Raw genomic sequence first — 113,000 nt, 5'->3', positions numbered from 1 at the left:
ATAGCCGGTTGAACGCGGCGACGTTCTCCTCGTTTCTCTCGCGATGGAAGGACGTCACAGCCCCGTCAAACTTACGCACGTGCTCCATCAGGTGTAAGGCTGCCTGCTCGACCTCGGGTGGTCCTTCGAGTTCCACCGCATTGAAGCTCGTCGACACCGTCGTCCACAGCTCGACGAGCTTTGACCACTGTTCATTCCGACTCGATGGGTCGTTCCGCGTCCCGTCGAGGTAGGCCCAACAGGCATGTCGGTACGAGCCCACTTCAGCGAAGAACCTGGCATATGTGGCGCGGCGCTCACGTAGCAGCTCCCGATCAAGAGTCGAACGCTCAAGCGCCACAGCTTGCTTCATCGCGTTCCTGCTGGTGATGACCTGTCCGATGAGTGCGCTACCTGCGCCCATGGCAGCACCGATGATCCCCGCTATGGCTCCATCCATGGGGATCATTGTGGGGCGAGACGATACTCATGCCCAGGCGGGTAGGTGATTCCGTTTCCAGGCCGCCACGTGGGCATCACGTCGCGGCACATGACGATCAGGACGACCAGGCAGAATGTGCGCAACCTAGTGCCGCACCTCGACGAGGTGCCTAAGCTGGTGCCTCGCGGAGTGGGTATCACCCGTCAGCAGCACTTGGTGCACTGATCGGGGTGGGTTCGACCCTGCTCGTCGACCGCCTCGGGGGGCGCCGTGGGCGCGCAGTCCGTGCGCTGGAGAATCGGAAGGAGTTGTACGCCGACTTTTCCGCCGCCCTCTCGTTTGCGAACGGCGCTCAACGAGTGTGCGCACGAGGGTACGGAGGCAGAGGGGCGTTCCCACAGCGTACGTGAGCTGTTCCTCGCTCCCGGTGCATACGAAACCCCATCATCAGCTGGCCATCCTCGCTGCGCACGAGGTGGTTGACACGTCCCGCGCAGCATTCCTCATCCCCAGGGACACCCGCGATTGTCTGCTGACTGGACGGATGGCCGGCCGCACGCCGTACCGTGAGCTGGAAGGTTCCTTCGATAAGGCCTTGGCCGAACTCCGTGTGATCATGCGACGCGACCGGGGCGCTCCTCACTGCATCTGTGCTCAGACGGACTGACGCCGTGCCACATGCGCGCCAGAACGGGCGAGCACTCACAGGGAATCGGGGCGTCTTCGGGGGCAAGTTGGCCACCATCAGGCCGGTAGGGGCTCTCGCGGGTCAAAGCTGATACGCCCTACATCACTCCTAAAACGGTAGTGAGTCGGGGTGGTGGTGTGCTGTAGAGCCGCGACGTCGACGTACAGCAGCAACCGCGACGTCAGCCGGAGGCGCACCGCCGGCAGGGGAGCAACAGAAGGCGGGACCGTCCGCTTCACCCACCTGCTGGCGCTCGAACACGTCGACCCCGGGGATGGCGTCCGTCGCGTTATCCCCTCGGCGCGAGGCCGGCTGCCACTGCACCGTTCGAGGAGGGTGACCCGAAAAACTGCAGGTCAGAGGTGGGCTTGGCACAGACGGATTCTGTGAAACTATTTCATCAGTCGCACCAGACCTCAGAAGCTCCTCCCGGACGCGGGCGGAGCTTCTCGCATTCCCGCCAAGGCCGACTCCTGGCCTGTGAGCGGACCCCTGAGCTCCCAACCGAACCAGCCGTAGGAGTAGTCATGCGTGAACAGCTCGACCCGCACCGTCTGATCACACTCTTCACAGCAGGAGGAGGCTTGGCGTACCTCGCCTACCGTCACCCCGACGTTGGTGTAGCAATCGGCTTGGCGATTGCCGGAGTTGCGTGCCTTCATTCCCTGCTCAGGGAGTAGCCGCAACACGGCTTCACTCACCCCTGAATGCCACCAGTACGTGTTGTGGCAACCACCGCCAGTCTTCCAATGCTCCCTGCATCAATCGCTGGAGCCGCTCCCTGCCCTCAACCTTGATTACATCTCGTAGGCAGGCGCAATCGACTAGATCGCGATTCCCAACGATGCAGATGTAGATGCCGGCGATCTGCAGCCCCCGGGCGGCTGCCGAGAGCTGCGCGTCCAGGGAAAGTGGAATTCTCCGCGCAAGCTCCTGGGCGAAGACTCGCTCGATCCTTGACCGACCGAACAGACCGAGAAGACTCCCGGCAGCCATGCCAACGGCATCATGGAGTCGATCTTTGCCATTGAGGATGCTGCGTGCTAACCGAGCCAGGTCGTCGCATCCCCTGTTGCGATGCCTCTTCACCAAGGTCGCCCACGTCTCATCTGAGACATAAGCGGCTGCGCGTTCGGCAATGACCGCAGTGCTACCTCGTTCTATAACGTCTACGCACAAGTTCGCAGCTTCGTCTGCTTGTCGGCGCTCCAACGTGACTCGCGTTGGGGGTTGCGAGCGCTGCCGCGGCTGACTTGCGACCCTGGAGGAGGTTGGTTGTCGCGGTACGGGATGCCTTTGCGGCAAGGGGCGTTGTGTGCGCTTCGCAGGGCTCTTCCGAGGTGCGGCGACGCGACCTGCTGGCTTGCCCTGGTGGAGGTAGCAGCGAGTGTCAGGTCCACTCACGCGCTTCTTGCACAACGTCCCGTCGTTTGTCTGTGCCCGGCAGCGATACACCATGGCCCGGAGTGTGAATCGGGTTGTGGAGGTCGCCAAGTCGCATATTCGGACAATCTATGGTGATTCCTGTCGTGCGTGGAGGTACTTGCGCGGTGCAAGTACCGTTCTCCTGTCGCTACATGGGGAGTTGGGCCTCGGGAGCTGAGAGCTGCTGCTTGATCTGTTGGCGCTTGATTTGACGCCAGCAGTCTCGGACAGCAATGATTCACGGCAGTCTTCGGTGGGGTAGCACGTCTAGCAAGCGGTAGCTCTAGGAACTGCCGTACAGCAGCGAAATACAGCAACCTTGCCGACCGTTGGCAGCCGCAGGCCCCTCCCGTCGTCGCTCGCGTGGCCACTCCAACCGCAGATGTCTGAGCTGTCCACAGCTCGTAAACAGAAGGGCGTCGGTTCGAATCCGACAGGCGGCTCTGATTTCGATCACTCGCAGGTTCAGGGGAACGGGGCCTGACCTGCGCCTAAGAGTCCTAGCCGGGCATGTCACCGAGGACGTGTGCTGGCCCCGTGCGCTGTCGATCTTGGGGGCTTCCTGTATCCGCGGTCGATGTCACAGCGGTGGCAGGCTGCGAAGGGTGAGAGCCAGCCCGACCGTGAGGACGGCGAGTGCGGTGAGGAGTGTGCCGTATCGGGTGTAGCGGGACCATGCGGGAAGGCGTCGTTCGGCGAGCGTGGTGAGGCGGTTGCCGCCGCCGGAGAGCAGCAGTCCGGCCGCGGTGAGCGTGCCGGCCATGCCGAGTCCGTAGCCGAGGACGAGCAGGACTCCGAAGAAGGTCCGGCTGAGGGAGATGGCGCCGAGCAGTACGACCAGGGCGGAGGGGCTCGGAACGAGGCCTCCGGCCAGGCCGACGCCGAGGAGCGAGGGGAGGCGCCGGGTCCTGCGGTGCTCTTCCTCGCCTGGGCGAGGATGGTCATGGCTGTGGCTGTGGCTGTGGCTGTGGTTGTGGCTGTGCGCATGGGCGTGATCGTGCGGCGAGTGGCCGTGCCGGTGGTGCCGACTCGTCGGCGGTCTGCCGGTGTTGAGGGCGCGTACGGCCGTGATGACCAGCCATGTGCCGATGCCCGCGATGAGCAGGCCGCTGATGGTGCCCAGCCAGCCCAGCAGTTGATCTCCCAGCAGGCCGCCGGAGAGGGTCAGCGCGAGCCCCACGATCAGTACGCCCGTGGTGTGCGTGGCGGTTACGGTCGCGCCCACGGCCACGGCGGCCCGGACGCCGCCCGTGTGGCGGGCGAGGCATGCTGCGACGGCGAGTTTCGCGTGTCCGGGCAGGGCGGCGTGACCGGCGCCGAGGAGGACGGTGAGCAGGACGCCGAGGAGTCCTACCGGAACAGTGAGGTCGCGGCTTGTCGTGAGTGCGGTCAACTCCCGCTCCAGAGAGGGGAAGAGGGATGCGCCGGCGACGGAGGGGCCGGCGCCGGGTGCGGCTTCGTCCGTGCCGGGGGAGGACCGGTGGTCGCCGGGCCGCGTCCGCAGGCTTGCCTTGGTCTGGTTCGGCGGGTCGTCGGCGGCGCCGGAGGGATAGCGGCGCAGTCCCGTGCTCGCGCTCCGTTCAGGGACGGACGACGCGGTCAGCCGCACGCGGTCTCCGGCTGTGGCGGTGATCTCCTTCCAGCCGGTGCGACGCGGGTCCGCACCCGAGGCGAACGTGATCGCTGCCGCCCGTGAGAGGTCGGCGTCCGTGCGGAGGCGGCAGGTGAGCCGTGCGACCGGCAGACCGGCCGTGCCCTTGCCGTATGTGAGGCGGCTGGAGCGCACACGCCATTCGCCGCGACGGCCGTCGACCGTCACACGGGTGGCCTCGGCGAGCCGGGAGCAGCGTTGCCGGGCGCGGGTGGCTGCCTCGGCCCGGGACACGTCGCCGTCGTCGTCCGTGTCGGCCTTCTCGCGAAGTTGGGCGGTGGGGATCTCCGCGCTGTCGACGACGGCGGTGTCCTCGATGTGCCCCGATGACAGCCGCAGTCCGTCGTGGTGGTTGAGGCTGAAGTTGCCCAACGGGTGTGCGTACGCGCCGGGCGCCGCCCCGATGCCGATCAGCAGAGCCAAGATCATCGTCACGAGGACGCGGAGCGGGGTACGGGAATGCCGGATCACGGGCGGTCACTGTGTTCTTCGGCGGTCGCGCTGCCTGATCGGTGGAGCAGCCGGGCGGCGCGGGGAGCGTGGTAGGGCGAGAAGTGCGGGTTGAGCCGGAGCGCCTGCCGCAGGTGCCGGTCGCCCGCCGTGTCCTTCCCGAGCCGGCGTTCGATCACCCCCCGGTGGTAGTGGAAGAGCGCGTTCTTCCAGCCCGTACGGGCCGCGGCCCTGGCGTAGGTCAGCGCCTCGGCGTCGCGTCCGGCGCGGTGCAGCGCCCAGCCGAGCGCGTCGGCGACGATGACGCCGCGCGAACGCTTCCACTCGTGCCGCAGCAGTGCGACCGCCGTCGCCGGGTCCCCGTGGTCAGCCTCGTACAGCGCGAGGTGCGGATCTACGGGGCCGCCCGTGGCGCGCAGCATCCGCGCCTGCGCCCTCAGTCCGGCAAGCGCGCCCCTGTCCGGTCGGCCGGGCCGTGCCAGCCGCAGCTCCGTCGCCTCCAGCAGGAACTGCGGCAGTGGTGTCCGCTCGACGAGCCGGCCGTACATCCTGAGAGCCTTCGCCGGATGCCCGCGTGCCGCCTGAAGCCGGGCGAGCCCCGCCGCGGAGTAGGGATGATCCGGCACCGTGGCCATGGCGCGCTCGAAGTGCCGCTCGGCGCGCCCCAGTTCGCCCTGTGACCAGGCAAGTTCGCCGAGCCGGGACTCGGCGAAGGCCGTCTCGTCGGGTGTCTGGGCACTCTCGGCGGCCCGCTGGAGCGCGAAGGCGGCGTCCCGGTTGCGCCCATGGGTCTCCAGGTCGTAGGCGGCGCGGCTATAAGCGGCAGCCGTCGGCTTCAGGTCGAGCATCCGCTGAACGGCCGCCCGGGCGCCGCGGTAGTGCCCGAGCTGGATCTCGGCGTCTGCGAGTACTCCATAGCCGTCGGCGCGGTCGGGTGCCATCCGCGTGCTGCGCAGACCCCACTTGCGCCCTGTGGTGAACTCGTGCCGTGCATTGGCGAGTTGCCCCATGCCCGTGGTCGCCGGGTAGTTTCCCGTACGCTCCAGGGTGAGCGAGCGGCGCAGCGCCTTCCCGGCCGCGTCCAGACGCCCGGCGTCCAGCGTCGTGCGCGCCTTTTCGATCTCCGCGTGCGCCAACTCCGACCAGACGCCCGGGTCTTCCGGTGCCGAGTCCACGGCCCGGCGGGCCACCGAGAGAGGATCGTCAGCCCCGGCTCCGGTCCCGGCCTCAGACCCGGCACCGGCCCTGTGCGCGGTGCGCGGACTCGGAGACGGTACGTCGTCGTTGAATCCGACCGGCCCCATGGCCAGCAGTCCCGCGACACAGGCTCCGACGGCGCATGTTCCGACGGCTGCGGCGCCCCAGCGCTTCACCCGGCCCTTCACAGTGCCGCGTGCGGCGGGTTGAGGTAGGGGAAGGTGTCTTGCGCGTCGGCGGGCTGGAGCTTGAAGTCCGGGGTCGGCAGCAGGTGTTCGGCGGACGGACCTCCGGGCTCGCCCATCAGCATGCGGATCAGGGGCCCGTCGATGGTGTCGTTGAGCCGGCGCCCGTTGGGGAAGCCCTGCTTGTCGCCGTCGATGACGCCGTTGGGCTTCGGGTCCGTCGTCACAGGGGTGGTGAGGTTCAGCCGCAGCTCCTCCGCCGGGACGATCTTCGACCTGTCGGCGTCGGCGTTCATGGCGGGCGTGTTGAGGTCGTAGCCGAACTTCGCCCCGTTGTCCTCCCCGATGCCGCGCAGGAACAGCGCCTCGATGTCCTTGCGTGGTGTGGCGGGAGCCTGGACGTGGTGGGCCCGTTCGATGCGGTGCGGCGGTTTCGGGTCGTTCACCGCGGCGAGGAAGTCCCGCTCCAGGTGGTCGTCCTCGGGGTCACGCTGCTGGAAGCGGTCCTCGGGGCCACCGGGCCGGGCCAGCCCGACGGTCGAGCCGAAGACGCTGAACGCCACGTGCGGGTTGCCGTGCCGGGAGACCTGACGGAACACCGGCTCCTGTCCGGACAGGCCTTTGCTCAGGTCCGCGCCCGGACGGGAGACCGAGGCCCATACGCCCACGACGGGATTGCGCTTCGGATCCTTGCGAAGTGCGATCGCCTTCTTGGGCACCTGGACGACCAGGCTGTTGACGTTCAGCGCTGACAGGGGCTGCGCGTCGGGCAGCCAGCCGCGTACCGGCCCGGCCGTACCGACGGTGTAGAGCCCGAACACTTCAGAGTCCGCCTTGAACGCCTCGGCCGATTGGCCGGCCAAGGTCCGTCCGCCGCCGGGCAGTTGCCGGACGGCCTCTTTGCGCAGCTTGCGGTAGTCGGGCATGAGTGCCCGGCCTGCGTGCGTGGGGGCGGCGACGCCTTTGCCGATGAGCGTCTCGGGCTTCGCTCCGTCCCGGACGCGCTCCAGTGTGTAGGTCTGCCGGACTCTCAGGGAGCGGTCGTCCAGCGAAGTCACCTGGCCGGGCCCGACCTTGGGGCCCGCCTTCAGGGGCCTGCGGTCGTCGTTCGCGAAGGTCCAGCGGTAGGTGGTGTCCGGAGTGCCGTCGCCGTCGGCGTCCGTGTTGATCTCGTACCGGGCCCCGTTGGCGAACGGGTAGTCGGCAATCGAGCTGGTCGCGTTCCCCGGCTGCTGGAACGGACGGACGTTGGCGATCAAGGTGACCATGTCGTGGTCCTCGGGGCTGGTGAAGGCGTAGACGTCCGTGATGTCGGCCGCCGCGTCCGCCAGCGACGAAGGGGCGTCGACGTGTCCGCCGGCCTGGCTGACGGACAGCAGGGGACCCGACAGGGCGGCGCCGGCCACGACCGTCGCACCCGTGATGAGAGCGATCCGGCGACGGTTCGGGCCGACGGCCCGAGGCCCGCGGAACAAGTGCATTGAGTGCTCCAGGTGTTGAGGACGGCATCCGGAGCCACAGCGTGTCGCGCAGCCGGATCTTGCCGGGCTGTTCCCTGTCGGCACCACTCGCGTGAGGGATCAACTGCACCGGGAGGGCTGGCCCCGGACCGCGACGCTTGACGGGCCGTCAAGTACGAGTGTGCGGAGGCATATTGGGCGTCACCGCGCCGAATGCGTCTCTGTGCAGCGGTTTCGATGTGCGCGCGAGTCGCTTGAGGAAGGCGCGAGGAAAGGAGTAACACACGAAATGGCTGGTTTCTCCGCCAAGTATGGCTTTGCCGTTATCCGGGGCTTACTCATGGACTGTGCGGAGCGGCGAGTGGATCGCTGTGCAGCCACGGTGGTTGTGCGACCAGTGCGTCAACGCCGGCTCCGCGAGGGCCTGTTCAGGCGGCTTCAACGGTTCCCGGCACGCCGTGGTCCCCGCCGTCCAGCACGGGCTTCACCTGTCCCTGATTTCGGAAAGGTTCACCTTGTTCAAGTTCAAGCGCGGACTTCGTCGCCGTCTTGCCCTGCTGGCCTCCGCGACCGCACTGCTGCTGCCGCTCGGGATCACCCAGGCAGGCGCCCTCGCGCCGGCGACGGCGAAGACCACGTCCGCCGAGGCACCGATTCCCGGCGCCTACATCTCGCCCTGGGGCAGCGCGGACGTCGAAATCTCCCCGGAGATCCAGCAGTGGCTCCAGAGGGAGGGCGTCACCTTGGAGACCATCAGCCCGTTCACCATGCACGCGGACGGCAAGGGCTTCAGCATGCCCATCGGGTCGACGGCCGGTGACGGCCTCGATTCCAAGGGCCGCATCTACTACCCCGGTGGCCTGCGGCTGCACCACGCCGAGTCCGGCCAGACAGCCACCCTCAAGCCGACCTGGATTCGCGTCATGCCCCAGCCGGCGTACTCCGCGGGCGTGGAGGTGGACGGCCAGACCGTCTCCGAGGAGACACAGCTCGGCTACAGCAACTACTACGAGGTGATGAAGGGCGCCCGCCCCAGCCCGACCGGCTTCCGTCTGGAGAAGATGCCCTTCTACTTCTCACAAGAGGCCGAAGACCTGATCGAGGCGAACAGCGACATCGACGCTCCCGACGGAGGCACACCGTTCGGCACACTCACACCGCACTTCGACTACATCCCCGGACAGCAGCCGACCTTCCCCGGCATGCCCGGCTGACGCGTACTCAGCCCGCATCCGGCTCGACGTAGCGGCACCCGTCGGCGGGATCACACACCGGATGGCGCCCGCACCGCCCAGGGCAGCGGCGGTGCGGGCGGCCGCAGCCGGTGAGCCAGGGAACGGAGCGCGTCCGGATTCGCGGTCAGGCGGCCGCGACCCGGCTCGGTTCACGTCCGTCGCGGTGGATCGGCGTGCCCGAGCCGGTCAGGGGAGCGCCCGTCCCTCCCCGGCGGGCCGCGACGATCTCCGCGGCGATGGACAGCGCGGTCTCCTCGGGAGTACGGGCGCCGAGGTCGAGGCCGATCGGCGACCTCAGCAGTGCCAACTCCCGCTCGGTGACGCCGGCTTCACGCAGTCGCTGATCGCGGTCCGCGTGGGTGCGGCGCGAGCCCATCGCGCCCACGTACGCGACCGGCATCCGCAGGGCCTCCCGCAGCAGCGGGATGTCGAACTTCGCGTCGTGGGTGAGGACGCAGAGGACCGTGCGGCCGTCGGTCTCCGTGCGGCGGAGGTAGCGGTGCGGCCAGTCGACCACGATCTCGTCGGCTGCCGGGAAGCGGGCCTCGGTGGCGAAGACCGGGCGGGCGTCGCACACCGTGACGTGGTAGCCGAGGAACTTCCCCGCGCGCACCAGCGCCGAGGCGAAGTCGATCGCGCCGAAGACGATCATGCGGGGCGGCGGTGCGCACGACTCGACGAACAGGGTGAGGCCTCCCGGGCAGTGCGACCCGTCCTCCCGCACCTCGACTGTTCCCGTGCGTCCGGTCTCCAGCATGGCCACGGCCTCGGCCGCCGCCGTACGGTCCAGCCGCGGGTCGCCGCCCAGGCCGCCCTCGTACGAGCCGCCCGGGTGTACGAGCAACGGCCTGCCGAGGAGTTCCGCCGGGCCCCGGGCGACGCGGGCGACGGCGGTCGCCTCACCCCTGGCCGCGGCGGACAGCGCGGACGCGAAGACGTCCCCCGCGGTACGGTCCGCCGCGTCCGTGCCGACGGGGGTGACCAGGACGTCGACGACCCCGCCGCACGTCAGCCCGACGGCGAAGGCGTCCTCGTCGCTGTAGCCGAACCGTTCGAGCACGGTCTCGCCGGTCTCGATCGCCTCGGCGCACAGCTCGTACACCGCTCCCTCCACGCAGCCGCCCGAGACCGAGCCGACGGCCGTGCCGTCGCTGTCGACGGCCATCGCCGCGCCCGGGCCGCGCGGGGCGCTGCCGCCGACCGACACGACCGTGGCGACGGCGAACGCCCGGCCCTCGTCGGCCCAGCGGTGCAGCTCCCCGGCGATATCAAGCACCCTGCGGCCCCGAAGCCCCGGCGGCGTCCGCGGCTGCCGCCTCCGCCAGCAGCACGCGATCGGGACGGATCGGCAGGCTCCGGTGCCGCACGCCGGTCGCGTGCCACACCGCGTTGGCGACCGCCGCCGCGGCGCCGACGATGCCGATCTCGCCGATGCCCTTGATGCCGACCGGGTCGTCCGGGTCCGGGTCGTCGACCCAGTCGGCCTCGATGCGCGGCACGTCGGCGTTCGCGGCGACGTGGTAACCCGCGAAGTCCGCGCCGACGGTGGCGCCGGAAGCGGCGTCCCTGATCGCCTCCTCGTGCAGGGCCATCGACAGACCCCACGTCATCCCGCCGATGAGCTGGCTGCGCGCGGTGAGCGGGTTGACGATCCGGCCCGCCGCGAAGATGCCGAGCATGCGCCGCACGCGTACTTCGCCGGTGGAGGTGTCCACGGCGACCTCGGCGAACTGCGCCCCGAACGAGTGGCGTTCCTTCGCCGTGAGCGCGCCGATGGCCGCCGCGGTGTCCGAGCGCGCGGTGATGCCCTCGGGTGGAATGCTGCCGCCCAGGGCCAGTTGCTCCCGCAGATCGCGCGCGGCGGCCGTCACCGCCCAGCCCCACGAGCGAGTGCCCGCCGAGCCGCCGGCGATCATGGCCTGGCCGAAGTCGCTGTCCCCGATGCGCACGCGGACCCTGTCCGGCGCGACGTCCAGCTCTTCGGCGGCGATGAGGGTCAGCGCGGTGCGCGCTCCGGTTCCGATGTCGGACGCGGTGATCCGTACGGTGAACGTGCCGTCTGCCTCGGCCGTCACCGCCGCCGTCGACGGCATCGCTCCCGAGGGGAAGAAGGCGGCCGCCGTCCCGGTGCCCAGCAGCCAGCGGCCCTCGCGGCGGAGGCCCGGACGCGGGTCGCGGTCCGCCCAGCCGAACCGTCGCGCGCCCTCCTGGAAGCAGGCGAGCAGGTTGCGGCTGCTGAAGGGCAGTCCGGACACGGGGCCGGCCTCGGGTTCGTTGCGGGCGCGCAGCTCGATCGGGTCGACGCCGCACTTCTCGGCGAGCTCGTCGAGGGCCGACTCCAGTGCGAACGACCCCGGCGCCTCGCCCGGCGCCCGCATGAACGTCGGCGTCGGTACGTCGAGTTTCACGATCCGGTTGGCCGTGTGGTGGGCCTCGGCGTCGTACAGCACCCGCCCGACCGCGGCGCTCGCCTCGACGAACTCGTGCACGGACGAGGTGAGGCTGAGGGAGCCGTGTCCCAGCGCCCGCAGCCGCCCCTCGGCGTCCGCGCCGAGCCTCACGCGCTGAGTCGTGGGGCTCCGGTAGCCGATGAGCGAGAACATCTGGCGGCGGGTCAGTACGACCCGGACCGGCCGCTGGAGGACGGTCGCGGCCATCACGGCGGCGACCTGGTGCGCCCGTACGCCCTTGGAGCCGAAGGCGCCGCCGACGTGCTCGGAGCGGACGTGCACGGAGGACGGGTCGAGCGAGAACAGGTTCGCCAGCTCGTTCACGACCCACGTGCTGCCCTGGTTGGAGTCGACGATCTCGAGGCGCCCGCCCTCCCAGCGGGCGGTCGCCGCATGCGGCTCCATCGGGTTGTGGTGCTCCTCCGGAGTCGTGTACTCCTCGTCCACGACGACGGCGGACGCGGCGAGTTCGGACTCCAGGTCGCCCTTCTCCTCGACCGCCGGCCCCTGCACGCCGTCGTGCTCGTACGCGTCGGGGCGGTCGGCGGCGAACGCGACGTCGTGCGGCTCCTCGTCGTAGTGCACCACCAGCGCCTCGGCGGCCTCCCGGGCCTGCTCGGACGTCGTGGCGACGACGAGCGCCACCGGCCAACCCCGGTGCGCCACACGGTCCTGCTGGAAGACGGCGATCGTCGGATCCGGGGCTCCGAGCATTCCGGTGTAGTCGGTGTCCACGTGCGGGGCGTTCCCGTGGTGCAGCACGGCGAGCACGCCCGGCATCGCGAGGACGGGCTCGGTCTCGACCGAGCGGATGCGGCCGCGGGCGACAGTCGACAACACCAGCCACCCGTGGGCGAGTTCCGCGAACGGGATGTCTCCGGAGTAGCGGGCCTCACCGGTGACCTTCTCCAGGCCCTCCACGCGGGTGTGCGGGGTGCCGTGGGAGCGGGTCACCGGTGCGGTGCCGGTCGTGGCGGTGGTCATCGGGCGGCCTCCTCGCTGAGTTCGGTCAGCACGGCGACAACCAGGTTGCGCATCAGGGTCACCTTGTATCCGTTCTGGGGGAGCGGTTCGGCCGCGGCCAGTTCGGCGTCCGCGGCGGCGGCGAAGCTCTCCGCGTCCGCCGGTGCGCCCGTCAGCGCGCGCTCGGCCGCGCGGGCCCGCCAGGGCCGGGACGCGACGGCACCGAAGGCCAGCCGCACATCCCGTACGGTCCCGTCCTGTACGTCGAGCGCGGCGGCGACCGAGCCGATGGCGAACGCGTACGAGGCGCGCTCACGCACCTTCCGGTAGCGGGAGCGGGCGGCGACCGGAGCGGGCGGCAGCGTGACGCCGGTGATCAGCGCCCCGGAGGGCAGTGCCGTCTCCAGATGCGGGGTGTCGCCCACGGGTGCGTAGAACTCGGTGAAGGGCAACTCCCCCGGCCCGTCCGTGGTTTCGTACGAGACGACGGCGTCGAACGCCGCGAGCGCCACACCCATGTCGGAGGGGTGTACGGCCACACAGTGGTCGGAGGCGCCGAGGATCGCGTGGTTGTGGTGCTCGCCCTCGATGGCGGGGCAACCGCTGCCGGGGACGCGCTTGTTGCACGGCTGGCTCACGTCGGCGAAGTAGCCGCAGCGGGTGCGCTGGAGCAGATTCCCGCCGACCGTGGCCATGTTGCGCAGCTGCCCCGAGGCACCGGCCAGCACGGCCTGCGTCAACGCCGGGTAATCGCGCCGGACTTCGGGGTGGACGGCCAGGTCGCTGTTGGTGACGGTCGCGCCGATGCGCAGGCCGCCTTCCGGGGTCGATTCGATCTGCCCGAGGGGCAGTTCGCTGACGTCGACGAGCCGCGCCGGCCGCTCGACGCCGGTCTTCATCAGGTCGACGAGGTTGGTGCCGCCGCCGAGGAAGCGCGCCTCCGGGTCGGCTCCGAGCTGTGCGACCGCGCCGGAGACGTCGAAGACTCGCTGATAGCCGAACTCCCTCATGCCGCCGCCTCCTTGCCCGCTGCCGCGGCCTGTCCCTGCTCTTTGGACTCGCCGGTGTTCCCGGCTTCTCCGGCCTCCGTCCCGGCCGCGGCGGCCTGGGCGACGGCTTCGACGATCTGCACGTACGCGCCGCAGCGGCACAGGTTGCCGCTCATCCGCTCCCGGATCTCGTCGGCGGAGAGCGGCGGTGGCGCGGCCTCGGCCCGTACGTCCTCGGTGACCGCGCTCGGCCAGCCGGCCGCGTGCTCCTCGATCACGGCGACGGCCGAACAGATCTGCCCCGGCGTGCAGTAGCCGCACTGGTAGCCGTCGAGGTCGAGGAAGGCCTGCTGCACGGGATGCAGGCGCCCGCCGTCGGCCACGCCCTCGATGGTGGTGATCTCCCGCCCCTCGGCGGCCACCGCGAGCTGAAGGCAGGAGACGGCCCGGCGCTGGTCGAGCAGGACCGTGCAGGCACCGCACTGCCCCTGGTCACAGCCCTTCTTGGTGCCTGTCAGGTCGAGACGCTCGCGCATCGCGTCGAGCAGAGTGGTGCGGTTGTCGACGGTCAGCGTGTGTTTCTCGCCGTTGATGTTCAAGGTGATTGCGCTGGACGTCGATGGGTCCATGCTCAGCCTTCTTTCGCGTATCGGAGCGCGTCGGGCCGTCCGGGCAGGCGGAGGAGACCGGACGGGTTGGAGAGGGGGTGAGACGGGGGCAGAGACAGGTCTGAAGACGGGGTGGAGGGCGCCGAACGGGCCGTATCCGGCGACGGCGGCTGCGTGACGTGCAGGACGCGGGAGGGGCGCCGCACGCGTCCGCCGCTATGGTGGACGTGACCGGACGGCTGTCCGTTACGGGAGAAAACTTAACGGACAGTTGTCCGCTTTGGCAAGGCCGGGGGTCGGGCGCGACCCCGCGAGGAGGACGAGTGCAGCAGAGGAATGAGGCGTCTCTGCGCTCGGACGCACAACGGAACCGCGAGCGCATCCTCGACGTGGCGCTGATGGAGCTGACGCGCTCGGCGAACGTTCCGCTGAGCGCGATCGCCAAGAAGGCGGGCGTCGGGCAGGGCACGTTCTACCGCAACTTCCCGAGCCGCGAGGCACTCGTGCTGGAGGTCTACCGGCACGAGATGCAGCAAGTCGCGGACGCCGCGACCGAGTTGGTCGAGACGCGCGAACCGGAGCGGGCCCTGCGGGAGTGGATGGACCACCTCGCCCGGTTCGCCATGGCCAAGGCCGGCCTCGCGGACGCGATCCGCCAGGCCACGAGCGCACCGGGGAATCCCCAGAAGCCGGGCCACGGTCCGGTGATGTCCGCCGCCGAGCGCCTGCTCCGCGCCAACGAGGAGGCCGGGACCATCCGGCCCGGAATCACCGCGGACGACTTCCTCCTCGCGATCGCGGGCCTCTGGCAGATCGATCCCCAAGGGGACTGGCAGCCCCGCGTCGACAGGCTTCTCGACCTCGTCATGGACGGGCTGCGGGCGGGGGCGCGCGAGCGGTGAGACCGCGCCGTGTGCCGGCATCAGGCCCTGGCGGGCCCGGATGCGGGCGCGGTCGTCAGGCCACGCGTCAGTCCGTGCGGCAGTCCGCCAGGTCCACGCGGGTCAGCGCCTCCGGATAGCGGCGGGCGAAGTCCACGTACACGCCCACCCCGTGGCTGATCCACTCGTTCTGGGTCTCGTCCGGCAACGGCTTCACCCGTCCCGGAACGCCGAGCACCATCGAGCGCTCGGGCACCGTGAGCCCTTCGGGCACCAGCGCCGCGGCTCCCACGACCGAACCGCTGTGCACGACGGCGCGGTTGAGCACCACCGACATGGAGCCGATCAGGCAGCGGCTCTCGACCGTGCAGCCCTCCAGATGGGCGTTGTGTCCGACGACGCACTCGTCCCCGATCAGGGTGGGCCACTTCCGGGTCGTATGGACGACGGTTCCGTCCTGCACCGACGTACGGGAGCCGACCTCGATCCGTCCGTGGTCGCCGCGCAGTACGGCGCCGGGCCACACCGACGACTGCGCGCCCACGGTGACGTGGCCGATCAGTACGGCGTCGGGGTGGATGTAGGCGTCGGCGCTCACCTGCGGGCGGACCCCGTCGAACGCGTAGACCGGCATGCGTCGTCACTCCCTCTGTCAGTCCCGCCGGGGCCGTCTGTTCGTCCCCGCGCCCGCCAGTGTCCACCGGGGCGCCGGTGACCTCGTCGGCCAGCCCCCCCGTCCGCCGTCACTTCCAGTCGTCAGTTCCAGCCGTCAGTGCCGGTCGCGCCCGAGACCGTGGTAGACCCGCACGGCGTTCTCCCCGAGCACGAGCGGCACGACGTCGTCGGAGAGCCCCAGCCCGGCGACCGCCCGGGCGTTCACGGCCGTGCCGGGCACGCCGGGCCAGTCGGTGCCGAAGATCCACTTGCGGGCGAGCCTGTTCACGTCGTGCCGTGCGTAGTACGTCGTCAGGCGCTTCGGCGGCAGCCCGGACAGCTCGATCCACACGTTCTCGTGGGAGAGCGCGAGGAACGCCGCGGCGTCGTACCACCATCCGCGGCCCCCGTGCGCCAGTACGACCGTGAGGCCGGGGAAGTGCCGGAGCACCGGGTAGAGCTGCGTCGGGTCCGCGTGCTCGTTCATCGAGCCCGGGAAGGACGACGTCCCGCAGTGGGTCACCAGCGGCACGTTCCGCTCGACGAGCAGCGAGTACGCGGGATAGAGCGCGGGATCGTCCAGCCGGAATCCGCCGTGCACGGGATGCAGCTTGAGCGCCGCAGCCCCGAGGTCGAGCTGCCGCGCCAATTCCCGGTCGATGGGGAAGTGCAGATGCGGGTTGACGTTGGCCACCGGGCGGAAGCGCCGCGGGTTGTACTCGACGAGCGGCAGCAGGTCCTCGAACCGCTGGTAGCCCGTGGCCTTGGGGCTGTACTCGCAGAACAGCAGCGCCACGTCGACGCCTTCGGAGTCGAAGAGGGCGTCCAGCTTCGCCGGGTCCGGGTCGCCCTCCGCGTTCCATGCGAGATCCAGCACACCCTCGGGGCCGAAGTCGCGCGCCCACTGCGACCACGCGGGGGCGATCGACGACAGACGCGGCACGTGCACGTGGGCGTCGACCAGCAGATGACCGTCCAGCATCGTGAACTCCTAGTTGCCCGGGTGCTTCGAGACGAGCGGAGTGTCGACGCCGATGTCGCCGGTCAGCCGCGAGCCGCCGGGCGTGCCGATCGGCTCGTCCCGTCCGGGCAGGGTCTCGGTGAAGAAGGCGGTGTTGTCCTGGATGAACTCCCGCTGTTCCTCCGGGACTCGGCGGTCCTGGGAGATGGCCTCGACGGGGCAGACGGGCTCGCAGGCGCCGCAGTCGATGCACTCCTTGGCGTTGATGTACAGCTTGCGCTCGCCGACGTAGATGCAGTCGACCGGGCACTCCTCGACGCAGGACTGGTCGGTGATGTCGATGCAGTCCGACATGATCACGTAGGGCACGGTGCCTCCTCTCCTCTCCTCGCCTCTCGTCCCGCTCAGGCAGCGGCCGCGGGGACGGGCGCCGCGTCGGTGCTGTGGCCGGGGAACAGGGACGCCTCGGGGTCGAGATGCACGGCGGCGTTGTTGACCGCGGTGGCCACCTCGCCGAAGCCGACCGAGATCAGACGCACCTTGCCCGGGTACTGCGAGATGTCTCCCGCGGCGTAGACGCCGGGCACGTCGGTCGCCATCGCCGAGTCCACCACGAGGTGGCGGTTGTCGTGCAGTTCGAAGCCCCACGTGCGCAGCGGGCCGAGGTCCGCGAGGAAGCCGAGCGCCGCCACCACCCGTTGGGCAGGCAGCACGACGGACTCCCGGTCCCTGCCGGTGACTTCGACCCTCTCGATGGTTCCGGGGCCGGGGCCGTCCCCGTCGCCTTCACCGTTGCCGTTGCCTTCGATACGGGTCACTTGAGCGTTCGTCAGCACCGTCGCCCCGCACGCCCGCACCGCCTCGACCGTGGCCGCGTGGGCGCGGAAGGCGGCACGCCGGTGCACGAGCGTCACCGACCGGGCCACCGGCTTCAGCGCGAGCACCCAGTCGCACGCGCTGTCGCCGCCGCCCACCACGACCACGTCGGTGCCGGCGAAGTCGGCGGGCGAGCGCACGAAGTACGACAGCCCGCGCCCCAGGAACTCCTCGCTGGCGGGCAGCGGGCGCGGGGTGAACGTCCCGATCCCGCCGGTCACCACGACCGCGCCGCAGCCGATCTGCGTACCGTCGGCGGTCGACAGCCGGAAGCGGTCCGGGCCTTCGCCGTACGGGACGCGCTCCAGCGATCTCGCCTCCTGCCCGAGGAAGTACAACGGGCCGTACGCGCCCGCCTGCTGGACGAGGTTGGCCACGAGCTCCCGCCCGCGGACGCTCGGGAAGCCGGCGATGTCGTAGATGGGCTTCTCCGGGTACATCGCCGTGATCTGGCCGCCCGGTTCGGGCAGCGAGTCCACCAGCGCGACGCGCAGCCCGCGGACGCCCGCGTAGTAGGCGCCGTAGAGGCCGACCGGCCCGGCTCCGACGAGTACGAGATCGACCTCGTACGCTCCGCCGGGCCGCGCCTCCTCCCCGATCGTCATCTGCTCCTCCGCATCGGTGCTCGCGTGCGCACTCCGCGCCGCCTCGTTCATTCCTGAGCAGAGGCGGTCGCTCAGACCCGCCTGACGTCGAAGTCGGCGCGCTTTCCGGTGCCGAAGCGGCGCAACGCGCCCTCCGGACCGGAGGCGTTGGGGCGGTTGAAGATCCAGTTCTGCCAGGCGGTCAGCCGCCCGAAGATCTTGGTCTCCATCGATTCGGGCCCCACGAAGCGGTGGTTGGCCTCCATGCCCGTCAGCGCGTCCGGCGAGAGCGACGCACGCTCCTCCAGCACGATCCGCAACTCGTCCTCGTAGTCGATGTCGTCGAGCGCCATGGTGACGAGCCCGAGCTCCGCCGCCTCGTCGGCCGCGAGCCGTTCCCCCGCGCGGTCCAGAACCGTCCGCAGCTCCTCGTCCGCCGCGTAGAAGCGGGACTGGAGCCGGGTCAGGCCGTTGCCCATCGGATACGCGCCCTGGTTGGCGGTGCCCACGACGACGGCCGCCGGGTCGGCGTCCGGGTCGGCGTCCTCGAAGACCCCGGCCAGCATGTACTGCCGGTCGCAGGCCAGCGCGAGCTCCAGCAGCGTCCCGGCGAAGCAGCTGCCGGGCTCGACGAGCGCGACGAGGCTGCGGCTGGTGACGTCCAGTCGCTTGAACGTGCGCTTGAGGTAGTGCCGGACCTCGTTGACGAACCAGTCGTCCGCGAGCGCGTCGAGCTGCTCGTCGTGGGCCAGCACGGCGGCGGCGTCGCCCGCTGTGCGGAACACCCAGGTGCCGAGCTCCAGTTCGTTGGTGCGCAGCCGGAGGATCAGGTCGTCGAGCTCCCGGGCGAGCGCCAACGGCCAGTAGTCCGCGCCCTGTTCGCGTACGGCACGCGGGCCCGCGGGCGGGGCCCCGGCGGGCCCCTCGACCGTGATCTCGACGCGCCGCCGGCCGCGCAGCAGCTCCGCCTTCACGTACCGGTACGCGATCGAGTCGGGCGTCTCGGTCCGCTCCAGCGGAGTGAGGGCGACGCCCTGCTCACCGGACGGGCGGTGGGATCGCTTCGCCGCCTCCTCGGCCCGCGAGCGGACCTCGTCGTCGAACCGGCCGCGGGGGACGGCCGCGTCGACCAGCCGCCACTCGACGGCGGTCCGGCCCTTGACGCCCTCGCTCTTGGTGGCGAAGACGTCGGCCCGGTCCTTGCGGACGTGGCGCTTGTCCACGACCCGGGTCAGCCCGCCGGTGCCCGGCAGCACGCCCAGCAGCGGCACCTCGGGGAGCGCCACCGCGGACGAGCCGTCGTCGACGAGCACGATCTGCTCGCAGGCCAGGGCGAGTTCGTAGCCGCCGCCGGCGGAGGTGCCGTTGACGGCGGCGATGTAGGTCTGTCCCGAGTGCCGCGTCGCGTCCTCGAAGCCGTTGCGGGTCTCGTTGGTGAACTTGCAGAAGTTCACCTTCCAGGCGTGCGTGGACTGGGCGAGCATCCTGATGTTCGCCCCCGCGCAGAACATCCGCTCCAACCCGCCTGTGAGGACTACGGACTTGACCTCGGGGTGCTCGAACCGCAGCCGCTGGACGGCGTCATAGAGCTCGATGTCGACGCCGAGGTCGTAGGAGTTGCTCTTGAGCTCGTAGCCGGGGACGATCCCGCCGTCCTGGTCGACCAGCAGTGTGAGCGTGGCGATCTCGCCGTCGACGGCGAGCTTCCAGTGGCGGTAGCGCTCGGGCGAGGTGTCGAACGAGACCGCGGGTACGCCCTCGCCGGTGAGCTGAGTGCTGGTTTCGACCGCGGCGGTCATCTCACTCTCCAAGCGATCGGTGTCGTCCTGAGGCATCTAACTCTACATATTCATGGTTTACCGTCAACAGTTCGTAGTGCGTTTCCTGGGTGGACGCCAGGGCCGCTTCGCTGCTCGGGCGTAGAATTCCGGGGGTTCTTGACTCTCCCGAAAGGACTCAGGCTGTGGCCGCTTCCGGTACGACCGTGGAGAGCTCGCCGCATCCACGGCAGTCCTGGCCGGCGTCGGCCAGTGCTCGCTCCCTGCTGCTGACGGTGCTCGGCGAGTTCGTCCTGCCGAGCCGGGAGCCGGTCTGGACGGGCGCCCTGCTCGGGGCGCTGAACTCCCTCGGCATCGAGGAGAAGGCGGCACGGCAGGCGCTGGCCCGGTCGTCCAGCCAGGGCCTGCTCACGTCCGACCGGGTCGGCCGCCGTACGCGCTGGAGCCTGACGTCGAGCGGAGAGCAGCTGCTCGAAGAGGGTGCCGAGCGCATCTACTCGTTCATGCGCCAGAAGAAGCGCTGGGACGGCCGGTGGCTGGTGCTCGCGGTCACGGTGCCCGAGACGCAGCGACGGCTTCGGCACAAGCTGCGCACCCGGCTGACGTGGGCGGGCATGGGATCGCCCGCACCGGGCCTGTGGGTCGTGCCCGACGCCGGACGGACGGACGAAGTCCAGGCCATCGTGCGGGAGTTGGGCATCGAGCACAGCACGATGTCGTGGAGCGGACCCTCGGCCGGTATCGGCGACCCGCAGGACGTCGTGGCCGCCGCGTGGCCGCTGGAGAAGATCGAGTCCGCCTACGGCGACTTCGTCAGGCACTTCGGCGACGTCCAAGTCAGCGACCAGCAGGGCGCGTTCGTGGCCCAGGTGAACCTGGTGCACGCCTGGCGCGCCTTCCCCGCCCTGGACCCGGCGCTGCCCGCGGAGCTGCTCGACCACGACTGGCCCGGCCCGGACGCCGCCACGGTCTTCCACCGCTGCCACGAGCGCTGGCACCGCAGGGCGCAGACGTACTGGCGGCGTCTGTGCGCGGGGGCCGGAGACAGGTCCTGAAAGCGCCGGGTCCCGTAGAGCCAGGCCGCGTAAAGCCCTGAGGGCCAGGCTCAGTTGGCTCAGTTGTCCTCCCGCCAGAAGCGTACGTAGTCGAACTCGACGCTCATCTTGTTGATGCCCTGCGCGGGCGGCGCGATCCAGCTCGCGAACCGGCCCGGCTCGTACTCGGGCTTCATCAGCGACCGCACGTCGGCGAGGTCCTGCTCCGAGGGAAGCCACTCGTGCTTCCGGGCGTCCCACTGCTCCCGCGTGAGCACCTCGCCCTCGGGGCTCACGTGCGCGCCGGCGTAGACGCCGACCTCGCGGTTGAAGCCCTCGTGCGGCAGCGTCAGCCGGTGCGGCAGACCGGCGTCCTCCAGCGCCTGGTTCCAGCGGCGGATGCCGTTCTCGCAGTCGGCGACGTACTCGTCGCGCAGGTCGAGGTTCAGCGCGTTCAGCAACGGGACGGTCTGGGTGGTCAGTTCGCCGTCCACCACCTTGGTCATCTGCCGTGTCCGGTCCTGGAGGGAGTGGTCGTCCTTGCGGCGCCGCTCCTGCCAGCGGCCCTTCAGCCCGGCGGTGTAGTAGGCGGCGGCGTTGGAGGACAGTTCGGAGCCGAACAGGTCCATGGACACCGAGAACTGCTGGTTGAGGTACTTCTGGATGACGGCCAGCGGTATCCCGCCGTGCGGAAGGATGTCGTCGGTGCCGTGCTCCTTCATCAGCTCCGCGGTCCGCTGGACGACCCGCTGGATGCCGGTGGTGCCCACGAACATGTGGTGGGCCTCTTCCTTGAGCATGAACTCGCAGGTGCGCGCGAGCGGATCGAAGCCGCTCTCCTTCAACGTGCCCAGCTGGTACTTGCCGTCGCGGTCGGTGAAGTAGGTGAACATGAAGAAGTTCAGCCAGTCCGTCGTGTCCTCGTTGAAGGCGCCGAGGATGCGCGGGTTGTCGTAGTCGCCGCTGTTGCGGCGCAGCAGCTCCTCCGCCTCCTCGCGACCCTCACGTCCGAAGTAGGCCTGCAACAGGTAGACCATCGCCCAGAGATGGCGCCCCTCCTCCACGTTGATCTGGAAGAGGTTGCGCATGTCGTACAGGCTCGGCGCGGTGGCCCCGAGCTGGCGCTGCTGCTCCACGCTCGCCGGCTCGGTGTCGCCCTGGACGACGATGAGCCGCTGCAACTCCGCGCGGTACTCGCCCGGGACCTCGCTCCACGCCTTCTCGCCCTTGTGCTGGCCGAAGGTGATCTCGCGGTCCGGGTCGGTCTCGGCGAGGAAGATGCCCCAGCGGTACTCCTCCATCGGCACGAAGTCGTAGACCGCCCAGCCGTCGCGGTCGATGGCGACCGCGGTGCGCAGGTAGACCTCCTTGGTCGGCACCTGCGGCCCGAGGTTCCGCCACCAGTCGATGAACTTCGGCTGCCAGCGCTCCAGCGCCCTCTGGAGCCTGCGGTCACCGGCCAGATCGACGTTGTTGGGGATGCGTTCGCTGTAGTCGATCCTGCTCACCGGGCCGCTGGGCTCGGGTGCGGCTCCGAGGCGGCCGTCAATGGTCGTCATCCGCTCTCGCCCTTCTCTCCGGGGTCAACCGTCAGTCCGTCGTTCCGTACGGCCGGGGTTCGTTCAGTCCACGGTTTTAGTCCACGATCGAGCATCGTCACGTCATTAGAATGTAGCATGTCGGGTCAACGTGCCACCCCGGCCGACGAGTCGAGTACGTACGGACGGACCCTGCCGGGGCGGCGCCGGGCGCCGCGCTCCGGTCTCCCGGCGAACGGGCCTGCGCACACGGCGAATCCCGCCGAGCCGGGCAGCTCGGCGGGATTCGCGGGGTTGCCCCGGGATTCGCTCAGGGGCGGACGGAGCCGCGTCGTGCCCGGGTCACATCCGCTTCATCCCGACGTACTGGAGCTCCGCGAACAGGCCCACCACCACGGCCTGGAGGACGATCCAGGCCTCGCCCGCCACGGTCGGGGAGAGAGCGCCGGAGAAGAGCGTCACGACGCTGAGGGCCGCCCACAGGAGATTCGCGACGAGCACGGTGCCCAGAGCGGTCCGGTTGATGGTCTCGCGCGTTCCCACGACGAGTACGCCCGCCGCGTAGAGGACCAGGAAGACGCCGATCGCATAGTGGACCGAGGTCCCGATCCCGAGGAAGGGTTCGAGCACCGTCGCCAGTGCCAGATAGCCGAGGCCGTTGAGGCCGGTGACGATCCCGTCCGCTTTCAGGGCGAGGCGGGCGAATCCGTCGGGCGGCGCCGCTCCCGCGCCCGCGGCGGTGCCGTAGTGGTGTGTCGATGCCATTGCCCTCGTCCTCTCGTCGGCACGGTCGTCCGCTGATCGCGAACTGACGCCGTCCATCACGGCGGAGGCGGGCGCGGACAGTCGGCTCTCGCTCTTACGGATGGCTCTCCGTGACCCCGGCGCCGCCACTGGCAGGACGCTAGCCAGGGCCTGAGCAGCGCAACAATTACCCGAGAGGTAATGGCGGAGTCCGCCAATCACCAAGCGGGGACCGGGATTTCGGCGCTCGCGCCCCCGGCCCAGTGGTGCCCGGGCCACGAGCCCCGACGAGAAATCACCACGCGATGAATTTCGGGGCTACCCTTGGCGCCGTGATGCAGCGCGACCCAGCACCCGGCGCCCGGGCGGCGGCCCGCCCCGGCGGGCAGCAGGCCCGCCCCGTCCGCCGCCGCGCGGCGCTACGAACTCCGGGCGGCGGCGCCGCTCTCCAGCCGCTCCTTCAATCGCCGGTAGCTCGTGGGCGCCGTCTTCGCGGCCATCTTCCGGATGGCGGGCGTGAACAGATCGCCGAACCCCTGGCCCTCGAAGTCGAGCGTGAAGGTGACATGCGACCTCGCGCCCGCGTCGAACGGTTCGACCGTGACCGTGGCACTCGGGCGGAACAGCCCGTCGACGCCGCGGGCCGCCCAGCTCCGCGGCGGGCTGACCTCCGTCACCTCCTGGGTCATGGTCCGCGGGCCGCGCCCGATGCGGCGGACCGTGGTGAATCGTGACCCCACTTCGAGCCGTCCGCTCCCGGCCGTGCGCACCTCCACGACGTCGCGCTGCCACTCCGGGAAGCGCGTGGGGTCGGTGGCGTACGCGAAGACCTCCTCCGCGGGACGGTCGATGTCGATCTCGGAAACCAGTGGTGGCATCGCTCCCACTCCCTCTCTCTTCTCGTCTTCCGCTTTCGTGCCGGCGGCCTCGCCGCCCCTTCTGCCTGTTCCGCCTGTTCCTCACTGCCATGACGAATCCGGAAGGAAGGATGTGACCGTGCAGGACGACGGCGTCCGGCTCGCGGACGCGTTCGAGACGCACCGGCCCCGGCTGCGGGCGATCGCCTACCGCATGCTCGGCTCTCTCAGCGAGGCCGACGACGCCGTGCAGGAGTCCTGGATGCGCCTGACGCGCACCGGCGAGGACGTGCGGAACGTCGGCGGCTGGCTCACGACGGTCGTCTCGCACATCTGCCTCGACATGCTGCGCTCGCGCCGGGAGGAGCCGCTCGGGCTGCGCCTGCCGGACCCGGTCGTCAGTCATCCCAGCGGGCTCGACCCCGAGCAGGAGACGCTGCTCGCCGACTCGGTCGGCCTCGCCCTCCTCGTCGTACTCCAGAGGCTGGACCCCGCGGAGCGGCTGGCGTTCGTGCTGCACGACATGTTCGCCGTGCCCTTCGACGAGATCGCGCCCGTCGTGGAACGCTCCGCGGTCGCCGCGCGGAAGCTCGCCAGCCGTGCCCGCCGCCGTGTGCAGGAGGCCGCTCCGGTGCCGGACGCCGACATCGGCCGGCAGAGAGAGGCAGTCGAGGCCTTTCTGCGGGCCGCGCGCGAAGGCGACTTCGGCGCGCTGCTGGCGGTGCTCGATCCGGGCGTCGAGCTCCGGGCCGACGTCGGGCCCGTACCGTCCGGCGTACCGACGCGCTTCAGCGGAGCGCGGGACGTCTCCGAGCGGGCGGCGGCCTTCTCCTCGCGGGCCCCGTTCGCCCGGCCTGCGCTCGTCAACGGGGCCGCGGGGCTGGTGGCCGTCGCGGACGGACGGGTCCTCACGGTCATGGCGTTCACGGTCCGGGGCGGAAAGATCGCCGGGATCGACATCCTCGCGGACCCGGAGCGCCTGAGCGCAGTCGATCCGGCGGTCGTCGGCGGCTGAGCGACGTACGTACGACCCGGTGAACGGCGAGTGACCGAGTCGGGAGGAGACGGACTCGGACTCTGGCGCGGACGGGGGCAGCGGCTACTCTGTGAAATCACCTGAATATTCCATGCCCGGCCCGAAGGGACAGCCGTGAGCGCCGACGAGCAGCGGGAGTTGGGCCAGCTTCGCCGGGCCATGGAGACGCGGCCCGTCATCGACCAGGCGCACGGCGTCCTGATGGCGACGCACGGGTGCACGGCCCAAGAGGCGTGGCAGGTCCTCCAGTCGGCTTCCCAGCACACGAACACGAAACTGCACGTCGTGGCCGAACAGGTCGTCGCATTCACCCAGAACGAGCCGCCCGCCGAGCCGATCCGCCTCGCGATCCAGGCGGCGCTGCGCGACATCGGCAAGCGGTGACGGGCGGCGGATCGAGGCGTGCCCGGGCCCACCCCTGGCCACATCCCCGATTCTCTGACTAAAGTCAGAGAAATGAGTTCGGAGTCTGAGATAGAGCAGGTGCGGCGGTTCAACCGCACCGTCACGGAGCGCGTGGGCGTGCTCCACGATCACTACCTGGGCCGGGACCGGCCCATCGGCGAGGCCCGGGTGCTCTGGGAGATCGGCGAGAAGGGCCGGGACGTACGGGCGCTGCGCGACCGGCTCGGGCTCGACTCGGGCTACGCGAGCCGGCTGCTGCGCTCATTGGCGGCCGACGGCCTGGTGACCGTGGAGCCGCAGGCCGAGGACAAGCGGGTGCGCACCGTCCGCCTCACGGAGCAGGGCCGCGCGGAACGCGCCATGCTCGACGGCCGCAGCGACGAGTTGGCGGGCTCCATTCTGGAACCGCTCAACGAGCGCCAGCGCGCCCGGCTGGTCGCGGCCATGGCGGAGGTCGATCTGCTGCTGACCGCCGGTACGGTCACGCTCGACACCGTCGACCCCGGCCATCCCGACGCCGAGCACTGCCTCCGCTCCTACTTCACCGAGTTGCAGGAGCGCTTCGAGACCGGCTTCGACCCCGCGCTGAGCCTGCTGCCCGACGCGGGCGAACTCCGGCCCCCGCACGGCCTGTTCCTCGTCGCACGCATGCACGGCGAGCCCATCGGCTGTGCCGGTCTGAAGCAGTCTCCCGGCGGCCTCGCCGAGATCAAGCGGATGTGGGTCGCGCCCCAGGCCCGGCGCCTCGGCCTGGGCCGCCGGTTCCTCGCCGAACTGGAGGCGCGTGCCGCCGGGCTCGGGTGCCGCGCGCTGCGGCTGGACACCAACAAGACGCTCAGCGCGGCGATCGGGCTGTACCGGGCATGCGGCTTCGAGGAGGTGCCAGCGTTCAACGACGAGCCGTACGCACACCACTGGTTCGAGAAGCGGATCACGGAGCGGCAGCCGGAGTGACGCAGAGCGCGCGCTCTCAGCCGTCCGTTTTCTTCGGCTCCAGCAGCTCGGGCCCGTTGTTGCGCACGTTGTTGACCGCAGTCGAGACCGCGCGGGCGTTCAGGTGGCCTCCCGAGGGGGAGGTGAGCAGCGCCCGGAGCTCGTCCGGGTCCTCGTGTGCGGGATCGAGCCAGGCCGCCTGATCGGCGGGGGCGATGGTCAGCGGCATGCGGGGGTGGATCCTGCCGGCCGCGTCGGTGGCCTCCGTGGTGATGACGGTGCACGACCGCCACCACGCCTGCGGATCGTCCTTGTCGCGCTCGGGGTCCCGCCAGATCTCGTACAGCCCTGCCAGCGCCATCAGTTCGCCGTCCTCGGCGGTGATGAAGTACGGCTGCTTGTAGGCCTTCTCGGTCTCCGTCGCCGGGACGGTCCGCCACTCGTAGAAGCCGTCGGCCGGCAGCAGGCAGCGCCGCTTGGCGAACGCCCGGCGGTAGGCCGGCTTCTCGTGGACGGTCTCCATCCTCGCGTTGATCATCTTCGCGCCGACGGACGGGCTCTTGGCCCAGAACGGCACGAGCCCCCAGTGCAGCGGTCGCAGCCGCCGCTCCACCTCGCCCGTCTCCCGGTCGGCCGTCTCCAGGACGGCGTACACGTCGTCGGTCGGAGCGACGTTGTAGTTGGGAGCGAGCGTCTGCTCCGGGTCCCACCGGTCGATGTCGAAGAGGCCGACCAGGTCTTCCGGGCTGCGGGTCGAGGCGTATCTGCCGCACATGCCTCCACCCTGCCACGGCGGACGGACATGCTCCGGCCGCGCTGGGAAGAAGCCCGGCCCGGGAGGCTCGCCTCACAACCGGTCGTAGACGAGGAGGCCGTCGTCCCGCAGCCTCGCCCCCGCGGCGGCCGGATGCCGCGTGAGCCTCCCGTCGTGCGCGAGGTGCAGCACGGGCGTGCCCCGCGCCAGTACGGCGAAGTCCGCGATGATCCGGCGGTGGCAGCGCCACCACAGGGACTCCGCGCACATCACCGCCGTACGTTCCACCTCGGCCGACTGCCGCAGCAGCTCGTCCATGGCCTCGACGAATCCGGGGTCGCGCGTGTGACCGGCGTAGCCGCGGAACTGGGCGTGCTCCCAGAAGACGTCGGGGGAGTCGGGCGCCGCCTTCCGGAAGCCGCCGAGCCGCTGGTCCCACCGGTACTTGATCCCCGCCTCCGGCATCCACTCGGCCAGTGCCTCACGGCGGGCGTCGGGATTGCGGCGGCTGCCGGGCGCCGTACGTACGTCGACGACGGCGGCGACGCCCGCGCCGCGAAGAAGAGCGGTCAGCTCATCGCGGGTCGCGACGCCGTGACCGAAGGTCACCAGCGGGGCGGGCGAGGTCACAGGGACCCTGCGATCGTCAGCGGCCCGGCCGGGGAACGGAGGCCGAGGCGTCTCTGCTGGTGCGCCGCTTCAACTGGCCGTAGCGGTCGCCCCGGTCGCCGTGGCCGCGGTTCCGGTGCTTCCCGTACTTTCCGTAGTTCCCTTACGCGAGTGTCCGACGAGAGCATTCGCATGGAACCGAGTCTGCCAGCGGTCCGCGGGACGCCGCCCGAAGAAGAGCCGAAGTACGGGCGACGGCCGGACGAAGAACAGCCGAGGTGAACGCAGGTGTCAGCAGCCACGCCGTCCGAGGACGATCACCGCTTTCCCGCGGCGACGGCCCCGCGCCTGACCACGGCCGCCGAACTGGACGCCGTCGTCCCCACCTGCCGCGCCTGCCCGCGGCTGGTCGCCTGGCGCGAGGAGGCGGCCCGTACGAAGCGCAAGGCCTTCATGGACTGGGAGTACTGGGCGCGACCGGTCCCCGGCTTCGGCCCCGCCGACGCCGCCCTCGCGATCGTCGGGCTGGCGCCGGCCGCGCACGGCGGCAACCGCACCGGCCGCGTCTTCACCGGCGACCCGTCCGGGGACGCGCTCTTCGCCGCGCTGTACGAGGTCGGCCTGGCCTCCCGGTCCACGGTCACGCACCGCGGCGACGGCCTGGAGCTGTACGGCGTACGGATCACGATGCCCGTGCACTGCGCGCCTCCCGACAACCGGCCCACGACCGCGGAGCGCGACACGTGCCGGCCCTGGCTCGCCCGTGAGCTGGGGCTTCTCCGGCCCTCGCTGCGCACGGTCGTGGTGCTCGGCGGATTCGCGTGGCAGGCGCTGCTGCCGGTGCTCGCCGACGCGGGCTGGCGGCTGCCGCGCCCGCGCCCGGCGTTCGGGCACGGAGCCGAGGTGCTGCTCACGGACGTACGGGGGCGGGGCGGGCCGGAGCTGCGGCTCGTCGGCGGCTACCACCCGAGCCAGCGCAACATGTTCACGCGCACCCTGACACCCGCGATGCTCCGCGACGTCCTGCGCCGCGGTGCCGAGACCGCCGGTCTGCCCCGGCGTTGACCGCGTCCGGCGCCGAGCCACCGCGTCCGCCCGGCTCCGTGCCGCCCGTCCGGCGAGGCATCCATTTAATACGTTTTTGTCCGGATACATTCGAGGCTGCTGCTGCGCGACTCATCGACATCTACGGAGGCACGCATGCCCCAGCCCAGGTCCGGCCCGTCGCGCCGTGTCGTCCCCGGCACGGTGAGGACCCCCGCACTCATCCTCACCGCCCTCGCCTTGATGTTCGTACTGCCCGGAATCGCCGAGGCCGAAGGCGACGGTGAGCGACTGGCGCACCCAGAGAGGGACTGGATGGGCTCCACCCTGAGCACCCACGAAGGACGCGCACCCGCGGTCCAGGCGTCGACGTCACGGACTCTCGCCGCGTCCGTGGAAGGCGTGGACGTCTCCAGCCACAACGGCAACGTGGCGTGGTCCACGCTCAAGAAGAACGGTTCACGCTTCGCCTACGTCAAGGCCACGGAGGGCACCAGCTACCGGAACCCCTACTTCGCCCAGCAGTACAACGGCTCGTACAACAGCGGCATGATCCGGGGCTCTTACCACTTCGCCCTGCCCTCCAACTCCAGCGGCGCCGCCCAGGCCAACTACTTCGCGTCGCACGGCGGCGGCTGGTCGCGGGACGGCAAGACGCTACCGGGCGCGCTGGACGTGGAGTACAACCCGTACGGCTCGGCCTGCTACGGAAAGTCGCAGAAGGCCATGGTCGACTGGATCAGCGACTTCGTGCGGACGTACAAGACGCGCACCGGTCGCGACGCCGTCATCTACACCTCCACCACCTGGTGGAAGACCTGCACCGGCAACTCGACGAAGTTCAACAAGACCAACCCGGTGTGGGTGCCGAGCTGGAGCGGCTCGGTCGGCACGCTGCCCGGCGGGTGGCCGTTCCACACCTTCTGGCAGTACACCTCGACGGGGAAGACGGTCGGCGACCACGACCGCTTCAACGGCTCGTTCGCCCGGCTCCAGGCGCTCGCCAACGGGTAAGCGCCCACTCACCGTCAGCGGCCTCCCGGAGCGGATCCGGGGGGCCGCTGTTCTGCGTCGGGACGGGGTCAGCGGATTTCCCGACCTGGACGTTCGCCGCTCCCGCCTCCGCAGTCGCACCATGGAAGAAGCAGGGGTGATTGGAGGGAAACCTCATGATCGAAGTGAAGACGGTCGACAAGGCGGACGAGCGGCGTGACTTCCCGCGCGGGCACATCGAGGCCCTTCACCTCAGCGGTCTGGATTTCGCGGTGGTGACCTTCGAACCCGGCTGGCGCTGGACGGAGTCGCTGCGCCCGATAGCGGGGACGGAGACCTGCCAGGTACACCACAACGGGGTCATGCTCCAGGGACGCATGCACGTCAAGATGGACGACGGCTCCGAGACCGAGGTCGGACCCGGTGACGTCTTCGTATGCCCGCCCGGTCACGACGCATGGGTCGTCGGCGACGAGTCGGTCATCATGTACGACTTCGCCGGCCAGATGGCGAAGGACTACGCGAAGGGTTGAGGCGCAGGGCCCTCCGCAGGCTCTGGCAAGCACAAGCACAAGCAGTCGCTCCACGGGGGCCGCAAGGACGTGACCGCGGGCGGCGCGGAAGCCGGGACACCGCGTTGCCCGCGGCCGCCGTGTGCGCGGGGAGAGAGGGAGGGAGACGCCCTCCACGGCATCGCACAGGGCGTTGTCGGTGCCCTGGTGCACGATGGCGTGATGACGAGGACGACGCGCACGACGCGGGCGAGTACGGGGAACAAGGCGGCGCGCCGAGCGGTCCGGACACCGCGCCGCCCCGAGATCGGACTTCCGGAGCTGCGTCCGTACGAGGAGGCGCTTGCCCCGGACGGCGACTACGACGGGATGGCGTTCGAGGACGCCGATCTCGCCGGCACGGAGGCGTCGGGCGCGCGCTTCCTCGAGTGCGGAATCCGCAACTGCTCGCTGGACGAGGCGAGATGGGAGCGCGCGCGGCTGCTCGACAGCGTGCTGGAGGGCGTCACGGGAGCCGGCACCGACCTGGCCGGAGTGGAGCTGCGGGACGTGGAGGTGCTGGACGCCCGCCTCGGCGGCGTACAGCTGCACGGCGCCCGGCTGTCCAGGGTGCTCGTGCGCGGCGGGAAGATCGACTTCCTCAATCTCCGGCAGAGCCGCCTGCTGGACGTCACGTTCGAGAACTGCGTGCTGGTCGAGCCGGACTTCGGCGGTGCCGTCCTCGAACGGGTCGCGTTCACGGGATGCGTGCTGCGCGGAGTCGACTTCAGCAGGGCGGCGCTCACCGATGTGGATCTGCGGGACGCCGTGGAGCTGGACATCGCGGCGGGCATCGGGCAGTTGGGCGGCGCGGTGATCAACTCGACTCAACTGATGGATCTGGCACCGGCGTTCGCGGCCGAGCTGGGCGTGCGGGTGGGAGGCTGACGGCCCGTACTCCGTCAGACGCGGGGGAAGCGGGCCCGCAGGGTCCACACGGCCGGGTTGTCGCCGAGGCCCTCGTGCATGTCGGTCAGGTCCGCGAGGAGATCGTGGAGGAAGTCGCGCGCCTCGCGGCGCAGCACCGTATGCGGGAACGTGAGCGGCGCCTCGCCCTCCGCCGACCAGTCGGCGGTGATGTCCACCCAGCCGAACCGCCGCTCGAAGCGCATCCGTTCGGTGCTCTCGGTGAAGTCGATCTCCGCGTGCTGCGGGCCGGCGGCGCGGCTGCCGCGCTGGTCCGCGTCGATCAGTTCGGCCGTGTCGCACAGCGCCCACGCGAAGTCGAGGACGGGCAACCATCCCCAGGCTGTGGACAGTTCGCGATCTGTCTCCGTGTCCGCGAGGTAGACGTCCCCGCTGAACAGGTCGTGGCGCAGGGCCCGTACGTCCGCGGTGCGGTAGTCCGTCTGCGGTGGGTCGGGGAAGCGCCGGGAGAGCGAGTAGCCGATGTCGAGCACCGGCCGATCGTGTCACGGCGGGGGTCCGCCGCCCGCGCCGCGTGTGGGCCCGCGAGCATCCACGAGCGCCCGCGGACACGCCGAGGGCGGTGCTCCCGTTCTGGCGAGCACCGCCCTCGACCTGTGTGCACGCGGGAACGCCGACGCCGCGGCAGGCGGCGCTCGACGTGATGCGACGCGTACGTAGGTCAGACGTTGACCCCGAAGTCCTGGGCGATGCCCACGAGTCCGGAGGCGTAGCCCTGACCGACCGCGCGGAACTTCCACTCCGCGCCGCTGCGGTACAGCTCGCCGAAGACCATGGCGGTCTCCGTGGCGGCGTCCTCGCTCAGGTCGTAGCGAGCGATCTCGGACTGGTTGGCCTGGTTGACGATGCGGATGAAGGCGTTGCGCACCTGGCCGAAGTTCTGGCTGCGGCTCTCGGCGTCGTAGATCGAGACCGGGAAGACGATCTTCTCGACGTCGCCGGGCAGGCCGGCCAGGTTGACGTTGATCTGCTCGTCGTCGCCCTCGCCCTCACCCGTGACGTTGTCACCGGTGTGCACGATGCTCTGGTCCGGGGTGGTCTTGTTGTTGAAGAAGACGAAGTGCTGGTCGGAGTAGACCTTGCCGGCCGGATTGACCGCGATGGCGCTCGCGTCGAGGTCGAAGTCGGTGCCCGTGGTGGTGCGGACGTCCCAGCCGAGGCCGACCGTGACGGCGGTCAGGCCCGGTGCCTCCTTGGTCAGGGAGACGTTGCCGCCCTTGGACAGGCTTACAGCCATGGGGATGCCCTTCCGTTTGGTGAGTCCGATGCGAATCGGTTGGATATGCGGTTGGTGGAAGTCGCCGGGTCGGCTTGTTCCTACCTCTGCACAACGCAGCCCGTCCACGGGTGGGTTCCAGGTGGGCGCGGGAAAAAGGCGGTGGCCCGGATGTGCCCGTGCGGCGACCATGGAGGACATGTCCCCGTCCCCTTATGTCATCCGCGGATCGGTTTCGTTGCCCGAGGCCGAGCTGGTATGGCGTTTCATGCGCTCTTCGGGGCCGGGCGGGCAGCACGTGAACACCAGCGACACCAGGGTCGAGCTCCGCTTCGACCTGGCGGCCACCGAGGCGCTGCCCGAGGTGTGGAAGGAGCGCGCGCTGGAGCGGCTCGCGGGCGCGGGCAGGCTCGTGGGCGGCGGCGTCCTGGTCGTACGGGCCGGGGAGCACCGCTCCCAGTGGCGGAACCGGGAGGCGGCAGGCGTCCGCATGGCCGCGCTGCTCGCTGAGGCGACGGCACCGCCGCCGCGCCCGCGCCGCAAGAAGAAGGTGCCGCGCGGCGTCCACGAGCGGAGGCTTCGCCAGAAGAAGCAGCGCGGCGACATCAAGCGCGGACGCTCGGGACGCGACTGGTCGTGACCAGCGGCTCCGACCAGCGCCCGCCGCCCGTCCTGTCAGGAACCGTGCTTCGACAGCGAGTGATAGCGCCCCCGGAAGTACGTGAGCGGGCCGCTGTCCGGGGCGTGCGGCAGCCCCGCCGCCAGCACCCGCCCGATGACGAGGGTGTGATCGCCCGCCCGTACACGCTGCTCGGTCCGGCACTCGACGGTCGCCAGCGCCCCGTCCACCAGCGGCGCTTCCGACGCCTCGCCACGGGTGTGCGGGAGCTCGCGGAAGAGGAGTCTGTCGCTCAGCCGTCCCTTCATCGCGAAGCGGCCGGCCGTCTGGCGCTGGTTCTCCGTGAGCAGGGAGGCGGCCCAGAGGGGACGGCGCTCCAGCAGCTCGTCCATGCGCGACCCGTCGCGGACGCTGACCATGACCAGCGGCGGTTCGAGCGAGACGGACATGAAGGCGGTGGCGGTCATGCCGACGTCCGCGCCCTCCGGGCCGTCGTCGGGGTCGTACGCCGTCACCAGCACCACACCGGCCGCGAGTCTCGCCATGGCCGCCCGGAACTCGTCCTCGCTCACCCCGCCAGCATGGGGCATCGGGGCGTCCGGCGCCGGGCTCGTCTGCTGCTGCACTGCGTGTGACACGTCAAAAACGCTAGCCGCTGCCGCTCGTCCGCCGCATCGGCCCCCGGGACCAGGACCTGGGACCCATGAGCCGGAGGAGCCGTATCGCACGCTCTTGTGACCAGATCGTGCCTCTCGGGTGTACGGGAGAAGGATTATGAGTGATGACTCTGTGACCAGGGCAAGTGTCGCCGGAACGCCAAGATCCGCCGCGGATGCGGGAGTTGGGGCGTGCGGCGCCGGCAAATCAGGGGCGCGAAAAGGGGCGCATTCGCCGTACTACGCTCCGGTAAGGCCGTACTGTCTCATGACCGGTCATTCGGTCGACGGCGTCGGCCGAGGTCCGGGACGCATGCCCGTTCATACGGAGAGGAGTCAACGGGCTGCGTACAGTTGTGACTTGAGTCACAGCGGGCAATAATTGTTGACCCTGTGTACCTGGCGCGCAGCTCGCTGTGATTCAGTGGCCGTGGCGGTCGGACAATGACGTCCCGCGAACACCTGGAGTTGACGACGAGGCTCAGGGGGAGGGCGATGGAAACCGAGTCGGAGCCCTACGTCCGCCTTGCCAGTCTGCGTCAACTGCACCTCGTCGTGGCCCAGTTGAGCACTGCCCGCAGCCTCGCCGACACCCTTCAGACCGTCGCCGACGGCGTGGTCGAGGGCCTGGGCTTCGAGATCGCGGCCGTCAACCTCGTACGTCCGGAGGGCGACCTCGTCGTGGCCGCCGTCGCGGGCAGCCAGGGCGCCGAGGCGATGATGGCGGGCCGGGTCGGCTCGCGCGCCTCGTGGGACCGGCGGCTGTCGATGGGGGAGGCGTGGGGCAACCTGCGCTTCATTCCGTACACCGAGGGCTGGGTCCTCGACGACGACGACGTCCCGCAGTGGCACTCCGCGGGCCCAGCGCCGCAGAGCCCCGACGACTGGCACCCCATGGACCGGCTGTTCGCGCCGCTGTACGCGTCCGACAGCGAGCTGCTCGGCGTGCTGTCGGTGGACAGGCCACGCAACGGGCGGCGGCCCGGCGCCTGGGGCCGCGAGGCGCTCCAGCTGTACTCGTCACAGGCCGCGATCGCCCTGAGCAACGCGCGGCTGCGCTCCAACATGCAGCGGGCGCTGGTGCGTCTGGAGCGGGAGCAGTCGGCGCTGCGCGCGAGCGAGGAGAGCTTCCGGCAGGCGTTCGAGTACGCGCCGAGCGGGATGGCCGTCGCGGAGATGGGCGGCGACCAGCACGGGCGGCTGATCCGCATCAACGACGCGCTGTGCAGGCTCCTGGGGCGGCCCGCCTCGGCCATGCGGCGCTACTCCTTCTCCGACATCGTCCACCCCGAGGACATCGGCACCCTGCTGCGCACGTCCGCGGAGGGCGGCCGGGCCGAGCTGCGTCTGGCGCGGCGCGACGGCTCGTACGTATGGGTCTCGCTCCGCAACTCGGTGGTGGCCGACACCGCGGACGGCCCGCGCTTCCTGCTGACCCACGTCGAGGACATCGAGGACCGCAAGCGCCACGAACTCCAGCTCGCCCACCGCGCGAGCCACGACTCCCTGACCGGCCTGCCCAACAGCGCCGAGCTGCGGGCGCGTCTCAACTCGCGGCTGTGCGCCCGCCCGCTCCCGACGATCTCCGGGGTGATGCACACGGATCTCAACGGGAACGGAAACGGGAACGGCGACGGGGAAGGCTTCGCCTCCGGGCTCCAGTTCGACGACGCGGGCTCGGGAGTCCTCGCGTCCACGGGCATGTACGACCCGCACCACACGCACGCGGTGCCGCCGACCGGCACGGTGCAGGGTGAGAAAGGTCTCGCCGTCCTCTTCTGCGACCTGGACGGCTTCAAGTCGATCAACGACCGCTTCGGGCACAACTGCGGCGACGCCGTCCTCGTCGAGGTCGCCCGCAGGCTCTCGGCCGGGGTGCGGGACAACGACACCGTAGCCCGCATGGGAGGCGACGAGTTCGTGGTGCTCACGGACGGCGTCGGCCCGGCGGAGGCGCAGGACCTCGCGGTCCGCCTGCGGAACGCGATCATTCCGCCGATCCGCGTGGACGGCCGTGCCGTGCGCGTGGGCGCGAGCTTCGGCATCGGCTGGGCGGGGTGCGGGATGACCGCCGAGGAGGTCCTGCAATCGGCCGACCAGCGCATGTACGTCGAGAAGCGGTCCCGCTCGAAGGGGCAGCGGCGCGCGGGCTAGATCGCGGGCCGGCTCGTGCCCTGCGACGGCGCCATGGGATTTCCGTACCGGCGGTCGCCTCACGCGCGGGCCCTGGTCTCCGCGTCGGACGGCCGCCCGTTTTGGCGTCGGGCGGCCACTCCGCCCAGGAATCCCGCACGAACGCGCCTCCGCGAACCCCGTAGCGAACCCGCCGTCGCCGTGCGGCATCTCCCCCTCCCGGCCATTGCGCGATCATTCAGCGTTGGCGTAGCCCTCACCCTGGAGAGGTAGGCTCGGCCGGATACGTGACGCAGTTGGGAGTGACAGGGGATGACCGCCGAGAACGACGGCACCGGTGCGACGCCGGAAGGCGACGACCCGTTCGCCTACCTCTATCGCCACGAGGGCGGTGAGGGCTCGCCGGCCCCTCAGGGCGGTGGCGGCCCCAGGCGCTCGTACAACCAGGTCCGCGCGGTCGGCGAGCGCCAGTACGGCGGATACGGCGGCCAGTTCGGGCAGTACGGCGGCGCCGGCACCCAGGAGACCGCCTCCTACGGGGCGCAGCAGCCCAACGCGCACTACGCCGCGCCCGAGACGATGCCCGGCGGGCGCACCGCCGCTCAGCAGCACACGGGCGCAATCGGAGGCGGCTACGGCGGAGGCCACGGTTCCGGTGGCGGACGCAGCCGCAACGGCCTGCTCATAGGCGCGCTGGCCGTCGTCGCCGCCGTCGTGATCGGCATAGGCGCGGCCATCTACTTCAACAACGACAGCGGGGAGCAGGCCCAGAACAGCGGTGCCGCCTCGGCCGGCGCGGGCGGCGACAAGGGCGGGCAGCAGAAGCCCGGCGCGAGCACGCCGCGCAAGGGCAAGCAGATCGGCAAGAAGCAGGACGCCGCCGCCTTCCAGCTCGCGGGCGGCGCGGCTGCCGCCAGCGACGTCCCGGGTGCCGAAGGCAGCGGCGGCTCGTACGTCGGCGGGATGAACGCCACGGGCGCCTCGGCGACATGGACGGCCGGCAACGTGCCGAAGGCCGGGGCGTACACGCTCTACGTGCGCTACGGGGTCCCGGGCAAGGACGCGAACGCGACGCTCTCCGTCAACGGGCAGCCGAGTTCCCAGCCGTTGAACATGTCCAACTTCGGCCAGGCCGAGGAGGGCGACTGGGAGAAGGGCTGGACCCGTACCTATGCCTACGTCGACCTGAAGCAGGGGACCAACACCTTCAAGATCTCCTGCGAAGAGGGCAACAACTGCGAGTTCAACCTCGACCAGGTCTGGCTGAAGGCGGGCAAGATCCGTTGAATCGCGCCGATCGGCGATCGCCGATCGGCGCCTGCCGTCGCCCGCTCAGCCGGGCGCGGTCTCCCCGCTCTCCTCGACCGTCACCTGCGACAGCAGATCCGCGTGGAGCTCTTCGTCGAACTCCCCTGCCGTGGGCGCCCGTACGGTCGCCGCGGACAGTGCCACCGCGCGCGCCAGCCTGTCGGGCCAGGGCAGCTCCTCGACCATCCCGGACAGCAGCCCCGCCACCGCGGAGTCCCCGGCTCCGGTGGGGTTGCCCGTGAGCGAGCGGGGCGGGCCCGCCTGCCACATGCCGTCCGGGGTCACCAGCAGCATGCCCTCGGGCCCGAGCGACGCGGCCACCGAGTGGGCCCCGCGGCGCTGGGCCGCCCGCGCGGCGCGCAGCGGCTCCGTCGTCCCGGTGATCCCGGCGAGCTCCACGGCGTTGGGCTTGACGAGGTCGGGGCGTGCGGCGAGCCCGCGGCGCAGCGGTTCGCCGCTGGTGTCGAGCACGACGGGCACTCCGGCGGCGTGCGCCTCCCGGGTCAGCTGTGCGTACGCGCCCACGGGCACGCCCGGCGGCAGGCTGCCGCACAGCGCGACGGCCTCGACGCCCTCGCCGTCCCCGTCCCCGTTCACGCCCCCGTCCCGCAGCAGCCGCGCGTAGGTGTCCTGGAACGCGGACCACTCCTCGGGTGAGATGTGCGGGCCGGGCTCGTTGAACTGGGTCGAGCCGCCGCCCGACTCGTCGACGACGCCGACCGTGCGGCGGGTGCTGCCGCTGGTCGGCACGAGCTCGTCGGTGATGTTCCGCTCCCGCGCGAGCAGTTCGCGCAGCTCCGATCCCGTGAGGCCGCCCGCGAAGCCGGTGGCGACTGTCCCATGGCCGAGCGCGGCGAGCACGCGTGCCACGTTGAGCCCTTTGCCGCCCGGGCGCTGCACCACCTCGCGCACCTGGTGCGAGCCGTGCACGTCGATGCGGGGCACCCGGTAGGTCAGGTCGAGGGCGGTGTTGAGCGTGACCGTCAGGATCACGGGAGACCACTCCAGGGGGGACGGGGCGGGGACGCGCGTAGAGGTGTGAGACGACAACCGCCCGAGCGATCATGCCATTTGATCTTCGACGTCGCGACCCCTACGGGCGGAGCCGCCGCGCCCCGGCGGTCCGCCGCACGTACCGGGGGTCACCCCGCCTCGGGCCGCACCGTCCAGCCGCCCCGGCGCATCACGCCCGCCACCTCGAACGCGGCGTCCAGCACCACGAGATCGGCGTACTTGCCGGGCTCCAGCGAGCCCGTACGGTCGTCGACTCCGAGCAGCCTCGCCGGATTGAGCGACAGGGCGCGCACGGTGTCCTCGACCGTGAGCCCGTCGACGGTCACGGCACGGCGGAACGCCTCGTCGAGGGTGAGCGTCGATCCGGCGATCGAGCCGCCCTCGGTGAGTCTGGCCACGCCGTCGCGCACCTCGACCTCCAGCGGCCCGAGGGGATAGCGCCCGTCGCCCATGCCGGCGGCGCCCATAGCGTCGGTGATGAAGGCGACGCGGCCGGCGCCGGCCCGGTGGAAGGCCAACTCCAGTACGGCGGGGTGGAGATGAGTGCCGTCGTTGATCAGCTCGACGGTGATCCGCTCGTCCTCCAGCAGGGCGGCGACGGGCCCGGGCGCGCGGTGGCCGAGCGTGGGCATGGCGTTGAAGAGATGGGTGGCGACCCGGGCACCGGCCTCGACGGCCTCCGCTGTCGCGTCGTACGTCGAGTCGGTGTGGCCGATCGCCGCGATCACGCCGCTGTCGGCGAGCATCCTCACCGAGTCGAGCCCGCCGGGGAGTTCGGGGGCGAGCGTCATCATTCTCGCCGTGCCGCGCGCGGCGTCGACGAGCTTGCGCACGTCGGACGGATCGGGGTCGCGCAGGAGCTCCGGGTCGTGCGCGCCGCAGCGGTGCGGGGAGATGAACGGGCCCTCGAAGTGGATGCCCGCCAGATCCCCCTGCTCTACCAACTCGCTGAGCGCGGCGGCCTGTTGGGCAAGGTCTGCGAGTTCGCCGGTGACCGTCGAGGCGACCATGGTGGTCGTGCCGTGTTGCCTGTGTGTGCCGACGACGGCGAGGGCCTCCTCGGGCGTGCCCGCGGAGAAGGACGCACCGCCGCCGCCGTGCACGTGCATGTCGACGAAGCCTGGCACGATCAAGTGCCCGCTCAGATCGAGCGCGTTCGCCGCTCCGGCGGTCTCGGCGGCAGTCTCTGCGGGGGTCCCGCGCACCGCGTCCCCTCGTACGATCCCGGAGATCAGCTCTCCCTCGACGGTCAGCGTGGCGTCCTCTGCCACCCCGCCGGGCAGCACCACCCGGGCACCGGTCAGCACGGTGCGCTCGTTCGTCGCCTTCGTCGGGCTCATCGGCTCGCAACCTCCGCGGAGAGTAGGTCCCGGGCGAGAAGTCCCGCGCCCAGGCAGCCCGCGGCGTCCCCCAGCGCCGCCGGGACGATCGTGGGGAGCCGCTGGAAGGTGACGCGTTCGCGCACCGCCTCCCGCAGCGGTACGAACAGGATGTCTCCGGCCTCGGCCAGCCCTCCGCCGATGATCACCGTGCGCGGGTCGAGGAGCGTGAGAGCCGTGACGAGACCGGCGGCGAGCGCGTCGACGGCGTCCCGCCAGACGGCGATCGCGCGCTCGTCGCCCGCGCGGACCGCTCTCGCGGCGTCCGCCGCCGTGGCCGAGCTGTCGCCGCTCGCGGCGGCCCAGGCGCGTCCCACGGCGGAGGCCGAGGCGAGCGCCTCCAGGCAGCCCCGCTGCCCGCATCCGCACTCCGGCCCGTCAGGCCGCACCACGACGTGGCCGATCTCGCCCGCGCCGCCGTGCGCGCCCGGCTCGACCCGGCCGTCCATTCCGATGGCCCCGGCGATGCCCGTGCCCAGCGCCATGAAGAAGAACCTGTCCACGCCCTCGCCCGCGCCGATGGCGCCCTCGGCGAGGCCGCCCGTACGCACGTCGTGTCCGAGCGCGACCGGGATGCCGCCCAGCCGCGCGGCCAGCAGCGCGCGCAGCGGCACGTCGCTCCAGCCGAGGTTCGCGGCGTACACGGCCGTGCCGGAGGCCTCGTCGAGGATGCCGGGAACGGCGACGCCTGCGGCGAGCGGTTCGGTGCCGAACTGCTCGACGCCGTAAGCGCGAAGCTCCGCCGCGAAGTCGAGGATTCCCTCGACGACCGCGTCCGGGCCCTCCTCGCGGCGGGTGCCGCGCCGCGACTCGTACAGCAGCTCGTTGCCGGCCCCTTCCGAACCGGCGCGGTCGGCTCCGCCTCCTTCTGCTCTCTCCTGGCCGACGAGCGCGGCCTTGATGCCGGTGCCGCCCACGTCGAGGGCGATGACGTACTCCGGATTCCGTGGACTCGTGCTCACGGGGATCAGTCTCCCGCGTCACCGTGGAACAGGTCTAGTCCACTTCTGCCATCTGTTTCGGCTCCGTCGGCCGTGGCGGGCGGCGGACTGTCCTGATCTGGTACGGAGAACTGCCCCGTCGGTGCTCTTGGCGGCACGTACCGGATGAAACGGGAGGGGCGTTGCGAAGGTGATGTTGCAGATGGCCTAGACCTTCGAGCGTGGTCGGTGGACACTCCTGTCCTGTACACGTCCGGACGGACCGGATGCGGGGGTGGAGGGAGCACGGACGTGCCGTGCTCATGGGTTGAGGAGTGAATGCCGTGGAGAGGCGCAGGTTCCTCGGTCTGGCGGCGGCGACGGGTGCGGCGGCGGGCGGTGCGCTCTCGGCCGCGGGCTGCGGCACCGGGGTGGGAACGCAGAGCACGGCCCTCAAGGTGGTGGCGGCGGACTACGGCGATCCGGGCCGCGGCGACGGCTCGCAGGACTACTGGGACACCCTCGTCCGCGCCTTCCGCGACAAGCACCCCGGCATCGCCGTCGACGTAGAGATCCACGGCTGGAAGGACGTCGACAAGAGGGTCGCCGCGATGGTCGCCGCGGGCCGCCCGCCGGACGTCGCGCAGATCGGCGCGTACGCCGACTTCGCCGCACAGCACCGGCTCTACAGCGCACGCGAGGTGCTCTCCATACCCGTGCAGGCCGACTTCCTGCCCGCGCTCGCGGAGGCCGGCGAAGTGCGGCGCGTGCAGTACGGAATGCCCTTCGTCGCCAGCACCCGCCTGCTCTTCTACAACAAGACGCTGTTCGCCGCGGCCGGGCTCGACCCGGGCGCACCGCCGAGGACCTGGGGCCAACTGGCCCACGCCGCCGAGCGGTTGAAGGCCGCCGGCGTGAAGATCCCGTACGGGCTGCCGCTGGGTCCCGAAGAGGCCCCCGCCGAGGCGCTGATGTGGATCCTCAGCGGCGGCGGCTCGTACACGGACAAGGTCGGCAACTACACGATCGACGCCGCCGCGAACATCAAGACGTTCGACTGGCTGCGGAACAGGCTCGTACGGCGGAAGCTGACCAACCGCGACCCGGGCGGCACCGACCGGCGGGAGCTCTTCGACGCCTTCGCGCGCGGCGAGGTCGGCATGCTCAACGGCCATCCGACGCTGCTGAAGGAGGTGCGGCGCAAGGGCGTGAAGTACGGCACCGCCGTTCCGCCGGGCGCCGACGGCCCTTCGGACGGCACCCTCGGCGTGGCGGACTGGGTGATGGCGTTCAGGGAGAACGGCAGACGCGAAGAGGTGGGCCGCTTCCTCGACTTCGTCTTCAGCGAGAAGAACCACTACGCCTTCGCCGACCGTTACGACCTGCTGCCGGTGACCACGTCCGCGAACGAGCGGATGCGCACGCACGCCGGCCACAAGCCCCTGCGGCGGTTCCAGGACGAGCTCACGAGCGCCGAGTTCTATCCGGTGGGCAAGGTCTCCTGGGCGCAGGTGAGCGCGGAGATCAAGAGGAACATCGGCAAGGCGGTAGGCGAGCACGCCGACCCCGCGAACGTACTCGCCGCGATCCAACGCCGCGCGGAGGCACGGGACTCGGCGGTACAGGAGCAGTGAGCCGCGCCTCGGCCCGGGCTCTCCCGGCCCCGTCTCGCTCCGGTTCTGCGGAGCGGGCCGGGCGGTAGGTTGGACGGATGAGCGACGAGGAACGGGATGCGGGCGGGGAGGAGACGCCGGACGCACCGGGTGCGCCGCCGTCGGGGCTCTCCGGGCTCTCCGAGCGCGACATGTCCGTGCTCGCCGTCGAGCGGCGCGGCTGGTCCGGGCCCGGCGCGAAGGAGCGCGCCATCCGCGAGCAGTTGGACATGTCGCCGACCCGCTACTACCAGCTCCTCAACGCCCTCCTCGACGATCCGCGGGCCCTCGCCCACGACCCGGTGACCGTCAACCGGCTGCGCCGCCGCCGCGAGGCCCAACGGGCCCGCCGCTGACCGCAGTCGGCGACGATCGGCGGCCGGCCCGCAGTTCTAGGATCGGCGCCATGACTGCTTCGGAGCCCACCATCGTGGCCACCTCGGGCGGGCACCGCACCGGAAGCCGCAGCAGGGTGCTCTTCGACGCACTCGTGCACCACGCCGTAGAGCTGTCGGGCGCGCACGGCCGCCGTCCCCGGGTGCTGTACGTCGGCACGGCGATCGGCGACGCCGAGCACTTCGCCGCGCGCATGGCCGAGGCCGCACGCGTGGCCGGGTTCGACCTGACGCCGCTGAACCTCTTCCCGATGCCCAACGTCGAGGATGTCGAGGGCACGGTCCTCGACCAGGACGTCGTATGGGTCATGGGCGGCTCGGTCGCCAACCTCCTGGCCGTCTGGCGCGTGCACGGCCTGGACCGCGTCCTGCGCCGCGCATGGGAGGCGGGCGTCGTGCTCAGCGGCGTGAGCGCCGGGTCGATCTGCTGGTTCCGGGGCGGCGTCACCGACTCCTTCGGTCCCGAACTCCGGCCGCTCACAGATGCGTTGGGCCTCCTGCCGTACGGAAACGGCGTGCACTACGACAGCGATCCGGGCCGCCGCCCCCTCGTGCACCGGCTCGTCGCCGACGGCACGCTCCCCACCACGCACTGCACGGACGACGGAGTGGGCCTCGTCTACCGCGGGACCCGGCTGGCAGAGGCCGTCACGGAGATCCCCGGCAAGGCCGCCTACACCGTCGTACGGGACGGCGGAACGGCCGTCGAGGAGCGCATCGAGCCGCGCGGGCTGCCGCCCGTCGAACGGTAGGGTCGCGGCATGGCCGACGTACCGACACCCCGTACCGACGCGGGCCGGGAAGGGCTCGCCGCGATCGTCTCGGAGCCGGAGCGCGCCGTCGTGGCACTCGACTTCGACGGCACCATCGCCCCGATCGTCGCCGACCCCGACGACGCCCGCGCCCACCCCGGCGCCGTTCCGGTGCTCTCCCGTCTCGCGCCGCGCCTGTGCGCGGTCGCGGTCGTCACCGGGCGCCCGGCGGAGGCGGCCGTGCGCAATGGCGGCCTCGCGAACGCCGAGGGCCTGGAGCATCTCACCGTGCTGGGCGCGTACGGCGCGGAGCGCTGGGACGCGGCCACCGGACGGCTCACCTCGGCACCGCCGCCCCCGGGCGTCGCCGCCGTACGGGCCGAACTGCCTGGAATCCTGGAGGACTTGGGCGCCCCGCCCGGGACCTGGTCCGAGGACAAGGGCCGGGCGCTGGCCGTACACACCCGTCGCACGGACGACCCCGCGGCGGCCTTCGAACTGCTGCGCGCGCCGCTCCACGCGCTCGCCGAGCGGCACGGCCTGGTCGTCGAACCGGGGCGCATGGTGCTGGAGTTGCGCGCACCCGGTGTCGACAAGGGCGCGGCGCTGACCGAGTACCTTCGCGAAGTCGGCGCCGGTGCGGTGCTGTACGGGGGCGACGACCTGGGCGACCTGGCCGCCTTCGCGGCGGTGGAGAAGCTGCGCGGCGAAGGGGTGCCCGGACTTCTGGTGTGCAGCGGCGGCGGCGAGACGGGCGAGTCCGTGCCCGAGATCGCCGGCCGCGCGGACATCGTCGTCGACGGCCCGGCCGGCCTCGTCCGGCTGCTGGACGGCCTCGCCGACATGGTGACCCAGTGGCGGGGCGACGTGCCCTAGCGAGGCGCTGCGGCGGGTTCGGTCACGCGGCGCCTTCGATGTACTCGAAGACCGCGCCGTCGGGGTGGCGGGCGATGAGCCGTCGCCCGTTGGGCGCGGGCGACGGCCCTTCGAGGATCCGCCCGCCGGCCCGCTCGACGTCGCTCGTCACCGGCTCCGGGTCACGTACGAGGAGCGTGGCCACCCGGTCCCGGTAGGCCGCGGTGTCGCCGCTGAGCAGAAGGAACGGCCCGACGCGTGCCAACCGCACGTCGCCGAACCGGAATCGAGCGGGCTCGGGCCCGCCGGCCAGGCTCCTGTACAGCGGAAGGGCGGCATCGAGATCGTCGACGAAGACGCGGGCGAGGACGCCGATGACGTTCGACATGGCAAGCACAACCACACGGGCACGGGGCCTGTGCCCGGCCGGGCGGCCGTGGCCGCGGGTAGCCGCTCCGGCGGCGTGCGGTGTGCCGCGTACTCGCCGCCGAGCGGCTGCACGAAGCCCGCGGGCGGCTTGTGGAGGTTGAGTTGCGGCCGCGCGACGAGTTCGCCTCGTCGCAGTCCGACGCGGCGGGTGGACGGACCGCCGCAGCCCGGTAGCGGACAGCCTGCCTGCCAGTCACGGACGGCTGTCGTCGCGCGGATCTCGGATGCGCAACGGCGGTGCTCCGGTCGCGCCGGGATGGGCTGCCCGAACTGGCGAGGCCCCCCCGCGCCGCGGGCTGTTGGCTGCGGAGCCCGCCCGGCGAAGCCGGGGAAGGCGGAGCCGCCGCCGCACAAGCCGTACCCCGGGGCGCGCAGCGCGCCTACTCCGCGCGCAGCGCGTGGAGTTGGTCGAGGAACCAGCGTGTCGGAGGGGTTGCCGTGGCTGCCGTCGCCAGGTGCTTGGTGTGCTCCGCGCGCCGGCCGTGGTCCATGCTCAGCGCCTCGTGGAGCGCGCGGGCCGTGTCCGCGACGTCGTACGGATTGACCACGAACGCGTCGCTGCCCAGCTCCGCGTACGCGCCCGCCTCCCGCGAGAGGACCAGCGCGCAGCCGTCGTCGGAGACGACCGGGATCTCCTTGGCGACGAGGTTCATGCCGTCCCGGATCGGATTGACCAGCGCGACGTCCGCCAGCCGGTACGCCGCGAGCGAGCGCGCGAAGTCGTCCTTGAGGAAGAGCACGACCGGCGTCCAACTCTCCGTCCCGTATGTGGAGTTGATCTCGGCGGCGACGCGCGAGACCTCGCTCATGTAGTCGCGGTAGACCGCCAGGTCCTGCCGGGAGGGGTAGGCGAGGGCGAGGTGCACGACGCGCCCGCGCCACTCGGGACGGTCGGCGAGCAGACGGCCGTACGCGTGCAGCCCGCGGACGATGTTCTTGGAGAGCTCGGTGCGGTCGACCCGTACGACCGTGCGGCGCGGCCGCCCGTCCTCGTCGCTGCCGATCTCCTCGCGCAGCAGGGCGATTCGCTCCTCGACGTCCTCACGCCCGGCCCGCTCCCGGAGGAACTCCGCGTCCGCGCCCAGTCCGTGGACGCCGAGGCGCGTCCGGCGGCCGTCGAGCTCGATCTCCAGCTCGCCCGTCGACTCGTCCTCGGCGACGGCGGCGCCCAGCACGGCGACGCAGCAGTCCGCGAAGCCCCGCGCCCAGCGGCGGGTGAGGAACGCGGCGCGGTCGGCGCCCAGCATTCCGCGGAGGACCTGCTCCGCGACGGCGTCGGGCAGCATCCGGTAGTAGTCCGGCGGCGCCCACGGCGTGTGCGAGAAGTGCCCGATGCGCAGATCGGGGCGGCGCTCGCGGAGCATCCCGGGCACCAGCGTCAGGTGGTAGTCCTGCACAAGCACGGTCGCACCCTCGGCGGCGTCCTCGGCGAGGGCGTCCGCGAAGGCCGCGTTGTAGCGCTCGTACGACGCCCACTGCCGCTCGAACTCCGCGTCGAAGGACGGCTCCAGGGGCGTCTGGTAGAGCATGTGATGGACGAACCAGAGCACGGAGTTGGCGATGCCGTTGTAGGCGTCGGCGAAGACCTCCTCGGGGATGTCCAGCATCCGTACGGACTGGCCGCCGGTGTCCTCCCTGTTCAGCCGCCCGCCCGTGCGGCGCACGGCCTCGCGGTCGCCGTCGCCGAGGGCCGCGCACACCCAGACCGCTTCGCCACGGCTGGACGGGGCACCGCCGGAGCCCTCCCCTGCCTGCGCCGGGGAGGCCCCGTGCGCGATGGCCGAGAGCCCCGAGACGAGGCCGCCGCCCCCGCGCTTCGCGGAGAGCGAGCCTCCTCCGGAGACCGAGTAGGAGACGGGACCCCTGTTCGACGCGACCAGTACGTCCGCCTGGGCCTGCTGGGAAGCGCGTTCGACGACCATGGCCCGAGCTTAGCCGCGCCCCGATCCACGCAAACGTGACGCGCCTCGCGCCCGGCGGCGCGCCGGAGCCGGTGTCGGCAGGGCCGGTACGCCCGTGCTCCGGGACCGGGGACCTCCGTTCCGCCTCACGCCCTCGTCCCCCGCGCCGCGCGAGGCGGGGCGGGGTGCCCCGGACATCCCGGACGCCAAGATCCTCGCGCGAGGCGGGAGTTGGCGAGACGGAGCGTGCGCCGCCCGGCCCGGTCCCAGGCGCGCCCAGAAGATCTACGCCGCCCGGCGCTCCGCGTACTCCTCGATCTCCCGCATCGGCGGACGCTCCACCGTGTCCACCGCGTGGCTGCGCGGCGCGAACCCGCCCGGGGCCGACGCCTCCCGCTCGAACTGCGTGAGCGTGGGACGTACGAGCGCCGGACGGGCCAGGCGTCCGCCCCGCGCCAGGCGGAGCTGCGCGGTGTGGTGGATGGCCGCCGCCATGCGGCCCAGCGCCTGCCCGTCCTGGTGCCGGTGGCGCCGCACGCCGACGTCGACCTGGGCGAGCGCGTCGAGGCCCGCCGTGTGCAACGAGTCGATGAGCAGGCCGAGTTCGACGCCGTAGCCGACGGGGAAGGGCAGCTGCTCCAGCAGCGTGCGGCGCGCCGCGTACTCGCCGCCGAGCGGCTGTACGAAGCCCGCGAGGCGCGGCCAGTGGAGGTTGAGCAGCGGCCGCGCGACGAGTTCCGTGACCCGGCCGCCACCGGCCGGATCGTCGCCGAACGGCCGGTCGTACATCGCCTTGACCAGCCGCAGCTGCGGATCGGTGAGCAGCGGGCCGACGACGCCCGAGACGAAGTCGGCGGAGAAGTCCTCCAGGTCGGCGTCGACGAAGCAGACGATGTCGGAGCTCGTCGCCAGCAGCGACCGCCACAGCACCTCGCCCTTGCCCGGCAGCGCGGGCAGCCGTGGCAGCACCTCGTCGCGGTGGACGACCTTGGCGCCCGCGCCCGCGGCGACCGCGGCCGTAGCGTCGGTCGAGCCGGAGTCCAGCACCACCAGCTCGTCCACGAGCGCGGTGGAGGCGCCGGCCGCCGACTCCATCAGCTCGCGCCGGATCACCGAGACGATCCCGCCGACGGTCCGCTCCTCGTTCAGCGCGGGCAGTACGACGGCGACTCTCGCGCCCGTGGCCCGCTTGGCCGCGAGCAGCCGGCTGAGGGGACGGTCGGCGCACGAGAAGGACCGGCGCTCCAGCCACTGCTCGACTTCCTCCAGCACGCAGCCACTCCCTGTGATCCATCTCGCGGTACGGACGCCTGTCTCAACGGGCAGGCCTGTCGGTTACAGTCTTGAACAACGTGGAAGGCGATCGCATGCCGGGTCCGGCCCGGCCGTCGAAGGCCGTCCGCGACAACTTCACACCGCTCATCCAGAGGGGCAGAGGGAACGGCCCGTTGAAGCCCCGGCAACCCTCCGGCCGGTCTCGCACCCAGCGACATGACATGCGCGAGGCTCCCGGCTCGGGAAGGTGCCAATTCCGTCTCGTGGCGAGATACGTCACGGGGAAGATGAGGAGAAAGGGCCTCGCCGAATCATGGCTGTTCAAGCTGCCGCCAGCACCACCGTCGATCCGCTCGGCGCCGGAGCCGGCACACTCGGCCCCGCCGCCGCGCTCTCCTGTCGCGAATGCGGCGAGCGCACCCCGCTCGGCCCGGTCTTCGCGTGTGAGGCCTGTTTCGGGCCGCTGGAGATCGCGTACGAGTTCCCCGGCGGCGGTGCCTCAGGGGCCGACGCCCTGCGCAGGCGCATCGAAGGCGGCCCGGACAACATCTGGCGGTACGCGCCGCTGCTGCCGGTCCCGGCCGACGTGGCCGAGAAGCCCAACATCAACCCCGGCTTCACCAAGCTCGTCCAGGCGGACCGGCTCGCGCGCGAGCTCGGCGTCACCGGCTCCCTGCACATCAAGGACGACTCCGGCAACCCGACGCACTCCTTCAAGGACCGCGTCGTCGCCATTGCCGTCGAGGCCGCCCGGGCCTTCGGCTTCACCACGCTCTCCTGCTCCTCGACGGGCAACCTCGCGGGCGCGGTCGGCGCCGCCGCCGCCCGCGCCGGCCTGCGCTCGTGCGTGTTCATCCCGCACGACCTGGAGCAGGGCAAGGTCGTCATGGCGGCGGTCTACGGGGGCGAACTCGTCGGCATCGAGGGCACTTACGACGACGTGAACCGGTTCTGCTCCGAGCTGATCGGCGACCCGGCGGGCGAGGGCTGGGGCTTCGTCAACGTCAACCTCCGCCCGTACTACGCCGAGGGCTCCAAGACCCTCGCGTACGAGATCTGCGAACAGCTCGGCTGGCGCCTGCCCGATCAGCTCGTGGTCCCCATCGCGTCCGGCTCGCAGCTCACGAAGATCGACAAGGGGCTGAAGGAGCTGATCGCGCTCGGCCTGGTCGAGGAGAAGCCGTACAAGATCTTCGGCGCGCAGGCGGAGGGCTGCTCACCGGTCTCCCGCGCCTTCAAGGACGGGCACGACGTCGTACGTCCCGTCCGCCCGGACACCATCGCCAAGTCGCTGGCCATCGGCAATCCGGCCGACGGCCCGTATGTGCTGGACATCGCGCGCCGTACGGGCGGCGCGGTGGAGGATGTCGACGACCCGCGGATCGTCGATGCGATCAAGCTGCTGGCGCGGACCGAGGGGATCTTCGCCGAGACGGCGGGCGGGGTCACCGTCGGCGTCACGAAGAAGCTGATCGAGGAGGGGAGGCTCGACCCGACCCTCACCACCGTCGTCCTCAACACGGGCGACGGCCTGAAGACCCTGGACGCGGTCGCTCCCACCACCGGGCCGACCGCCGTCATCCGTCCCACCCTGGACTCCTTCCGAGAGGCTGGTCTCGCATCATGAGCGTGAACGTCCGTATCCCGACCATCCTGCGCACCTACACCGGGGGGCAGGCGGAGGTGAGCGCCGAGGGCGCGACGCTCTCCGAGGTGCTGGCCGATCTGGAGAAGAACCACACCGGCATCGGTGCGCGCGTGCTGGACGACTCGGGCAAGCTGCGGCGCTTCGTCAACGTCTACGTCAACGACGACGACGTGCGCTTCGAGCAGGGTCTGGAGACCCCGACCCCGGACGGCGCGGGCGTCTCGATCATTCCCGCGGTCGCGGGCGGCTGCTGAGGTCTCGGGCCTGCTGCTGTCTCGTGAGAGGTCCGTGAAGGCCCCTTGCGTGCGGCTCGGGTCCGCTTACGGTCGAACCGCCTCCTCCGGAGAACGTGAAGAATCGGAGGGGGCGGTTCCGCGTGTGGGGACGCGATAGGGTTGCGGACAATCCCACCCCAGTGAGTCACCCGGCGCGTGCCGGGAGCATATGAGAACGCGACAAGTTGTGCCCGGAATCGGGGCGGCAATTGTCGTGTTGGTGCGCTATGCCCGGCCTCGCTTGCCCCGCTTCCTCGGGGATTGCGGGCTTTTGGGCCCCGTTTCGATGCTCAGAATTCTCGTCTTCGTGACCTGTTGCAGAGGGCGTCCGTACAGATACATTCAGCCGCGGTCGACGCGTTCCGGCGTACGCCCCCGCATGCCTGCGGGGGGCCGCGCCGGAGGTGAGGTCTGACCCGGGTTCGTGAAGTGCGGGCTCGTGCAAGGGCCAGTAATAGGGGAGTTAGGGATGGCTCAGGGCACCGTCAAGTGGTTCAACGCGGAGAAGGGATACGGCTTCATCGCGGTCGACGGTGGTGCGGACGTATTCGTCCACTACAGCGCGATTCAGATGGACGGCTACCGCACCCTGGACGAAGGACAGCGGGTCGAGTTCGAGATCTCGCAGGGTCAGAAGGGGCCGCAGGCGGACATGGTCCGTGTGACTGCCTGAGCACCCGCAGCACTGCGCAGAACTGCACCAGCCGTACAACAGCCGTACAACAGCCGTACGAGGGGCCGTACTCCACAGAGGAGTACGGCCCCTCTGTGCTGCCCGGTCTGTGCTGTCTGTGCTGCCCGGCGTCGACGCCCCTCCCCCGTGAGCCCCCCGTCGCCCTCTTCGGGTGCCGCTGCTTGCGTCCGTCCCCGCCCCGTGTGATGTCCTGAGGGCGCTTGCACTCGCAGGGGTCGAGTGCTAATCATTGCGTTAGCACTCTACGAGTGAGAGTGACAGTCAAGGACCGGGTCGGTGAGGCTCGTTCGCCGGGTGGAGCAAGGAACCACGCGGCTTCCGGGCCGTCCGTCGCGGGCGCCAGCGCGGTCCGGTATACCCGTCCCCTGGTTGTTCAGGGGGATCCCCAGTCCGGGAGGGACCACTTCACATGGCCAAGATCATCGCGTTCGACGAGGAGGCGCGGCGCGGCCTCGAGCGCGGGATGAACCAGCTCGCTGACGCCGTCAAGGTCACGCTCGGCCCGAAGGGCCGGAATGTCGTGCTGGAGAAGAAGTGGGGCGCCCCCACGATCACCAACGACGGTGTCTCCATCGCCAAGGAGATCGAGCTCGAGGGCGAGTACGAGAAGATCGGCGCCGAGCTCGTCAAGGAGGTCGCCAAGAAGACGGACGACGTCGCCGGTGACGGCACGACGACCGCGACCGTCCTCGCCCAGGCGCTCGTCAGGGAGGGCCTGCGCAACGTCGCCGCGGGCGCCAACCCGATGGCGCTCAAGCGCGGGATCGAGCGGGCGACCGAGGCCGTCTCCGCCGCCCTGCTGGAGCAGGCGAAGGACGTGGAGACCAAGGAGCAGATCGCCTCCACGGCCTCCATCTCCGCCGGCGACCCGCAGATCGGCGAGCTCATCGCCGAGGCGATGGACAAGGTCGGCAAGGAAGGCGTCATCACCGTCGAGGAGTCGCAGACCTTCGGGCTCGAGCTGGAGCTCACCGAGGGCATGCGCTTCGACAAGGGCTACATCTCCGCGTACTTCGCCACCGACATGGAGCGCATGGAGGCGGAGCTCGAGGACCCGTACATCCTCATCGTCAACTCCAAGGTCAGCAACGTGAAGGACCTCCTTCCGCTGCTGGAGAAGGTCATGCAGTCGGGCAAGCCGCTGCTGATCATCGCCGAGGACGTCGAGGGCGAAGCGCTCTCCACGCTCGTCGTGAACAAGATCCGCGGCACCTTCAAGTCCGTCGCCGTCAAGGCGCCGGGCTTCGGCGACCGGCGCAAGGCCATGCTCGGTGACATCGCCATCCTCACCGGCGGCACCGTCATCTCCGAGGAGGTCGGCCTCAAGCTGGAGAACGCCGGTCTGGAACTGCTGGGCCGCGCACGCAAGGTCGTCATCACCAAGGACGAGACGACGATCGTCGACGGTGCGGGCGAGAGCGACCAGGTCGCCGGCCGCGTCGCGCAGATCCGCGCCGAGATCGACAACTCCGACTCGGACTACGACCGCGAGAAGCTCCAGGAGCGTCTGGCGAAGCTGGCCGGCGGCGTCGCCGTCATCAAGGCCGGTGCCGCCACCGAGGTCGAGCTCAAGGAGCGCAAGCACCGCATCGAGGACGCGGTGCGCAACGCCAAGGCGGCCGTCGAGGAGGGCATCGTCGCCGGCGGTGGCGTGGCCCTCATCCAGGCGTCCAGCGTCTTCGAGAAGCTGGAGCTCGAAGGCGACGAGGCCACCGGCGCGCAGGCCGTCAAGCTCGCGCTGGAGGCGCCGCTCAAGCAGATCGCGGTCAACGCCGGCCTCGAGGGCGGCGTCGTGACGGAGAAGGTGCGCAACCTCAAGGCGGGTCACGGCCTCAACGCCGCCACCGGCGAGTACGTCGACATGCTGGCCGAGGGCATCAACGACCCGGCGAAGGTGACGCGTTCCGCGCTTCAGAACGCCGCCTCCATCGCGGCGCTCTTCCTGACGACGGAGGCCGTCATCGCCGACAAGCCGGAGAAGGCGGCCGCCGGTGCGGGCGACCCGACCGGTGGCATGGGCGGTGGCATGGACTTCTGACCGCGCGTCGGTCGGAAGCCCGTAGCCTCCCGGCACGGATACGGACCGAGGGCGGCATCCCGGAAGGGGTGCCGCCCTCGGCGTGCCTCAGCACCCGCGCACGCGGCCTACACCCGCGCTCCGTTGTCGTGCGGTGAGCGTCGCGTCTTGACGCGTGCGGGCCGCGGCGGGCGGCCGGCCGGGCGGGACGGCGTACTCGTACGGCCCTCGAACTCGACGGCGAGGGGCGCACCGACGAAGAGCGACGAGTACGAGCCCACCGAGATCCCGATCAGCAGGGCCAGCGCGAAGTCGCCGAGCGAGTCTCCGCCCAGCACCGCGAGCGCGGCGATGATGAACAGCGCGCCCATGCCGGTGTTGAGGGTGCGCGGGACCGTCTGCACGACCGCCCTGTTGACCACGCTCCGGAAGGAACTCCTCGGTTCCCCGTGCACGCGGCCCTGCCCCTTCCCGTGCCCCTGCCATTCGGAGCGGACCCGGTCGAAGATGACGACGGAGTCGTTGACCGAGTAGCCGATGACGGTCAGCAGCGCCGCGAGGAAAACACCGTCCACCGGCTTCCCCAGCCATGCGAACGCGCCGATGAGGATCACCGCGTCGTGGACGAGGGAGAGCACCGCCGACGCCCCGAACGTCCAGCGGAACCTGAAGGCCAGATAGAGCAGTTGGGCACCGAGTGCGACTCCCAGCGCGATCAGGGCGTGCTGCCGCAGCTCGTCGCCGAGGCTCGGCCCGAACAGCTCGTCGCGCACCTTCCCGGTGTCGCCGCCGAGGTCCGCGAGCGTCGAACGGACCGTCTCCTCCTGCCCGTCGGTGAGCTGCTCGGAGCGCACCGTGATCTCGTGACCGCCGGACGTGCCGTCGCCGCCCCCGGAGCCCTGTACGACGGCGTCCGGCAGACCCGCGTCGGCGAGAGCCGAACGCGCGGCCTCGGGATCGACGGCCTGACTCGTCGAGTACTCCACGAGCCGTCCACCGCTGAACTCGACGCCGAAGTCCAGCCCGCGCAGGACGATTCCGCCCACCGCGAGCACGACCGCCGCGGCCGAGACCGCCAGCCAGGTCCTGCCGTGCCGCATCCAGTCGGGATTGCGCTTCGTCAGCCGGGTGCGTACGCGCCCGAGCCCTGCCAGGCCCGTGATCCGCGGATGCGCCCGCACCGTACGGCGGTTCACGGTGAAGTCGACCAGCACCCTCGTGACGACGAGGGCACTGATCATCGAGGCGAGCACGCCGATGGAGAGGGTGACGCCGAAGCCGCGCACGGGTCCCGAGGCGAGCGTGAACAGCAGCAGGGCGGCGAGGAGCGTCGTGACGTTGGAGTCGACGATCGCCCCGAACGCGCCGCGGAAGCCCTTGGCCGAGGCGGTGCGCAGGCTTCTGCCCCGCCCGTACGCGTACTCCTCGCGAGCGCGCTCGAAGACCAGGACGTTGGCGTCGACGGCCATGCCGATCGCGAGGACGAAGCCCGCCAGCCCCGGCAGCGTGAGCGTCGCCCCGAACGCCAGCAGCGCGGCGTACGCGATCAGCCCGTAGCACAGCAGGCCCACCGCGGTGAGCGCGCCGAGCAGCCGGTAGACGCAGACGATGAAGCCGGACGTGAGCAGGACGCCGATCACGGCCGCCCATGTGCTCGCCTTGATCGCCTCGGCGCCCAGGGTCGGCCCCACGGTGTGCTGTTCGATCACCTCGACCGGGACGGGCAGAGCGCCGCCCTCGATCAGAGTGGCCAGCTCCTTCGCCTCCCCCTCGGTGAAGTCCCCGGTGATCTGCGTGTTCCCCCCGGTGATCCCGTGGCCGCACGAGACGGACGGGTCGACCTGCGGCGAGGAGATGACCTTCTCGTCCAGCACGATCGCCACGCGCCGCTGCGGGTCGCCGGCCGGGGAGCAGGCGGCCTTGCCCGTCAGGTCGGCCCACCGGTCCTCGCCCTTGTCGCGGAAGCCGAGGTCGACGAACCAGCCGGAGCCCCGCTGGGGGTCGACGGAGGCTCTCGCCGACTCCACCTCGATGCCGGTCATGGCGGTGCCGCCGAGCCGGACCGGGCGGCCGGACTCGTCGGTGGACGGGCCGTCCTTGCCGTTCTTCGTGGACTGACCGTGCTTGCTTTCCTTGCCGTTCTTGCCGGTTGCGGGGTCCCGCTCGTCCCGGTCCGGGACGCCCTTCACCGGATGGAACGTGAGCTGGGCCGTGCGGCCGAGGACCTCGGCGGCCTCCTTCGGATCCTGGAGGCCGGGGAGTTCGACGATGATGCGGTTGTCGCCGGACCGTACGAGGCCCGGTTCGGAGACTCCGAGCGCGTCCACGCGCTGGCGAAGTACCTCCATCGTGTCGTCCGTCGCGGACGGCGTCGCTTTCGTGGTTTCGGAGTCGCGGGACTCCAGGACGATCTGGGTTCCGCCTCGCAGATCGATGCCGAGGCGGGGTTGCTTGGTCATGGCGAGGACCGCGGCGAGGGCCATTACGGCAAGCGCGATCACCGCCCGCACCTTGGTGGCGCGAGTCATGGTGTGCCTCCTACACAGGCAGGACGAAGGCACCGGCGTGCGTCGGCTGTTGAGCCGCGTGCCGAACCGCGTGCTGAACCGCCAGTCGAGCCGCGCGGTCGCCTCAGGCGCTCAGGGGCTGAGGCGCCGAGGCAGGCAGGGGCTCAACTGCTCAGGGGCTCGGTTGCTCGGGCTCGCACGGCTGACGCCCCGCGCGGCCGTCTGGCCGGGCAGGCTGCCGGGTGCCGGATGTCAGGTCTCAGATGCCTGTGCGGCCGGGGGAGCGCGCCCGTGACGCGGTGACCTGTGAGTGAGGTGCTCGGCGGAGAGCTGCGGCCGCTCCGGCAGTACGGAGCCGCGCCGGGGCTCCGGGCCGTACTGCTCGACCGCGGGAAGCAGCGGGAGCGGAGCCTGAGTTGCGGCGTGCGCCGGATGAGAGATCGCGCCCTGGAGATGCTGCGGAGGGTCCTGGTGGTGCGTGGCGGCGGACTGGCTCTGGACGGGGCCGCCGTGCAGGTCCGGCTGGTGCGGGGCCACCGCGGAGCCGCCGAACAGGGCGAGCAGCACCGCGAGGAGGATGCCCGCAAGCTGCGCCTGCGAGGGGCGCCGTCGTGCGGACGGCGAGGCGGCGGGCGGAGGCGGCACGAGGGGCGGTGCCGTGCGGCGTACGAGGCGTACCACCGTGCCCTCCTCACCTCTCTCGACGTCCCGGGCCGGGAGGCGCGGACGCCCTACAGCCTGCCCCACGAGCGCCGGTGCTTCAACGGCGGCCCCGCCCCGCGCCCCGCGCCACGAGCGGCGAGGACGGCAGGACGGCAGGACCGGGGTGGGCGTCACGGAGTGCGTGCGGCCCGCCCGGCCCTCAGCAGCGCCGCCAGTACGGAGCCCGCGAGCGCCGCGACGAGCACGCTGAAGGCGATGCCCGCCGCTTGCAGCCCGACGAGGTCCGCGGCCACGCCCACGCCGATCACGGGCAGGGACAGCGCGACGTAGAGCACGACGAAGTACGTCGAGGCGACGTCGGCCCGGCGGGCGACGGGCGCCTCGGCGTTGACGGCGGCCAGCCCCGCGCGGAAGCTCATGCCCTGACCGAGCCCGGCGACCACGCCTCCCGCCACGAGCAACTCGAAGGAGCGGGCGGCGAATCCGGCCGTCAGCAGGGCCATGCCCAGGACGAGCCCCGCACAGCCCAGCGGCAGCGACGCGCTGCCGAACCGTGGCACGAGCACGATCTGGCCGAGGGCCGAGGCCGCGAACACGGCGAAGATCACGCCGCCCGCGAGCGCGAAGCTGCCCATCCCCAGCAGCGTCCCGAGGAAGGACGGCGAGACCGCCGTGAAGAGCCCCAGCACCGCGAACCCCGCGAACCCCGCGATGGCGGCGCGCGCGAAGGTGCCGCGCATCTCGTGCGGCACGCCCGGCCTCGTCACACGCATGCCGGGACGCCGCACGATGCCCTTGACGGGTTCCGGCATGAACCAGACGCCGACGGCCACCGGCAGCAGCAGCGCCAGATCGACCGCGTACGGGACGCGCAGCGGCGCCGGTGCGAGCTCGGCGAGCACACCCGCCAGCAGCGGGCCGCTGCCCAGGCCGCCCATCTGGACCACCGTGGCCACCAGACTGCCCCGCCCGGTCCTGCTCTCCCCCGCGAGGTCCACGAGGGCGGCGGTCGCCGTGCCGGTGAAGATGCCCGCCGACAGGCCGGAGAGCAGCCGTCCGACGAAGAGCAGCTCCAGATTGTGCGCGCCGAGGAAGACCGCCGCGCTGAGCATCGACAGCGCCAGCCCCGGCAACAGGGTCCGGCGGCGGCCGATTTCGTCCGACACATGGCCGACGAGCAGCAGTGCCGCGAGCACGCCCGCCGCGTACGTCGCGAAGACGATGGTGACCATGAGGGTGGAGAAGTCGAGTTCGCGCTGGTAGATGACGTACAGCGGGGTGGGCAGCGTCGTCCCCAGCATGGTCACGGTGAAGGCGGCGGCCACGAGCCAGAACGCCACGCCGCTCGAAGCCGTCCGCCGCCCGCCCGTCCCGGGCCCGTCCGCGCCGCCCACGGTTCCGGTGCCGTCCACCGGACGGTCTCCTGTGCCACCACTCATGCGTCCATGATCCGCTCCGCCGGGGCCGCCGTCACGGCGGTGGTCGGAATCGTCGCTCTGGCAGGGGCGGTTGCGGCCGGGGCGGCCGGGGTGACTCCGGATTGGGGAGGGTCAGGCGTTGGGGGCCTGCACCTCTGACAGGTCGATGTCGACCTGGAACGGAACCGTCACCTTCAACTGGTCGTGGTGTACGCCGGTCGGCGCGTACGTCAGGGTCGCGGGCTCCAACTCGAAGGTGTAGACGACGGCGCGGCCGCCGTCGTTCTCCACTCGCCAGTAGTGGCGGATGCTTGCTGCGGCGTACTTGCGGTGTTTGGTCTCGCGGTCGCATCGTCGTCGACGACTCCAGGTACTCGTACGGTTTCCTCGGGCTTCATGCGGAAGCGTGACGTCATTGCTGGTCGGAGACCGTGACGCGGGCCAGGGAGCCCGACTCCAGGGCCGTCCAGATCGCGCCGTCCGGGCCGGGGGTGAGGCCGTGCGGTTCGCTGGACGGGGTGGGCAGGGCGGCCTCGGTGAGGGTGCCGTCGGGGGTGAGGCGCGCGATGCGGCCCGTGCCCCACTCCGTGACCCAGCACGCCCCGGCGCCGTCCACGGCGACCGCGTGCGGGCGCGAGGCGGCGTCGGGGAGCGGGAATTCGGTGATCTCGCCGGAGGCGGTCATGCGGCCGACCGCCCCCGCGCCGATCTCCGCGAACCAGACCGCGCCGCTGCGTGCGTCGGCGGCGACGCCCACCGGTGCGGCGCCCTCAGTCGGCAGCGGGAACGACGTGATCTCGCCCGCCGTGGTGATGCGGGCGACGGCGTCGGCCTGGTTGAGCGTGAACCACAGCGCGCCGTCCGTACCGGCCGTGACGGCCGACGGGAAGGCGCCCTCCGTCGGAAGCGGGAAGCCTGTCACCTCGCCGGTGACGGTGATGCGGCCGATCCGGTTCGCCGCGGTCTCCGTGAACCACAGGGCGCCGTCCGGCCCGGCCGTGATGCCGTACGGGCCCGACTCCCGCCCGGGCAGGGCGAATTGGCGCGTACGTCCGTCGGTGCCGATGCGGCCGATGCGGTGGTCGTGTGTGCGGCAGAACCACAGGCCGCCGTCCGACCCGGGAGTAATGACGGTCGGGCCGCTGTCCGGGGCGCCCAGCGGGTGGAAGCTGAACTTCCGTGCGGGCAGCTCCAGTCGGCCGATGACTCCCGCGTGGACGAGCGTGAACCACAGGGCGCCGTCCGGGCCGGTGGTGATCCCGTACGGGCCCGAACCGGGGCCGCCGCCCTCCGGCGGGATCTCGATCTCCTCGACGACGAGCGTCTCCGTCACGCCTGTTCACCCCGTTCTCCGAGCGCCTGCGATGTGTCCGGTCCCGGTTCCGCCGCCGGGCCACGCTCCGGGTCCGGTGCCAGCCGGCCGTCCCGCATGCCCAGTCGGGTGCCGGTGAAGCGGCGTGCGAGCGTGCGGTCGTGGGAGACGACGACGAGTGCCCCGCCGTACGAACCGAGCGCCTGCTCCAACTCCTCGACGAGACCGGGGGACAGGTGGTTCGTCGGCTCGTCGAGGAGCAGCAGGTCCGTCTCGACGGTGAGCAGCCTGGCGAGGGCGAGCCGCTGCCGCTGCCCCACGGAGAGCCGCCCGACGGGCACTTCGAGCCACTCTGGCCTGAACAGCCCGAGCGACAGCAGCCGTTCGCGGTGCTCGTCGGCGGTGCCGGGGCGGCCCGCCGCGAACGCCGCCAGGAGGGACCGGACTTGGGGCTCCCGGCTCGGCCTCCCGTCGTCGGCCCCGTCGTCGGCCCGGTCGCCGGCCCCGGCGGGGTCCTGGCGCAGCAGGCCGACGCGAGCGCGGCGGCTCACCGTGCCGCTGTCGGGCCGCAGTTCACCGGCCAGCACATGGAGGAGGGTCGACTTGCCCGCGCCGTTCGGGCCGTGGACGAGCAGCCGCTGACCGTGCGAGATGTGCAGTTCCGGTACGTGGAGGCGGTCGCCGACCCGCACGCCGAGCAGGGACACCGCCACCGTCGGCCGCGCGCCGGAGCCGGAGCCGGACCCGGAGCCTGTGCCGCCGCGGGTGTCGGCGCCCGTCTCCGGCCCCGCCCCGCGTCCCGTTCCTCCCTCTCCCCTCCCGAAGTCCCCGTTGAAGCTGAGGAGTTCGGGCGGTCTGGCCACCGCGTCCCGGTGGAGCCGGCGCAGCCGCTCCTGTGCGTGGCGCACGCGGCTGGCCACCGAGCTCTGCACTCGGCCGCCCGCGCGGTCGTACGCCATCTTGTTGCCGTCGCTCATCCCGCGCCCGTGGGCGACGCGGCGCGCGGTGGTCGCGGCGCCGCGCTCCGCGTCCCGTACGGCGCTCAGCCAGTTTTCGTACGCCTGCTCCCGGCGCCGCCGTGCCGCGGCCTGCTCCCTGAGATAGGCGCGGTAGCCGCCCCCGTACCGGGTGACGCGGCCGTCCTCGACCTCCACGATCGTGCCGGCGACTCGGTCGAGGAACATCCGGTCGTGCGAGACGGTCACCACGGTGCCGCGGTGGGCGCGCAGTTGCTCCTCCAGCCAGGTCAGGGCCTGCTCGTTGAGGTGGTTGGCCGGTTCGTCCAGCAGCATGAGCTGCGGCGCGGAGGCCAGCAGGCAGGCCAGGCCCAGCCGTGCGCGCTCGCCGCCGGAGAGGGTCGCGAGCCGTCTGCCGCGGTCGGTCGCGCCCAGGCCGAGGGTTTGCAGCGCCCTGTCCGTACGGGAGGCGGCCTCGTACCCGCCTCGCGTCTCGTACGCGGTGAGCAGGTCGCCGTACTCGGCCAGCCGCTCCTCGGTGAGGTCGGACTCCAGCTCGCGCATGCGCCGTTCCATCGCGCGAAGCCCGGCGAGCGCGTCGTCGAGGACCTGGCGGACGGTGCGCGGGCCGGGCGGAAGAGGTGTCTGGGTGAGGAAGCCGATGCCGCCGCGCCCGCCTCCGTACCCGCCGCCGTATGCGCCGGCGGGTACGGCCACCGTCACCGTGCCGTCGTCCGGCGGCTCCTGACCGGCGATCAGGCGCAGCAGCGTGGACTTGCCGGAGCCGTTGTCTCCGACGACGGCCACGTGTTCACCGGGCCGGACCGTGAGGGAGATCCCGTCGAGAACGAGGCGTCCGGCATAGGACTTCGTGACGTCCTTGAGCGTGAGCTGGGCGGACAAGGCGGTGGACCTCCGGGGCGCGGCGCGGTGGACGGGGCGAGTGCGTCGGGGCGGTGTGCGGCACCCGTGCCTGGGTTCGGTCCATGGCTGCCGCGCTCCTTCAGGGGACGAGCGTAAATGCGACAGTGTTGCGTTAAGGTCGGAGCGTGACACAGGGGATCTGACGGTGCAACGGAATTTCCGGGGGGCTCTCATGACGGCGGACGCGAGCTCCGGAGAGTCCGGAGAACTGGTCATCCACGGGCACGGCCACGGGAACGGGCCCGTGCCCGGGCGCGCGCGTCCCGGCGGTCGTACGGCCCGTACTCGCGAGGCCGTACGGGAGGCGACGCTCGCCGAGATCGCCGACGCCGGCTACGGCGGCCTGACCGTGGAGGGCGTGGCCGCGCGCGCGGGCGTCCACAGGGCCACCGTCTACCGACGCTGGAGGAACGCCGCCGGGCTCGCGGCCGATGCGCTGGATCTGGCCTCGGACGAGCCGTGGCCCGTCCCCGACACCGGCGATGTCCGAGGCGACCTGCGCGAACTCACCTCTCTCGTGGTCACGCACTTCGCCGATCCGCATGCCGGGGCCGTCTCCCGCGCCCTCGTCTCCGCGGCGGTGCACGACCCGGTCACGGCCCGCGCCCTGCACGGCTTCCTGGCGGGGCGCCATCGCCAGGCGGCAGCCGTCGTCGTACGGGCGGTCGAGCGCGGGGAATTGCCCGAGGGCACGGACGCGGAGGAGGTCGTGCGGGCGGCGGTCGCGCCCCTCTACTACCGGCTGTTCATCTCGGGGGAGCCGGTGGACGCCCGGGCGTCGGCGAGGGCCGCGGACGCCGCCCTCGCCGCCGCCCGCGCAGGGGTGTTCGGCTGGCGGCGGTCAACCGTCGCGCCGACTCCCGCGCCGACTCCCGCGCCGACCCCCGCGTCATCCGCCCCGGCTCAGACGCCGACCGGCTGCTTCGGCTCTCCGCCGTCGCTGCCGCCGCTGTCACCGGGGCCGGTGCCGCTGTCGCCCTCCCCCGTGGCGCCGTCGCCGTCGTCGTCCTCACCCCGTGTACGGCGAGAGTCCTGCCCGGCGGCCTGCGAACGCGTGCGCACGGGGCCGCCCGAGGCGACGAGCGTGCTGCCCCGCGCGGCGGACCCCGCGCCCTGAGCCTGGCGGTCGCCCAGGGCCTGGCGCTCCGGACGCTGGTCCGAGGGCTCGGCGTTGAGCTCCGTCAGCATCTGCTTGCTGAAGCCGAAGAAGTACGTCGCGAGGAAGCCCGCCAGATATCCCGCCCCCATACCCAGCGCGTACACGGCGGCGATGGCGCCCAGCCCCTGGTTCCCCTTGAGCAGCGGGAAGAGGGCCCAGCCGGACGGGCCGATCGCGGTGGAGCCCACCGACGTGCCGAGCTGGTGGAAGAGCCCGACGGTGCCGCCGCCGACCGCACCGCCCACGCAGGCGGTGATGAACGGCCGCCCGAGCGGCAGCGAGACCCCGTAGATCAGCGGCTCGCCGACGCCCATCACCCCGGCCGGAAGCGCGGACTTGATGGTCTTACGGATCGAGGTGTTGCGGCGCAGCCTGACGTAGACGGCGAGCGCCGCACCGACCTGACCCGCGCCCGCCATGGCGAGGACGGGAAGCAGCACGGTGAAGCCGTCCTGCTCGATCAGCGTCGTGTGGATCGGGATGAGCGCCTGGTGGAGGCCGAGCATCACCAGCGGGAGGAAGAGCCCGCCGAGCACGAAGCCGGCGACGCCTCCGCCGTGCAGGAGCAGCCAGTTGGCGAAGTGGCCGATGCCGGTGGAGACCAGCCCGCAGACGTACATCAGCCCGAAGAGCGTGACCATGCCCGCGACGAGCACCGTGACGGTCGGCGTCACCAGCACGTCGACGGCCTCCGGCACGCGGCGCCTGCACCACTTCTCGACGTACACCGCGACCAAGGCCGCGAGGAGGGCGCCCAGCACCCCGCCCTGGCCGGGCGCGAGCTTCGCGCCGAACACGGAGACCTTCGAGACGCCCGCGAAGACGATCACGGCCGCCGCAGCGCCGCCGAGAACCGGCGTACCGCCGAACTCCGCGGCCGTGTTGATGCCGACGAAGACGGCGATGAGCGACATGAAGCCGGTGGAGATCGCCGTCAGCGCGGGCACGATGCCGGTGGCCCACTGGGCGCTGCCGCTGCTGACGAGGTTCGTCAGGACGCCGTTGATGCCGGCGACGATGCCGCAGCCGATCAGCGCGGGGATGAGCGGGACGAAGATGTTGGCCACGCGGCGCAGCATCCGCTTCACGGGTGTGGCGTTCTTCCGCCCGCGCGCGGCACGGATGGCGGCGCCGCGCTCCGCGAGCTCGTCGGCGGTGACGGGCGACGGTCCGCCCCCCGCCCCGTCCGCTGCGGCGGGCGACGGGGCCCCTGCCCCGCTCCCTGCCCCGGCAGCCGCGTCCTGCCGGGCGATGGCCTGGAGTTCGGTGGTGACCCGGGCGACCTTCCCCGGGCCGAGCACGATCTGGTACGTGTCGTCGTCCTCGACGACGCCCACCACATCCGGGAGCGCCCGCAGCGCGGCGTCCTGGACCAGTGACCGGTCGGCCAGGGCGAGCCGCATCCGGGTCATGCAGTGGGTGACGGAGACGACGTTCTGCGCGCCCCCCACGAGGGGGAGCAGTGCCTCGGCGATCTGGCGGTTCTGGTCTGTGCTCATGGCGCGGTCGCTCTCTGGCGGTCCGGGCGGGGCCCGGTACGTGGTGCGGTCGAGCGAGCTAGCCGCAGCCGGCGGCGGCCAGCCGCTTGGCATCCACTGTCAGGCCTCGCCGGTCGCCGTGCGGAGCGCCGCCCGCAGATGTCCGTCGGCGTCGTCGAGCAACCGGGCCGCCGTACGGCCGTCCACGCCCGCGAGAATGATCAGAATCGCGTTCTTGACCTCATCGTCCGCTTGGGTGAGAGCCGCCTCGATCGTCTCGTCGGCGGCACCCGTCGCCAGGGCGACGATCCGCCGGGAACGCGCGCGCAGCTTCTCGTTCGAGGCGCGCAGGTCGACCATCAGGTTCCCGTAGGTCTTGCCGAGACGGATCATCGTGATCGTCGAGAGCATGTTCAGGACGAGCTTCTGCGCCGTGCCGGCCTTCAGACGGGTCGAGCCGGTGAGCAGCTCCGGCCCCACGACGACCTCGATCCGCATGTCCGCCGCGTCCCCCAGCGGCGAGTTCGCGTTGCAGGAGAAGCCGACGGTGAGCGCGCCGTGCGTGCCGCGCGCGTACTCGACGGCGCCGACCGCGTACGGGGTGCGTCCCGACGCGGAGATCCCCACCACCGTGTCGTCGGAGTTCAGCTGGAGGGCGTCGAGGTCCTCGGCGGCCAGCTCCTTGCTGTCCTCGGCACCCTCGACGGACGTGCTCATCGCGCCGGGACCGCCGGCGATCAAGCCGAGCACGTCCGACGGATCGGTGTTGAAGGTGGGCGGGCACTCGCTGGCGTCCAGCACGCCCATGCGGCCGGCGGTGCCGGCGCCCGCGTAGATGAGGCGGCCGCCGCGCGCCATCCGCTCGGCGGTGGCGTCGATGGCGGCAGCGATCTGCGGCAGCTGCTCGCCGACGGCGCCGGGCACGGTGGCGTCCTCGCCCTGCATGATCCGGGCGATCTCCAGGGTGGGCAGCTGATCGATTTCGGACAGATCGCTTCGGAACGCCTCCGTGGTCAGCGTCTCCAGCTGTGCGCGCAGCCGGCTGTAGGAGGGGGGAGTGTCGGCGGTGGAGGTCATGGGGAGGTGCGGCTCTTTCTGGCTCGCGCGGACGCGTACTTGCCGACTCGCGCGGACGCGTTGCGGATTCGGATTCGGATACGGACTCGGATGCAGATAACGGACACGGAAGCGGTTCGGACACGGACGCCTCACGCGAGTTGGGCCGTCCGGTTCCGCTGTCGCGGGTGGCGCCGGTGAGGCACCGCCCGGTTCGAACGTGCACGTCGGCGTCCGGCCGGCATCGCGACCAGCCCGGGCCGGGTTCCGGGACTGGGCTCGTGCTGTCAGCCGGGTGCCGTCAGCGCGGGCGCGGCGAGTGCCGGTGCGCGAGCGCCTCGTACGAGGCGGAGAGGGCGGGCGCGGCGCTCTCGTACGTACGTTGCGCCACTCCGATGAACAAACAGTCAACGACGAGCAGTTGACTCGTACGGCTCGACATCGCGGCCGGCCGCAGCTCGCTCTCGCGCGCCGTCGACGTGGTCAGTACGTGGTCGGCGTACTGCGCGATCTCCCCGTCCGAACGCCCTGTGATGGCGATCGTCGTCGCACCGCGGTCGAAGGCCGCGCGGAGCGGCTCGATGACGTCGACCGTGCGCCCCGAGTGGGTGATGGCTATCGCCACGTCACCGGCGCCCAGTTGGACGGCGGTCGTGACGGCCAGGTGCGGATCGGCCTCCGCGTGCGCGACATGGCCGATGCGCAGCAGCTTCTGCGCGAGGTCCTTGCTGACGAGGCCGGAGGCCCCCACCCCGTACACGTCGACGCGGCGCGCTCCGACGAGGGCGGTGACGGCTGCTTCGAGCTGCACCATGTCCAGCCCGGCGGCGGTGTCCGCGAGGGTCTGCCGTTCGTCGTGCGCGAGCTTGGCGACGACGTCGGCGATCGGGTCGTCCACCGCGATGTCGGCGGTGACGGACGGGGCGGCGCCGGACTCCTGCTGTGCGGCGAGGCCCGCGAGCGCGAGGCGCAGATCGCGGTAGCCGGGGAAGCCGAGCAGCCGGGAGGTCCGTACGACGGTGGCCTCGCTCGTGCCGGTGCGTTCGGCGAGGCCGGTGACGGTGAGCTGTGCGCACCCCGCGGGATCTCCCGCGACGGCCTCGGCCACGCGCTGCATGGAGCGCGTCATGGACGGGGCCATGGTGCGTACTTTGGCGGCGAGAGCGCCCGGTCCGGGCGGTGCGGGCCTGCCGGTGGGTGCGGGTCGGGCGGCGGGTTGAGCCGCGGGCTGGGCCGCGGCGCCGCGGGGGCCGGCGGCGTGGGGGGAGCCTCCGTGCGGTGTGCTTCCGGTGGGGCTGCCGCCGCCGGGTCTGCCGTGCGGCCTGCCGCTTCTGGCGAAACTTTCCTTCAGGTACGTCGTCATCGGTGGAAGGTATTTTCCCGCCGCGTTCACGTCAAGAGGCACGTGCCCGTCGTGGTTGCCGGGACGGGGCGCGGCCGTCGTACCCGCCGTATCCGCGGCACCGGCCCGCGCCCCCGAATGTGGCCGAGACCGCCGCACCCGTCTGGGCGTGTTTGGTGCAATGGAGACATGGACCAGCTTGAGCAGACACTTCACACGGCCCGGGCCCTCGTACTCGCCGACCTCGAGGCGGGCAAGGTCGCAGAGGCGGATGTGGTCTCGCTCGTCGAGGAAGCGGTCTCCCACCGCAGGTGGTGGGTGGAACAGTGGCCGGAGGGCATCGGGTTCGTGAACGGGCTGATAGCCCAGGACGTGCAGGACGCCCTTCTCGACCGGTACGGGCGCTGGCCCCTGTGCCCCGTATGTCTCGGCACCGATCCGCACGCGCTGGAGGTCGAACCCGCGCTGGGCGAGGACCCGCACTGGGTGTGCAGCAAGACCACGACATCCGTCGCCCGCGTGGGAGCCCTCAACAAGTGGCTGTGACGGAGCCGCGGCAAGCGGCGGCGACGGGACCGCGGTGACCGTCTACATCGATCCGCCCGACTGGCCGGGCGCCGGACGACTCTGGTCGCATCTGGTCAGCGACGTCTCCTACGACGAGCTGCACGCCTTCGCGGCGGAGATCGGCTGCCCCCGCCGCGCCTTCGACCGGGACCACTACGACGTGCCGAGTGCCCGCTACGCGGCGGCAGTTGCGGCCGGCGCCGTCGAGGTCGGCAGCAAGGAGCTGCTGCGCCGCCTGACGGACGCGGGCCTGCGGCGCCCGAAGCGGCGGGGTCCGCAGCGGGGCATGTGACGTCGGCGGATCGCCGGCGCCGACCCGCTGACGACCGACGACCGTGGACCGTGGACCGCGGACCGCGGACCGATGAGTTTCGTCCCGTCCCCGGTCTGCACTTCTGTGACAGCGTCGCGCGACCGAGGAGAGACCGTGATCGACCTGAAGCCGGCATGCCGCCGGATGACCGACCTGGTGGCAGGCGTGAGCGACGCACAGCTCGGCGACTCCACTCCGTGTACCGAATACACGGTCCGCGATCTCATCGACCACGTCGACCAGGTCTCCCGGGCGTTCACCGCGATCGCCCGCAAGGAACCCGGCGAACGCGCCGAGGCGCCCGCGAGCGCCGGCGGCGACTGGCGGGCCGGCGTCTCCAAGGCCGTCCTGGCGCTGGGTGACGCGTGGGACAGCACCGCGGCCTGGCAGGGAATGACCGAGGGCCCGGGTGTCGAGCTGCCGAACGAGCGGTGGGGCAAGATCGCGCTCACGGAGATGGTGGTGCACGGCTGGGACCTCGCCGGGGCGACCGGCCAGCAGTTCGGCCTCCCCGGCGAAACGCTGCGAGCCTGCTTCGAGCACGTCGCCGAGTTCGTCCCGAACGCTCCCGTCGAGGGCCTGTGGGGTCCGCCCGTCGAGGCGCCGGCCGATGCCCCGCTCCTCGACCGGATCGTGGCCGTCACGGGGCGCCGGCCTTAGCGGGCCGTACGTCTCAGGGGCGGCGCCCGAGCAGCGCCACCAGCCGTTCCTGCGGCACCGCGTCGTCCGGGACCGCCACCGGCGGATCGAAGATCCCGGCCTCGTGCCAGCTCTGCGCCTCCGGCGCGATGTGGTCGAAGACGGCGTCGGCGAGCTCGTCCGGCATCCGCGACCGCACGCCGATGCCCTGTGCGAGGTCCCAGCCGTGCACCGCGAGGTCCGTGGTCATCTGCCAGCCGTACTCGGTGGCGGGGGTCTTTCCTCCGGTGACGTGCACGTCGCCGCGGAGCGCACCTTTGCGGTGGAACGCGGAGCGGGAGGCGCTGCCCGCCTGCTCCCACATCGCCACGGGGGCGTCGCCGAGCAGGTCGCCGTCGAACCGGTCACCGACCTGGGCGAGCGTCTCGCCGTCCAGCAGATGCGGTGCCCAAAGATGCTCTCCGACGAGGTGGTTGACGAGATCCCGTACGTCCCACTCGCTGCACGGTGTGGGGTCGTGCCACTGCCGCTCCCCGACCTCGTGGACGAGCCGGTCCCATTCCTTGAAGGCCGTGTCGAACGCGTCGATCAGTTCCATGCGTCAATGGTGCGCCCGTGGCCGGGCTCGGCATCCCGGGGCGCCCGGACGGGTGCGGAGGTGCGGGGCGGTGTGACCCAGATCTCATCGGCGTATGTCATACGGGAGCCCCTCCCCATACGTGTAGCGGATGTCCGGCCTCGCACGGGCCGGACGCACAGCGCGGTCTCCCTGCCGCGCGCACTCGGGGGAGTGCCGGGGCGCCGTGGTGCGTGACGTGGCCCGCAGCCACGAGTCACGCGCCCGGCGTCCCGACACCGCGCCCGTCGATTCCCGCCCGTCAATTCCCGTACGCCCGGGGCTTCTCGGAGCCGGAGCAGAGCCGGACCTCCTTCGAGTTGCGCGTACGCACACCCGGCAGCCAGCCCTCGATCCGCTTGCCGCCGCCGTCCCCGGCGGCCTTCTCCACCCGGTACCAGCGCCGCGAGGAGATGCCCTTCTCGTCCGTGACCATCTGCCCGTCGGTGACCACACACGTGGCGGTGAGCTCGTCGCCGTGCCAGACGCGTCCCGCCGAGTTGCCGGGGTCCGCGTACAGCTCGTACGGGCTCTTGGCGAGCCGCAACGCGCACTCCAGGGTGCGCAGTTCGCGGCACGCCTTCTCGATGTTGTGCACCCGCAGCGTGATGGGACGGGAGGGCTCCGAGCGCCCGTCCGGAGCCCCGGACGAGTGATCTTCGGCCGCGGACCCCTGGACCTGCCCGGGCCCCGGCGAGGCCGAGATCAGCCACCACGTACCGCAGACGACGAACGCCACCGCCGCCGCGGCCACCACCATCACCGTCATGGGCAGGGGGCGGCGACGGCCCCGACTCCCCGGCGCCGGGGCCGGGGCCGGAGTGACGTCCGCACGCGGCACACGCACCCGCTCCCACAGCCCGTCCGGCACGTCGATCTCGGCGTCGGCCGCCCGCAGCCGCTCGCGGAGGGCCGTGGCCGTCTCCTCGCGTCGCTCAGCACGCATGCCGTTCCCCTCCCGAGCGGTCCTGGCCGGCATGGTCCGGGCGTCCCGGCCGGCCGGCGCGGCCCGGCCGTTGGTGCAGGGCGCCCCGGAGCTTGTCCAGTGCCCGCCGCCGTGTCAGCGCGACGGTGCCGCGGTGCAGGCCGAGGATTCTCGCGGCCTGGTCGATCGTGTAGCCGTCGAGGTCCACGAGTACGACGACGCCTGCCTGCCGCACGGTCAACTGACGCAGCAGCCTGATGGTTTCGAGCTCGGACGCCCGCTGTTCGAGGCCTCCGTCGTCCCACTGCGCGCCGGGCGGCGGAGCGTGGGCCGAGGCCGCGCCGGGACTCCCGTCGCGGCGGACGCCCGCGCCGTCACCGGTGAACTCGACGTCCGCGACGAGGACTTGCCGCCGCTCCTTGCGCCAGCTGTCGCGGACCACGTTGAGGAGCGAGGAGAACGCGTAGGCGTACGGCTCGGGGTGCGCGAGGAAGTTCTCCGGCCGCGCGGCCAGTTTGAGGTAGACCTCGTGCACGGCGTCCTCCGCCGACTGACGCGAACCGGCGAGCATGGCGGCGCGCCTGTAGAGCCGGTGCAGCAGCCCGCAGAAGACGTCGTCGAACGACGGGTCGGGAGACGGGGAGTCCTTGCCGGTGGTGGTGGAAGAAGTGACCACGCTGCCTGCGATCCTCTGTGATGAGTGGCCTCTTGGCTGATGTGGAGATGTGCGGCGCGCTCGCGTCGCAGCTCTGAACACCGCGCATCCGTACGGCAGTTGTACACATCTGTACGTCTTTCTCCCGTACGTCAGTGAGTCTGTGCGTCTGTACGTCCATGCGGCGCTCTCGGCCGTGGGGGATCGGCTTCGGCCGGGCCAGCTGGCAGTTCAGGGTGCTAGCAACGCCCGCCGGTCGCAAGTCCGTCCAGCGTCAATCCCCTGTGACGAGCAACTCCATTTCGGTCTCCAGATTGCGCCGCGCCACGCGCTCCCACCGCTCCTGACCGTACGGAGTACGGAACAGCCGCGGCAGGCCGAGGAGTTGGCGCAGCACTTCCGCGCGCCCCTCCAGGAACGCTTCGTCCGGCACGAATTCGTACTCCTGACGTACGGCCGCGGCGTACCGCGCGTACTCGCCGGGTGAACCCGCCAGCACGGCGAGGTCGGCGTCGCACAGCAGCTCGCCGTTGACGTCGCCCGGCGCCGGGTCGTGGCTGACGGTCAGCCGCACGAGACGGGCGACTTCGTCCGTACGGTCCTGCGGCACCCCGGCCTCGGGCAGCGCGCGTTCTGCGAGCGAGGCGCTGCGCTCCTCGTTCTCGCTGCGGTCGGGCCGGTAGACGGCGTCGTGGAACCAGACCGCGAGCAGTACCGCGTCGACGTCGGCTCCGGCGGTGTGCGGGGCGAGTTCGTCGACGCGGTTCAGCACGTCCAGCAGGTGATGGACGGTGTGGTAGCGGCGCTGCGGCTCCGCCCAGCGCTCGATCAGGTTCTCCCCGTACGGGACGGGGTCGGGCTCCTTCTCACCGCCGCGCGCGCTGACGAGGAGCGCGGTCCACCGAGACAGCAGCCGGTCGCGGACCTTCCGGTCGGGGTCGGGGTCGTCGTCGGTTGCCTCTGTTGTCGCCATGGGCGCGATTGTCCCTTGTGACGCGCCATGTCACGACGGGGTGTTCCGACATGTGACAGACCACCGCCCGGCGCCCGCACCGGGCCCCCAACAGGCCCCCGCCCTCTGTCCGCCGAGATCGTCCAGCAGGTCCCGGATATGACGGAGCCGGTCTTCGACGACTTCATCGTCCACGGGCCATCAGCTCCAGATCCAGGCGCCGCAGCCAGTCCGTGTCCATTCGCTCCGTGATCGCGTGCATCCGCTCACGCGCGAAGGTGCCCGGAGTGAGTTCCGCGAGGGTAAGCCCTCCGACCAGTGCGCGCTCTCGCGCGACAGGGCCGGCACGCCCCAGATCCATGAGGTCGATCGCCGTGGTGTCGGCCAGCACTCCGAGGGCATCGAGGAAGCCCAGCACGTCAGGCTTGGGGAGGTCTCTGCGGAACAGCACGGCGATGTCCAGATTTCGGGGCTGTGTCCCCTCCCGTACGGCACTGCCGAACGCGACCAGAAGCTCCACGCCGTAGTCGTGGCAGAGCGAATCAAGGTCGCCTGCGGCGGAGGCCGCCGTGAGGCGGCGCAGGGACTCGCGTGGATCAGGCATGCACACACGGTAGCCCTGGCCGCATCCGTGCAACCACTCCGCATCCGCCTCGCATACGGGAGGCGTCCTGCCTGCCCTCGCCCGCGCGCCGCGTCACATCGACGGCTTGAGGACCACGAAGTCCGCGCCGAACGGGTCCAGGCAGACGGCCATGCGACCGACGCCCTCGGCGTCCTCCGGGCCCATGACCACGTTGCCGCCGAGCTCCGTGACCTTGGCGATGGTCGCGTCCGCGTCGGTGGTGTGGAAGACCGGGTGCCAGTACGGGTGGCCGCCGGCCAGTGCCAGGGCCTCCGGGGGGACCTGCATCAGGCCGCCGTGCATCCGTTCCTGAGCCGCGCCGGACGGGCCGAGGATCGTGTACGTGCCGACGTCTTCGCCGGGCATGGGCATGTCCGTGAAGTCCCAGCCGTACAGGAGCTTGTAGAACTCCTTCGCGCGGTCGGAGTCGGTCGTGTACAGCTCGACCCACATCAGCGAGCCGGGCTCGTCCACCATCTCCAGGCCGGCCGTCTTGCCCGGCTGCCAGGCGGCGAACTCGGCGCCCTGCGGGTCGGTGAACTGTGCCATCCGGCCTTGGTCGTTGATGTCGAACGGCTCGACCCGCACCGTGCCGCCGGCCTCGCGGACCTTGGCCGCCGCCGCCTCCAGGTCGGGCGTGCTGAAGTAGATCATCCAGGCCGAGCGGGCGCCCTCGTCGAGGGGGCCGAGGGCCGCGACCGTACGCCCGTCCTGGGAGCGGAAGAAGCCGAACTCCTCCTCGCCCGGGCCGAACGACTGGAACGTCCAGCCGAAGACCCCGCCGTAGAACCTCTTCGCGGCGGCGGAATCCCGCACGGCGAGGTCGAGCCAGCAAGGGGAGCCCAAGGAATAGTCAGTGGTGATCATGGCGATTCCCTTCGGAAGTCCCTGATACGAATCAGGCTCCCACCGCCCGCCGACACTCGCTCGCCGAGCGGGTTCCGAGCCCGTTCCGCGCCGCTCGCGGCCTGGGGACGGGCCCGCGCCCGCCGCTCAGCGCCCGCAGCTCAGCGCACAGCGCTCAGCTCTGCGCGCCCGGGCCGTCCGTGCTCTCCCGGGGCTGGAGCTTCGTGCGCAGCACAACCGTCTGGAGCGGCTTGTCGGAGCCCGCCAGCCGGTCCTGGAGCAGCGCCGCGGCCGAGGCGCCGAGGTCGTACGAGGGCAGCTGGACGGTGGTCAGCGGCGGCCTGACCAGGGACGCCCACGGGACGTCGCCGAAGGAGAGGATGCCGAAGCCCGGCGGCTCGATCCCCGCCTCACGCATGGCCTTGAGGGCGCCGACCGTCATCAGGTTGTTGGCGACGAAGACCGCGTCCGGACGCGTGCGGAGCGCGAGCAGTTCGCGCATGGCCGCGTAACCCCCGTCCACGCGGAAGTCCGCGTGCCGGGTGTGGGCCCGCGTCCACTCGTCGGGGACGCCCGCCTCGTGCATGGCGGCCCGGTAGCCCGCGAGCCGGTCCTCGGAGGTGGAGGCGCCGGCGGGGCCCGTGATGCAGGCGACACGCTCGTAGCCCTGGTCGAGGAGGTGGGCGGTCGCGTCCTCGCTGCCGTGCTGGTTGTCGACCATGACGGCGTCGACCGCGGCCGCGCGGGGGCGCCGGTCGACGGCGACCACGGGCATGCCGCGGGCCGTGAGCGCGGACAGGTCGGTGCGCTTGCGGGACGCGGCGGCGACGATCACGCCCGCCATCTGCTCCGCGAGGGCGATGTCGAGGTAGCGGCGCTCCTTCTCGACGTCCTCGTCCGTGTTGCACAGCACCACGGAGAGGTTGGTGCGCTGGGCAGAGTCCTCGACGCCTCGTGCGAGCGAGGTGAAGAACGGGTTCTCGATGTCCGGGATGAGCAGGCCGATGACGCTGGCGCGCTGCATGCGCAGCGAGCGCGCGACCCGGTTCGGCGAGAAGCCGAGGTCGGCCGCCGCCTTGCGGACCCGCTCGGCGCGCTCGGCGGTGACGCGGCCGCCGTTGAAGACCCGGGAGACGGTCGCGGGGGAGACCCCCGCGGTCCGCGCCACGTCGCTGATCGTTGCCACCCGGCACTCCTTCACACGCCGGGCTCCGGCGGCGGGAGCCGCTGTGCCCGACCTCTTGACACCTTCTGCGGTGAACCCTACGTTCGCGTGAAATGGATTTCAACAGGGCTTCGGGACAGCCCTGTTGGAGATCGTCCGCCAGGTGCCCCCTGCTCTCGTCGCGCCCTAGCCTTCCCTTTTCAGGTGACCGGACGCTTCGAGGCACGAGAAGAAATCGATTTCACCTCAACTTCGACCAGCCCGATCCCAACCCCCCTTTCCGTCATCCGCCCGCGCCCACCCACCCACGGAGTGTTCATGCTCGACGAGCTTGCCAGGCGTACGGACAAGGTCACCCGCTCCGTCAGCCCGGAGAACTTCACCGGCGCCAAGGGCGCCGGCGGCCGGGCCACCGAGGGCACCGGCGCACAGGCCGCCGGCGAGCTGGGCCGGGGCTGGAAGATCTCGCCGAGCATCGAGATCGCCCCGGGTGAGACGGCCGAACTGGCCGACATCGCCGGGCCGGGCACGGTGCGGCACATCTGGTGCACGACCGCGCCGCACCGCGCCTGGCGCGGAACGCTGCTGCGGGCGTACTGGGACGGAGTGGCCGACCCGGCGATCGAGGTGCCGCTCGGCGACTTCTTCTGCAATGGCTGGAACGTCTTCAGCCAGGTCTCCTCGCAGCCGGTCGCCGCGAATCCGAACGGCGGCTTCAACTCGTACTGGCCGATGCCCTTTCACGACCGCGCCCGCCTGACGCTGGAGAACCTCTCCGCCGAGACGGTCGTCCTCTACTACCAGATCGACTACGAGTCGGGCTCCGTGCCCGCCGACTCCTGCTTCCTGCACGCCCATTGGCGGCGCAGCCGCCCCGTCCCGTACGGCGAGACGCACTGCCTGCTGGAGGGCGTCGAGGGGCGCGGGCAGTACGTCGGCACGTATCTGGCCTGGGCGACCAACAGCCCCGGCTGGTGGGGCGAGGGCGAGGTGAAGTTCTATCTCGACGGCGACACCGACTTCCCCACGATCTGCGGTACGGGCACCGAGGACTACTTCGGCGGCGCCTGGAACTTCGACGTCTCGGGCCAGGGCTACACCGCGTACACCACGCCGTACCTCGGACTGAACCAGATCCTGCGCCCGGACGGCCTGTACGCCAGCCAGCAGCGGTTCGGGATGTACCGGTGGCACGTCCCCGACCCCGTGCGCTTCTCCGAGGACCTGCGGGTGACGGTGCAGTCCCTCGGCATCGGGCCCGGCAACGGCAACGGGCTGCCGCACCGCTACCGGCCCACGAGCGACGACATCGCCTCCACGGCGCTGTTCTACCTGGACGCCCCGGCCGCGTCCGGCCGTCCGGGCACACCCGATCTCCTCGAACTCGAAGTGGACTAGGGGGCGTTCAGCGATGGATGTACGTGCGCAGGGCGGGGACGGGCCGGGGCTGCCGGGCGTGACGCGGCGCGGCGGGACGGGGCCCGGCGGGACGCGGCGCGCCGTGACACGGCGGGGCGTGACACGGCGGGGGCTGCTCGCCGCCGGAGCGGCGGGCGCCGCCGCGGCCGTCACCGGCGGCTGCGGCGGCAGCGCGAGCGCCGAGGGCGGCACTCTCTCGTTCTGGAACTTCTACGCGCCGCAGCACTCCGACGACCCGGCGCTGAACGCGCAGAGCAAGTGGTTCACGGACCTGGTCGGCAAGTGGAACGCCTCGCACAAGACCAAGATCGAGCTGCTGTTCATGCCTCCGCCGAGGTACCAGAACGGCTCCAAGCTGCCCACCGCGTTCGCCGCGGGCGCCGGCCCCGACATCTTCCTCGCCAGCCCTGGCGACTTCCTTCGCTACTACAACGGCGGGGTGCTCGCGGACCTGACCCCGCACATGGACCGGCGGGCGATCAAGGACTACCACCCGGACACGCTCGCCAGCCGCATGGTGGACGGCAAGGTCTACGCCCTCCCGATGGAGGTCGAGCCGCTGGTCGTCTACTACGACGTCGCCGCATGGGAGAAGGCGGGACTCTCCGAGGGCGACATCCCCACCACCTGGGATCAACTGCTCGACGTCGGCGACAAGTTGACCACCAGGACCAGGGCGGGCCTCGTTCTGAAGACCGCGCCCGGCTATCTCCAGAACTTCCTCTGGTACTCGTTCATGTGGCAGGGCGGCGGCGACGTACTCGACGAGCGCGGCAACGTGACCGCCGACTCCAAGGCCGTGCGCCAGGCGCTCCAGCTGTGGCAGGACGCCGTGCGTACGGGCATCACGCCGACCACAGCACCCGCCGCCGACGACATGATCTCCGGCTTCAAGGCCGGGCTCGCCGGCATGTGGCACAGCGGCATCTGGGAGATCGCCAGCCTCAAGGCGTTCGCGCCGGACTTCGAGTACGGGATGTTCAAGCACCCCCTGCCGCCGGGCGGCACGTACACGACGGCGCTCGGCGGCTGGTCCTTCTGCGCGAACGCCAAGGGGCGCGACCCCGATGCGGCGGCCGAGTTCTGCGCCTGGGCCCTCGGGACGATGGAGGACGAGTGCATCGACCGGATCACCGACTGGTGCATCAAAGCGAAGCGTGACATCGCGCCGCGCAAGTCCGCCCTGCGGCGCGGCACCGACAGGGGCGGCTACGACGACTGGGCCATGAAGTACATGAAGGACGAGGTCTTTCCGGGAGGTCACCCCGAGCCGCGCTATCCCCCGGTGGTCTACAAGGCGATGTCCGACGCGATCCAGGGCTCGATGCTCGCGGGCCGCAGCGTCGAGTCCGAGGCGGCGCGCGCGGCGCAGTCCGTCGAGGCGTACGTCAAGAGCTACAAGGGGGCGAGCCTGATATGACGAACGCCGTCGCATCCGGACGGTCCGGACGGCCCGGACGGCCGGGTCGTACGACCACCGCCGCCTCCGTGCCGCGGACCGGGCCCCGTGCGAGGGGCCGCCGTGGCCTCAGCCGCCGGCACCGCGAGTGGATCGCCGCGGGGCTGTTCCTCGCGCCCGACGCGCTCGGGCTTCTGGTCTTCGTGGGGCTGCCGATGGTGCTCTCCATCGTGCTGAGCTTCTTCCAGGTCAGCGGCTTCGGGTCGTACGAGTTCATCGGTCTCGGCAACTACGCGCGGATGATGGACGATCCGCTGTTCTGGGACTCGATGCAGACCACCGGCGTCTACGTGGTGGTGCTCGTGCCGACCCTGTTCGTGGTGAGTCTGGGTCTGGGGCTGCTGGTCAAGCAGCGGATTCCGGGCGTGGGGATCTTCCGCACGCTGTTCTTCCTGCCGCACGTCATCAGCCTCGTCGTGGTCGGGCTGCTGTGGAAGTTCATGCTGGACGACCAAGTCGGCGTGGTGAACAAGTCGTTGCGCGGCGCCGGCCTGGACGGCCAGTCCTGGCTGGGCAACCCGTCCATCGCGCTGTTCTCGATCATCGCCGTCTTCGTGTGGGTGATGATGGGCTACTACATGATCATTTTCCTTGCGGGGCTTCAGGAGATCCCGCAGGAGTACTACGAGGCCGCGAAGATCGACGGCGCCGGGCCCTGGACGCAGTTCCGCACGATCACCTGGCCGCTGCTGCGGCCCACCAGCTTCTTCGTTCTGCTGATGTCGACGGTCGCCGCCGTCACGGGCGGCTTCGAGCTGATCTTCGTCCTCACCGAGGGCGGCCCGGCCAACAGCACGTCGCTGGCGATCTTCTACATCTACCAACAGGCCTTCATCTTCGGGGAGTACGGCTACGCGGCCGCCATGGGCTCGGTCCTGGTGCTGGCGATGCTTCTCTGCTCCGCGGTGATCTTCAAGGTGGCGAAGGGCGGGAGGCTCGACGATGGCGAGTGACGCGGTTACGGCCACGGCGAAAGCCCGCGGGTGCGGGTGCGGGCCTGCGTCCCGCGGGGCGGGCGCAGGCCCTGTGGCCCGAACGTCCCCCGCACGCCGCGGAGTTGCGGCCCCGCCGCGTGCGGCGAGCGGACCGGGAGGTCCGCACGGCATCTGTGGTACGGGCGCGGCGCGGGGCGCCGTCGGACGCGGGAGGCTCGACGATGGCGAGTGACGTGGCTGGTCCCAAGTTGCCCGGGTTCCCCAAGGTGCCGAAGTCCGGGCCCGGGGCGCGTGTCGGGCTCGTCGTGCTCACGGGGGTGCTCGCCGTCGCGGCGTTCTTCCCCGTCCTGTGGATGATCTCGGCGTCGCTCAAGCCGCGGGACCAGGTCAACGACGGCAGGCTGGTCCCGCACGACGTCACGTTCTCCAACTTCGCGTACGTCTTCACCGAAGTGCCCTTCGCGCGCTACCTGTTGAACAGCTTCTTCGTCTCGGGCGTCATCACGGTCGTGGCGCTGCTGCTGCACTCGATGGCGGCGTACGCGCTGGCGCGGCTGCGCTTCCCGGGTCGCGACGTGGTCTTCGGCGTGATCTTCTCGACCCTGCTGATCACGGCTCCCGTGGTGCTGATCCCGCTGTTCCTCGTCGTACGGCAGCTGGGCCTGCTGGACAGCTACGCGGGCCTGATCATCCCCGCGATCTTCAACGCGTTCGGGATCTTCCTGCTGCGGCAGTTCTACCTCCAGCTCCCCCGCGAGCTGGAGGAGGCGGCCATCGTCGACGGCTGCGGCCACTGGCGGGTGTACTGGTCGATCGTGCTGCCGCTCTCGCGGCCCATCCTCTCCGCGCTGGCGATCTTCTTCTTCCTGGCCAACTGGAACGCCTTCCTCTGGCCGCTGGTCGCCACCAACAACCCGGATCTCACGGTGGTCCAGCTGGCGATCACCTCGTTCCAGTCGCAGTACGCCTCCAGCTGGAACTACATCCTCGCCGCGGCGCTCGTCGCCGCCGCTCCCATGCTCGTCCTCTTCTTCGGCTTCCAGCGACAGATCGTCGAGTCCGTCAAGACGTCGGGTCTGAAGTAGCGCGCAGGCCCGCACAACCCGCACTAGCAATGGAGGGTTTCCATGGCACGCATCGGTCTGCTCCCGATCTCCGACGGCCGCGACTACGTGCAGCGCGACGTCCACGACCACGTCGAGCGGTCCGCGACGGCGCTCGCGGGCGTGCTGCGCGAGGCGGGCCACGAGGTCTTCGTCTCGCCGGAGCAGGTCAGCAGCAACACCCTCGCCGGTTCGCAGGCGCGCTGGGTGGCCGACAGGCATCCCGACATCACGATCCTTCACCACTCCGTGTGGACCTTCCCGCACTTCACCGCGCTGGCCGCCGAGGCGACGCCGGGGCCGCTGCTGCTCGTCGCCAACATCGATCCCCAATTCCCGGGCATGGTCGGCATGCTGGCCGGAGGCGGCGCCCTCGACCAGCTCGGACGCACGCACGCTCGTGCGTGGGGCGACCTGGAGGACCCCGGGGTGCGCGAGCGGATACTCACGCACGTACGGGCGGCGGCGGCCGTCACGGGCCTGCGCGGCTCGACGTTCGGGCGGATCGGCGGCCGGCCGATGGGGATGTACACAGCCACCGCCAACACCGACCAGTGGATGAAGACCTTCGGCGTGGACGTCGAGGAGATCGACCAGTGGGAGGTCGTACGCCGCAGCGAGAACGCGGAGGCGGCGCGCGTCACCGCCGCGCGCGAGTGGCTGGAGAAGCACGCGGGGGCCGTCCACTACGACGGCGACCGGCTCACGCCGCAGCTCCTGGAGCGGCAGATCCGCACGTACTACGCGATGCGCGAGCTGATCGACGAGTGGAACCTGGACTTCTCCGGGATCAAGGGCCAGCCCGAACTGACCGCCAACTTCTGCACGATGGACATCGCCGAGGCCTTCCTCAACGACCCCTACGACTGGGAGGGCCCCAAGGACACCCATGTCACCTCCACCGAGGCCGACATGGACGCGGCGCTGACCATGCAGATCCTCAAGCTCCTCACCGGCGACCCGGTGCTCTTCGCGGACGTGCGCCACTACCACGCCGACAAGGACGTCTGGGACCTGTGCAACTCGGGCCAGCACGCCACCTGGTACGCGGCACGCTCCGACGACCCCGCCGAGAACCTTCGGCACGTCAGCCTCCACCCGGAGGTCTTCTACTTCCCGGCGGGCGGCGCGTCCGTACAGCACCTCGCCGCGCCCGGCGAGATGACCTTCGCGCGGCTGACGCGGCAGGACGGCGCGTACCGCATGCACGTGATGCGCGGCGGCTTCGAGACCTACGACGACGAGACCAACGAGCGCATGATGCGCGCCTCCACCTGGGAGTGGCCGCACGCCTTCGCGTCGCTCGACTGCGGTGCCGAGGAGTTCCTCTCGAAGTTCGGCGCCAACCACATCCACGCCGTGCCCGGCGACCACGTCGCCGAACTGCACGCCGTGTGCGGCCAACTCGGCATCCGCTACGACGGGTTCGGGAGCGCCCGGTAAGCCATGGACCGATCGGGGGATCACATGACCGACGAAGGACCGCCGGCGGACGCGTCGTTGCCGGAGATGCGGGGAACGGCCAAGTCGTTCCCCGGCGTACGGGCGCTCAAGGGCGTATTGCGCTAAGAGAGGTACGACTTCAGCAAGAAGACCGGCTGACACCGGGCCCGCCCGCCGTCCGCCCCGGACCGGCACTTTCCAGAAGGGGACGCGATCGCCTCATGACCCTGCTGCTCGGCATCGACATCGGCACGTCCAGCTCCAAGGGCGTACTCGCCCGCCACGACGGGCAGTTGCTCGCCCAGGCCGTGCGCGAGCACCGTACGTCCAGTCCGCGGCCCGGATGGGTGGAGCACGACGCGGAGGCCGTCTGGTGGCGGGACTTCACGGAGCTCGCCGCCGAGCTGCTCTCCGGCGCGCCGGAGAGCGAGGCGCTCGCCGGGGTCGGCGTCAGCGGCATCGGGCCGTGCCTGCTGCCCGCCGGCGGCGACGACGAGCCGCTGCGCCCGGCGATCCTCTACGGCGTCGACACCCGCTCCGTCGACCAGGTGGCCGAACTCACCGCGCGCTACGGCCAGGACGAGATCATGCGGCGCTGCGGCTCCGCGCTCACCAGCCAGGCGCTCGGCCCGAAGTTCGCGTGGGTGCGGCAGCGCGAGCCCGAGGTGTACGGGGCCATGCGCCGCTGGTACATGGCGAGTTCGTTCCTCGTGCGGCGCCTCACCGGCGCGTACGTCCTCGACCACCACTCCGCGAGCCAGTGCGACCCGCTCTACGACCTGCGCGGGCGGCAGTGGATCGAGGAGTGGTGCGAGGAGGTGGCGCCCGGCCTGGAGTGGCCCGAACTCGTGTGGCCCGCACAGGTGGTGGGCGAGGTGACGGCGGAGGCGGCGACGGAGACGGGCATCCCGGCAGGCACGCCGGTCGTCGCCGGCACCGTCGACGCGTGGGCTGAGTCCGCGGCGGTCGGGGCGACCGGGCCGGGCGATCTGATGCTCATGTACGGCACGACGATGTTCCTGGTCAACGTGGTCGGCGAGCCCGTGCCCGACGTACGGCTGTGGTCCACAGCGGGGGCCTACGAGGGCACGTACTGCCTGGCGGCGGGCATGGCCACCTCGGGTGCGGTCACCGCATGGCTCCGCGATCTGACGGGTGCCGACTACGCGACGCTCACGAAGGAGGCCGCCGTCCTGCCGCCGGGCGCCGAAGGGCTGCTGATGCTGCCGTACTTCGCGGGCGAACGTACGCCCGTCTTCGACCCCGACGCCCGCGGCGTCGTCGCCGGGCTGACTCTCCGCCACGGCCGCGCCCATCTGTACCGGGCCGCGCTGGAGGCCACGGCCTTCGGCGTACGGCACAACCTTGGCGCGATGCGCGAGGCGGGCGGCGACCTGCGGCGGCTGGTGGCGGTGGGCGGCGGAGCGCGCGACCTGTGGACGCAGATCGTCACCGACGTCACGGGGCAGGAGCAGACCGTGCCGCGCCACACAGTCGGCGCGGCCCACGGCGACGCCTTCCTCGCGGCGGTCGGCACGGGCCTCGCGGGGCGGTCGGACATCGCGGAGTGGAACCCGCCGCTGTCCACCGTGAGCCCGGACCCCGCGCGCGTACGCGTCTACGACGAGCTGTACGAGCACTACCTCGCGCTCTACCCGTCCACCCGCGACACGGTCCACGCGCTGGCGGCACGGCAGCACGCGGACGCGTAGGCCGCTGCCGCGGCGGGTCAGCCGGGTGGGCGGGGCGCGGATGTCCCGTCATACATCGTCGGGCTCTCGCGGTGGTGATTCACCGCTGCCGCGGCGGGGCAGTGTGCTGCGGCCCGTGGGCGAACTCCCGTGTCAGTGCCGCCTCTTGATGCGGCCGTCCGCGACGAGCGCCTCCACTGCCTCCTCGATCGCTTCGAGAGCGGTGTAGCGGGGCCGGTGGCCGAGCAGCCGCCGGGCCTTGTCCATGCTCCGGTGCGGGCTGTGGGCGATGTGGCTCCAGGTCGCGGCCGCGTCGCCCTCGTCCACCGTGGCACTCCAGCGCTCCCACGGCAGGAACTCCAGGCGGGGCTCCTGCCCGAACCACCCGGCGGCGGCCTCCGCGTAGCCGCGCAACGTCACCGCCGTCGGCGCGACGGCGTGGAAGCTCTCCCCGACCGCCGCCGAGCGGTTGGCCATCGCCGCCGTGAAGACCTGCGCGACGTCGTCGGCGTGCACATGGTGGAGCGTCTCCATGCCGAGGTTGGGGAGGGCCACCTCCGCACCGTCGGCCAGGGCCTGGAACACGCCCAGGTTGAGGTTTCCGGCCGGGTTGATCGGCACCCAGCCGGGCCCGGTGATGTGGCCGGGGTGCACGAGCGTCGCCGGGAAGCCGTTGCGGTGCGCCTCGTCCAGCAGATACGCCTCGATCGCGGCCTTGCCGCGGCCGTACTCCTCCAGCGGCCGCCTCGGCTCGGACTCGGGCGCGGGGACCTGCCCGCTCGGCCCGTACACCCAGATCGTCCCGCAGTGCAGGAAGTGCCGTACGCGTCCGGCGAGCGCCCGCACCAGCTGGCGGGCGCTCTCCTCGCGGAAGCAGATCATGTCGATGACGACGTCGGCGTCCAGCTCCGCGACCGCGGGGCCGAACGAGCCGTCGGCCTCCGACTCCTCGCGGTCCAGCGTCACCGTCGTCACGTGCCGCCACGCACCGTGCGGTCTGTACGGCTGCCGCTGCCCACGGCTGACCACGACGACATCGTGGCCCTCGTCGACCAGACGTGGGACGAGGAAGGAGCCGACATGTCCACTGCCACCGAGCACCGCGACCTTCATGCGTCCGATGCTAGGGCGTGTCCGCGGAGTCCCTCCCCCAGACTCGGTCTGGGTGGTGCCCCCAGGCCGCGACGCCTGGCACGCACTCCCCCTGGCCGTTGGCCGGGGGTGCCCCCACGCTGCGTTGTCGATCGTCGGCGCAGCACGCTGCGCTCTCCTCCTCCGCCTTGCGATCGCACGCACCAGGCCCCGCGGGCCCCGGCCCTGCGGGCCTGACGACGCTACTTTGCTGACACGCCCTTGGGCGTGTCCGCGGAGTTTGACCTGGCCGAGCGGCCCGGGACGGCGCCGCCGTGACCCGTCAGCCGTGGCCCTGCCGCACCAGCGCCCAGGCCAGGCAGCCGAAGGCGGCGGTGTTGAGCACGGCGCGGATCAGGTTCCACCGGACCCAGGACGCTTCGAAGTGGGCGCGCAGCGCGGCGAGTTCGCGCGCGGAGCCGGGGAGGCCGCCCTCGTCGAGCGCGTTGTTCAGCGGGATGTTGACGCGCGCCGTGACCGACAGCACCGCGACGTAGAGGACAAGGGCCGCCACCGTCCAGGGCAGCGGCGACGCCCAAGCGGCGCCGGGCAGTTGGAGCGCCGCGGCGGCGGCGCCCAGGACGAGCGAGCCGAGGAACAGCAGCATGAACCAGCCGTTGACGATGGCCGTGTTGATGCGCTGCATCGTCTCGACGAAGGTACGGTCCTCCGCGCGGGCGAGGCCGGGCATGACCGCGCAGGCGAAGCCGTAGTAGAGGCCCGCGCTCAGGCCCGTGGTGAGCGTGGCGGCGATCAGCGACGCCGTCTGGAACTCCCACAGCATGGCTTCCTCCCGTCTGCCGTGGTCACGCCGTCCGCCGGGTCACGCTAGCGCGGCGGGCAGTGGCGCCGTGTGCAGCACCGCGAGGCCGGAGACCGCGCGGGTGAGCGAGACGTAGAGGCGGCGCAGCCCGGTGCGGGTGTCGGGCTCGCCGTCGACGATCGCGGCGGGTTCGTCGAGGACGACGTAGTCGTACTCCAGGCCCTTGGCCAGCGTCGCCGGCACCAGCGTGAGCCGGGAGCCCTCGTCGGTCTCCGTCCCGGGCGCGAGATGCGCGAGGCCCGCCGCTTCCAGCGCGCGCGCCAGCGCCGGCACGCGCGCATCCGCCGCGATCAGGCCGACGGAGCCCTCGCGCCGCAGCGCCTCCCGGCACGCCTCGACGACGGCCGCCTCCAACTCCCCCTGCGGGCAGGCCCGTACGGAGAAGTCGCCGGGCGACTCGCGGATCGAGCCGGCGGCCCGCAGCTCCGGGGCGATCTCCGGCAGCAGCCGCGACGCGTACTCGATGACCTGACGCGGCACGCGGAAGCCGAGCGTCAACTCCTCGACGGCGGCGGCCGGTTTGCCCAGATGGTGCAGGGCCTCCTCCCAACTCGCCGTCGCCCACGGGGTGGTGCCCTGCGCGATGTCGCCGAGCACGGTCACCGAGCCCGTGGAGCAGCGGCGGCCGACCGCCCTGTACTGCATGGGGGACAGGTCCTGCGCCTCGTCCAGGACGACGTGGCCCAGCGAAGCGGTGCGGCTGACCAGGTCTCCCGCCTCGTCGACCAGGACGGCGTCGGCCGCCGACCAGGGCGCGGAGGCGACGCCGCGCCCCGGCTTCGGCCACAGGACCGCGCGTTGCTCGTCCTCCGTGAGGACGCCGTCGGCCTGCTCGGCGAGGAACTCCGGATCGGAGAGCAGCCGGAGCACCAGCTTCGCCGGGTCCACCGCCGGCCAGCACGCCTTCACCACGGCCTTCACGGCCGCGTTCCGCGCGACCGCGTCCTGCACGCGGTCGTCCGGCGCCTCGCCCGCCTGCTCCATGCGCACCAGCACGGCGTGCGCGATGCGCTGCGGCAGAGCCTCCCGCGCCGCGCCGTACCGCATGTCTCGCGCCAGCAACTCCTCGATCAGCTCGGCCAGTTCGTACGCCGGGACGCGCCAGCGCCGCGAACCCCGCACCACCACGCACGACTCCTGCGGCATGGTCACCCCCGAGCGCACCGCCCGGCGCAGCACCTGCGCCATGCGTGCGTCGCCCTTGATGCGGGCGGCCTCGGGGGCGTCCTCGCGGCGGACCGGAACATGAGCCACCAGGTCGGCGACCGTCGCCTGTCGCACCGACATCTCGCCGAGCGCGGGCAGCACCTGCTCGATGTAGTGCAGGAACGAGGAGTTGGGGCCGACGACCAGGGTGCCCGCACGGGAGAGCCGTTCGCGGTGCGAGTAGAGGAGATACGCGACGCGGTGCAGGCCGACGGCGGTCTTGCCGGTGCCCGGCGCGCCCTGCACGCACAGGGAGCCCTCGATCCCGGCGCGCACGATCTCGTCCTGCTCGGGCTGGATCGTCGCGACGATGTCCCGCATGGGCCCCACGCGGGGGCGTTCGATCTCCGCTTGGAGCAGCTTCGAGGCGGTCTCGGCCTCGCCGGGGTCGGTCAGGTGCTCGTCCTCGTACGCGGTGAGCTCGCCGCGTACGTAGCCGAAGCGGCGGCGCAGCGCGACGTCCTGAGGGTCCTTCTTCGACGCCCGGTAGAAGGGACGGGAGACCGGCGCCCGCCAGTCGATCACCATCGGGTCGCCCTCCGCGTCATGGACGTGACGGCGGCCGATGTAGAAACTTCGGGCGGGCACGTAGTCGAGGCGGCCGAAGAAGAGCGGGGTGTGGGCGAGATCGGCGAGGGACCTGATGCGCGCGTCGAGACCGGCGCGCAGCGCCTCGGCGTTGACCCAGTTGGCGGCGACGTCCGTGATGTCGAGCGATTCGGCGTCCTCGCGCATGGCGCGCAGCGCGGCGCGGGAGGCCGCCAGATGGGCCCGTTCGTCGTCGAGGGGATTGCGGGCGTGACGGGTGGCGGAATGGGCAGGGGCGGACACGGCAATGCCTCCGGGCGGGATGCGCGGTGTGCGAGCGGAACGGAAGGCCGACCGGTTTCCGAGCGGTCGGTGGTCCTCCCCGGACCGGGAGGCGGCAGACGGGGAAGCCTAGCCGTGCCCGTCCGAGGCGGGCCAGTCGATTTCCCGCGTACCGAGCCGGGCACCACCGGAGAGGAGATGCGGCGCACGTGAGACGGCTTCAGGACGCACACGGCGGCGGCACCTCCAGGAAGAGCAGGGAGGTGTCCGCGAAAAACAGAGGCCTTCCCGTGGCCGTCGCTCTGCTCGTGCTCTCGCTGACCGCGCTCGCCGTGCTCTGCGTGGTCGAGCGCAGCCCGATGGCGGACCTGCTGGTCTACCGGGCGGAGGGCGCGGCCGTCGTCCACGGCCGGGATCTGTACGGCTTCACGGTCACCGCGTGGGACCTGCCGGCGACCTATCCGCCGTTCGCCGCCCTGCTGTTCGTGCCCACCGTGTGGCTCTCCCCGGCGGTCACCAAGGTCGCCTTCTTCGCCGGCAACGCCGCGCTCCTCGCGCTGCTCGTCCATCTCTCGCTGCGCCTGGCGGACCAACTCCCGGGCCGCGCCGGGCAGTCCGGGCGCTCAGAACGGTCCGGAGGGTCCGTGCGTTCTGTGCGTTCCGTGCGGCCCGCGCGGTACGCCGCGAAGTGGAGCCGTCCGGCCGTGCTGCTCGCCGCGACCGCCGCCGCGCTCTGGCTGGAGCCCGTCTTCCAGACGGTCGTCTTCGGCCAGATCAACCTGCTGCTCGTGTGCCTCGTCCTGTGGGATCTGGGACGTCCCGACGGGGCGCGCGCCAAGGGACTCGCGGTCGGCATCGCCTCGGGCATCAAGCTGACGCCCGCGGTCTTCGCCGTGCATCTGATGGTGACCGGACGAGTACGCGCCGGGCTGACCGCGCTCGCGGGCTTCGCGGCAACGGTCGCGGCGGGAGCGCTCGTACTGCCGTCCGCCAGCTGGGAGTTCTTCACCCGGCGGGTCTTCGAGACCGCGCGCGTCGGCAAGGCGTGGATCGTCGACAACCAGTCGCTCCAGGGCCTGGCCGCCCGCCTCGCGCACACGGCCGAGCCGGGACTGCTGTGGCTGCTGCCCGCGGCGGCCCTCGCGGTGGCCGGGCTGGCGCTGGCCCGTCGCGTGCACGTACGGCACGGGCAGCCCGTCTGGGCCGTCATGGTCAGCGCGTTCACGGCGCTGCTCGTCTCACCGATCAGCTGGTCCCACCACTGGGTGTGGTGCGTGCCGCTGCTGGTGCTGCTCGCCGCGGAGCGTGCGCGCCTCGGGGCCGGGCAGGGCCTGGTGCTGGCCGTCGCCGCGGTCTTCTCGGCGCGCACGCTCTGGCTCGTACCGAAACACGGCGACGAGGACCTGCGGCTGGAGTGGTGGCTCCAGCCGTTCGCCTCGCCGTACGCGCTGCTGACGCTGGGTCTGCTGACGGCGGCCGCCGTGCGGTGCTACTCGGTCTCGCTCTCGGGGGCGGCCTCGGGCTGGGCGGTCAGCAGGTCCTGGGAGTCGACGATCCGGTAGGCGTAGCCCTGCTCCGCCAGGAAGCGCTGCCGGTGCGCGGCGAAGTCCTGGTCGATGGTGTCGCGGGCGACGACGGAGTAGAAGCGCGCCTCGTGGCCGTCCGCCTTGGGCCGCAGGATGCGCCCGAGCCGCTGGGCCTCCTCCTGCCGCGAGCCGAAGGTGCCGGACACCTGGATCGCGACGGTCGCCTCCGGCAGGTCGACGGAGAAGTTGGCGACCTTGGAGACGACGAGCGTGCTCAACTCGCCCTCGCGGAAGGCGTTGAAGAGCTTCTCGCGCTGCCTGTTGGTGGTGTCGCCCTTGATGACGGGCGCCCCGATGTGCTCGCCGAGTTCGTCGAGCTGGTCGATGTACTGCCCGATCACCAGGGTCTGTTGACCCGCGTGCCTCTTCACCAGCGCCTCTGTCACCCGCCGCTTGCTGTCGGTGGTCGCGCAGAAGCGGTACTTCTCCTCCGTCTCGGCGGTCGCGTACGCCAGCCGCTCCGAGTCGGTGAGGCTCACGCGCACCTCGACGCAGTCCGCGGGCGCGATATAGCCCTGCGACTCGATCTCCTTCCACGGCGCGTCGAAGCGCTTGGGCCCGATGAGCGAGAAGACATCGGACTCCCGGCCGTCCTCCCGTACGAGCGTCGCGGTCAGGCCGAGACGGCGGCGGGCCTGGAGGTCCGCGGTGAACTTGAAGACGGGCGCGGGCAGCAGATGCACCTCGTCGTAGACGATCAGGCCCCAGTCGCGCGAGTCGAACAGCTCCAGGTGCGGATAGATGCCCTTCCGCTTGGTCGTCACCACCTGGTACGTGGCGATCGTGACCGGCCGGATCTCCTTGCGCGTGCCGCTGTACTCGCCGATCTCGTCCTCAGTGAGCGACGTACGGCGCACCAGCTCGTGCTTCCACTGCCGCGCCGCGACGGTGTTGGTGACGAGGATCAGCGTCGTCGCCTGCGCCTGCGCCATGGCTCCGGCACCCACCAGCGTCTTTCCGGCCCCGCACGGCAGCACGACGACGCCGGAGCCGCCGTGCCAGAAGCCCTCGACGGCCTGCCGCTGGTACGGGCGCAGCGACCAGCCGTCCTCCTCCAGCGCCATGGGGTGCGCCTCGCCGTCCACGTAACCGGCGAGGTCCTCGGCCGGCCACCCCAGCTTCAGCAGCACCTGCTTGATCTGGCCGCGCTCGGAGGGGTGCACGACGACGGTGTCCTCGTCGATGCGCTCACCGGTGAGCGGCTGGATCTTCTTCGACCGCAGCACCTCCTCCAGCACCGGCCGGTCGCTGGACTCCAGCACGAGACCGTGCGTGGGGTGCTTCAGCAGCCGCAGCCGCCCGTAACGGGCCATCGTCTCGGCGACGTCGACGAGGAGCGCGTGCGGCACCGGGTAACGGGCGTGCGCGACGAGCGCGTCGACGACCTGCTCCGCGTCGTGCCCCGCGGCACGCGCGTTCCACAGGCCGAGCGGCGTCAGGCGGTAGGTGTGGATGTGCTCCGGTGCCCGCTCCAGCTCGGCGAAGGGAGCGATGGCACGGCGGCACTCGTCCGCCTGCTCGTGGTCGACCTCCAGCAGCAGCGTCTTGTCGCTCTGGACGATCAGGGGGCCACCGTTCACGCGTGCTTCCTCCGTCTCGAGGGTGCTGTGCCGGTCGCGCGGGTCGCGACGCCGACCGGGCCGCCGCGGCGTCCGGGTCAAACGTCCAGTGTGCCGCATGGGTCCGATTGCGGGCTGTGGAGCTGCCGTGCAGGGTCCGCGCACGGCCACACGGGCGCCTGCCGTGCGTGTGGCCACGCCTGAAGTGCAAGCGCCTATACGGTTATACGTCTGCACACAAGGTGTAGTGGTCCGTATGAGATGCGTGACCGTATCCGAGGGCGCGTTGAACGGAACTGACGAAGGAGAGCGACCGGGATGGCGACGAAAGTTGCGGTAACCGGGCACATGGAGCTGTCCGAGGAGACGGTGCCGCTGGTACGGGCGGAACTGGAGCGTCTGCTGCGCATGTTCGAGCCCTCCGGGCTCGTGGGCCTGTCGTGTGTGGCCGCCGGGGCCGACTCGCTCTTCGCGGAGTCGGTGCTCGCGGCGGGCGGCCGGCTGGTCGCCGTGCTGCCCAGCCGTGACTACCGGCAGGCCACGGTGAAGCCCGAGCACGCCGAGACGTACGACCGACTCACCGCGGCGGCCGACGAGGTGCTGGTGCTGCCGTACGCGAACGCGGATCGCAAGGCGTACGAGGCGGCGAACGCGGTGCTGCTGGAGCGCGCGGACCGGCTGGTCGCCATCTGGGACGGCCAGCCCGGTTCGGACGAGAAGGGCGGCACGACGGCGGACATCGTGGCCGGGGCGCGGAGCGCCGGGCTCGCCGTGGACGTGGTGTGGCCCGCGGGCGCGTCCCGCAGCTGAGGCGGGGCGGCTGATCCGCCGCACGTCACAGCCCTCCGGCTGGGCCCCGGTCCGTGTGACTCAGCCCGCGTCGGCGATCTCCGCGATCACCTGTGCGTGGCAGGGCTCGGGGACGCACCAGCAGCCCAGCCTCCTGCCGCGCAGTCCGGGAAGAAGGGCCAGAAGATCCGGGCGGCCCAGGAGGTGCTCGCGGTACCGGTCGAGCACCTCCTCCCGGGTGCCGTCGCGGCCCGGGCGGAACGGGCTCGCGAGGGGCGAGCCGTCGAGATGCCATCCGCCGCGGTGCATCGGCCGCCCGACGTAGACGACGTCGGCGTAGTCGGGATCGTCGCGGTGTCCCTTGAGATTGACCACGGTCGTGGCCCCCGCCCCTGCGCCGCTCATCAGCTTCCCCTTCTCCATCGGCCATTCGATCTCCTCGGCCCCATCGGCCTGTTCCGTTCCTCCTTCCGGCCTCAGCCCGCCTCCGGCAGCGCGAAGACCGCGCACGTGGTGGTGCCGTGCGCGTAGAGCCGGCCGTCCTCGGCGCCGGTCACCCGTGCCTCGGCCGTCGCCGTCGTACGGCCCACATGGAGGGTGCTGCCCTCGCAGCGCAGCGTCGGGGTGTCGCCGAAGACCGGACGTACGAGGTTCACCCCGAGCTGGACGGTCGTGTAGGCGCGGCCCGCGGGCAGGGTGCTCATGACCGCCGTGCCGAGAGCGGAGTCCAGCAGCGTCGCGAGGAAGCCGCCGTGCACGGTGCCCATCGGGTTGAACAGATGCTCCCCGGGCTCGCCTTCGAAGACCGCGCGCCCCTCCTCGGCCTCCACGAGCCTGAAGCCGAGGGTGCCGCAGATGGGCGCCGGGGGCAGGTGCCCGTCCAGGCCGAGGCGGATCAGTTCGAGACCGGAGCGCTCGCCCGCGTCCCGGTATGTGGTGGGGGCCTCCCAGGTGTGGGTGCGCACGCGCGTGGTGCCGGTTCCCGCGGACCGGGCCGTGGACTGGGTCATCGTGTGTGATCTCTCGCTCGGTGGCTGTCGTACACCTCGAACCTACGGGCTGGGCGCGGGCCTTCGAAGTGTCGTGAACGACACTTCCGATACCGTTTCCGACATGGACATCGCGGTGCTCGCCTACGACGGCGTGTTCGACTCCGGGCTCGCCTCGATCCTGGACGTGCTGGCCACGGCCGACGCCATGCGCGGCGAACTGCCGCAGCCGCCGCCCGCCCGCGAGGTGGCGACGGTGGGCTTCCGCCGCCGGGTGCGCACCGGCGCCGGGCACACGGTCACGACCGTTCCGGTCGCCGAGGCCGCGAACGCCCGCCTGGTTCTCGTCCCCGCGCTCGCCGAGCGGCGGCCCGAGCGGCTGATCGGCCATGTCTCGGGGCCGGAGTCGGCCGCGCTGCGCCGGTTCGTCCGCGAGACGCGCGGCAGGGACGTGCCCGTCGCCTCGGCCTGCACCGGCACCTTCCTGCTGGCCGAGTCCGGTGTGCTCGACGGGCGCCGGGCGACGACGAGTTGGTGGCTCGCACCGGTCTTCCGCAAGCGCTACCCGGCCGTCGACCTGGAGGAGACGAGCATGGTGACGGCCTCCCGGGGGGTGACCACGGCGGGCGCGGCCTTCGGGCACGTCGACCTCGCCCTGGCGATCGTCCGCATGACCAGCCCCGCGCTCGCCGATCTCGTCGCCCGCTATCTGGTCGTGGACGAGCGGCCGTCGCAGTCGGCGTACACGATCCCCAGCGCTCTCGCGCAGAGCGACCCCACGGTGGCGGCGTTCGAGCGGTGGGCCCGGCGGCACCTGGGGGAGGCGATCGCCATCGGCAGCGCGGCGCACGCGCTGGGCGTCAGCGAACGCACCCTCCAGCGGGCCGTGCGGCGGACGCTCGGCACCTCGCCGGTCCGCTTCGTCCAGGACCTGCGGGTCGAGCAGGCCTCCCATCTGCTGCGCACCACCGGGCTGTCACTGGAGGCCGTCGCCCGGAGGGTGGGCTACGAGCACGCCAACACGCTGCGGGTGCTGCTGCGCGAGCGCGCCGGGGTCACGGCGGGAGCGCTCAGGCGCGGCCGGCGCTGAGGTGTCCGGGGGCCCGGCCCGCGCCGGGTCCGTTCCCAACCCGCCTCAGGGACCGGCCAGTTCGGCGACGCCCGTGATGCGGTGCAGCGGGTATGTGCGGATCTCGTCCGCGGTGTGGTCGTACGCCGTCACGAAGCCGCCCTCCACGCGCACCGGCGCGATCACCCGCTGGCTGGCCGCGCCGTCGGCGTTGACGTAGCCGATCCACAGCGCGTCTCCCGAGAGCACCGCCGACCGCATGGTGGCGATCGTGTCCGCCGACGTCGTACGCGGCAGCGCACCGCCCGGCGCGACGGGCGGCTTCGGCACACGCCCCGGCGGTCTGGGCGGCTTGTGCTGCGCCGTCGCCGCGTGGTCGCCCGCCCTGATGGCTCGTACGGCGGCGGTGAGCAGCGCCGCGTCCGGAACCGGGGGGCCGTCGGGCACCGGCTCCGGCGGGGTGCGCGGCGGCGTCCGGTGGGCGTCCGCGCGGGAGATCAGCACATCGCCCTCGGCGGACTCGGCGGCCGGCGCGTAGCCCATCTCCCGCAGCCTCGCGAGCAGTTGGTCCGGCGGCAGCGGCGAGGCGAGAACCGTGGGCGCGAGCCGCCGCAGCCGCATCGACGCGGAGCGCTTGTCCGCCGTGATCTCGGTGAGGAGGGCGTCGTCGTCGCAGCGTACGTACGAGGACGCGGCCCCCACGCGCAGCCTGCCGTGTCTGCGTGCCACGTCGTCGACGAGGTAACTCAGCGGCTGCGGCACGGGTGTTCGCGAGTGCGTGGCGAGGAAGGCGTGGATGTCGCTCGCGGTGCGTCCCACGTCGAGAGCCCGGCGCACGGACGCGGGAGTGAACCGGTAGACGGTGGCGCCTCCCTTGGACTCGACGTCGGCCAGCACGCCCAGCATGGCGGCGAGCGGCCGCTCCAGCGGGCCGGGCGCGACGGCCGTCAGATCGGCCTGGAGCAGGATGTGGTCGAGCGGCTCGGGAAGGAGCGGGGCGAGCTGCTCGGCGGCACGCGCCGCGGCCGTCTCCAGCTCTCCCGTCGTACGGACGCCGCCCTGGGCCTGGGGTGCGAGCAGTTCACGCGCATACGAGGCGAGCGCGCCGCGCCCCGTCAGGCCGAGCAACTCGGCCTCGTGCAGGGCCCATTCGGCCAGCTGCGTGCGCAGGTCGCCCGGGGCCTCGCCCGCTGCGCTGCCGGCGCCGCGCAGCGGGCGCTCCCAGCGCAGCCTGTCCAGCACGGAGCGCTGCGTGGGGGCCGCGCCCGGGTCGAGGGAGGTCAGCAGCTCCAGGGTGCGGCGGCGCACGTCGGCGGTGAGGCCGCGGTCAAGCCCCTGGCCGAGGGCCGCGAGGCCGCGTCCCTTGGCGTCGCGCGTGCCCACGAGCCCCGGCACACGGGTGCCGGTGAGCCAGCGGAGCACGACGTGCGCCCAGCGCTCGTGTGCGGGGCGGCCCAGCCAGTCGTCGTACGCGGGCGTGGGCGCGTATCCCTCGTCGGGTTCGCCGTCGGAGGCCAGCAGGCCCGCCGCGTAGGCGAGTTCGATCCAGAACGCGGCCGTCGGCTCGGGCGTGTCCAGAGCCGTGGCCGTGCGCTTGAGGTCCCGTACGCCGAGGCCGCCCGCGCGGAGCACGGACGGCGGGTCGGTCTCCCAGTCGGACAGCAGATCCTCCAGGGTGCCGAGGGCTGCGAGGGCCTGCCCCGCCGCCGTCTCGTCGACGGCCTCCTGCGGATACTCGCGCCGGGTCGCCAACGGCGGTGCCAGCGGCTCGACTTCGCGGTGCGCGCGGCCCGCACGCAGATGCAGCGCAACCTCGCGCGGCAGGACGACGGTGCGCGGCGCCGTCCGGACAAGCAGGGCACGGTCGAGGAGCCAAGTCACGGGCGGCGAGGGCGAGTCGGTCTGCACGGAGCCGTACGGCGGGCCCCAGCGGAGTCTTTCGAGCATCACGAGCGACTCGGGCGGCGCGTCCTCGAGGAGCGCGTCGGTGCGCTCGCGGTCGGCGAAGAGCGAGGTGAGCGCGGACAGGGCGCTCACGGGGTCGTGTGTGGCGGGGAGTCCGGCGTTGGCGAGGATGTCCTGGAGCCGCCCCGGAGACATCCCCGCCGTCGCCTCGGCGAGCGTCGGACCCAGCCCTGTCGGCGAGGGCGCCGAGGGGGCGGGCGTGAGCAACTCCCGTACGGTGCGCACCAGATGGAGCCGGTCGTCGCCGCCCCACAGCAGGGCCTGCTCGCGCAGGGTGCGCAGGGCGCGGGGCAGTTCGCGGGCGACGGCGTCCGCGTCGGCCGCGCCGGCCGCCCCAGGGTCCCCTCTGGCGCCCTGGCCCGCCTGCTCGCGCCCGCCGCCCCCGTCCTCCCGGTCCCCCGTGAGGAGCGCTTCGAGCACGGCGTACGAGCACGGGTCCGGCGCGACGGCGATGGCCTCGGCGGCTTGCAGCGCGAACCGGTCCAGCCGCTCCACCGCCCGTACGACGGAGGCGCGTGTCCCAGCGCGGGTCGCGAGCTGGGTGAGGTCGTTGGGGACGGGCGAGAGCAGATCCGGGCGGGTGCGGAGCAGCTCGGCGAGCGCCGCGTCGTCACGGGCGCGCAGATCGTCGGCGAGCGTACGGGGTGCGGCGGTGCTGTCGCCGCTGTGCGCGGTGCTCATCCAGCCCACGTTAGCGCGGGCGGCGCAGGGTACCGTCGTGGGCGAGCCTGGCAAACGGCAGGGCAGGCGCCAAGGAACAGCAGTCGTTGGGGAATTGGTGGGGATCGAGAGCGACAAGCTCGTATTCGATTATCTGAGCCGGATCGGCGACCTGGCCCACAGCACGCCGATGACGGCCGCGGAGCGGGCACGCCTGGTGAACGGCCTGCGCGGCGAGATCGACCGGTTGCGCGCGGAGCAGGGCGGGGCCGAGAGCAAGGCCGCCGTGAAGAAGATCCTCGCGCGGCTGGGGCGCCCGGAGGAGGTCGTCGAGGCGCGCGGCTCGGTGGGCTCGTCCGGAAGTCCGTCCGGGAGCCCGTCCGGTGGCGAGAGCGGCGACGGCACGGGCCGTTCCGGCTCGAAGGTCTCGCTCGGCAAGGACCCGGCCGGGTCCTCGGCGCCCTCGGCCCCCACCGCGTCCTACGGTGCGTCCGCACCCCATCTCGCCGGGATGGACGAGCTGGGGCCCGAGGAGTCCGACCCGGACTGGTGGCGGGTCGACCCGAGTCCGTACGCGGACGGCGGCGGCAGCCGTACGTTCGGCGAATCCGTGCCCGGCTTCGTCGGCGGCATCGAGCTGCCCGAGCTGCTCAAGCCCCCGCCGGGCGGCGGCGAGGAGGACGACGCCCGGCCCGGCGACGCCCGTTCCGGCGGCACGCGGCCCCGGGTTCCGGTGCCCGCGGCGCGCAGGGCAGCGGACGACGAGGCCGCCGACGACGCCGATGCCGAACCCGAAGCCGCGGGCGGCGGGCGGCGGCTGTGGCCGGGGCGTGCGCGGTTCGCGGCGGGAGGTCCCCGCGTCGGCGGAATCGTGGAGTGGGCCGCGGCCGCGCTGCTGGTGGCGGGCGCCGTCATCGGCTCGCCCTACCCGCTCGGAGCGGGCTGGCTGGCCGCGTGGTGGTCGCCGCGCCTGAGCCGTACGGAGGCCAAGTGGGCCGCCGGGGGCATGCCCGGACTCGTCGCTGCGGGCACCGCGGTGTGGCTGTGGGGACGGCTCGACGGACGCTGGGGCGAGCCCCTCGACGAGGGCGGGGACGCGCTCGGGCGTGCGCTGATCGACGCGGGCCCGGTGGTGCTGCGCGTCGCCGCGGTCGCCAGCGCGCTCTTCCTGGTCTGGCGCGCGCGGCGTCCCCGGGCGTGAGCACGCCGGAGGCCGCCCGCGCGGGGCCCGTACGAACGGCGCCGAGCGCTTGAGGCAGTGCCTGAGGCAGTGCTCGCGGCGGTGCTTGAGGCAGTGCTCTCGGCGGGCTACGTGGCGGTGCGCGGGGGCGGTCCGCCGTGGGACGCTGGCCGTCATGGCCCAACTCACGGTGGCGACGTGCCAGTTCCCGGTCGGAGCCGACATCGGCCGCAACTGCCGTTACGTCATGCGGCAGATGAGGTCCGCGAAGGAGCAGGGCGCGCACCTCGCCCACTTCCCGGAGGCGTGCCTCTCCGGCTATGCGGGCCCGGACTTCGACGACTACCGGGGATTCGACTGGGAGTTGCTCGAATCCGCCACGCGGCGCGTGCTCCAGCTCGCCGCCGAACTGCGGCTGTGGGTGGTGCTCGGCTCGACGCACCGGCTGACCGGGGGGTCCCCCCAGGTCCGTCAGGGCCGAGGGGGAGGGCACAAGCCGCACAACAGCCTGTACGTCATCGACGACACGGGCAGCGTCGTCGACCGCTACGACAAGCGCTTCTGCTCCGGCGACCCGGCCGGACGCACCGGCGACCTCGCCCACTACACGCCGGGCGACCACCCCGTCGTCCTGACCGTGCGCGGCGTCCGCTGCGGGGCGCTGATCTGCTACGAGTACCGCTTCCCGGAGCTGTACCGCGAGTACAAGCGGCAGGGCGTGCAGCTGGTCCTGCACTCCTTCCACGCCGGGCACATGACGCCCGGCAAGCTCGCGGCGATCCGCGAGGCGATCGGCGAGGACGTGCTTCCGCTCAACACCGCCGACACCTACCCCGGCATCACGATGCCGGCGGCGATCACCGGCCATGCGTCCGCGAACCACGTCTGGATCAGCTGCCCCAACTCCTCCGCGCGCGAGAGCGGTTGGGGCGCCTTCTTCGTACGCGCCGACGGCGTGACCACGGGACGGCTGCCGCGCAACCGCACCGGCGTGCTGATCTCCACCGTCGACACGGAGGCGCCGCTGTACGACTCCACCGAGCACTGGCGCGGCCGTGCCATGGCGGGAACCCTCAACAGCGGTACGACGGTGCGGGATCCACGCTCCACGGACCGTACCTGCATCTGAGGGTCCCGCCACGTCGTGGACGCCGCCGCTGCCCGGCCGGGGTGAACGCCGCGCGACCGGGCAGGATGGCCGCCATGGCACCGCACGACCCGCACCGGCACACTCCGGCCGACGGCGACGGCCGAGTCCCCACCGTCGGCTTCGACCTCGACATGACGCTCATCGACAGCCGCCCCGGCATCAGAGCGACCTATGAGGCGCTGTCCGCCGAGACCGGCGTCCACATCGACGCCGCCCTGACCGTGACGCGTCTCGGCCCGCCCCTGGAACAGGAGTTGGCGCACTGGTTCCCCGACGACGAGATCCAGCGTGCCGGCGAGCGCTACCGGGAGCTGTATCCGCGGCACGCGATCACCTCGTCCCCCGCCATGCCCGGCGCCCACGAAGCCGTCGCGGCCGTACGGGAGTCGGGCGGCCGCGCCGTCGTCGTCACCGCCAAGCACGAGCCGAACGCGAAGCTGCACCTGGCGCATCTCGGCATCGAACCCGACGCCGTGGCGGGCTGGTTGTGGGCGGAGGCCAAGGCGGAGGCGCTGCGCGAGTTCGGCGCGAGCGTCTACGTCGGCGACCACACCGGCGACGTGCGCGGAGCCAGAACCGCGGCCGCGCTCTCCGTCGCGGTGCCGACCGGCCCCTGCGGTGCGGAGGAACTGCGTGCGGCCGGTGCCGATGTCGTGCTGACCGGAGGGCTCGCCGAGTTCCCCCGGTGGTTCGCGGACCACTGCTCGCGCCTCTGACCGAGAGCACCTGGCGCAGCGCCCTCACCAGCCGGGAAGGGCCATGGCCTCGGGAAAGAGCGAGGCGACTGTGACCACTGTGACGCGAGGTATCGCCCCGGCGCCTCAGCCCCCGGAGAGAGCGCCGATAAGGGGGAGCGTTCCGCCGGATCGTACGAGAAGATCACCGGGGCGGGACGTTTCAGTGTTCACGCGGCGAGGGTAGATCGGTGGGCAACTGTACGGAGAACCGCTCGGTGGCTCCCCCTGGGTCCCAAGGGGCCCGGGAGTACCCCAGTCGCCGGGCACCGGGGGGTTAGCCTTGGTGGTGAGCGGGTCATTCGGCCCGCTCAACGTGCTCTTCGGAGCCAGATTCAGGACGAGATCACAGCTATCAGGACGCAGCCGAGGCTGCCCGGCAGTACGAGGACGAGGACAGACGTGCCTACCGGCAAGGTCAAGTGGTTCAACAGCGAGAAGGGCTTCGGCTTCCTCTCCCGCGACGACGGCGGCGATGTCTTCGTGCATTCCTCCGTGTTGCCCAGCGGTGTGGACGCCTTGAAGCCCGGCCAGAAGGTCGAGTTCGGCGTCGTCGCCGGGCAGCGCGGTGACCAGGCCCTCTCGGTGAGCGTGCTGGACCCGGCTCCCTCGGTCGCGGCGGCGCAGCGGCGCAAGCCCGACGAACTGGCCTCCATCGTCCAGGACCTCACCACGCTGCTCGACGGCGTCGCGCAGGGCCTCGAACGGGGCCGGTACCCGGACCGGCAGCACGGCCGCAAGATCGCGGGCATGCTGCGGGCCGTCGCCGACCAGCTCGACGTCTGAGCCGCCGCCGGTGAGCCGTCTCCGGCGGCGAGGCCGGGCGCACGCCGCGTTCGGCGTCCCGCGCGGTCCCGCCTAGCCGACGGAGAGGGACGGCGGCGGCGGAAAGGCGAGAGCGTGGTCGGGGATCGCGGGAACCAGACCCTCCGCGGCGGCGCGGGTCAGCAGGCCGCGTACCGCCGCGATGCCGTCCTCGCCGAGATCCGCGGTGAACTCGTTGACGTAGAGCCCGATGTGCTGGTCCGCGACGGCAGGGTCCATCTCCTGCGCGTGCTCCAGCACATACGGCCGTGACGCCTCCGGGTCCTCCCACGCCATCCGCACCGACTCGCGTGCCGACTCCGCCAGCTCGATCAGCGTCGGCGTGCCCAGGGAGCGGCGGGCGATGATGGCGCCGAGCGGGATCGGCAGACCCGTCGTCAGCTCCCAGTGCTCGCCCATGTCGGCCAGGCTGTGCAGCCCGTACTCCTGATACGTGAAGCGCGCCTCGTGGATCACCAGCCCGGCGTCGACCCGGCCGTCGCGGACGGCCGGCATGATCTCGTGGAACGGCAGCACGACGACCTCGCCGACGCCGCCCGGCACCTCCTCGGCCGCCCAGAGCCGGAAGAGCAGATACGCCGTCGAGCGCTCGCTCGGCACCGCCACCGTCTTGCCCTTGAGCGCCCCTCCCCCCAGGGCCTCATGGGCCGGGGTGGTACCCCCGGCCACCGGCTCGCGCGTGAGGACCAGCGGGCCGCAGCCGCGGCCGAGCGCACCGCCGCAGGGCAGCAGGGCGTACTCGTCCAGCACCCACGGCAGCATCGCGTACGAGACCTTCAGTACGTCGCCCTCGCCGCGCTCCGCCATGGAGTTGGTGACGTCGATGTCGGCGAACGTGACGTCGAGCGGGGGCGCGCCGGGCACGCGGCCGTGCGCCCAGGCGTCGAAGACGAACGTGTCGTTCGGACACGGTGAATAGGCGATGCTCAGCGGAGCTCCGGAGCCGTTTCGGGCGTCCTGGTGGGGCGGGCCGCCCTGGTCGCTTCGGCCGCCGGTGCCGCCGGTGTCGTCGGTGCTCATGGCTTCCATGCTCGCAGCACCGGCAGCATTGCCGCGCACGCGGTCCCGAGAGCGTCCAGCGCCTCGGGGATCCGCCACGCCGCGCGGTCCCTCGGCCCGACGGAGTTGGAGACGGCACGCAGCTCCAGCGCGGGCACGCCGTGCACGGCTGCCGCCTCCGCCACCCCGAAGCCCTCCATGGCCTCGGCGACCGCGCCGGGGTGGCGGGACGCCAACTCCCGGGCGCGCCCGGCGGTTCCGGTCACCGTCGAGACGGTGAGCACCGGTCCGGACGCGGCGCCCGTCGCCTCGGCGACGGCCCGCACGAGAGCGGGAGGCGGGCGGTGCTCGACCGTCCCGAAGCCCAGCTCGGCGACGGAGACGAAGCCCGTCGGGGCCTCCCCGCCTGCGGCAGGGGGAATGACGGCACCCAGGTCCGCGGCCACGATCGACGACGCGACGACAGTGCCCCCGAGGGGCTGCCCGAAGCCGCCGGCGATGCCCGCCGACACCGCGAGCGCGAAGGGCGTGCCCGCGGCGGCGGCCGTGGCCAGAGCGGTGGCAGCGCCCGCTGCGGCGGCGGCCGGGCCGACACCGGCGGCCAGCACCTCGACGTCGGCGGCGTCTCCGCCGCGCTCCAGACGGGAGGCCACCGCGTCCCGTTCCGCTTTGACGGAGGTGACGATCAGAATCCGCGCTCGCCGCATGGCCGCAGGCTACCGGCGCCCGGAGGCCGGGCCGGCGTCGGGCGGACGTCGGGCGGATCAGGCGACGCGTGGGTGCGGGGTGCCGTGCCTGGCGGCGCGGAGCAGACCCCGTACGGAGAACACCGCCCCCGCGGCGATCACGGCCGCGCCGACGCCCATCCCCAGCGGCGCTATCAGCGGCAGCGAGATCCCCAGCCCGCCGCCCACGACCCACGACATCTGCATCAGCGTCTCCGAGCGCGCGAAGGCGGACGTACGGATCTCCTCCGGCATGTCCCGCTGGATCAGCGCGTCCAGGGACAGCTTGCCGAGCGCCTGGGAGATCCCGGCGGTCAGCGCGACGACGGCGACCGTCACCGTCCCGTAGATCGCCGCCGCGGTCACGACCGCGCCCAGCGCGCAGGCCAGCACGCCCGCGATGATCACTTCAGGGCCTCTGGCCTTGAGCCACGCCCCGATCGCCGTGCCCAGCGCGTTGCCTCCGCCCGCGGCGACGGCCACCAGACCGAGCGAGAAGGCACCCGAGAGTCCGGTCAGCGGCTGGTCGCGCAGGAGGAAGGCGAGGAAGAAGGTGAGGAAGCCGGACAGGCCGCGCAGCGCGGAGTTGGCGATCAGCGCGCTCCGTACGGACGCTCCCACGGTCCGCAGCCCGGGACGCTTCTCGGCCCGGCCGTCCCGGCCGTCCCGGCTCGGTGCGGGCACGAGCCTCGCCTTGCGCTCGCCCTTCGCCGAGTCGACCTTGCCGGGCAGCGAGAAGGACAGGAACGTGCCCAGGACGAAGACGGCGAAGGCCCCGTACAGCGGCAGCGCCGGCCCGAACTGATGCAGCCCCGCGCCGAGCGGGGCCGCCGCCCCCGTCGCCACGAGCCCGGCCAGCGTGACCCGCGAGTTCGCCTTCACCAGCGAGAACGTCGGCGGCAGCAGCCTCGGCACGACGGCCGAGCGCACCACCCCGTACGCCTTCGACGCCACCAGCACGGCCAGCGCCGCCGGATACAGCTCAAGGCCCCCCGAGGCCACCGCCCCCGACATCGCCAGCGCGAGCAGCGCACGCGCCAGCATCGACGCGGCCATGGCGGCACGGCGCCCGTGCGGCAGCTTGTCCAGCAGCGGCCCGATCACGGGCGCGAGGAGCGCGAACGGGGCCATCGTGACGAGGAGATAGAGCGCCACCCGCCCGCGGGCCTCGCCCGTGGGCACGGAGAAGAAGATGGTGGAGGCGAGAGCGACCGTGATCAGCATGTCGCCCGCCGAATTCACGGCGTGCAGCTCGATGAGCTTCCCGAGACCGGACTCCCCGGCGCCCTCTCCGTGAGTGAAGCGGCGGAGTCGACGGGCCACCGCCGCGGGTGGCCGTCGTACGGCACGCGCGGCCCCGCGAAGCAGACGACGTCCGCGTCCAGGCTCGGCAGCCACGCGCTTCAGTCTGCCCCACCGCCGGTGGCGGATGCGGACAGTCCACGCCGGACGGACAGTTCGTGCGACAGCCCGTGCGTCGCGGTCGTACGGAATCCCTCCGGGACGATCCGGCGAATCCGTGGGGTAGCGTGGTCGGCGGTGCGCTCCGCACGGCCCCGAGCGGGTCGCGGACGTCGGCAGCGGCTCCCCGGTCCCGCTCCGTCCGTGAACTGCCCGTCCCCTACGCGGCCGCCGTACGGGAGTGCACGCCGATACCGGCGCTATGGCGTAGGAGAGACGATTCTTGTGAGTGCTGCATGACCGCCGCGACGCGAAGCGGCCGTACCCGCCGCGCCTCAGTTCCCGACCGGCTCTGCGCCGAAGCCGTCGGTCTCGCGCGTGAGGCCGTCGAGGCCGCCGCCGGGCCCGGGCAGGTCGGCAACCACATCGAGGCCGTCGCCGACGGGGACCGCGTGGTCACCCACTTCTTCGAGTGCCTGGAGCCCGCCTACCGCGGCTGGCGCTGGGCGGCGACGCTGACCCGCGCCTCGCGCGCGAAGACGGTCACTCTGGACGAGACCGTCCTGCTGCCCGGTCCGGACGCGCTCCTGGCCCCCGAGTGGGTCCCGTGGAGCGAGCGGCTCCGCCCCGGCGACCTCGGCCCGGGCGACCTGCTGCCGACGGAGGCGGACGACCTGCGGCTGGAGCCGGGGGGCGCGGCGGCGCGTGGTCCCGGCGAGGCCGCCGGTGCCGGTGGCGCGGCCGGTCTGGGCGTGCGGCCGGGGGCCGTGACCGAGGAGCTGGAAGAGGTCGCGGAGTCGGTGGACGCGGACCTCGAACCGGTTTCGCCGAGCAAGGTCGTACCTCCGCCCGACCGCGGCACGATCGCGGAGGTCGCTCAGGAGCTGGGCATGGGCCGCCGCCGCGTCCTCTCCCGGTACGGGCTGGACTTGGCGGCCGACCGCTGGGACGAGGAGTACGGGGCGGACACGGCCATGGCCCAGTCCGCACCGGCGAGCTGCGTGACGTGCGGGTTCCTGATGCCGCTGGCGGGGTCGCTGCGGCAGGCGTTCGGCGTCTGCGCGAACGAGTACAGCCCGGCGGACGGGCACGTGGTCTCCCTGTCGTACGGATGCGGGGGCCACTCGGAGGCGGCGGTCATGCCGAAGCCTCCGCAGCCGCCGCCTCCGGTGATCGACGAGACGCGGGCGGACGAGCTGTCGTAGGCGTGGCCGGTGTGTGCGCTTCCGGTTCGTTCTCGGTGCCGGGTGCGGGTTCGCTTTCGGTTCGTTCGTGGTGCCGGGTGCGGGGCGCTCCGGGGGTCAGTCCGGACGGCATGATTTACGGCCTTTCGCCCCTCGGAACACCCCCGAACCCTCTGGCTTGCGGGCCGCAAATCACGCTTGAGTGTCCGGACATGCCCCCCTGCGCACCCCGCCCCCTCCCGCAGTCCGGCGGCTCTCCCTTCGTGGTCCCAAGGGGGCACCGCTCCCCATAACCATCTGGCCCGGCCGCGCCTACGCGTACGTCCAACCACCCCCGATCAGCGGCCGGTTGAGAACCCGGAGACCGTGCCGCGCTGGTCGGAGTCCACAAGGGGAAGCCGCCGACGGACGTGAGGGGGTGGGGCGCGCAGGCGGTGGTTCCGGGAAACTCAAGCGTGATTTGTGGCCCGGCATCAAAGATCAACGGATCTGTTCCGTGAGGCCTGGGGCCAAAAATCATGCCTTCCCGGAGCCGCCGCCGGAGCGCCCCGCCCCCGGCACCACAAACGCACCGGAAGCGGCGAACCCGGAAAGGCCAAGGCGCCAGCCGATGCCGTACCGTCGCCAGGCGGGGCGAGGGCGCCGAGGGCACCCCCGGGGGCCCCGTGCGATGAAGGAGAAGGCGATGGGCCAGGCAGAACCGCCGGCAGGCGGAGACACGTTCGGGACGGCGCGGCTGCGGCGTGGCGTGCTGGACGCATGGACCGCCTCGCCCGCGCGGTTCCGCGAGGACGCCAACGCCGAACAGGAGCTGGCCCTCGGCGGCTACCGGGACCGCCTCGTCATCGAGTTGGCGCAGAACGCCTCGGACGCCGCCGCACGCGCGAACACCCCCGGGCGACTCAGGCTCACCCTCCGCGAGGGCGTGCTCGTCGTCGCGAACAGCGGCGCCCCGCTGGACGCCGCGGGCGTCGAGTCGCTGTCGACGCTGCGTGCCTCCGCGAAGCGGGACGACGAAGACGCCGCCACGGTGGGCCGGTTCGGCGTGGGCTTCTCCGCGGTGCTCGCGGTCAGTGACGAGCCCGCCGTCGTCGGTGCCGCGGGCGGCGTGCGGTGGTCGCTGGACGAGGCGCGGGAGATGGTGCTGGAGGCGGCGCGCGAAGTGCCCGCGCTCGGCGAGGAGTTGCGCCGCCGGGAGGGCCACGCGCCGCTGCTGCGGCTGCCGTTGCCGGCGGAACGGCCCCCGGAGAACGTCGTGCCCGAGGGGTACGACACCGCCGTGGTGCTGCCCCTGCGGGACGCGGGCGCACGGCAGTTGGCGGAGCGGCTGCTCGCGGACGTCGACGACGCGCTGCTGCTGACGCTGCCCGGTCTGGACGAGGTCGTCGTGGAGACGGGCGAGGGCGTCCGGCGGCTGACCCGGCACGCGGACGGCCCGTTCGTGGAGGTGCGGCGCGGCGACGGCGGCGTGCGGCGCTGGCGCGTGGCGCAGGACGAAGGCGTGGCCGACGAGGCGCTGCTGGAGGACCGTCCAGTCGAGGAGCGGCTGCGCCCCGCCTGGTCGGTGACGTGGGCGGTGCCCGTGGAGGACGGCAGCCCCGTGCGCCCCCCGACGGCCCCGTGCGTGCACGCGCCGACGCCGACGGACGAACCGCTGGGTCTGCCCGCGCTGTTGATCGCGAGCTTCCCGCTGGACTCGACGCGCCGGCACGTCGCACCGGGCCCGCTGACGAGCTTCCTGCTGGAGCGTGCCGCCGATGCGTACGTACGGCTGCTGCGCGAGTGGCAGCCGGTGACCCCGGACGTCGTGGACCTGGTGCCGGGGCCGCTGGGGAAGAGCCGACTGGACGGTGAGCTACGGGAGTTGCTGCTGTCGAAGCTGCCGGTCGTGCCGTTCCTCGCGGGTGCGGGCACCGACGAGAACGGCGAGCCGGTCGTGCTGCGCCCGCGTGACGCGGAGATCGCGGAGGGGGCCGGAGCCGCCACGGTCGGCGTGCTGGCGGGGCTCTTCCCGACCCTGCTGCCCGCCGGGATGGAGCGCCGCGCGGAGCTGCGTGCGCTGGAGGTCGCCAGGGTGCCGCTCGGCGAGTTGATCGACCGGCTCGCGGGTGTGGAGCGTCCCCCGGAGTGGTGGCGGCGGCTGTACGACTCGCTCGCCGGTGTGGACCCGGACCGGCTTTCGGGGCTTCCCGTGCCGCTCGCCGGGGGCACCCGGGCTGGAGGCTCCGGGGGAGTGCGAACGACGATCGGCCCGCGGCAGGTGCTGCTGCCGCTGCCGGACTCGTCCCTGGAGCCGGACAGGGGACGGCAGTTGGGGCGGCTCGGCCTGAAGGTCGCCCACGAGGACGCGGTGCACCCGCTGCTGGAGAAGCTCGGCGCCACGGGCGCCACGCCCCGCGCCGTACTGACGACGCCGCAGGTGCGCGCGGCCGTCGCCGCCTCGCTGGACGAGGGCGACCTGCGGTGGGACGGCGGTCTCGCCGAGGAGGACGAAGGGCCCCTGGACGCCGAGGAGTTGGCGGAGATCGTGCTCGGGCTCGTACGGGACGCGGGGCTGGAGCCCGGCGACGAGCCGTGGCTCGGTGCGCTCGCGCTGCCCGACGAGGACGGCGAGATCGCCCCGGCAGGCGAGCTGGTCTTCCCCGGCAGCGCCTTCGAGCGCGTCATCCGAGAGGGTGAACTCGCGGCGTGCGACGGTGAGTTGGCGGAGCGATGGGGAGAGCAGCCGCTTACCGCGGTCGGAGTGCAGGCGGACTTCGCGCTCGTACGGGCGACGGATGTCGTGCTCGATCCGGACGAACTGGAGCCGCGCGAGGGTGACTTCGCCGAACCCGACGACGTGGGGCTGCTGGACGCGGTCGACGTGTGGTGCGAGGACGTGCTGGACCAGCTGGAGAGCGACGGGCCGGTGCCGCCCGTCGCCTCGGAGCTGGTGGCCGTGCGCGACCTGGACCTGGTCGACGACGACTGCTGGCGCGAGGCGCTGGCGATGCTCGCCCGTCCGCCGCTGCGCGAGGCGCTGGTCGCGCCGGTGCGGGTGCTGCTGCCCGACGGCGTGACGGCGACGGTCCGTCCGTACACCGCGTGGTGGCTGCGCGGCCATCCCGTGCTGGACGGCCGGCGCCCGGCGGGACTGCGGGCGGCCGGCGCCGATCCGCTGCTGGAGGGGCTGTACGAGGAGGCCGACGCTTCCCCTGCCTTCGGCGGGGAGACCCCAATGGCCTTCGGCGGGGAGACCCCAAGTGGCTTCGGCGGGGAGGCCGCTGCTGCCTCCGGCGGAGACGACCAGGTGCTGCGGGCGCTGGGAATCCGTACGTCGGCCGCGGCGCTGCTGGAGGAACCGGGCGGCGCCGCGGAGCTGCTGGGACGGCTCGCCGACCCGGAGTCGGAGGTCGGCCACGCACAACTCCACGGGCTGTACGGGCTGTTGGCGCGCCTTGATCCCGAAGAGGTCACGCTTCCCGAGGAGTTGCGCACCGTACGGGCGGCGACGGGTGCCGTCGAGGTCACCCCGAGGTCCGAGGCGCTGATCGCGGACGCCCCGGATCTGGTTCCGCTGGCGGAGGGCCGGGCGCTGCTGCCGGTCGCGCCCGAGCACGCGGCCGGGCTGGCAGCGGTGCTGGACGTGCCGAGGCTGACCGGGGCGGTGCCGGGCAGGGTCGACACGGCGGCGTCCGGCGACGGCACGGAGCGGGAGGTGCCGGAGCCGGTGCGGGTCCTGCTGCCGGAGGCGCCCCGTACGTACCGCGAACACGACGAGTTGATCGTCGACGGCGTGGACGTGGAGTGGCGGCGCACGCCGGACGGGGTGCTGCACGCCGCGACGCTCGAAGGGGTGGCGGCCGGTCTGGCCTGGGCGGCCGGACGCTGGGCCCGCCGCTTCGAGGTGGCCGCGCTGCTGGAGGACCCGGGACGGGTGGCCGAGCTGGAGAGGGCACGCTGGTTCGACTGACCGGCCGGAGAACGGTGTCCGGCGAGCGCTGCCGGGTACCGGCCGACCAATCCCCCGGTCCCCCGGTCCCCCGGTCCTCCGCGCACGCGTCCGTCCGGTCGTCCGACCGCTCGTCCAGACGTGCTCAGACGTGCCCCAGACGTGCGTCCGGGCGGGCGGACGAGGCGCCGGAAGCGATGATTTCCGGGCCGTGCGCCGGTCACACGCGCATGACCACACTCACGCTCACCACGTTCGTATCCCTCGACGGCGTCATGCAGGCGCCCGGAGGCCCCCGCGAGGACACCAGCGGCGATTTCGAGCAGGGAGGCTGGGTCGTCCCCTACGTGGACGCGGACATGGGCTCGTTCATGTCGAAGACCATCGCCGACGCCGACGGATTCGTGCTCGGGCGCCGCACGTACGAGATCTTCGCCGCGCACTGGCCGGCCGTCACCGACCCCGACGACCCGGTCGCGACGAAGCTCAACACCCTCCCGAAGTACGTGGCCTCGACGACGCTGAAGACCGCCGACTGGCACAACACGACGCTGCTGAGCGGGAACATCCCGCACCAGGTTGCCGAGTTGAAGAAGCAGCATCACGGCACCGAGCTCCAGATCCACGGCAGCGGCATCCTCGCGCAGACCCTGATGGCGCACGACCTCATCGACGAGTTCAGGCTGCTGATCTACCCCGTCGTACTCGGCGGCGGACGGCGGCTCTTCACGGAGGGCTCGCTGCCGACGGCGCTCAGGCTGAGGGACTCCACGAACACCGGCACGGGAATCGCGATCCACACCTACACGTGGGAGGGCCGCCCGCAGTACGGCTCGATCGAGCTGGACGACGACGCCGTGAACGACGGCTAGGGCGGCCGTCCGCAGAGGGATCGCCCACGGACCGGCACCGTGCGGGAGACCGCATACGCTGCCCGGATGGGCGACGACGGCACGGAGCACGAGCGGGCGTACCAGCGGGCGGAAACGGAGCCGTTCACGGAGGCGCGCGCCCGCGCCCTCCTGGCGGCCGCCGGCGAGCCCGCCGGGGACGCGGAGCTGCTGGCGCTCGGAGAGAACGCCGTCCTCGCGCCGGGCTCTCCGGAGGGCGACGTCGTACGCATCGGACGCGACCCGTCACTCCTCCCGCGCGCCGAGCGTGAACTGCGCGTCGCGGCATGGCTGGAGGAGCGGGAGGTGCCCGCCGTGCGGGCGGCCCGTCCCGGCGTCGCCGTCGTCGAGGGGCATCCGGTCACCTTCTGGCGGCGACTGCCCGAGTCCGTACGGGATGCGGTGCCCGCGGATCTCGCCGGGCTGCTGCGTCTCGTACACGCCCTGGACGCCCCGCCGTTCGAGCTGCCGCGCCGCGACCTGCTCTCCGGTGTGGAGCGCTGGCTCCGCCTCGCCGGGGACGCGGTGCCCCCGGCGGACGCGGAGTATCTGCGTGCGCGGCGCGACGACTTCGACGCCGCGATCGCCGAGCTGACCCCCGTGCTGCCGCCGGGGCCGCTGCACGGCGACGCGCTGCCCCGCAACGTCCACGTCGGCCCGGACGGCCCGCTGCTGCTGGACCTGGAGACCTTCTCCGACGACCTGCGCGAGCACGACCTGGTGGTGCTCGCCCTGAGCCTCGACCGCTACGGGCTGGAGGAGGCGGCCTACTCCGGCTTCGTACGCGCCTACGGCTGGGACGTGCGGGAGTGGCCGGGCTGCGCGGTGCTGCGCGGCGCACGGGAGACGGCGGCCTGCGCGTGGGTGGCGCAGCATGCGCCCGGAAATCCGGCGGCGGCCCGGGAGTTCACGCGCCGGGTCGCCTCCCTGCGCCAGACCGACGCGGCGGCACGCTGGTACGCGTTCTAGCCGTCCCGGTCCCGTTCGCCGTCCGGGCCCCCGTCCCCGCCCCCGCGACCGGCACCTCGCCCCTCCGCGTTCTCCCGCGAGCCGTCCACACGGCGCCAGGCCACCTCCAGCGCCACCCCCGCGAGCACCGCTACGGCCGCCGCGCTCCACGGCATCTCCGTACCGATCAGCTTCAGCGCGAAGAAGCGCTGGAGAACGGGCGTGACCAGTACGACGACGAAGGCGAGCCCCATCGTGAGCACCAGCGCGACCCGCCACCAGCTGTAGGGGCGGGCGACGATCGCGAGCACCCACAGCGTGATCAGGAAGAGCGTCAGCGTGGCCACGCTGGTCTCGGCGCCCAACGACCCGGCGCCCGAGTAGTGCTGACGTGCCAGCAGATACGTGGCGAACGTCGCCACCCCCGCGATGAGCCCCGCCGGAACCGCGTACCGCATGACCCGGCGTACGAAGTGCGGCTTCGCCCGCTCCCGGTTGGGCGCGAGCGCGAGGAAGAAGGCAGGGATGCCGATCGTGAGCGACGACAGGAGCGTGAGGTGGCGGGGGAGGAACGGGTAGGGCACCTGCCAGGCGATGACGAGCAGGGCCAGCAGCACCGAGTAGACGGTCTTGGTGAGGAAGAGGTTGGCGACGCGCTCGATGTTGCCGATGACGCGGCGGCCCTCGGCCACGACCGAGGGGAGCGTCGCGAAGCTGTTGTTGAGGAGCACGATCTGGGCCACGGCGCGCGTCGCCGCCGAGCCGGTGCCCATCGCGACGCCGATGTCGGCGTTCTTGAGCGCGAGCACGTCGTTGACCCCGTCGCCCGTCATCGCGACGTGGTGGCCGTGCTCCTGGAGCGAGCCGACCATCGTCTGCTTCTGCCGCGGCGAGACCCTCCCGAAGACCGTCCCGCTCTCCAGCGCGCGCACCATTCCGGCGGCGTCCTCGGGGAGCCGGGTCGCGTCGACGGGGTTGTGCGCGCCCGGCAGGCGCAGCTTGCCCGCGACGGCCCCGACGGAGACCGCGTTGTCGCCGGAGAGGACCTTCGCGTCGACGTCCTGCTCGGCGAAGTAGTGGAGGGTGTCGCCCGCGTCGGGCCGCAGCCGCTGCTCCAGTACGACGAGGGCGGCGGGCGTGACGCCGTCCGACTCCTCCGGGCCGTCCCCGCCCGCGCCGGGGGAAGGGCCCTGCCCGTCGTCCGTGACCGACAGCAGCAGGACGCGCAGCCCCTCGCGGCTGAGCTCGTCGACCTCCGTGAGGGCGGGGTGGTTGCGCGGCAGCAGCACGTCCGGGGCGCCGAGCAGCCAGGTGCGGCGTGTGCCGTCCTGCTCGACGAGGGTGGCCCCGCTGTACTTGCGGGCGGAGGAGAAGGGCAGCGACCGCGCGACGCGCCACCGCGTCCCGCTCTCGCCGCCCTGATCGCCGTCGGGAGCGAACGCGTCGACGATGGCCTGCATGCTCGCGTTCGGACGCGGGTCGGCCGAGCCGAGAGCCGCGAGAACCCCCTCGACGTACGCGCCGTCCCGCCCGCTCCCGCCGCCCCCGCCCGCCCCGGCGGAGGCGGCCGTGCCCTCGCCGTCGCCCTTGCCCTCCCCGTCGTCTTCGCTCTTCTCGCCGTTCCGGAGGACGCGCACCTCGGCCACGTCCATGCCGCCCTCGGTCAGGGTGCCCGTCTTGTCGAGGCAGACGACGTCGACCCGGGCGAGCCCCTCGATGGCGGGCAGCTCCTGCACGAGGCACTGCCTGCGTCCTAGCCGTACGACGCCGATGGCGAAGGCGATCGACGTCAGCAGCACGAGCCCTTCCGGCACCATCGGCGAGATGCCGCCGACCATGCGGCGCACGGCGCTCTCGATGTCGTGCTTCTCCACGACGAGCTGGCTCAGCACGAGCCCCACCCCGGTCGGGATGATGACCCATGTGACGTACTTGAGCAGGTCGTTGATGCCGCTGCGCAGCTCGGAGTGGACGAGAGTGAACCGGGAGGCCTCCTCGGCGAGCTGTGCCGCGTAGGCGGCCCGTCCCACGCGCGTCGCGGTGAAGGCGCCGCTTCCGGCGACGACGAAGCTGCCGGACATGATCCGGTCGCCGGGCTGCTTGACGACGGGCTCGGCCTCGCCGGTGAGCAGCGACTCGTCGACCTCCAGGTTGTCCGCCTCCGTCACTTCGCCGTCCACGACGCATCTGTCTCCGGGACGGATCTCGATGAGGTCGCCGAGCACGATCTGCGACGCGGACAGCGAGACGCGTTCGCCGTCCCGTCTGACAGCCGGCCGTACCTCGCCGATGACGGCCAGGTTGTCGAGCGTCCGCTTGGCCCGCAGCTCCTGGACGATGCCGATGAGGGTGTTCGCGAGGATCACGAAGCCGAAGAGGCTGTCCTGCACGGGGCCCACGAAGAGGATGATCACGAAGAGCACGCCGATGATGGCGTTGAAGCGTGTGAAGACGTTCGTGCGGACGATGTCCGCCAGGGACCGGCTGCTGCGCACGGGCACGTCGTTGATCTCGCCGCGTGCGGTCCGCGCCTCCACCTCGGCGGCGCTCAGCCCGCGTTGCGGGCCCTCTCCGGGATGTTCCCCGGCGGCGGTGCCCGTCCGCTCCGTCATGCATTCGACGTTACGGGCGATTCAGGCGCCTTGCCCTGCCTGGTCCGGAGGTGCGGTGTTCAGTGCGGTGCGGAGCGCCGAGCTCAGCGGCTCGGGCAGCGGGTGTCCCTGAGTGGTGTCCACGAGCGCCTCCGCCACCTTGTGCAGCTTGACGTTCGTGTTCTGGGAGACGGTGACGAGGACGTGCCACGCGTTGCGGGGCGTGCACCGGTAGGCCGCCATCAGGACGCCGTGCGCCTGGTCGATGACGGGGCGCGTCTCCATGGCCCGACGAAGGTGCTCAAGCTCGGCATGCGGATTCTCCGCGTCGCCCATTCCCTGCCCCGATTCCGCTCGGCGTGACGTGGTGCACCGCCGGCACGGCGGGCCATGGCATATGCCCTTCCGAGTGATCATACGCATGATCGCGAGGCGGAGGCAGCTCGCGGGCGCGGGCCTGTCCGGCGCGGGCACGTGTCTCGCGCGAACCCTTCAACCCGGGCCCCTTCAGGCGGAGTTCCGAGCGTCGCGCCTCATGGCGCGCTCGCGGCGGTGCACGTACCAGAAGCCGACCAGGCCGCCTCCGGCGCCGGCGGCGCAGGTCCAGATGAACCAGGTGTGCCCGTGGTCCTCGTACCAGCCGTAGAAGGGGAGCTGTGCGAGGAAGAGGACGAACCAGATGGCGGTGCCGACCAGGACGGTGCCCTTGACCGGGCCTTCGAGCGGCTCGGGGGCTTCGCGCTGGCCGTCGGTCCACCGGTTCATGAGGCCCATGGCCGCAGCTTCCTCTCGTGCTCGCGGGGCGGGGCGCCCGTGGGCCGTGCGCCGCCGGGCAGGGGAACAGCCTATCGAGGGCCCCGGGACCGGGGGAGGCGGGAACCGGTTGCGGACCAGCCGGCCGCGGCGGATGAACCCGCCGTCGGGGCCGAGGCGTAGAACCTCTCCGTCTCCTCGACGGAGGTCTGGAGTCGTTCGTCGAAATCGTCGCGCACGAGCGCGCGGACGACGTAGTCCTGGACGCTCATGCGGCGCTTGGCGGCGTGGGCGTGCAGCCGGTCGAACAGCTCGCTGTCCAACCGCAGGCTGAGCACCTTGGAGGTCATCGAGGTCATGCGTCCACGGTCCCGGTCGGGCAGGGGGTGATGTCTCAGATTTCCGTGCGATGTCACCCGTATGTGTGAGAGAGCAGACAGACCGTTACCGGACCGCGAGCTATTCTTTAGGCCGGGTAATGAGTTACCCTAACGACATGCCGGAGACATCCGAGCGCCGTACCCCGGGCGCAGCCGCCGCCAGCGATCTCGACATGGCCGCGGTCAACTCGCTGCGGACCGCCGTCATGCGGCTCTCGCGGCGCCTGAAGCACCAGCGGGTGGACGAGTCGCTGAGCCCGACGGAGATGTCCGTCCTCGGCACCCTCGCCCGCTGCGGCTCGGCCACGCCCGGCGAGCTGGCCCGCAAGGAGCACGTGCAGCCGCCGTCGATGACCCGCATCGTGGCGATGCTGGAGTCGAAGGGGCTCGTACGGCTGGAGCCGCACCCCGACGACCGCCGCCAGAAGACGGTCACGCAGACCGAGCGCTCGGAGTCGATGCTCGCCGCCAGCCGCGAGAAGCGGAACGCCTGGCTGGCCGAACTGGCCGGCCGGCTCGACGATGACGAGTGGGAGCGGCTGCGTGCCGCGGCCCCGGTGCTGGAGAAGCTGGCGCACTCGTAGACCGGCGGAGCCCGCGAGGGCCTGCGGCGCACCCGTCAGGAGCAGTACCGGCGCGACGGAGACGAACAGACGCGGACGACTGAGGAGGCGAAGGCGATTGAGTACGGGCCACGGAACAGATTCCGCACCCGCACCCGATGACAAGCCCTTGAACGAGTCGAACGACCAGACGAAGCACGAGACGGACCACGAAACCGACCCGGAGACGAGCCACAAGACGAACGGGGAGAAGCCGGCCAGGAAGCCGTCGATGTTCTCGTCCCTGCGCATACGCAACTACCGGCTCTTCGCGATGGGCCAGGCCGTCTCCAACACCGGCACCTGGATGCAGCGCATCGCCCAGGACTGGCTGGTGCTCAGCCTCACCGGGTCGGCCACCGCCGTCGGCATCACGACGGCACTCCAGTTCCTGCCGCTGCTGCTCTTCGGCCTCTACGGAGGCGTCGTCGCGGACCGCTGCAACAAGCGCAGGCTGCTCCTGGTGACGCAGTCCGTCATGGGGCTCACGGGCCTCGCGCTCGCGGCGCTGACGCTGAGCGGCGAGGTGCACGTCATGCACGTGTACGTGCTCGCGTTCGTGCTCGGCCTCGCGACGGTGCTCGACAACCCCACGCGCCAGACCTTCGTCTCCGAGATGGTCGGTCCCGGGCAGATAGGCAACGCGGTGTCGCTCAACTCCGCGAACTTCCAGAGCGCCCGCCTCGTCGGGCCCGCGATCGCCGGCGTGATGATCTCGGCCGTCGGCAGCGGCTGGGCCTTCCTCTTCAACGGCCTGTCCTTCCTCGCACCGCTCACCGGTCTGCTGCTGATACGCACGAGCGAGCTGCACCACACCGAACGCGCCCCGCGCAGCAAGGGCCAGCTGCGGGAGGGGCTGAGCTATGTGCGCAGCCACCCCGAGCTGATGTGGCCCATCGTGCTCGTCGGCTTCGTCGGCACGTTCGGCTTCAACTTCCCGATCTGGCTGACCGCCTTCACGGACAAGGTCTTCGAGGAGGGCGCCGGTACGTACGGGCTGCTCAACACCCTCATGGCCGTCGGCTCCGTGGTGGGGGCGCTGCTTTCGGCGCGGCGGGGCACCTCCCGTATGCGGCTGATGGCCGGGGCGGCGCTGCTCTTCGGCGTACTGGAGACGGCGGCGGCGCTCACGCCGTCCTTCTGGCTGTTCGCGGCGCTGATGGCGCCCATCGGGATCATGGGGCTGACCTTCAACGTCACCGCCAACTCCAGCGTGCAGACGGCCTCGGACCCGGCGATGAGGGGCCGCGTGATGAGCCTCTACATGATGGTCTTCATGGGCGGTACGCCCATCGGCGGGCCGCTCATGGGCTGGGTCACCGACACCTTCGGCGCCCGCATCGGCTTCCTCTCCGGCGGTCTGATCTCGGCGGTCGTCGCCGTCGCGATCGGGCTGGTGCTGGCGCGCGCCGGGGGGCTGCGGCTGCGCGTGGACCTGCGGCGCGGGCACCGGCACGTGAGGTTCGTGCCGCGGGAGACCGCGGGCGCGGGGCGGGAGCGCGTGACGTCCGCCGCGTAGTGACCGCGGCGCGGGGGCCCTCGCCGGGGCCTGCCGGTCCGCGTCGGTACGGGGTCGCCACGAGGTCTGTACGGGCCCTGCACCCGCGGGGGCGTGCCGCCGGTTCGTGCGGCGGCATGCTGGGGGCATGAGACTCTTCACGGCCCTGCTGCCGCCCGCAGACGTTCTCGACGGAGCCGGTCAACTCGCCGACAAGGTCGCGGAGTTGCGCTCCCGGGACCGTGCTGGGGAGCTGCGCTGGATCGACCGCGCCAACTGGCACGTCACGCTCGCCTTCTACGGCGAGGTCGAGGACGGGCAGCTGGACGGGCTGCGCGAACGCCTCTCGCGCGCCGCCCGGCGCGGGAGTCCGCTGCGGCTGCGGATCTCCGGAGGAGGGCACTTCGGGGGGCGTTCGCTGTGGGCCGCGGTCGT

At 71.9% G+C, this 113,000-nt stretch carries 100 protein-coding genes, 2 pseudogenes and 1 riboswitch (2 of these 103 running past the window's edge); of the genes and pseudogenes, 45 read left to right on the top strand and 57 right to left on the bottom strand.

Annotated features, from left to right (window positions below):
• The 4 genes from QQM67_RS18410 to QQM67_RS18395 all read right to left on the bottom strand — a co-directional run.
• Positions 1-439, bottom strand: partial view of a hypothetical protein gene (locus QQM67_RS18410; protein ID WP_314174990.1) — the 5' portion only. It extends 95 nt beyond the left edge of the window; 439 of the gene's 534 nt are visible here — the first part of the coding sequence; its start codon is at positions 437-439; its stop codon lies beyond the left edge, outside the window.
• 2,675 nt (positions 440-3,114) lie between these two features.
• Entirely contained in the window at positions 3,115-4,614 is a 1,500-nt protein-coding gene (locus QQM67_RS18405; protein WP_314174989.1) for a nickel transporter, read from the bottom strand.
• 38 nt (positions 4,615-4,652) lie between these two features.
• The gene (locus QQM67_RS18400) at positions 4,653-5,825 is read right to left on the bottom strand and encodes a tetratricopeptide repeat protein (RefSeq protein WP_314174988.1); all 1,173 of its coding nucleotides are present in this window, start codon (positions 5,823-5,825) and stop codon (positions 4,653-4,655) included.
• A gap of 191 nt (positions 5,826-6,016) precedes the next feature.
• On the bottom strand, positions 6,017-7,498 hold the full coding sequence (locus QQM67_RS18395; protein ID WP_314174987.1) for a DUF4331 domain-containing protein: 1,482 nt from the start codon (positions 7,496-7,498) through the stop codon (positions 6,017-6,019).
• A gap of 494 nt (positions 7,499-7,992) precedes the next feature.
• Between QQM67_RS18395 and QQM67_RS18390 the strand changes: the two genes are divergently transcribed.
• Positions 7,993-8,691, top strand: a complete 699-nt coding sequence (locus tag QQM67_RS18390; RefSeq protein WP_314174986.1) for a hypothetical protein — start codon at positions 7,993-7,995, stop codon at positions 8,689-8,691.
• A 145-nt stretch (positions 8,692-8,836) separates the two neighbouring features.
• Here the strand turns inward: QQM67_RS18390 and QQM67_RS18385 are convergent, their stop codons facing one another.
• From QQM67_RS18385 to QQM67_RS18370, 4 genes are read right to left on the bottom strand one after another with little or no spacing between them, the layout of a single operon-like run.
• Positions 8,837-9,988, bottom strand: coding sequence for an XdhC family protein (locus tag QQM67_RS18385; protein ID WP_314174985.1), 1,152 nt, complete (start codon positions 9,986-9,988; stop codon positions 8,837-8,839).
• Positions 9,981-12,146, bottom strand: a complete 2,166-nt coding sequence (locus tag QQM67_RS18380; protein ID WP_314174984.1) for a xanthine dehydrogenase family protein molybdopterin-binding subunit — start codon at positions 12,144-12,146, stop codon at positions 9,981-9,983. The genes QQM67_RS18385 and QQM67_RS18380 overlap by 8 nt, the downstream gene beginning before the upstream one ends.
• A complete protein-coding gene (locus QQM67_RS18375; protein WP_314174983.1) occupies positions 12,143-13,135 on the bottom strand; it encodes an FAD binding domain-containing protein in 993 nt (330 codons plus the stop codon). Before QQM67_RS18375 ends, QQM67_RS18380 begins: the two co-directional genes overlap by 4 nt.
• A complete protein-coding gene (locus QQM67_RS18370) occupies positions 13,132-13,743 on the bottom strand; it encodes a 2Fe-2S iron-sulfur cluster-binding protein (protein WP_314174982.1) in 612 nt (203 codons plus the stop codon). Before QQM67_RS18370 ends, QQM67_RS18375 begins: the two co-directional genes overlap by 4 nt.
• Positions 13,744-14,045: 302 nt before the next feature.
• Here QQM67_RS18370 and QQM67_RS18365 point away from each other — a divergent pair, with 302 nt between their 5' ends.
• The gene (locus QQM67_RS18365) at positions 14,046-14,624 is read left to right on the top strand and encodes a TetR/AcrR family transcriptional regulator (protein WP_314174981.1); all 579 of its coding nucleotides are present in this window, start codon (positions 14,046-14,048) and stop codon (positions 14,622-14,624) included.
• A 67-nt stretch (positions 14,625-14,691) separates the two neighbouring features.
• On the opposite strand, the gene QQM67_RS18360 is transcribed toward QQM67_RS18365, so the two are convergent.
• The 5 genes from QQM67_RS18360 to boxC all read right to left on the bottom strand — a co-directional run bounded on the left by QQM67_RS18360 (position 14,692) and on the right by boxC (position 19,477).
• Positions 14,692-15,237, bottom strand: coding sequence for a gamma carbonic anhydrase family protein (locus tag QQM67_RS18360; RefSeq protein ID WP_314174979.1), 546 nt, complete (start codon positions 15,235-15,237; stop codon positions 14,692-14,694).
• A 135-nt stretch (positions 15,238-15,372) separates the two neighbouring features.
• Complete coding sequence (locus QQM67_RS18355; RefSeq protein WP_314174978.1) at positions 15,373-16,239, bottom strand: amidohydrolase family protein; 867 nt, start codon at positions 16,237-16,239, stop codon at positions 15,373-15,375.
• Between the two features lie 9 nt (positions 16,240-16,248).
• On the bottom strand, positions 16,249-16,587 hold the full coding sequence (gene fdxA / locus QQM67_RS18350) for a ferredoxin (RefSeq protein WP_314174977.1): 339 nt from the start codon (positions 16,585-16,587) through the stop codon (positions 16,249-16,251).
• Between the two features lie 35 nt (positions 16,588-16,622).
• Positions 16,623-17,699: an NAD(P)/FAD-dependent oxidoreductase gene (locus QQM67_RS18345; protein ID WP_314174976.1), complete on the bottom strand. Its 1,077-nt coding sequence runs from the start codon at positions 17,697-17,699 to the stop codon at positions 16,623-16,625.
• A 71-nt stretch (positions 17,700-17,770) separates the two neighbouring features.
• Positions 17,771-19,477: a 2,3-epoxybenzoyl-CoA dihydrolase gene (gene boxC, locus QQM67_RS18340; RefSeq protein ID WP_314174975.1), complete on the bottom strand. Its 1,707-nt coding sequence runs from the start codon at positions 19,475-19,477 to the stop codon at positions 17,771-17,773.
• A gap of 164 nt (positions 19,478-19,641) precedes the next feature.
• On the opposite strand from boxC, the gene QQM67_RS18335 reads away from it, so the two are divergent.
• Entirely contained in the window at positions 19,642-20,511 is an 870-nt protein-coding gene (locus QQM67_RS18335; protein WP_314174974.1) for a PaaX family transcriptional regulator, read from the top strand.
• Positions 20,512-20,570: 59 nt separating this feature from the next.
• Here QQM67_RS18335 and boxB read toward each other — a convergent pair whose 3' ends face one another.
• The 3 genes from boxB to QQM67_RS18320 all read right to left on the bottom strand — a co-directional run bounded on the left by boxB (position 20,571) and on the right by QQM67_RS18320 (position 23,650).
• A complete protein-coding gene (gene boxB, locus QQM67_RS18330; protein WP_314174973.1) occupies positions 20,571-22,049 on the bottom strand; it encodes a benzoyl-CoA 2,3-epoxidase subunit BoxB in 1,479 nt (492 codons plus the stop codon).
• A 321-nt stretch (positions 22,050-22,370) separates the two neighbouring features.
• Positions 22,371-22,793 carry a hypothetical protein gene (locus QQM67_RS18325; protein ID WP_314174972.1) on the bottom strand — a complete coding sequence of 141 codons (423 nt, stop codon included), beginning with the start codon at positions 22,791-22,793 and terminating at the stop codon, positions 22,371-22,373.
• Positions 22,794-23,191: 398 nt separating this feature from the next.
• Complete coding sequence (locus QQM67_RS18320; protein WP_314174971.1) at positions 23,192-23,650, bottom strand: SRPBCC family protein; 459 nt, start codon at positions 23,648-23,650, stop codon at positions 23,192-23,194.
• A 112-nt stretch (positions 23,651-23,762) separates the two neighbouring features.
• Between QQM67_RS18320 and QQM67_RS18315 the strand changes: the two genes are divergently transcribed.
• The 3 genes from QQM67_RS18315 (at position 23,763) to QQM67_RS18305 (ending at position 26,024) form a co-directional block, all read left to right on the top strand.
• Positions 23,763-24,644 carry a sigma-70 family RNA polymerase sigma factor gene (locus QQM67_RS18315; RefSeq protein ID WP_314174970.1) on the top strand — a complete coding sequence of 294 codons (882 nt, stop codon included), beginning with the start codon at positions 23,763-23,765 and terminating at the stop codon, positions 24,642-24,644.
• Between the two features lie 135 nt (positions 24,645-24,779).
• Positions 24,780-25,049, top strand: coding sequence for an ANTAR domain-containing response regulator (locus QQM67_RS18310; RefSeq protein WP_314174969.1), 270 nt, complete (start codon positions 24,780-24,782; stop codon positions 25,047-25,049).
• Positions 25,050-25,121: 72 nt separating this feature from the next.
• Entirely contained in the window at positions 25,122-26,024 is a 903-nt protein-coding gene (locus QQM67_RS18305) for a bifunctional helix-turn-helix transcriptional regulator/GNAT family N-acetyltransferase (RefSeq protein WP_314174968.1), read from the top strand.
• Positions 26,025-26,040: 16 nt separating this feature from the next.
• Here QQM67_RS18305 and QQM67_RS18300 read toward each other — a convergent pair whose 3' ends face one another.
• Both QQM67_RS18300 and QQM67_RS18295 read right to left on the bottom strand, forming a co-directional pair.
• Positions 26,041-26,778 carry an SOS response-associated peptidase gene (locus QQM67_RS18300; protein ID WP_314174967.1) on the bottom strand — a complete coding sequence of 246 codons (738 nt, stop codon included), beginning with the start codon at positions 26,776-26,778 and terminating at the stop codon, positions 26,041-26,043.
• Positions 26,779-26,850: 72 nt separating this feature from the next.
• On the bottom strand, positions 26,851-27,387 hold the full coding sequence (locus QQM67_RS18295; protein ID WP_314174966.1) for a DUF488 domain-containing protein: 537 nt from the start codon (positions 27,385-27,387) through the stop codon (positions 26,851-26,853).
• Positions 27,388-27,654: 267 nt separating this feature from the next.
• Between QQM67_RS18295 and QQM67_RS18290 the strand changes: the two genes are divergently transcribed.
• The 4 genes from QQM67_RS18290 to QQM67_RS18275 all read left to right on the top strand — a co-directional run bounded on the left by QQM67_RS18290 (position 27,655) and on the right by QQM67_RS18275 (position 30,842).
• Positions 27,655-28,431 (top strand): uracil-DNA glycosylase, encoded by a 777-nt coding sequence (locus tag QQM67_RS18290; protein ID WP_399067040.1) that lies wholly within the window; start codon positions 27,655-27,657, stop codon positions 28,429-28,431.
• Between the two features lie 135 nt (positions 28,432-28,566).
• Positions 28,567-29,424, top strand: a complete 858-nt coding sequence (locus QQM67_RS18285; protein WP_314174965.1) for a lysozyme — start codon at positions 28,567-28,569, stop codon at positions 29,422-29,424.
• A 155-nt stretch (positions 29,425-29,579) separates the two neighbouring features.
• On the top strand, positions 29,580-29,936 hold the full coding sequence (locus QQM67_RS18280) for a cupin domain-containing protein (protein ID WP_314174964.1): 357 nt from the start codon (positions 29,580-29,582) through the stop codon (positions 29,934-29,936).
• A gap of 201 nt (positions 29,937-30,137) precedes the next feature.
• The gene (locus tag QQM67_RS18275) at positions 30,138-30,842 is read left to right on the top strand and encodes a pentapeptide repeat-containing protein (RefSeq protein ID WP_314174963.1); all 705 of its coding nucleotides are present in this window, start codon (positions 30,138-30,140) and stop codon (positions 30,840-30,842) included.
• A gap of 14 nt (positions 30,843-30,856) precedes the next feature.
• Here QQM67_RS18275 and QQM67_RS18270 read toward each other — a convergent pair whose 3' ends face one another.
• Together QQM67_RS18270 and QQM67_RS18265 are read right to left on the bottom strand one after the other, a co-directional pair.
• Positions 30,857-31,354 carry a hypothetical protein gene (locus QQM67_RS18270; protein WP_314174962.1) on the bottom strand — a complete coding sequence of 166 codons (498 nt, stop codon included), beginning with the start codon at positions 31,352-31,354 and terminating at the stop codon, positions 30,857-30,859.
• A 188-nt stretch (positions 31,355-31,542) separates the two neighbouring features.
• On the bottom strand, positions 31,543-32,118 hold the full coding sequence (locus QQM67_RS18265) for a TerD family protein (RefSeq protein WP_314174961.1): 576 nt from the start codon (positions 32,116-32,118) through the stop codon (positions 31,543-31,545).
• Between the two features lie 169 nt (positions 32,119-32,287).
• Here QQM67_RS18265 and arfB point away from each other — a divergent pair, with 169 nt between their 5' ends.
• Positions 32,288-32,737, top strand: coding sequence for an alternative ribosome rescue aminoacyl-tRNA hydrolase ArfB (gene arfB, locus QQM67_RS18260; RefSeq protein ID WP_314174960.1), 450 nt, complete (start codon positions 32,288-32,290; stop codon positions 32,735-32,737).
• Positions 32,738-32,772: 35 nt separating this feature from the next.
• Here the strand turns inward: arfB and QQM67_RS18255 are convergent, their stop codons facing one another.
• Positions 32,773-33,306, bottom strand: a complete 534-nt coding sequence (locus QQM67_RS18255) for a flavin reductase family protein (RefSeq protein WP_314175139.1) — start codon at positions 33,304-33,306, stop codon at positions 32,773-32,775.
• A gap of 561 nt (positions 33,307-33,867) precedes the next feature.
• Here QQM67_RS18255 and cdgB point away from each other — a divergent pair.
• Both cdgB and QQM67_RS18245 read left to right on the top strand, forming a co-directional pair.
• The gene (gene cdgB, locus QQM67_RS18250; RefSeq protein WP_314174959.1) at positions 33,868-35,526 is read left to right on the top strand and encodes a diguanylate cyclase CdgB; all 1,659 of its coding nucleotides are present in this window, start codon (positions 33,868-33,870) and stop codon (positions 35,524-35,526) included.
• Between the two features lie 291 nt (positions 35,527-35,817).
• Positions 35,818-36,792, top strand: a complete 975-nt coding sequence (locus tag QQM67_RS18245; RefSeq protein ID WP_314174958.1) for a carbohydrate-binding protein — start codon at positions 35,818-35,820, stop codon at positions 36,790-36,792.
• Positions 36,793-36,837: 45 nt separating this feature from the next.
• Here QQM67_RS18245 and QQM67_RS18240 read toward each other — a convergent pair whose 3' ends face one another.
• The 3 genes from QQM67_RS18240 to QQM67_RS18230 all read right to left on the bottom strand — a co-directional run bounded on the left by QQM67_RS18240 (position 36,838) and on the right by QQM67_RS18230 (position 40,168).
• Complete coding sequence (locus tag QQM67_RS18240) at positions 36,838-37,806, bottom strand: 1-phosphofructokinase family hexose kinase (protein WP_314174957.1); 969 nt, start codon at positions 37,804-37,806, stop codon at positions 36,838-36,840.
• Between the two features lie 149 nt (positions 37,807-37,955).
• On the bottom strand, positions 37,956-39,167 hold the full coding sequence (nagA, locus tag QQM67_RS18235) for an N-acetylglucosamine-6-phosphate deacetylase (RefSeq protein WP_314174956.1): 1,212 nt from the start codon (positions 39,165-39,167) through the stop codon (positions 37,956-37,958).
• Positions 39,164-40,168 carry an ROK family protein gene (locus tag QQM67_RS18230; RefSeq protein WP_314174955.1) on the bottom strand — a complete coding sequence of 335 codons (1,005 nt, stop codon included), beginning with the start codon at positions 40,166-40,168 and terminating at the stop codon, positions 39,164-39,166. The genes nagA and QQM67_RS18230 overlap by 4 nt, the downstream gene beginning before the upstream one ends.
• Before the next feature lie 302 nt (positions 40,169-40,470).
• Here QQM67_RS18230 and QQM67_RS18225 point away from each other — a divergent pair, with 302 nt between their 5' ends.
• The 4 genes from QQM67_RS18225 (at position 40,471) to otsB (ending at position 43,801) form a co-directional block, all read left to right on the top strand.
• Positions 40,471-41,760: an ABC transporter substrate-binding protein gene (locus tag QQM67_RS18225; protein ID WP_314174954.1), complete on the top strand. Its 1,290-nt coding sequence runs from the start codon at positions 40,471-40,473 to the stop codon at positions 41,758-41,760.
• A gap of 77 nt (positions 41,761-41,837) precedes the next feature.
• Positions 41,838-42,134 (top strand): DUF3263 domain-containing protein, encoded by a 297-nt coding sequence (locus tag QQM67_RS18220; RefSeq protein WP_314174953.1) that lies wholly within the window; start codon positions 41,838-41,840, stop codon positions 42,132-42,134.
• Between the two features lie 50 nt (positions 42,135-42,184).
• On the top strand, positions 42,185-42,925 hold the full coding sequence (locus QQM67_RS18215) for a Type 1 glutamine amidotransferase-like domain-containing protein (protein WP_314174952.1): 741 nt from the start codon (positions 42,185-42,187) through the stop codon (positions 42,923-42,925).
• Positions 42,926-42,934: 9 nt separating this feature from the next.
• Complete coding sequence (gene otsB, locus QQM67_RS18210) at positions 42,935-43,801, top strand: trehalose-phosphatase (RefSeq protein ID WP_314174951.1); 867 nt, start codon at positions 42,935-42,937, stop codon at positions 43,799-43,801.
• Between the two features lie 22 nt (positions 43,802-43,823).
• Here the strand turns inward: otsB and QQM67_RS18205 are convergent, their stop codons facing one another.
• From QQM67_RS18205 to QQM67_RS18195, 3 genes are all read right to left on the bottom strand, one after another.
• Positions 43,824-44,168 (bottom strand): VOC family protein, encoded by a 345-nt coding sequence (locus tag QQM67_RS18205; protein WP_314174950.1) that lies wholly within the window; start codon positions 44,166-44,168, stop codon positions 43,824-43,826.
• Positions 44,169-44,589: 421 nt separating this feature from the next.
• Positions 44,590-46,131, bottom strand: a complete 1,542-nt coding sequence (locus QQM67_RS18200) for an alpha,alpha-trehalose-phosphate synthase (UDP-forming) (protein WP_314174949.1) — start codon at positions 46,129-46,131, stop codon at positions 44,590-44,592.
• A gap of 264 nt (positions 46,132-46,395) precedes the next feature.
• A complete protein-coding gene (locus QQM67_RS18195; protein ID WP_314174948.1) occupies positions 46,396-47,382 on the bottom strand; it encodes a glucosyl-3-phosphoglycerate synthase in 987 nt (328 codons plus the stop codon).
• 144 nt (positions 47,383-47,526) lie between these two features.
• A riboswitch (SAM riboswitch) is annotated at positions 47,527-47,679 on the top strand.
• Between the two features lie 19 nt (positions 47,680-47,698).
• On the opposite strand from QQM67_RS18195, the gene thrC reads away from it, so the two are divergent.
• The 4 genes from thrC to groL all read left to right on the top strand — a co-directional run bounded on the left by thrC (position 47,699) and on the right by groL (position 52,040).
• Positions 47,699-49,012, top strand: a complete 1,314-nt coding sequence (thrC, locus tag QQM67_RS18190) for a threonine synthase (protein WP_314174947.1) — start codon at positions 47,699-47,701, stop codon at positions 49,010-49,012.
• Positions 49,009-49,287 carry a MoaD/ThiS family protein gene (locus QQM67_RS18185; protein ID WP_070013032.1) on the top strand — a complete coding sequence of 93 codons (279 nt, stop codon included), beginning with the start codon at positions 49,009-49,011 and terminating at the stop codon, positions 49,285-49,287. Before thrC ends, QQM67_RS18185 begins: the two co-directional genes overlap by 4 nt.
• A gap of 490 nt (positions 49,288-49,777) precedes the next feature.
• A complete protein-coding gene (locus tag QQM67_RS18180) occupies positions 49,778-49,981 on the top strand; it encodes a cold-shock protein (protein ID WP_028429801.1) in 204 nt (67 codons plus the stop codon).
• Positions 49,982-50,411: 430 nt separating this feature from the next.
• Positions 50,412-52,040 (top strand): chaperonin GroEL, encoded by a 1,629-nt coding sequence (gene groL, locus QQM67_RS18175; RefSeq protein WP_314174946.1) that lies wholly within the window; start codon positions 50,412-50,414, stop codon positions 52,038-52,040.
• A gap of 107 nt (positions 52,041-52,147) precedes the next feature.
• Here the strand turns inward: groL and secD are convergent, their stop codons facing one another.
• From secD to QQM67_RS18145, 6 genes and pseudogenes are all read right to left on the bottom strand, one after another.
• Positions 52,148-54,547: a protein translocase subunit SecD gene (secD, locus tag QQM67_RS18170; RefSeq protein ID WP_314174945.1), complete on the bottom strand. Its 2,400-nt coding sequence runs from the start codon at positions 54,545-54,547 to the stop codon at positions 52,148-52,150.
• A 231-nt stretch (positions 54,548-54,778) separates the two neighbouring features.
• Positions 54,779-55,207: a hypothetical protein gene (locus QQM67_RS18165; protein WP_314174944.1), complete on the bottom strand. Its 429-nt coding sequence runs from the start codon at positions 55,205-55,207 to the stop codon at positions 54,779-54,781.
• 152 nt (positions 55,208-55,359) lie between these two features.
• On the bottom strand, positions 55,360-56,628 hold the full coding sequence (locus tag QQM67_RS18160) for an MFS transporter (protein ID WP_314174943.1): 1,269 nt from the start codon (positions 56,626-56,628) through the stop codon (positions 55,360-55,362).
• A 111-nt stretch (positions 56,629-56,739) separates the two neighbouring features.
• Positions 56,740-56,964, bottom strand: a pseudogene (locus QQM67_RS18155) (Uma2 family endonuclease); the annotation flags it as partial.
• Between the two features lie 55 nt (positions 56,965-57,019).
• A complete protein-coding gene (locus QQM67_RS18150) occupies positions 57,020-57,940 on the bottom strand; it encodes a Vgb family protein (RefSeq protein ID WP_399067031.1) in 921 nt (306 codons plus the stop codon).
• Positions 57,937-59,778: an ABC-F family ATP-binding cassette domain-containing protein gene (locus QQM67_RS18145; RefSeq protein WP_314174942.1), complete on the bottom strand. Its 1,842-nt coding sequence runs from the start codon at positions 59,776-59,778 to the stop codon at positions 57,937-57,939. The genes QQM67_RS18150 and QQM67_RS18145 overlap by 4 nt, the downstream gene beginning before the upstream one ends.
• Before the next feature lie 193 nt (positions 59,779-59,971).
• Here QQM67_RS18145 and QQM67_RS18140 point away from each other — a divergent pair.
• Positions 59,972-60,586: pseudogene (locus QQM67_RS18140) on the top strand (TetR/AcrR family transcriptional regulator); the annotation flags it as partial.
• Positions 60,587-60,702: 116 nt separating this feature from the next.
• On the opposite strand, the gene QQM67_RS18135 reads toward QQM67_RS18140, so the two are convergent.
• The 3 genes from QQM67_RS18135 to QQM67_RS18125 all read right to left on the bottom strand — a co-directional run bounded on the left by QQM67_RS18135 (position 60,703) and on the right by QQM67_RS18125 (position 64,855).
• Positions 60,703-62,457, bottom strand: a complete 1,755-nt coding sequence (locus QQM67_RS18135) for a PTS transporter subunit EIIC (protein WP_314174941.1) — start codon at positions 62,455-62,457, stop codon at positions 60,703-60,705.
• A 99-nt stretch (positions 62,458-62,556) separates the two neighbouring features.
• A complete protein-coding gene (gene murQ / locus QQM67_RS18130; protein WP_314174940.1) occupies positions 62,557-63,513 on the bottom strand; it encodes an N-acetylmuramic acid 6-phosphate etherase in 957 nt (318 codons plus the stop codon).
• A gap of 280 nt (positions 63,514-63,793) precedes the next feature.
• Complete coding sequence (locus tag QQM67_RS18125) at positions 63,794-64,855, bottom strand: MurR/RpiR family transcriptional regulator (protein WP_314174939.1); 1,062 nt, start codon at positions 64,853-64,855, stop codon at positions 63,794-63,796.
• Between the two features lie 168 nt (positions 64,856-65,023).
• Here QQM67_RS18125 and QQM67_RS18120 point away from each other — a divergent pair, with 168 nt between their 5' ends.
• The 3 genes from QQM67_RS18120 to QQM67_RS18110 all read left to right on the top strand — a co-directional run bounded on the left by QQM67_RS18120 (position 65,024) and on the right by QQM67_RS18110 (position 66,374).
• Positions 65,024-65,380: a hypothetical protein gene (locus QQM67_RS18120; protein WP_314174938.1), complete on the top strand. Its 357-nt coding sequence runs from the start codon at positions 65,024-65,026 to the stop codon at positions 65,378-65,380.
• A 34-nt stretch (positions 65,381-65,414) separates the two neighbouring features.
• Positions 65,415-65,693, top strand: coding sequence for a DUF4031 domain-containing protein (locus tag QQM67_RS18115; RefSeq protein ID WP_314174937.1), 279 nt, complete (start codon positions 65,415-65,417; stop codon positions 65,691-65,693).
• 135 nt (positions 65,694-65,828) lie between these two features.
• On the top strand, positions 65,829-66,374 hold the full coding sequence (locus QQM67_RS18110; protein WP_314174936.1) for a TIGR03086 family metal-binding protein: 546 nt from the start codon (positions 65,829-65,831) through the stop codon (positions 66,372-66,374).
• Positions 66,375-66,387: 13 nt separating this feature from the next.
• Here the strand turns inward: QQM67_RS18110 and QQM67_RS18105 are convergent, their stop codons facing one another.
• The 7 genes from QQM67_RS18105 to QQM67_RS18075 all read right to left on the bottom strand — a co-directional run bounded on the left by QQM67_RS18105 (position 66,388) and on the right by QQM67_RS18075 (position 72,158).
• Complete coding sequence (locus QQM67_RS18105) at positions 66,388-66,951, bottom strand: TIGR03086 family metal-binding protein (protein WP_314174935.1); 564 nt, start codon at positions 66,949-66,951, stop codon at positions 66,388-66,390.
• Positions 66,952-67,231: 280 nt separating this feature from the next.
• Positions 67,232-67,915 carry a hypothetical protein gene (locus tag QQM67_RS18100; protein ID WP_314174934.1) on the bottom strand — a complete coding sequence of 228 codons (684 nt, stop codon included), beginning with the start codon at positions 67,913-67,915 and terminating at the stop codon, positions 67,232-67,234.
• Positions 67,905-68,570 carry an RNA polymerase sigma factor gene (locus QQM67_RS18095; protein ID WP_314174933.1) on the bottom strand — a complete coding sequence of 222 codons (666 nt, stop codon included), beginning with the start codon at positions 68,568-68,570 and terminating at the stop codon, positions 67,905-67,907. The genes QQM67_RS18100 and QQM67_RS18095 overlap by 11 nt, the downstream gene beginning before the upstream one ends.
• Positions 68,571-68,823: 253 nt before the next feature.
• Complete coding sequence (locus QQM67_RS18090) at positions 68,824-69,522, bottom strand: HD domain-containing protein (protein ID WP_314174932.1); 699 nt, start codon at positions 69,520-69,522, stop codon at positions 68,824-68,826.
• A gap of 163 nt (positions 69,523-69,685) precedes the next feature.
• Positions 69,686-70,105 (bottom strand): hypothetical protein, encoded by a 420-nt coding sequence (locus QQM67_RS18085; RefSeq protein WP_314174931.1) that lies wholly within the window; start codon positions 70,103-70,105, stop codon positions 69,686-69,688.
• 93 nt (positions 70,106-70,198) lie between these two features.
• On the bottom strand, positions 70,199-70,993 hold the full coding sequence (locus QQM67_RS18080) for a VOC family protein (RefSeq protein WP_314174930.1): 795 nt from the start codon (positions 70,991-70,993) through the stop codon (positions 70,199-70,201).
• A 154-nt stretch (positions 70,994-71,147) separates the two neighbouring features.
• Positions 71,148-72,158: a LacI family DNA-binding transcriptional regulator gene (locus QQM67_RS18075; protein ID WP_314174929.1), complete on the bottom strand. Its 1,011-nt coding sequence runs from the start codon at positions 72,156-72,158 to the stop codon at positions 71,148-71,150.
• A gap of 297 nt (positions 72,159-72,455) precedes the next feature.
• Between QQM67_RS18075 and QQM67_RS18070 the strand changes: the two genes are divergently transcribed.
• The 6 genes from QQM67_RS18070 (at position 72,456) to QQM67_RS18045 (ending at position 80,208) form a co-directional block, all read left to right on the top strand.
• Entirely contained in the window at positions 72,456-73,535 is a 1,080-nt protein-coding gene (locus QQM67_RS18070; RefSeq protein WP_314174927.1) for a glycoside hydrolase family 172 protein, read from the top strand.
• 13 nt (positions 73,536-73,548) lie between these two features.
• On the top strand, positions 73,549-74,976 hold the full coding sequence (locus QQM67_RS18065; RefSeq protein WP_314174926.1) for an ABC transporter substrate-binding protein: 1,428 nt from the start codon (positions 73,549-73,551) through the stop codon (positions 74,974-74,976).
• The gene (locus QQM67_RS18060; protein WP_314174925.1) at positions 74,973-75,968 is read left to right on the top strand and encodes a carbohydrate ABC transporter permease; all 996 of its coding nucleotides are present in this window, start codon (positions 74,973-74,975) and stop codon (positions 75,966-75,968) included. Before QQM67_RS18065 ends, QQM67_RS18060 begins: the two co-directional genes overlap by 4 nt.
• A 203-nt stretch (positions 75,969-76,171) precedes the next feature.
• Positions 76,172-77,035: a carbohydrate ABC transporter permease gene (locus QQM67_RS18055; RefSeq protein WP_314174924.1), complete on the top strand. Its 864-nt coding sequence runs from the start codon at positions 76,172-76,174 to the stop codon at positions 77,033-77,035.
• Between the two features lie 42 nt (positions 77,036-77,077).
• A complete protein-coding gene (locus QQM67_RS18050; RefSeq protein WP_314174923.1) occupies positions 77,078-78,496 on the top strand; it encodes an L-fucose/L-arabinose isomerase family protein in 1,419 nt (472 codons plus the stop codon).
• A 221-nt stretch (positions 78,497-78,717) separates the two neighbouring features.
• The gene (locus QQM67_RS18045) at positions 78,718-80,208 is read left to right on the top strand and encodes an FGGY-family carbohydrate kinase (RefSeq protein WP_314174921.1); all 1,491 of its coding nucleotides are present in this window, start codon (positions 78,718-78,720) and stop codon (positions 80,206-80,208) included.
• A gap of 132 nt (positions 80,209-80,340) precedes the next feature.
• Here the strand turns inward: QQM67_RS18045 and QQM67_RS18040 are convergent, their stop codons facing one another.
• The 3 genes from QQM67_RS18040 to QQM67_RS18030 all read right to left on the bottom strand — a co-directional run bounded on the left by QQM67_RS18040 (position 80,341) and on the right by QQM67_RS18030 (position 84,178).
• Entirely contained in the window at positions 80,341-81,300 is a 960-nt protein-coding gene (locus tag QQM67_RS18040) for an NAD-dependent epimerase/dehydratase family protein (RefSeq protein WP_314174920.1), read from the bottom strand.
• A gap of 301 nt (positions 81,301-81,601) precedes the next feature.
• Entirely contained in the window at positions 81,602-82,102 is a 501-nt protein-coding gene (locus QQM67_RS18035; RefSeq protein WP_314174919.1) for an anthrone oxygenase family protein, read from the bottom strand.
• A gap of 39 nt (positions 82,103-82,141) precedes the next feature.
• A complete protein-coding gene (locus QQM67_RS18030) occupies positions 82,142-84,178 on the bottom strand; it encodes a HelD family protein (protein ID WP_314174918.1) in 2,037 nt (678 codons plus the stop codon).
• 269 nt (positions 84,179-84,447) lie between these two features.
• Between QQM67_RS18030 and QQM67_RS18025 the strand changes: the two genes are divergently transcribed.
• Positions 84,448-85,719, top strand: a complete 1,272-nt coding sequence (locus tag QQM67_RS18025) for a glycosyltransferase 87 family protein (protein ID WP_399067021.1) — start codon at positions 84,448-84,450, stop codon at positions 85,717-85,719.
• On the opposite strand, the gene QQM67_RS18020 is transcribed toward QQM67_RS18025, so the two are convergent.
• The gene (locus QQM67_RS18020) at positions 85,647-87,323 is read right to left on the bottom strand and encodes a DNA repair helicase XPB (RefSeq protein WP_314174917.1); all 1,677 of its coding nucleotides are present in this window, start codon (positions 87,321-87,323) and stop codon (positions 85,647-85,649) included. The two genes, QQM67_RS18025 and QQM67_RS18020, sit on opposite strands and share 73 nt — an antisense overlap.
• A gap of 297 nt (positions 87,324-87,620) precedes the next feature.
• Here QQM67_RS18020 and QQM67_RS18015 point away from each other — a divergent pair, with 297 nt between their 5' ends.
• On the top strand, positions 87,621-88,112 hold the full coding sequence (locus tag QQM67_RS18015; RefSeq protein WP_314174916.1) for a hypothetical protein: 492 nt from the start codon (positions 87,621-87,623) through the stop codon (positions 88,110-88,112).
• A gap of 60 nt (positions 88,113-88,172) precedes the next feature.
• Here the strand turns inward: QQM67_RS18015 and QQM67_RS18010 are convergent, their stop codons facing one another.
• Complete coding sequence (locus tag QQM67_RS18010; RefSeq protein WP_314174915.1) at positions 88,173-88,514, bottom strand: DUF4326 domain-containing protein; 342 nt, start codon at positions 88,512-88,514, stop codon at positions 88,173-88,175.
• Between the two features lie 53 nt (positions 88,515-88,567).
• Positions 88,568-89,101, bottom strand: a complete 534-nt coding sequence (locus QQM67_RS18005) for a PaaI family thioesterase (RefSeq protein ID WP_314174914.1) — start codon at positions 89,099-89,101, stop codon at positions 88,568-88,570.
• A gap of 103 nt (positions 89,102-89,204) precedes the next feature.
• Here QQM67_RS18005 and QQM67_RS18000 point away from each other — a divergent pair, with 103 nt between their 5' ends.
• Positions 89,205-90,170, top strand: coding sequence for a GlxA family transcriptional regulator (locus QQM67_RS18000; protein WP_314174913.1), 966 nt, complete (start codon positions 89,205-89,207; stop codon positions 90,168-90,170).
• A 45-nt stretch (positions 90,171-90,215) separates the two neighbouring features.
• Here QQM67_RS18000 and QQM67_RS17995 read toward each other — a convergent pair whose 3' ends face one another.
• Entirely contained in the window at positions 90,216-92,795 is a 2,580-nt protein-coding gene (locus QQM67_RS17995; RefSeq protein WP_314174912.1) for a helicase-associated domain-containing protein, read from the bottom strand.
• A 97-nt stretch (positions 92,796-92,892) separates the two neighbouring features.
• Here QQM67_RS17995 and QQM67_RS17990 point away from each other — a divergent pair, with 97 nt between their 5' ends.
• The 4 genes from QQM67_RS17990 to QQM67_RS17975 all read left to right on the top strand — a co-directional run bounded on the left by QQM67_RS17990 (position 92,893) and on the right by QQM67_RS17975 (position 96,624).
• The gene (locus tag QQM67_RS17990) at positions 92,893-93,975 is read left to right on the top strand and encodes a hypothetical protein (RefSeq protein WP_314174911.1); all 1,083 of its coding nucleotides are present in this window, start codon (positions 92,893-92,895) and stop codon (positions 93,973-93,975) included.
• Positions 93,976-94,129: 154 nt separating this feature from the next.
• Positions 94,130-95,083: a carbon-nitrogen hydrolase family protein gene (locus tag QQM67_RS17985; protein ID WP_314174910.1), complete on the top strand. Its 954-nt coding sequence runs from the start codon at positions 94,130-94,132 to the stop codon at positions 95,081-95,083.
• Positions 95,084-95,157: 74 nt separating this feature from the next.
• The gene (locus QQM67_RS17980; RefSeq protein ID WP_314174909.1) at positions 95,158-95,820 is read left to right on the top strand and encodes an HAD family hydrolase; all 663 of its coding nucleotides are present in this window, start codon (positions 95,158-95,160) and stop codon (positions 95,818-95,820) included.
• A 420-nt stretch (positions 95,821-96,240) separates the two neighbouring features.
• Entirely contained in the window at positions 96,241-96,624 is a 384-nt protein-coding gene (locus QQM67_RS17975; RefSeq protein WP_314174908.1) for a cold-shock protein, read from the top strand.
• A 72-nt stretch (positions 96,625-96,696) separates the two neighbouring features.
• Here the strand turns inward: QQM67_RS17975 and QQM67_RS17970 are convergent, their stop codons facing one another.
• The 3 genes from QQM67_RS17970 to QQM67_RS17960 are packed head-to-tail and all read right to left on the bottom strand — an operon-like array spanning position 96,697 to position 99,794.
• Positions 96,697-97,683 carry a 1,4-dihydroxy-6-naphthoate synthase gene (locus QQM67_RS17970; protein ID WP_314174907.1) on the bottom strand — a complete coding sequence of 329 codons (987 nt, stop codon included), beginning with the start codon at positions 97,681-97,683 and terminating at the stop codon, positions 96,697-96,699.
• Entirely contained in the window at positions 97,680-98,369 is a 690-nt protein-coding gene (locus tag QQM67_RS17965) for a futalosine hydrolase (RefSeq protein WP_314174906.1), read from the bottom strand. Before QQM67_RS17965 ends, QQM67_RS17970 begins: the two co-directional genes overlap by 4 nt.
• Positions 98,370-98,426: 57 nt before the next feature.
• Positions 98,427-99,794, bottom strand: coding sequence for an MFS transporter (locus QQM67_RS17960; RefSeq protein WP_399067111.1), 1,368 nt, complete (start codon positions 99,792-99,794; stop codon positions 98,427-98,429).
• A 290-nt stretch (positions 99,795-100,084) separates the two neighbouring features.
• Between QQM67_RS17960 and QQM67_RS17955 the strand changes: the two genes are divergently transcribed.
• From QQM67_RS17955 to QQM67_RS17940, 4 genes are all read left to right on the top strand, one after another.
• Positions 100,085-100,993: a DUF3027 domain-containing protein gene (locus QQM67_RS17955; protein WP_314174905.1), complete on the top strand. Its 909-nt coding sequence runs from the start codon at positions 100,085-100,087 to the stop codon at positions 100,991-100,993.
• Positions 100,994-101,657: 664 nt separating this feature from the next.
• Entirely contained in the window at positions 101,658-104,924 is a 3,267-nt protein-coding gene (locus tag QQM67_RS17950; protein ID WP_314174904.1) for a sacsin N-terminal ATP-binding-like domain-containing protein, read from the top strand.
• A 209-nt stretch (positions 104,925-105,133) separates the two neighbouring features.
• A complete protein-coding gene (locus QQM67_RS17945) occupies positions 105,134-105,775 on the top strand; it encodes a dihydrofolate reductase family protein (RefSeq protein WP_314174903.1) in 642 nt (213 codons plus the stop codon).
• A gap of 66 nt (positions 105,776-105,841) precedes the next feature.
• Positions 105,842-106,762, top strand: coding sequence for an aminoglycoside phosphotransferase family protein (locus tag QQM67_RS17940; RefSeq protein ID WP_314174902.1), 921 nt, complete (start codon positions 105,842-105,844; stop codon positions 106,760-106,762).
• On the opposite strand, the gene QQM67_RS17935 is transcribed toward QQM67_RS17940, so the two are convergent.
• The 4 genes from QQM67_RS17935 to QQM67_RS17920 form a co-directional block, all read right to left on the bottom strand.
• Positions 106,759-109,353 carry a cation-translocating P-type ATPase gene (locus QQM67_RS17935; protein ID WP_314174901.1) on the bottom strand — a complete coding sequence of 865 codons (2,595 nt, stop codon included), beginning with the start codon at positions 109,351-109,353 and terminating at the stop codon, positions 106,759-106,761. The genes QQM67_RS17940 and QQM67_RS17935 overlap by 4 nt on opposite strands.
• Positions 109,354-109,374: 21 nt before the next feature.
• Positions 109,375-109,617 (bottom strand): ANTAR domain-containing protein, encoded by a 243-nt coding sequence (locus tag QQM67_RS17930; protein WP_399067014.1) that lies wholly within the window; start codon positions 109,615-109,617, stop codon positions 109,375-109,377.
• A gap of 222 nt (positions 109,618-109,839) precedes the next feature.
• Positions 109,840-110,097, bottom strand: a complete 258-nt coding sequence (locus QQM67_RS17925) for a DUF2530 domain-containing protein (RefSeq protein ID WP_399067109.1) — start codon at positions 110,095-110,097, stop codon at positions 109,840-109,842.
• Positions 110,098-110,177: 80 nt separating this feature from the next.
• Positions 110,178-110,435, bottom strand: a complete 258-nt coding sequence (locus tag QQM67_RS17920; RefSeq protein ID WP_399067107.1) for a ribbon-helix-helix protein, CopG family — start codon at positions 110,433-110,435, stop codon at positions 110,178-110,180.
• A 146-nt stretch (positions 110,436-110,581) separates the two neighbouring features.
• Between QQM67_RS17920 and QQM67_RS17915 the strand changes: the two genes are divergently transcribed.
• The 3 genes from QQM67_RS17915 to QQM67_RS17905 form a co-directional block, all read left to right on the top strand.
• Entirely contained in the window at positions 110,582-111,049 is a 468-nt protein-coding gene (locus tag QQM67_RS17915) for a MarR family winged helix-turn-helix transcriptional regulator (RefSeq protein ID WP_314174896.1), read from the top strand.
• A 97-nt stretch (positions 111,050-111,146) separates the two neighbouring features.
• A complete protein-coding gene (locus QQM67_RS17910) occupies positions 111,147-112,586 on the top strand; it encodes an MFS transporter (protein ID WP_314174895.1) in 1,440 nt (479 codons plus the stop codon).
• Between the two features lie 127 nt (positions 112,587-112,713).
• Positions 112,714-113,000 carry the start of a 2'-5' RNA ligase family protein gene (locus tag QQM67_RS17905; protein ID WP_314174894.1) on the top strand. 358 nt of this gene lie beyond the right edge of the window, so only the first 287 of its 645 coding nucleotides appear in the window; the start codon lies at positions 112,714-112,716; the stop codon falls past the right edge of the window.

It is taken from the genome of Streptomyces winkii, assembly GCF_032248595.1.
GTDB lineage: Bacteria > Actinomycetota > Actinomycetes > Streptomycetales > Streptomycetaceae > Streptomyces > Streptomyces winkii.
Note: the sequence above shows the minus strand (reverse complement) of the source record. Positions and strands in the feature narration are given on the sequence as shown.

What these genes read in the sequence shown, in the direction of transcription:
- QQM67_RS18405 (WP_314174989.1), bottom strand. Translation starts at nt 4,614, where the DNA reads ATGATCTTGGCTCTGCTGATCGGCATCGGGGCGGCGCCCGGCGCGTAC.
- QQM67_RS18395 (WP_314174987.1), bottom strand. Translation starts at nt 7,498, where the DNA reads ATGCACTTGTTCCGCGGGCCTCGGGCCGTCGGCCCGAACCGTCGCCGG.
- QQM67_RS18380 (WP_314174984.1), bottom strand. Translation starts at nt 12,146, where the DNA reads ATGACCACCGCCACGACCGGCACCGCACCGGTGACCCGCTCCCACGGC.
- QQM67_RS18375 (WP_314174983.1), bottom strand. Translation starts at nt 13,135, where the DNA reads ATGAGGGAGTTCGGCTATCAGCGAGTCTTCGACGTCTCCGGCGCGGTC.
- QQM67_RS18370 (WP_314174982.1), bottom strand. Translation starts at nt 13,743, where the DNA reads ATGGACCCATCGACGTCCAGCGCAATCACCTTGAACATCAACGGCGAG.
- QQM67_RS18360 (WP_314174979.1), bottom strand. Translation starts at nt 15,237, where the DNA reads ATGCCGGTCTACGCGTTCGACGGGGTCCGCCCGCAGGTGAGCGCCGAC.
- QQM67_RS18355 (WP_314174978.1), bottom strand. Translation starts at nt 16,239, where the DNA reads ATGCTGGACGGTCATCTGCTGGTCGACGCCCACGTGCACGTGCCGCGT.
- QQM67_RS18345 (WP_314174976.1), bottom strand. Translation starts at nt 17,699, where the DNA reads ATGACGATCGGGGAGGAGGCGCGGCCCGGCGGAGCGTACGAGGTCGAT.
- boxC (WP_314174975.1), bottom strand. Translation starts at nt 19,477, where the DNA reads ATGACCGCCGCGGTCGAAACCAGCACTCAGCTCACCGGCGAGGGCGTA.
- boxB (WP_314174973.1), bottom strand. Translation starts at nt 22,049, where the DNA reads ATGACGACCATTGACGGCCGCCTCGGAGCCGCACCCGAGCCCAGCGGC.
- QQM67_RS18325 (WP_314174972.1), bottom strand. Translation starts at nt 22,793, where the DNA reads ATGGCATCGACACACCACTACGGCACCGCCGCGGGCGCGGGAGCGGCG.
- QQM67_RS18320 (WP_314174971.1), bottom strand. Translation starts at nt 23,650, where the DNA reads ATGCCACCACTGGTTTCCGAGATCGACATCGACCGTCCCGCGGAGGAG.
- QQM67_RS18305 (WP_314174968.1), top strand. Translation starts at nt 25,122, where the DNA reads ATGAGTTCGGAGTCTGAGATAGAGCAGGTGCGGCGGTTCAACCGCACC.
- QQM67_RS18300 (WP_314174967.1), bottom strand. Translation starts at nt 26,778, where the DNA reads ATGTGCGGCAGATACGCCTCGACCCGCAGCCCGGAAGACCTGGTCGGC.
- QQM67_RS18285 (WP_314174965.1), top strand. Translation starts at nt 28,567, where the DNA reads ATGCCCCAGCCCAGGTCCGGCCCGTCGCGCCGTGTCGTCCCCGGCACG.
- QQM67_RS18280 (WP_314174964.1), top strand. Translation starts at nt 29,580, where the DNA reads ATGATCGAAGTGAAGACGGTCGACAAGGCGGACGAGCGGCGTGACTTC.
- QQM67_RS18275 (WP_314174963.1), top strand. Translation starts at nt 30,138, where the DNA reads ATGACGAGGACGACGCGCACGACGCGGGCGAGTACGGGGAACAAGGCG.
- QQM67_RS18265 (WP_314174961.1), bottom strand. Translation starts at nt 32,118, where the DNA reads ATGGCTGTAAGCCTGTCCAAGGGCGGCAACGTCTCCCTGACCAAGGAG.
- arfB (WP_314174960.1), top strand. Translation starts at nt 32,288, where the DNA reads ATGGAGGACATGTCCCCGTCCCCTTATGTCATCCGCGGATCGGTTTCG.
- QQM67_RS18255 (WP_314175139.1), bottom strand. Translation starts at nt 33,306, where the DNA reads ATGCCCCATGCTGGCGGGGTGAGCGAGGACGAGTTCCGGGCGGCCATG.
- cdgB (WP_314174959.1), top strand. Translation starts at nt 33,868, where the DNA reads ATGGAAACCGAGTCGGAGCCCTACGTCCGCCTTGCCAGTCTGCGTCAA.
- QQM67_RS18245 (WP_314174958.1), top strand. Translation starts at nt 35,818, where the DNA reads ATGACCGCCGAGAACGACGGCACCGGTGCGACGCCGGAAGGCGACGAC.
- nagA (WP_314174956.1), bottom strand. Translation starts at nt 39,167, where the DNA reads ATGAGCCCGACGAAGGCGACGAACGAGCGCACCGTGCTGACCGGTGCC.
- QQM67_RS18220 (WP_314174953.1), top strand. Translation starts at nt 41,838, where the DNA reads ATGAGCGACGAGGAACGGGATGCGGGCGGGGAGGAGACGCCGGACGCA.
- QQM67_RS18215 (WP_314174952.1), top strand. Translation starts at nt 42,185, where the DNA reads ATGACTGCTTCGGAGCCCACCATCGTGGCCACCTCGGGCGGGCACCGC.
- otsB (WP_314174951.1), top strand. Translation starts at nt 42,935, where the DNA reads ATGGCCGACGTACCGACACCCCGTACCGACGCGGGCCGGGAAGGGCTC.
- QQM67_RS18205 (WP_314174950.1), bottom strand. Translation starts at nt 44,168, where the DNA reads ATGTCGAACGTCATCGGCGTCCTCGCCCGCGTCTTCGTCGACGATCTC.
- QQM67_RS18200 (WP_314174949.1), bottom strand. Translation starts at nt 46,131, where the DNA reads ATGGTCGTCGAACGCGCTTCCCAGCAGGCCCAGGCGGACGTACTGGTC.
- thrC (WP_314174947.1), top strand. Translation starts at nt 47,699, where the DNA reads ATGGCTGTTCAAGCTGCCGCCAGCACCACCGTCGATCCGCTCGGCGCC.
- QQM67_RS18185 (WP_070013032.1), top strand. Translation starts at nt 49,009, where the DNA reads ATGAGCGTGAACGTCCGTATCCCGACCATCCTGCGCACCTACACCGGG.
- QQM67_RS18180 (WP_028429801.1), top strand. Translation starts at nt 49,778, where the DNA reads ATGGCTCAGGGCACCGTCAAGTGGTTCAACGCGGAGAAGGGATACGGC.
- groL (WP_314174946.1), top strand. Translation starts at nt 50,412, where the DNA reads ATGGCCAAGATCATCGCGTTCGACGAGGAGGCGCGGCGCGGCCTCGAG.
- secD (WP_314174945.1), bottom strand. Translation starts at nt 54,547, where the DNA reads ATGACTCGCGCCACCAAGGTGCGGGCGGTGATCGCGCTTGCCGTAATG.
- QQM67_RS18160 (WP_314174943.1), bottom strand. Translation starts at nt 56,628, where the DNA reads ATGAGTGGTGGCACAGGAGACCGTCCGGTGGACGGCACCGGAACCGTG.
- QQM67_RS18135 (WP_314174941.1), bottom strand. Translation starts at nt 62,457, where the DNA reads ATGAGCACAGACCAGAACCGCCAGATCGCCGAGGCACTGCTCCCCCTC.
- murQ (WP_314174940.1), bottom strand. Translation starts at nt 63,513, where the DNA reads ATGACCTCCACCGCCGACACTCCCCCCTCCTACAGCCGGCTGCGCGCA.
- QQM67_RS18125 (WP_314174939.1), bottom strand. Translation starts at nt 64,855, where the DNA reads ATGACGACGTACCTGAAGGAAAGTTTCGCCAGAAGCGGCAGGCCGCAC.
- QQM67_RS18120 (WP_314174938.1), top strand. Translation starts at nt 65,024, where the DNA reads ATGGACCAGCTTGAGCAGACACTTCACACGGCCCGGGCCCTCGTACTC.
- QQM67_RS18105 (WP_314174935.1), bottom strand. Translation starts at nt 66,951, where the DNA reads ATGGAACTGATCGACGCGTTCGACACGGCCTTCAAGGAATGGGACCGG.
- QQM67_RS18100 (WP_314174934.1), bottom strand. Translation starts at nt 67,915, where the DNA reads ATGCGTGCTGAGCGACGCGAGGAGACGGCCACGGCCCTCCGCGAGCGG.
- QQM67_RS18090 (WP_314174932.1), bottom strand. Translation starts at nt 69,522, where the DNA reads ATGGCGACAACAGAGGCAACCGACGACGACCCCGACCCCGACCGGAAG.
- QQM67_RS18085 (WP_314174931.1), bottom strand. Translation starts at nt 70,105, where the DNA reads ATGCCTGATCCACGCGAGTCCCTGCGCCGCCTCACGGCGGCCTCCGCC.
- QQM67_RS18080 (WP_314174930.1), bottom strand. Translation starts at nt 70,993, where the DNA reads ATGATCACCACTGACTATTCCTTGGGCTCCCCTTGCTGGCTCGACCTC.
- QQM67_RS18070 (WP_314174927.1), top strand. Translation starts at nt 72,456, where the DNA reads ATGCTCGACGAGCTTGCCAGGCGTACGGACAAGGTCACCCGCTCCGTC.
- QQM67_RS18065 (WP_314174926.1), top strand. Translation starts at nt 73,549, where the DNA reads ATGGATGTACGTGCGCAGGGCGGGGACGGGCCGGGGCTGCCGGGCGTG.
- QQM67_RS18060 (WP_314174925.1), top strand. Translation starts at nt 74,973, where the DNA reads ATGACGAACGCCGTCGCATCCGGACGGTCCGGACGGCCCGGACGGCCG.
- QQM67_RS18055 (WP_314174924.1), top strand. Translation starts at nt 76,172, where the DNA reads ATGGCGAGTGACGTGGCTGGTCCCAAGTTGCCCGGGTTCCCCAAGGTG.
- QQM67_RS18050 (WP_314174923.1), top strand. Translation starts at nt 77,078, where the DNA reads ATGGCACGCATCGGTCTGCTCCCGATCTCCGACGGCCGCGACTACGTG.
- QQM67_RS18045 (WP_314174921.1), top strand. Translation starts at nt 78,718, where the DNA reads ATGACCCTGCTGCTCGGCATCGACATCGGCACGTCCAGCTCCAAGGGC.
- QQM67_RS18040 (WP_314174920.1), bottom strand. Translation starts at nt 81,300, where the DNA reads ATGAAGGTCGCGGTGCTCGGTGGCAGTGGACATGTCGGCTCCTTCCTC.
- QQM67_RS18035 (WP_314174919.1), bottom strand. Translation starts at nt 82,102, where the DNA reads ATGCTGTGGGAGTTCCAGACGGCGTCGCTGATCGCCGCCACGCTCACC.
- QQM67_RS18015 (WP_314174916.1), top strand. Translation starts at nt 87,621, where the DNA reads ATGGCGACGAAAGTTGCGGTAACCGGGCACATGGAGCTGTCCGAGGAG.
- QQM67_RS18010 (WP_314174915.1), bottom strand. Translation starts at nt 88,514, where the DNA reads ATGGAGAAGGGGAAGCTGATGAGCGGCGCAGGGGCGGGGGCCACGACC.
- QQM67_RS18005 (WP_314174914.1), bottom strand. Translation starts at nt 89,101, where the DNA reads ATGACCCAGTCCACGGCCCGGTCCGCGGGAACCGGCACCACGCGCGTG.
- QQM67_RS18000 (WP_314174913.1), top strand. Translation starts at nt 89,205, where the DNA reads ATGGACATCGCGGTGCTCGCCTACGACGGCGTGTTCGACTCCGGGCTC.
- QQM67_RS17995 (WP_314174912.1), bottom strand. Translation starts at nt 92,795, where the DNA reads ATGAGCACCGCGCACAGCGGCGACAGCACCGCCGCACCCCGTACGCTC.
- QQM67_RS17985 (WP_314174910.1), top strand. Translation starts at nt 94,130, where the DNA reads ATGGCCCAACTCACGGTGGCGACGTGCCAGTTCCCGGTCGGAGCCGAC.
- QQM67_RS17980 (WP_314174909.1), top strand. Translation starts at nt 95,158, where the DNA reads ATGGCACCGCACGACCCGCACCGGCACACTCCGGCCGACGGCGACGGC.
- QQM67_RS17970 (WP_314174907.1), bottom strand. Translation starts at nt 97,683, where the DNA reads ATGAGCACCGACGACACCGGCGGCACCGGCGGCCGAAGCGACCAGGGC.
- QQM67_RS17965 (WP_314174906.1), bottom strand. Translation starts at nt 98,369, where the DNA reads ATGCGGCGAGCGCGGATTCTGATCGTCACCTCCGTCAAAGCGGAACGG.
- QQM67_RS17955 (WP_314174905.1), top strand. Translation starts at nt 100,085, where the DNA reads ATGACCGCCGCGACGCGAAGCGGCCGTACCCGCCGCGCCTCAGTTCCC.
- QQM67_RS17950 (WP_314174904.1), top strand. Translation starts at nt 101,658, where the DNA reads ATGGGCCAGGCAGAACCGCCGGCAGGCGGAGACACGTTCGGGACGGCG.
- QQM67_RS17945 (WP_314174903.1), top strand. Translation starts at nt 105,134, where the DNA reads ATGACCACACTCACGCTCACCACGTTCGTATCCCTCGACGGCGTCATG.
- QQM67_RS17940 (WP_314174902.1), top strand. Translation starts at nt 105,842, where the DNA reads ATGGGCGACGACGGCACGGAGCACGAGCGGGCGTACCAGCGGGCGGAA.
- QQM67_RS17935 (WP_314174901.1), bottom strand. Translation starts at nt 109,353, where the DNA reads ATGACGGAGCGGACGGGCACCGCCGCCGGGGAACATCCCGGAGAGGGC.
- QQM67_RS17930 (WP_399067014.1), bottom strand. Translation starts at nt 109,617, where the DNA reads ATGGAGACGCGCCCCGTCATCGACCAGGCGCACGGCGTCCTGATGGCG.
- QQM67_RS17925 (WP_399067109.1), bottom strand. Translation starts at nt 110,097, where the DNA reads ATGAACCGGTGGACCGACGGCCAGCGCGAAGCCCCCGAGCCGCTCGAA.
- QQM67_RS17920 (WP_399067107.1), bottom strand. Translation starts at nt 110,435, where the DNA reads ATGACCTCCAAGGTGCTCAGCCTGCGGTTGGACAGCGAGCTGTTCGAC.
- QQM67_RS17915 (WP_314174896.1), top strand. Translation starts at nt 110,582, where the DNA reads ATGCCGGAGACATCCGAGCGCCGTACCCCGGGCGCAGCCGCCGCCAGC.